This is a genomic window from Variovorax soli (assembly GCF_031454625.1).
In the GTDB taxonomy this organism is placed as follows: Bacteria; Pseudomonadota; Gammaproteobacteria; order Burkholderiales; family Burkholderiaceae_C; genus Variovorax; species Variovorax soli_A.
This window is the reverse complement of record NZ_JAVDRF010000005.1, coordinates 333,488-444,139: the sequence shown is the minus strand read 5'-3', so window position 1 is coordinate 444,139 and position 110,652 is coordinate 333,488. Positions and strand designations below refer to the sequence as shown.

At 68.5% G+C, this 110,652-nt stretch carries 108 protein-coding genes (2 of these 108 only partly in view); 57 read left to right on the top strand and 51 right to left on the bottom strand.

Going from position 1 to position 110,652, the window contains the following annotated elements; all coding sequences use genetic code 11:
* On the top strand, positions 1-102 hold the end of the coding sequence (locus J2739_RS15000) for a 2Fe-2S iron-sulfur cluster-binding protein (protein WP_309902953.1). Its footprint begins 201 nt before the window's first position; only the last 102 of its 303 coding nucleotides appear in the window; its start codon lies beyond the left edge, outside the window; the stop codon is at positions 100-102.
* 13 nt (positions 103-115) lie between these two features.
* On the opposite strand, the gene J2739_RS14995 is transcribed toward J2739_RS15000, so the two are convergent.
* Entirely contained in the window at positions 116-1,363 is a 1,248-nt protein-coding gene (locus tag J2739_RS14995) for an MFS transporter (RefSeq protein WP_309902952.1), read from the bottom strand.
* Positions 1,364-1,410: 47 nt separating this feature from the next.
* Here J2739_RS14995 and J2739_RS14990 point away from each other — a divergent pair, with 47 nt between their 5' ends.
* On the top strand, positions 1,411-2,052 hold the full coding sequence (locus tag J2739_RS14990; RefSeq protein WP_309902950.1) for an RluA family pseudouridine synthase: 642 nt from the start codon (positions 1,411-1,413) through the stop codon (positions 2,050-2,052).
* Positions 2,053-2,230: 178 nt separating this feature from the next.
* On the opposite strand, the gene J2739_RS14985 is transcribed toward J2739_RS14990, so the two are convergent.
* From J2739_RS14985 to egtB, 5 genes are all read right to left on the bottom strand, one after another.
* Positions 2,231-2,668: a universal stress protein gene (locus J2739_RS14985; protein ID WP_068683349.1), complete on the bottom strand. Its 438-nt coding sequence runs from the start codon at positions 2,666-2,668 to the stop codon at positions 2,231-2,233.
* A gap of 109 nt (positions 2,669-2,777) precedes the next feature.
* A complete protein-coding gene (locus tag J2739_RS14980; protein WP_309902948.1) occupies positions 2,778-3,521 on the bottom strand; it encodes a 2OG-Fe dioxygenase family protein in 744 nt (247 codons plus the stop codon).
* On the bottom strand, positions 3,518-3,799 hold the full coding sequence (locus tag J2739_RS14975; protein ID WP_309902946.1) for a DUF427 domain-containing protein: 282 nt from the start codon (positions 3,797-3,799) through the stop codon (positions 3,518-3,520). The genes J2739_RS14980 and J2739_RS14975 overlap by 4 nt, the downstream gene beginning before the upstream one ends.
* Positions 3,800-3,835: 36 nt before the next feature.
* Positions 3,836-4,822, bottom strand: coding sequence for an L-histidine N(alpha)-methyltransferase (egtD, locus tag J2739_RS14970; protein WP_309902944.1), 987 nt, complete (start codon positions 4,820-4,822; stop codon positions 3,836-3,838).
* A complete protein-coding gene (gene egtB / locus J2739_RS14965) occupies positions 4,822-6,072 on the bottom strand; it encodes an ergothioneine biosynthesis protein EgtB (protein WP_309902942.1) in 1,251 nt (416 codons plus the stop codon). The genes egtD and egtB overlap by 1 nt, the downstream gene beginning before the upstream one ends.
* A gap of 147 nt (positions 6,073-6,219) precedes the next feature.
* Between egtB and J2739_RS14960 the strand changes: the two genes are divergently transcribed.
* The 3 genes from J2739_RS14960 (at position 6,220) to J2739_RS14950 (ending at position 8,493) form a co-directional block, all read left to right on the top strand.
* Complete coding sequence (locus tag J2739_RS14960; protein WP_309902940.1) at positions 6,220-7,566, top strand: NAD(P)/FAD-dependent oxidoreductase; 1,347 nt, start codon at positions 6,220-6,222, stop codon at positions 7,564-7,566.
* Positions 7,567-7,603: 37 nt separating this feature from the next.
* Entirely contained in the window at positions 7,604-8,026 is a 423-nt protein-coding gene (locus J2739_RS14955; protein ID WP_309902938.1) for a GNAT family acetyltransferase, read from the top strand.
* A 77-nt stretch (positions 8,027-8,103) separates the two neighbouring features.
* Positions 8,104-8,493 (top strand): lysozyme inhibitor LprI family protein, encoded by a 390-nt coding sequence (locus tag J2739_RS14950; RefSeq protein WP_309902936.1) that lies wholly within the window; start codon positions 8,104-8,106, stop codon positions 8,491-8,493.
* A 28-nt stretch (positions 8,494-8,521) separates the two neighbouring features.
* Here the strand turns inward: J2739_RS14950 and J2739_RS14945 are convergent, their stop codons facing one another.
* Positions 8,522-10,213, bottom strand: a complete 1,692-nt coding sequence (locus tag J2739_RS14945; protein WP_309902934.1) for a long-chain fatty acid--CoA ligase — start codon at positions 10,211-10,213, stop codon at positions 8,522-8,524.
* Between the two features lie 187 nt (positions 10,214-10,400).
* On the opposite strand from J2739_RS14945, the gene J2739_RS14940 reads away from it, so the two are divergent.
* The 9 genes from J2739_RS14940 (at position 10,401) to J2739_RS14900 (ending at position 17,312) form a co-directional block, all read left to right on the top strand.
* Complete coding sequence (locus J2739_RS14940) at positions 10,401-10,841, top strand: OsmC family protein (protein ID WP_309902932.1); 441 nt, start codon at positions 10,401-10,403, stop codon at positions 10,839-10,841.
* 42 nt (positions 10,842-10,883) lie between these two features.
* Positions 10,884-11,852, top strand: coding sequence for a Bug family tripartite tricarboxylate transporter substrate binding protein (locus J2739_RS14935; RefSeq protein WP_309902931.1), 969 nt, complete (start codon positions 10,884-10,886; stop codon positions 11,850-11,852).
* A 77-nt stretch (positions 11,853-11,929) separates the two neighbouring features.
* On the top strand, positions 11,930-12,718 hold the full coding sequence (locus J2739_RS14930) for a GntR family transcriptional regulator (RefSeq protein WP_309902929.1): 789 nt from the start codon (positions 11,930-11,932) through the stop codon (positions 12,716-12,718).
* Complete coding sequence (locus J2739_RS14925; protein WP_309902927.1) at positions 12,715-13,506, top strand: transporter substrate-binding domain-containing protein; 792 nt, start codon at positions 12,715-12,717, stop codon at positions 13,504-13,506. Before J2739_RS14930 ends, J2739_RS14925 begins: the two co-directional genes overlap by 4 nt.
* A 12-nt stretch (positions 13,507-13,518) precedes the next feature.
* Positions 13,519-14,181 (top strand): amino acid ABC transporter permease, encoded by a 663-nt coding sequence (locus tag J2739_RS14920; protein ID WP_309902925.1) that lies wholly within the window; start codon positions 13,519-13,521, stop codon positions 14,179-14,181.
* 3 nt (positions 14,182-14,184) lie between these two features.
* Entirely contained in the window at positions 14,185-14,838 is a 654-nt protein-coding gene (locus J2739_RS14915) for an amino acid ABC transporter permease (protein WP_309902924.1), read from the top strand.
* Entirely contained in the window at positions 14,822-15,604 is a 783-nt protein-coding gene (locus J2739_RS14910) for an amino acid ABC transporter ATP-binding protein (protein ID WP_309902922.1), read from the top strand. Before J2739_RS14915 ends, J2739_RS14910 begins: the two co-directional genes overlap by 17 nt.
* A 35-nt stretch (positions 15,605-15,639) precedes the next feature.
* Positions 15,640-16,221, top strand: a complete 582-nt coding sequence (locus J2739_RS14905) for a DUF1439 domain-containing protein (RefSeq protein ID WP_309902920.1) — start codon at positions 15,640-15,642, stop codon at positions 16,219-16,221.
* Positions 16,218-17,312, top strand: coding sequence for a glycerophosphodiester phosphodiesterase (locus J2739_RS14900; RefSeq protein ID WP_309902918.1), 1,095 nt, complete (start codon positions 16,218-16,220; stop codon positions 17,310-17,312). Before J2739_RS14905 ends, J2739_RS14900 begins: the two co-directional genes overlap by 4 nt.
* Before the next feature lie 6 nt (positions 17,313-17,318).
* Here J2739_RS14900 and J2739_RS14895 read toward each other — a convergent pair whose 3' ends face one another.
* Positions 17,319-17,792 carry a Cd(II)/Pb(II)-responsive transcriptional regulator gene (locus J2739_RS14895; RefSeq protein WP_309902916.1) on the bottom strand — a complete coding sequence of 158 codons (474 nt, stop codon included), beginning with the start codon at positions 17,790-17,792 and terminating at the stop codon, positions 17,319-17,321.
* A 55-nt stretch (positions 17,793-17,847) separates the two neighbouring features.
* Here J2739_RS14895 and J2739_RS14890 point away from each other — a divergent pair, with 55 nt between their 5' ends.
* Both J2739_RS14890 and J2739_RS14885 read left to right on the top strand, forming a co-directional pair.
* Entirely contained in the window at positions 17,848-18,498 is a 651-nt protein-coding gene (locus J2739_RS14890; RefSeq protein ID WP_309902915.1) for a cation efflux transmembrane domain-containing protein, read from the top strand.
* 33 nt (positions 18,499-18,531) lie between these two features.
* The gene (locus tag J2739_RS14885) at positions 18,532-19,560 is read left to right on the top strand and encodes a P1 family peptidase (protein ID WP_309902912.1); all 1,029 of its coding nucleotides are present in this window, start codon (positions 18,532-18,534) and stop codon (positions 19,558-19,560) included.
* A 164-nt stretch (positions 19,561-19,724) separates the two neighbouring features.
* Here J2739_RS14885 and J2739_RS14880 read toward each other — a convergent pair whose 3' ends face one another.
* The 7 genes from J2739_RS14880 to J2739_RS14850 form a co-directional block, all read right to left on the bottom strand.
* On the bottom strand, positions 19,725-20,603 hold the full coding sequence (locus tag J2739_RS14880; RefSeq protein WP_309902910.1) for an alpha/beta hydrolase: 879 nt from the start codon (positions 20,601-20,603) through the stop codon (positions 19,725-19,727).
* A gap of 387 nt (positions 20,604-20,990) precedes the next feature.
* Entirely contained in the window at positions 20,991-23,090 is a 2,100-nt protein-coding gene (locus tag J2739_RS14875) for a peptidase domain-containing ABC transporter (protein ID WP_309902907.1), read from the bottom strand.
* A gap of 80 nt (positions 23,091-23,170) precedes the next feature.
* Complete coding sequence (locus J2739_RS14870; RefSeq protein WP_309902905.1) at positions 23,171-24,373, bottom strand: HlyD family secretion protein; 1,203 nt, start codon at positions 24,371-24,373, stop codon at positions 23,171-23,173.
* 184 nt (positions 24,374-24,557) lie between these two features.
* Entirely contained in the window at positions 24,558-25,280 is a 723-nt protein-coding gene (locus J2739_RS14865) for a hypothetical protein (RefSeq protein ID WP_309902903.1), read from the bottom strand.
* 18 nt (positions 25,281-25,298) lie between these two features.
* A complete protein-coding gene (locus J2739_RS14860) occupies positions 25,299-25,730 on the bottom strand; it encodes a hypothetical protein (protein ID WP_309902902.1) in 432 nt (143 codons plus the stop codon).
* 454 nt (positions 25,731-26,184) lie between these two features.
* On the bottom strand, positions 26,185-26,400 hold the full coding sequence (locus tag J2739_RS14855) for a hypothetical protein (protein WP_309902900.1): 216 nt from the start codon (positions 26,398-26,400) through the stop codon (positions 26,185-26,187).
* Between the two features lie 193 nt (positions 26,401-26,593).
* Positions 26,594-27,370, bottom strand: a complete 777-nt coding sequence (locus J2739_RS14850; RefSeq protein WP_309902898.1) for a LuxR family transcriptional regulator — start codon at positions 27,368-27,370, stop codon at positions 26,594-26,596.
* Between the two features lie 110 nt (positions 27,371-27,480).
* Here J2739_RS14850 and J2739_RS14845 point away from each other — a divergent pair, with 110 nt between their 5' ends.
* The gene (locus tag J2739_RS14845) at positions 27,481-28,824 is read left to right on the top strand and encodes a TAXI family TRAP transporter solute-binding subunit (RefSeq protein ID WP_309902896.1); all 1,344 of its coding nucleotides are present in this window, start codon (positions 27,481-27,483) and stop codon (positions 28,822-28,824) included.
* 171 nt (positions 28,825-28,995) lie between these two features.
* Here J2739_RS14845 and ettA read toward each other — a convergent pair whose 3' ends face one another.
* A complete protein-coding gene (gene ettA / locus J2739_RS14840; protein WP_309902894.1) occupies positions 28,996-30,657 on the bottom strand; it encodes an energy-dependent translational throttle protein EttA in 1,662 nt (553 codons plus the stop codon).
* A gap of 415 nt (positions 30,658-31,072) precedes the next feature.
* On the opposite strand from ettA, the gene J2739_RS14835 reads away from it, so the two are divergent.
* Positions 31,073-32,845 carry a DEAD/DEAH box helicase gene (locus J2739_RS14835; protein WP_309902891.1) on the top strand — a complete coding sequence of 591 codons (1,773 nt, stop codon included), beginning with the start codon at positions 31,073-31,075 and terminating at the stop codon, positions 32,843-32,845.
* Positions 32,846-33,049: 204 nt separating this feature from the next.
* Here the strand turns inward: J2739_RS14835 and J2739_RS14830 are convergent, their stop codons facing one another.
* The 6 genes from J2739_RS14830 to J2739_RS14805 form a co-directional block, all read right to left on the bottom strand.
* On the bottom strand, positions 33,050-34,120 hold the full coding sequence (locus J2739_RS14830) for an ABC transporter ATP-binding protein (protein WP_309902889.1): 1,071 nt from the start codon (positions 34,118-34,120) through the stop codon (positions 33,050-33,052).
* A gap of 22 nt (positions 34,121-34,142) precedes the next feature.
* Positions 34,143-34,994, bottom strand: coding sequence for a carbohydrate ABC transporter permease (locus J2739_RS14825; RefSeq protein WP_309902887.1), 852 nt, complete (start codon positions 34,992-34,994; stop codon positions 34,143-34,145).
* A 61-nt stretch (positions 34,995-35,055) separates the two neighbouring features.
* The gene (locus tag J2739_RS14820; RefSeq protein ID WP_309902884.1) at positions 35,056-35,931 is read right to left on the bottom strand and encodes a carbohydrate ABC transporter permease; all 876 of its coding nucleotides are present in this window, start codon (positions 35,929-35,931) and stop codon (positions 35,056-35,058) included.
* Between the two features lie 19 nt (positions 35,932-35,950).
* A complete protein-coding gene (locus J2739_RS14815) occupies positions 35,951-37,327 on the bottom strand; it encodes an ABC transporter substrate-binding protein (RefSeq protein WP_309902882.1) in 1,377 nt (458 codons plus the stop codon).
* A gap of 62 nt (positions 37,328-37,389) precedes the next feature.
* Positions 37,390-38,139 (bottom strand): FadR/GntR family transcriptional regulator, encoded by a 750-nt coding sequence (locus J2739_RS14810; protein WP_309902880.1) that lies wholly within the window; start codon positions 38,137-38,139, stop codon positions 37,390-37,392.
* Positions 38,140-38,150: 11 nt separating this feature from the next.
* Complete coding sequence (locus J2739_RS14805) at positions 38,151-39,101, bottom strand: 2-hydroxyacid dehydrogenase (protein WP_309902879.1); 951 nt, start codon at positions 39,099-39,101, stop codon at positions 38,151-38,153.
* Positions 39,102-39,332: 231 nt separating this feature from the next.
* On the opposite strand from J2739_RS14805, the gene J2739_RS14800 reads away from it, so the two are divergent.
* From J2739_RS14800 to J2739_RS14785, 4 genes are all read left to right on the top strand, one after another.
* Positions 39,333-41,069: an IlvD/Edd family dehydratase gene (locus tag J2739_RS14800; protein WP_309902877.1), complete on the top strand. Its 1,737-nt coding sequence runs from the start codon at positions 39,333-39,335 to the stop codon at positions 41,067-41,069.
* Positions 41,066-41,962 carry a 2-dehydro-3-deoxygalactonokinase gene (locus tag J2739_RS14795; protein ID WP_309903035.1) on the top strand — a complete coding sequence of 299 codons (897 nt, stop codon included), beginning with the start codon at positions 41,066-41,068 and terminating at the stop codon, positions 41,960-41,962. Before J2739_RS14800 ends, J2739_RS14795 begins: the two co-directional genes overlap by 4 nt.
* A complete protein-coding gene (locus tag J2739_RS14790; protein ID WP_309902875.1) occupies positions 41,959-42,600 on the top strand; it encodes a 2-dehydro-3-deoxy-6-phosphogalactonate aldolase in 642 nt (213 codons plus the stop codon). Before J2739_RS14795 ends, J2739_RS14790 begins: the two co-directional genes overlap by 4 nt.
* A 74-nt stretch (positions 42,601-42,674) precedes the next feature.
* Entirely contained in the window at positions 42,675-43,433 is a 759-nt protein-coding gene (locus tag J2739_RS14785; RefSeq protein WP_309903033.1) for an aldolase, read from the top strand.
* Here J2739_RS14785 and J2739_RS14780 read toward each other — a convergent pair.
* The 4 genes from J2739_RS14780 to J2739_RS14765 are packed head-to-tail and all read right to left on the bottom strand — an operon-like array spanning position 43,415 to position 47,298.
* Positions 43,415-44,116, bottom strand: coding sequence for an SDR family oxidoreductase (locus J2739_RS14780; RefSeq protein ID WP_309902874.1), 702 nt, complete (start codon positions 44,114-44,116; stop codon positions 43,415-43,417). The genes J2739_RS14785 and J2739_RS14780 overlap by 19 nt on opposite strands.
* Positions 44,117-44,167: 51 nt before the next feature.
* The gene (locus J2739_RS14775) at positions 44,168-45,568 is read right to left on the bottom strand and encodes an MATE family efflux transporter (protein ID WP_309902872.1); all 1,401 of its coding nucleotides are present in this window, start codon (positions 45,566-45,568) and stop codon (positions 44,168-44,170) included.
* Between the two features lie 13 nt (positions 45,569-45,581).
* Positions 45,582-46,841 (bottom strand): MFS transporter, encoded by a 1,260-nt coding sequence (locus J2739_RS14770; RefSeq protein WP_309902870.1) that lies wholly within the window; start codon positions 46,839-46,841, stop codon positions 45,582-45,584.
* Positions 46,834-47,298: a MarR family winged helix-turn-helix transcriptional regulator gene (locus J2739_RS14765; protein WP_309902868.1), complete on the bottom strand. Its 465-nt coding sequence runs from the start codon at positions 47,296-47,298 to the stop codon at positions 46,834-46,836. The genes J2739_RS14770 and J2739_RS14765 overlap by 8 nt, the downstream gene beginning before the upstream one ends.
* Before the next feature lie 57 nt (positions 47,299-47,355).
* On the opposite strand from J2739_RS14765, the gene J2739_RS14760 reads away from it, so the two are divergent.
* Positions 47,356-47,895: a PaaI family thioesterase gene (locus J2739_RS14760; protein WP_309902866.1), complete on the top strand. Its 540-nt coding sequence runs from the start codon at positions 47,356-47,358 to the stop codon at positions 47,893-47,895.
* A gap of 17 nt (positions 47,896-47,912) precedes the next feature.
* Here the strand turns inward: J2739_RS14760 and J2739_RS14755 are convergent, their stop codons facing one another.
* Positions 47,913-49,115, bottom strand: coding sequence for an iron-containing alcohol dehydrogenase (locus J2739_RS14755; RefSeq protein ID WP_309902864.1), 1,203 nt, complete (start codon positions 49,113-49,115; stop codon positions 47,913-47,915).
* A 145-nt stretch (positions 49,116-49,260) separates the two neighbouring features.
* On the opposite strand from J2739_RS14755, the gene J2739_RS14750 reads away from it, so the two are divergent.
* Positions 49,261-50,073, top strand: a complete 813-nt coding sequence (locus J2739_RS14750) for an IclR family transcriptional regulator (RefSeq protein ID WP_309902862.1) — start codon at positions 49,261-49,263, stop codon at positions 50,071-50,073.
* Between the two features lie 48 nt (positions 50,074-50,121).
* On the opposite strand, the gene J2739_RS14745 is transcribed toward J2739_RS14750, so the two are convergent.
* The 5 genes from J2739_RS14745 to J2739_RS14725 are packed head-to-tail and all read right to left on the bottom strand — an operon-like array spanning position 50,122 to position 55,074.
* Positions 50,122-51,105, bottom strand: a complete 984-nt coding sequence (locus tag J2739_RS14745) for a tripartite tricarboxylate transporter substrate binding protein (protein ID WP_309902860.1) — start codon at positions 51,103-51,105, stop codon at positions 50,122-50,124.
* 39 nt (positions 51,106-51,144) lie between these two features.
* Positions 51,145-51,765: a 2-hydroxychromene-2-carboxylate isomerase gene (locus J2739_RS14740; RefSeq protein WP_309902858.1), complete on the bottom strand. Its 621-nt coding sequence runs from the start codon at positions 51,763-51,765 to the stop codon at positions 51,145-51,147.
* Positions 51,766-51,784: 19 nt separating this feature from the next.
* Complete coding sequence (locus J2739_RS14735; RefSeq protein WP_309902856.1) at positions 51,785-52,513, bottom strand: SDR family oxidoreductase; 729 nt, start codon at positions 52,511-52,513, stop codon at positions 51,785-51,787.
* Positions 52,514-52,549: 36 nt separating this feature from the next.
* Positions 52,550-53,503, bottom strand: a complete 954-nt coding sequence (locus J2739_RS14730) for an NAD(P)H-dependent flavin oxidoreductase (protein WP_309902854.1) — start codon at positions 53,501-53,503, stop codon at positions 52,550-52,552.
* Positions 53,504-53,517: 14 nt separating this feature from the next.
* Positions 53,518-55,074 (bottom strand): class I adenylate-forming enzyme family protein, encoded by a 1,557-nt coding sequence (locus tag J2739_RS14725; protein WP_309902852.1) that lies wholly within the window; start codon positions 55,072-55,074, stop codon positions 53,518-53,520.
* A gap of 211 nt (positions 55,075-55,285) precedes the next feature.
* On the opposite strand from J2739_RS14725, the gene J2739_RS14720 reads away from it, so the two are divergent.
* Both J2739_RS14720 and gloA read left to right on the top strand, forming a co-directional pair.
* Positions 55,286-55,975, top strand: coding sequence for a glutathione S-transferase family protein (locus J2739_RS14720; protein WP_309902850.1), 690 nt, complete (start codon positions 55,286-55,288; stop codon positions 55,973-55,975).
* A 40-nt stretch (positions 55,976-56,015) separates the two neighbouring features.
* A complete protein-coding gene (gloA, locus tag J2739_RS14715) occupies positions 56,016-56,426 on the top strand; it encodes a lactoylglutathione lyase (protein WP_309902848.1) in 411 nt (136 codons plus the stop codon).
* Positions 56,427-56,441: 15 nt separating this feature from the next.
* Here the strand turns inward: gloA and J2739_RS14710 are convergent, their stop codons facing one another.
* The 4 genes from J2739_RS14710 to J2739_RS14695 all read right to left on the bottom strand — a co-directional run bounded on the left by J2739_RS14710 (position 56,442) and on the right by J2739_RS14695 (position 60,301).
* Positions 56,442-57,167, bottom strand: coding sequence for a haloacid dehalogenase type II (locus J2739_RS14710; protein ID WP_309902846.1), 726 nt, complete (start codon positions 57,165-57,167; stop codon positions 56,442-56,444).
* Between the two features lie 26 nt (positions 57,168-57,193).
* Entirely contained in the window at positions 57,194-57,838 is a 645-nt protein-coding gene (gene eda / locus J2739_RS14705; protein ID WP_309902844.1) for a bifunctional 4-hydroxy-2-oxoglutarate aldolase/2-dehydro-3-deoxy-phosphogluconate aldolase, read from the bottom strand.
* Positions 57,829-59,673, bottom strand: a complete 1,845-nt coding sequence (gene edd, locus J2739_RS14700) for a phosphogluconate dehydratase (RefSeq protein ID WP_309902842.1) — start codon at positions 59,671-59,673, stop codon at positions 57,829-57,831. The genes eda and edd overlap by 10 nt, the downstream gene beginning before the upstream one ends.
* A 109-nt stretch (positions 59,674-59,782) precedes the next feature.
* A complete protein-coding gene (locus J2739_RS14695; protein WP_309903031.1) occupies positions 59,783-60,301 on the bottom strand; it encodes an OmpA family protein in 519 nt (172 codons plus the stop codon).
* Between the two features lie 129 nt (positions 60,302-60,430).
* On the opposite strand from J2739_RS14695, the gene J2739_RS14690 reads away from it, so the two are divergent.
* Positions 60,431-61,096 (top strand): gamma-glutamylcyclotransferase, encoded by a 666-nt coding sequence (locus tag J2739_RS14690; RefSeq protein WP_309902839.1) that lies wholly within the window; start codon positions 60,431-60,433, stop codon positions 61,094-61,096.
* Positions 61,097-61,098: 2 nt separating this feature from the next.
* Positions 61,099-61,638: a superoxide dismutase family protein gene (locus J2739_RS14685; protein WP_309902837.1), complete on the top strand. Its 540-nt coding sequence runs from the start codon at positions 61,099-61,101 to the stop codon at positions 61,636-61,638.
* 11 nt (positions 61,639-61,649) lie between these two features.
* On the opposite strand, the gene J2739_RS14680 is transcribed toward J2739_RS14685, so the two are convergent.
* The gene (locus J2739_RS14680; protein WP_309902835.1) at positions 61,650-62,204 is read right to left on the bottom strand and encodes a nucleotidyltransferase family protein; all 555 of its coding nucleotides are present in this window, start codon (positions 62,202-62,204) and stop codon (positions 61,650-61,652) included.
* 33 nt (positions 62,205-62,237) lie between these two features.
* On the opposite strand from J2739_RS14680, the gene pdxH reads away from it, so the two are divergent.
* Complete coding sequence (gene pdxH, locus J2739_RS14675; RefSeq protein ID WP_405053888.1) at positions 62,238-62,894, top strand: pyridoxamine 5'-phosphate oxidase; 657 nt, start codon at positions 62,238-62,240, stop codon at positions 62,892-62,894.
* Between the two features lie 7 nt (positions 62,895-62,901).
* Here the strand turns inward: pdxH and J2739_RS14670 are convergent, their stop codons facing one another.
* Positions 62,902-63,849: an AEC family transporter gene (locus J2739_RS14670; protein ID WP_309902831.1), complete on the bottom strand. Its 948-nt coding sequence runs from the start codon at positions 63,847-63,849 to the stop codon at positions 62,902-62,904.
* 110 nt (positions 63,850-63,959) lie between these two features.
* Here J2739_RS14670 and J2739_RS14665 point away from each other — a divergent pair, with 110 nt between their 5' ends.
* Positions 63,960-64,970, top strand: coding sequence for an aldo/keto reductase (locus J2739_RS14665; protein ID WP_309902829.1), 1,011 nt, complete (start codon positions 63,960-63,962; stop codon positions 64,968-64,970).
* 30 nt (positions 64,971-65,000) lie between these two features.
* Here J2739_RS14665 and J2739_RS14660 read toward each other — a convergent pair whose 3' ends face one another.
* From J2739_RS14660 to msrA, 3 genes are all read right to left on the bottom strand, one after another.
* Positions 65,001-67,106 carry a TonB-dependent receptor gene (locus J2739_RS14660; protein WP_309902827.1) on the bottom strand — a complete coding sequence of 702 codons (2,106 nt, stop codon included), beginning with the start codon at positions 67,104-67,106 and terminating at the stop codon, positions 65,001-65,003.
* Between the two features lie 79 nt (positions 67,107-67,185).
* Positions 67,186-67,563: a hypothetical protein gene (locus tag J2739_RS14655; RefSeq protein WP_309902824.1), complete on the bottom strand. Its 378-nt coding sequence runs from the start codon at positions 67,561-67,563 to the stop codon at positions 67,186-67,188.
* Positions 67,564-67,583: 20 nt separating this feature from the next.
* Positions 67,584-68,138, bottom strand: a complete 555-nt coding sequence (msrA, locus tag J2739_RS14650) for a peptide-methionine (S)-S-oxide reductase MsrA (RefSeq protein WP_309902822.1) — start codon at positions 68,136-68,138, stop codon at positions 67,584-67,586.
* A gap of 103 nt (positions 68,139-68,241) precedes the next feature.
* On the opposite strand from msrA, the gene J2739_RS14645 reads away from it, so the two are divergent.
* The 7 genes from J2739_RS14645 (at position 68,242) to J2739_RS14615 (ending at position 76,839) form a co-directional block, all read left to right on the top strand.
* Positions 68,242-68,919, top strand: a complete 678-nt coding sequence (locus J2739_RS14645) for a TetR/AcrR family transcriptional regulator (RefSeq protein WP_309902821.1) — start codon at positions 68,242-68,244, stop codon at positions 68,917-68,919.
* Complete coding sequence (locus tag J2739_RS14640; protein ID WP_309902819.1) at positions 68,916-70,067, top strand: efflux RND transporter periplasmic adaptor subunit; 1,152 nt, start codon at positions 68,916-68,918, stop codon at positions 70,065-70,067. The genes J2739_RS14645 and J2739_RS14640 overlap by 4 nt, the downstream gene beginning before the upstream one ends.
* A gap of 12 nt (positions 70,068-70,079) precedes the next feature.
* Positions 70,080-73,409 (top strand): efflux RND transporter permease subunit, encoded by a 3,330-nt coding sequence (locus J2739_RS14635; protein ID WP_309902817.1) that lies wholly within the window; start codon positions 70,080-70,082, stop codon positions 73,407-73,409.
* A gap of 31 nt (positions 73,410-73,440) precedes the next feature.
* A complete protein-coding gene (locus tag J2739_RS14630) occupies positions 73,441-74,124 on the top strand; it encodes a protein-L-isoaspartate O-methyltransferase family protein (RefSeq protein ID WP_309902815.1) in 684 nt (227 codons plus the stop codon).
* Positions 74,124-74,462 carry a rhodanese-like domain-containing protein gene (locus J2739_RS14625; RefSeq protein ID WP_309902813.1) on the top strand — a complete coding sequence of 113 codons (339 nt, stop codon included), beginning with the start codon at positions 74,124-74,126 and terminating at the stop codon, positions 74,460-74,462. The genes J2739_RS14630 and J2739_RS14625 overlap by 1 nt, the downstream gene beginning before the upstream one ends.
* Positions 74,463-74,482: 20 nt before the next feature.
* Positions 74,483-76,003, top strand: coding sequence for a TolC family outer membrane protein (locus tag J2739_RS14620; RefSeq protein WP_309902811.1), 1,521 nt, complete (start codon positions 74,483-74,485; stop codon positions 76,001-76,003).
* Between the two features lie 104 nt (positions 76,004-76,107).
* Positions 76,108-76,839: an oxygen-binding di-iron domain-containing protein gene (locus J2739_RS14615; protein ID WP_309902810.1), complete on the top strand. Its 732-nt coding sequence runs from the start codon at positions 76,108-76,110 to the stop codon at positions 76,837-76,839.
* A gap of 9 nt (positions 76,840-76,848) precedes the next feature.
* Here J2739_RS14615 and J2739_RS14610 read toward each other — a convergent pair whose 3' ends face one another.
* Together J2739_RS14610 and J2739_RS14605 are read right to left on the bottom strand one after the other, a co-directional pair.
* Entirely contained in the window at positions 76,849-78,210 is a 1,362-nt protein-coding gene (locus J2739_RS14610; protein WP_309903029.1) for a 3-deoxy-D-manno-octulosonic acid transferase, read from the bottom strand.
* Between the two features lie 19 nt (positions 78,211-78,229).
* Positions 78,230-79,612: a phosphomannomutase/phosphoglucomutase gene (locus tag J2739_RS14605; RefSeq protein ID WP_309902807.1), complete on the bottom strand. Its 1,383-nt coding sequence runs from the start codon at positions 79,610-79,612 to the stop codon at positions 78,230-78,232.
* 113 nt (positions 79,613-79,725) lie between these two features.
* On the opposite strand from J2739_RS14605, the gene J2739_RS14600 reads away from it, so the two are divergent.
* The 3 genes from J2739_RS14600 to J2739_RS14590 are packed head-to-tail and all read left to right on the top strand — an operon-like array spanning position 79,726 to position 82,767.
* A complete protein-coding gene (locus J2739_RS14600; RefSeq protein ID WP_309902806.1) occupies positions 79,726-81,273 on the top strand; it encodes a DNA-3-methyladenine glycosylase 2 family protein in 1,548 nt (515 codons plus the stop codon).
* Between the two features lie 16 nt (positions 81,274-81,289).
* A complete protein-coding gene (locus J2739_RS14595) occupies positions 81,290-81,787 on the top strand; it encodes a methylated-DNA--[protein]-cysteine S-methyltransferase (RefSeq protein ID WP_309902804.1) in 498 nt (165 codons plus the stop codon).
* 14 nt (positions 81,788-81,801) lie between these two features.
* The gene (locus J2739_RS14590; protein ID WP_309902803.1) at positions 81,802-82,767 is read left to right on the top strand and encodes a DMT family transporter; all 966 of its coding nucleotides are present in this window, start codon (positions 81,802-81,804) and stop codon (positions 82,765-82,767) included.
* A gap of 45 nt (positions 82,768-82,812) precedes the next feature.
* On the opposite strand, the gene J2739_RS14585 is transcribed toward J2739_RS14590, so the two are convergent.
* Positions 82,813-83,454, bottom strand: a complete 642-nt coding sequence (locus tag J2739_RS14585) for a DUF1345 domain-containing protein (protein ID WP_309902801.1) — start codon at positions 83,452-83,454, stop codon at positions 82,813-82,815.
* A gap of 49 nt (positions 83,455-83,503) precedes the next feature.
* On the opposite strand from J2739_RS14585, the gene J2739_RS14580 reads away from it, so the two are divergent.
* From J2739_RS14580 to J2739_RS14565, 4 genes are all read left to right on the top strand, one after another.
* A complete protein-coding gene (locus J2739_RS14580) occupies positions 83,504-84,223 on the top strand; it encodes a c-type cytochrome (RefSeq protein WP_309902799.1) in 720 nt (239 codons plus the stop codon).
* A gap of 5 nt (positions 84,224-84,228) precedes the next feature.
* Positions 84,229-85,503, top strand: coding sequence for a c-type cytochrome (locus J2739_RS14575; protein WP_309902798.1), 1,275 nt, complete (start codon positions 84,229-84,231; stop codon positions 85,501-85,503).
* 88 nt (positions 85,504-85,591) lie between these two features.
* On the top strand, positions 85,592-86,011 hold the full coding sequence (gene cueR, locus J2739_RS14570) for a Cu(I)-responsive transcriptional regulator (RefSeq protein ID WP_309902796.1): 420 nt from the start codon (positions 85,592-85,594) through the stop codon (positions 86,009-86,011).
* 86 nt (positions 86,012-86,097) lie between these two features.
* The gene (locus tag J2739_RS14565) at positions 86,098-88,320 is read left to right on the top strand and encodes a heavy metal translocating P-type ATPase (protein WP_309903027.1); all 2,223 of its coding nucleotides are present in this window, start codon (positions 86,098-86,100) and stop codon (positions 88,318-88,320) included.
* A 42-nt stretch (positions 88,321-88,362) separates the two neighbouring features.
* Here the strand turns inward: J2739_RS14565 and J2739_RS14560 are convergent, their stop codons facing one another.
* Entirely contained in the window at positions 88,363-88,692 is a 330-nt protein-coding gene (locus J2739_RS14560) for a four-helix bundle copper-binding protein (RefSeq protein WP_309902794.1), read from the bottom strand.
* Between the two features lie 176 nt (positions 88,693-88,868).
* On the opposite strand from J2739_RS14560, the gene J2739_RS14555 reads away from it, so the two are divergent.
* Entirely contained in the window at positions 88,869-89,705 is an 837-nt protein-coding gene (locus J2739_RS14555; protein ID WP_309902792.1) for a GNAT family N-acetyltransferase, read from the top strand.
* A 40-nt stretch (positions 89,706-89,745) separates the two neighbouring features.
* Here the strand turns inward: J2739_RS14555 and J2739_RS14550 are convergent, their stop codons facing one another.
* The gene (locus tag J2739_RS14550; protein WP_309902790.1) at positions 89,746-90,657 is read right to left on the bottom strand and encodes a LysR family transcriptional regulator; all 912 of its coding nucleotides are present in this window, start codon (positions 90,655-90,657) and stop codon (positions 89,746-89,748) included.
* Positions 90,658-90,808: 151 nt separating this feature from the next.
* Here J2739_RS14550 and J2739_RS14545 point away from each other — a divergent pair, with 151 nt between their 5' ends.
* From J2739_RS14545 to J2739_RS14530, 4 genes are read left to right on the top strand one after another with little or no spacing between them, the layout of a single operon-like run.
* Complete coding sequence (locus J2739_RS14545) at positions 90,809-92,962, top strand: thiamine pyrophosphate-dependent enzyme (protein ID WP_309902788.1); 2,154 nt, start codon at positions 90,809-90,811, stop codon at positions 92,960-92,962.
* Positions 92,963-93,011: 49 nt separating this feature from the next.
* Positions 93,012-94,613, top strand: a complete 1,602-nt coding sequence (locus J2739_RS14540; RefSeq protein WP_405053887.1) for an indolepyruvate oxidoreductase subunit beta family protein — start codon at positions 93,012-93,014, stop codon at positions 94,611-94,613.
* 22 nt (positions 94,614-94,635) lie between these two features.
* Positions 94,636-95,643, top strand: a complete 1,008-nt coding sequence (locus J2739_RS14535; protein ID WP_405053886.1) for a Bug family tripartite tricarboxylate transporter substrate binding protein — start codon at positions 94,636-94,638, stop codon at positions 95,641-95,643.
* A 7-nt stretch (positions 95,644-95,650) separates the two neighbouring features.
* Entirely contained in the window at positions 95,651-96,064 is a 414-nt protein-coding gene (locus J2739_RS14530; RefSeq protein WP_309902786.1) for an acyl-CoA thioesterase, read from the top strand.
* Positions 96,065-96,068: 4 nt separating this feature from the next.
* On the opposite strand, the gene J2739_RS14525 is transcribed toward J2739_RS14530, so the two are convergent.
* A complete protein-coding gene (locus J2739_RS14525) occupies positions 96,069-96,488 on the bottom strand; it encodes a surface-adhesin E family protein (protein WP_309902784.1) in 420 nt (139 codons plus the stop codon).
* A 179-nt stretch (positions 96,489-96,667) separates the two neighbouring features.
* On the opposite strand from J2739_RS14525, the gene J2739_RS14520 reads away from it, so the two are divergent.
* Both J2739_RS14520 and J2739_RS14515 read left to right on the top strand, forming a co-directional pair.
* Positions 96,668-98,503 (top strand): tannase/feruloyl esterase family alpha/beta hydrolase, encoded by a 1,836-nt coding sequence (locus J2739_RS14520; protein ID WP_309902782.1) that lies wholly within the window; start codon positions 96,668-96,670, stop codon positions 98,501-98,503.
* Between the two features lie 164 nt (positions 98,504-98,667).
* Positions 98,668-98,985, top strand: coding sequence for a hypothetical protein (locus tag J2739_RS14515; RefSeq protein ID WP_309902780.1), 318 nt, complete (start codon positions 98,668-98,670; stop codon positions 98,983-98,985).
* Between the two features lie 21 nt (positions 98,986-99,006).
* On the opposite strand, the gene J2739_RS14510 is transcribed toward J2739_RS14515, so the two are convergent.
* From J2739_RS14510 to J2739_RS14495, 4 genes are all read right to left on the bottom strand, one after another.
* Positions 99,007-99,975 (bottom strand): Bug family tripartite tricarboxylate transporter substrate binding protein, encoded by a 969-nt coding sequence (locus J2739_RS14510; protein ID WP_309902779.1) that lies wholly within the window; start codon positions 99,973-99,975, stop codon positions 99,007-99,009.
* 73 nt (positions 99,976-100,048) lie between these two features.
* Positions 100,049-100,429: a VOC family protein gene (locus J2739_RS14505; RefSeq protein ID WP_309902777.1), complete on the bottom strand. Its 381-nt coding sequence runs from the start codon at positions 100,427-100,429 to the stop codon at positions 100,049-100,051.
* Positions 100,426-101,415 carry a hydroxymethylglutaryl-CoA lyase gene (locus tag J2739_RS14500; protein ID WP_309902775.1) on the bottom strand — a complete coding sequence of 330 codons (990 nt, stop codon included), beginning with the start codon at positions 101,413-101,415 and terminating at the stop codon, positions 100,426-100,428. The genes J2739_RS14505 and J2739_RS14500 overlap by 4 nt, the downstream gene beginning before the upstream one ends.
* 14 nt (positions 101,416-101,429) lie before the next feature.
* Positions 101,430-102,590: a CaiB/BaiF CoA transferase family protein gene (locus tag J2739_RS14495; RefSeq protein ID WP_309902773.1), complete on the bottom strand. Its 1,161-nt coding sequence runs from the start codon at positions 102,588-102,590 to the stop codon at positions 101,430-101,432.
* Between the two features lie 118 nt (positions 102,591-102,708).
* Here J2739_RS14495 and J2739_RS14490 point away from each other — a divergent pair, with 118 nt between their 5' ends.
* The 6 genes from J2739_RS14490 to J2739_RS14465 form a co-directional block, all read left to right on the top strand.
* Positions 102,709-103,668: a LysR family transcriptional regulator gene (locus J2739_RS14490; protein WP_309902771.1), complete on the top strand. Its 960-nt coding sequence runs from the start codon at positions 102,709-102,711 to the stop codon at positions 103,666-103,668.
* 41 nt (positions 103,669-103,709) lie between these two features.
* Entirely contained in the window at positions 103,710-105,476 is a 1,767-nt protein-coding gene (locus tag J2739_RS14485; RefSeq protein WP_309902769.1) for an adenylate/guanylate cyclase domain-containing protein, read from the top strand.
* A 165-nt stretch (positions 105,477-105,641) separates the two neighbouring features.
* Positions 105,642-107,474, top strand: coding sequence for an FAD-dependent oxidoreductase (locus tag J2739_RS14480; protein WP_309902767.1), 1,833 nt, complete (start codon positions 105,642-105,644; stop codon positions 107,472-107,474).
* Between the two features lie 82 nt (positions 107,475-107,556).
* Positions 107,557-109,395 (top strand): 2-oxoacid:acceptor oxidoreductase subunit alpha, encoded by a 1,839-nt coding sequence (locus tag J2739_RS14475; protein ID WP_309902765.1) that lies wholly within the window; start codon positions 107,557-107,559, stop codon positions 109,393-109,395.
* A 39-nt stretch (positions 109,396-109,434) separates the two neighbouring features.
* Positions 109,435-110,490 carry a 2-oxoacid:ferredoxin oxidoreductase subunit beta gene (locus tag J2739_RS14470; protein ID WP_309902763.1) on the top strand — a complete coding sequence of 352 codons (1,056 nt, stop codon included), beginning with the start codon at positions 109,435-109,437 and terminating at the stop codon, positions 110,488-110,490.
* Positions 110,491-110,534: 44 nt separating this feature from the next.
* Positions 110,535-110,652, top strand: the 5' portion of a protein-coding gene (locus J2739_RS14465; RefSeq protein WP_309902762.1) for a CBS domain-containing protein. 323 nt of this gene lie beyond the right edge of the window; only the first 118 of its 441 coding nucleotides appear in the window; it begins with the start codon at positions 110,535-110,537; its stop codon lies beyond the right edge, outside the window.

Below are 110,652 nucleotides of genomic sequence, written 5' to 3'. Positions count from 1 at the left end.
CTCAGCCGCGAGGAGAAGGCCGAAGGCTGGATCCTGCCCTGCGTGGCCGAGCCCGTGGGCGACGTCAGGCTGGACGTGCCACTGGCCTTCTCGCACTTTTAGCGGAAGTCCGGCCTCATCCCTGGGACACTGGCCGCACCAGCCTGTCCCGCGCGGCCAACGACGGAAAGAGCCGGAACCAGGCCAGCGCCACCAGCACGGTGCCGACGCCGCCCACCACCACCGAGCCCACCGGCCCGAGCAGCGCCGCGGTGGCGCCCGATTCGAACTCGCCGAGCTGGTTGCTGGCGCCGATGAAGATCGAGTTGACGGCGCTCACTCGCCCGCGCATGGCGTCCGGCGTTTCCAGCTGCACCAGCGTCTGGCGGATCACCACGTTGACCATGTCGGCGCCGCCCGAGACGGCCAGGGCGAGCAGCGACACGACGAAGCTGCGCGAGAAGCCGAACACGATCATGCACACGCCGAACATCGCCACCGCGATCAGGAGCACGCGGCCCACACGGCGCTCGATCGGCCGCCGCGTCAGGAGGATCGAGGCGGTGAGGGCCCCGACCGCCGGCGCACTGCGCAGCAGCCCCAGTCCCCAGGGCCCGGTGTGCAGGATGTCCTTGGCGAAGATCGGCAGCAGCGCGACGGCCCCGCCCAGCAGCACCGCGAACAAGTCGAGCGACACCGCCCCGAGCACCGGCTTGCGGTGCCAGATGAAGTTCACGCCCGCCAGCACCGTGGAGAGCGAGACCGGCTCGCGCCGGGGCGGCGCGTGGTCGTAGCGCACCTGCACCACCAGCAGGCTGCCGACGGCGAAGAAGAGAAGGCTCGCGCCATAGACCACGCCGGTGCCCGCCGCGAACAGCAAGCCGCCCAGCGCCGGGCCGCCGATGATCGCGCCCTGCATGCCGGCCGAACTGAAAGCCATGGCGCGCGACAGCATCAGCGGCGGCACCAGCAGCGGCGTCAGCGCCTGCTGCGCCGGCATCTGGAAGGCGCGCACCGCCCCCAGCACCAGCGACAGCCCGAGCAGCAGCCCGCGCGAGTCGTGGTGGCCCTGGACGGCAAGGAGCAGCGCCAGCGCAACCATCCCCTGCACCGCGAGGCAGGCCGCGACGATGCGGCCGCGATGGTGGCGGTCGACCACGTGGCCCGCAACCAGCGCCAGCAGCAGCGCCGGCACGAACTGGTAAAGCCCGACCAAGCCCAGGTCCCAGGCGCTGCCGGTGAGCTCGTACATGTGCCAGCCGATCGCGACCAGCATCATCTGGCTGCCCGCGGTGCCGAAGAGCCGCGCGCTCCACATCCGCATGAAGGGCCGCTCGCGCGTGAGATCGGAAAAATTCGGCGAGGCGGCGGCGGGGACGGACATCGCATCGAGGATAGCCGAGCGCCGAAGCCTCATAGACTCGCTCGACCATGACTGCGCTCACCGTCGTCCATGAAGATGCTGACCTGCTGGTGCTCGACAAGCCCGCAGGCCTGCTGTGCGTGCCCGGCCGCGGCGAGGACAAGCAGGACTGCCTCAGCGCCCGTGCGCAGGCGCGTTGGCCCGATGCGCTGGTGGTGCACCGCCTCGACATGGCGACCAGCGGGCTGGTGCTCATGGCGCGCCATCCCGCGATGCAGCGCGCGCTCGGCGATGCCTTCGCCCAGCGGCGCGTGCACAAGCGCTACGAGGCGATCGTCGATGGCTTGCTGGCCCTGTCCGACGATTGGGCGCTGATCGAGGCGCCGCTCACCGCCGACTGGCCGAACCGCCCGCGCCAGAAGATCGATGCGCACAGGGGCAAGCCCAGCAGCACGCGCTGGCGCGTGAAGCGGCGCCTGCCCGACCGCGATGCCAGCCACGTGTGGCTGGAGCCGCTGACCGGCCGCAGCCACCAGTTGCGCGTGCACCTGCTGTCGATCGGCCATCCGATCCTCGGCGATGCGCTCTACGGAAGCGAGGCGGTGCGGGGGCGCGCGGACCGGCTGCTGCTGCATGCGAGCGAACTCGCGTTCGCCCATCCCGACGATGGCCGGTTGTTGCGCTTCGAGAGTACGCCGCCCTTCGCCTGAACGCCTCGCGCGCCGCTCAGAGCCTGAGCGTATTTTGATCGTGCCCGAGCGGCGCGCCAGAAGCGCCCCAATCCAGGCGCAAAGCGCAGCCATAGCCCCCGCTATGGCGAGCATTTGCAACGACGAGTGGGGCGTTTATGGCGTGACGAGCGGGCATGGGCGAAAGACTCTCAGGCTCTCAGCCCTTGACCACCAGCACCGGCACCTTGGCGTCCTGCAGCACGCGCTGGGTCACACTGCCCAGGAGCAGCTTCTCGATGCCCGAGCGCCCGTGCGAGCCCATCACGATCAGGTCGGCGCCGATCGCTTCCGCGGTGTCGACGATGCCTTCGTGCACCACGTGGCCGTCGATCACGCGCTGGTCGCTGTGCAGGCCTTCGGCGGCCAGTGCGGCGACGCCGCGTGCCAGCGCCGCATTGGCGCTGCTGGTGGCTGCCGCGAGGTATTCGTTCTGGCCCAGCGCGTAGTCGGCACCGACGCCGATGAAGGGGTAGTTGTCCACCACATGGATCAGGGTGATACGGCTGCCGAAGGCCAAGGCGAGCCCGCTCGCCTTGCTGACTGCGAGCATCGATGTTTCGGACCCGTCGATCGGAACCAGGATGTGATTGAACATGGCAGACCTCGTTTGTTCACGTGGCGGCTCGCAGCCGAACCGGTCCTTGAATGTACATCCAAGGCATGACGCCGGGCTGTAGGACTGCTACGGTCCGGCCGTGCGATGCTCAATCGCCCTGAAAGGAGCCGGCGCGGCAGGTCACCACCAGGGTGTCGCGCCAGCCCGGCTGGCTGTCCACCAGCGGCTGGATCGGCGTCGATTCGTGGATCACGCGCGCATCGTCGATGACCATCAGCGTCCATGGCTCCGTCATCGTGAAGCGTTCGCCGCGGCGGCCCGCGGCCTCGAACACGCGGGTTTCCCCACCCTTGATGTTGTGGCGGCCGATCAGCGCCACCGCGACTAGGTCGACCCCGTCGCGGTGCGCACCTTCGGGCGTCGGCCGGCCGATGCCCTCGGCCGTGTCGATGCGGAACTGGTGCGCTTCCACATACCACCGCTGGGTGCCGCGCAAGCCATTCGCCATCTCGGCCAGGCCCTTGATGAGCGCCTGCCAGACCGGCTGCACCAGCGTGCCGGCTTCCATCGGCGCGAACCAGCGCTGCATCCCGCCATGCAGCGCGTTGTACTCGACGGGCTGCCAGTGGGCGCGGTGCGGCACCTGCTCGATGATCGCGTCCTCCACCGTGAAGCAGGCATGGCGCCGCGTGCGGTATCGACCGCCGTCCTTCAGGTACTCGTCCAGGGGCAGATGGTTCCAGTCGGCGTGCAGCAGCTCGAGCTGCGCGAGCGGGCTGCCCAGCCATTCGGCCAAGCCTTGCGGACTGAGCACCGCGTAACCATCCTGGCGCAATGCGGGAACGAGCCGGTCGACCGGCGTGAACGGTGGATCGAAAGCGGCTGAACTCACTCGCTCACCTTCACGCCCTTCCAGAAGGCAACGCGGTCGCGCACCATCTCGGCCTCGGGCTTGGGGTTGGCGTAGTACCAGACGGCATCGGCGTTGAGCTCGCCGTTGACCAGCAGCGAGTAGTAGCTGGCCGTGCCCTTCCACGGGCAGGTGCTCTTGTGGTTGCTGAAGCTGACGTAGTCGCGGTTGAGCGCGCTCGCCGGGAAATAGTGGTTGCCTTCGACGAGCACGGTGTCGTCGCTCTCGGCGATCGTGACGCCGTTCCAGGTTGCTTTCATCCAGGTCTCCAACGGCCCGCCGATGGCGGGACGGAGCTATTGTGCCGCGGGCGACTGCAGCCAATGGACGCTGAAGAGCCGCTCGGGATCGGTCCACACCGCAGCCGGCCTGAGCCCCGCCTTCACGGCCAGTGCGCGCAAGCCCTCGACGGTGAACTTGTACGAGTTCTCGGTGTGGAGGGTCTCGCCCTCCTCGAAATCGAAGCGCTGGCCGTCCAGCCTGACGCTCTGCGCGCGGCGGCTCACCAGGTGCATCTCGATGCGGCGCAGCGGCGCGTTGTAGAAGGCGGCATGGGTGAAGCCCTCGAGGTCGAAGTCGGTGCCGAGTTCGCGATTGGCGCGACGCAGCAGGTTGAGGTTGAAGGCCGCGGTCACGCCTTGTGCATCGTTGTAGGCGGCATGCAGCAGCGCCGGGTCCTTGACGAGGTCCACGCCGAGCAGCAAGCCGCCGCCGCGCAGCAGGCGCTGTGCGAGCTGCAGGAAGGCCAGCGCCTCCTCGGGGCTGAAGTTGCCGAGGGTCGAGCCCGGAAAGAAGCCCACGCGCTGGCCCAGGCCCTCCCCGCGCGAAGGCAGTACCAGCGGCATGGTGTAGTCGGCCACCACGGGCTGCACTGCGAGCTGCGGATAGTCGGCGCGCAGCCGCTGCGCCGCCGCCTCGAGGTGCTGGCCCGAGATGTCGATGGGCACGTAGCGCCGGGGTGCATGCAGCGCGTCGAGCAGCAGCCGCACCTTGGTGAGCGAGCCTGCGCCGAATTCCACGACCTCGGCGTTCGGTCCGATCTGCGCCGCGATCTCGGGCGCGCATTCGGTGAGGATGCGCGTCTCGGTGCGCGTGGGGTAGTACTCCGGCAGATCGCAGATGCGGTCGAAGAGCTGCGAGCCGGTCACGTCGTAGAAGAACTTGGGCGAGATGCTGCGCGGACTGCGGCTCAGTCCCTCGAACAGCTCGCGACCGAAGTCGGACAGCGGCGCGGCGCGTTGCGCGCTGCGGAAGGCGTGCAGGCTCATTGCAGGAATAGCCATCAGAGATCCTTCGCGAGCCGCAGCCCGGAAAACTGCCAGCGAGCGGCCGGCGGAAAGAAGTTGCGGTAGCTGGGCCGCGCATGGCCCGCGGGCGTGGCCAGGCTGCTGCCGCGCAGTACCAACTGGCCGACCATGAACTTGCCGTTGTATTCGGCGGCCACTCCCGAGAGGGGGCGGAAGCCCGGGTAGGGATCGTAGGAGGAGCGCGTCCATTGCCAGGCATGGCCGCTCATCTGCGAGATCCCTGGCGCATCGTGCGCGGCTTCCCACTCGAACTCGGTGGGCAGCCGTGCGCCCGCCCACTCGGCGTAGGCGGCGGCCTCGTAGAAGCTCAGGTGCGTGACCGGGGCCTCGGACTCCAGCGGCCGCACGCCGTGCAGGCCGAAGACCTGCCAGCCCGCCGTTGCGCCGTGGTGGACCAGGCGCGGATCATCGGGTGCGAGCCAGTACGGCGGATGGCGCCAGCCCTGCGCCTGCACCGCGGCCCAGCCGTCGGAGAGCCAGAGCTCGGGCCGCTGGTAGCCGCCGTCGGCAATGAACTGCGCGTACTCGCCGGCGTTCACCAGGCGGTCCGCGATGGCGTAGGGCTGCAGCAGCGCCGCGTGGCGCGGCGTCTCGTTGTCGAAGCTGAAGGCAGCGCCGGCATGGCCGACCTCGACCACGCCGCCCGGCCGCGAGAGCCAGCGCATCGCCGGTGCCAACGAGGCGAGCCGCAGACCCGGTGTCGGCGCCGCACGGTAGGCGGGCAGCAGCGGATTGCAGGACAGCGCATGCAGGATGTCGGTGAGGATCAGCTCCTGGTGCTGCTGCTCGTGGTTGAGGCCCAGCTCGATGGTGGGTGAGATCGTCTCCCAGTCCGTGTCTGCGTTGGCGCCGTCGAGCAGCGTCGCGACCGCTTCGTCCACATGGCGCCGGTAGGCATGCACCTGCTCGAGCGACGGCCGCGTCAGCAGCCCGCGCTGTGGCCGCGGATGACGCGGGCCCAGCGCCTCGTAGTAGGAGTTGAAGAGGTACGCGAAAGCCGCATCGAAGACGCGATAGCCCGTCGCATGCGGCTGCAGCAGCACGGTCTCGAAGAACCAGGTGGTGTGCGCCAGGTGCCATTTGGTCGGACTGGCGTCGGGCATCGACTGGATGCACTGGTCTTCAGCGGACAGTGGCGCCGCCAATGCAAGGCTGTGCGCACGCACCGCCTGGAAACGATCGCGCAGCTCGTCCGCCGCAGGCCTGGCCGGCTGGATGAGATTCATGGGGTCTCCATTATTGGACGGAAGGTTTTAGCCCATGCACCGAGGCCGGCGCCGTAGGACAAGGGCCCGCAGCGCGGCGCCCGGTCGAACGCAACACTTTGGCACAAGATGCCGGGGGCTGCACGGCGGCTGCGTATCATCCGGCGCATGAGTACCCGCCCCTCCCCAAGCCGCCCCCGCATCGTGATCATCGGCTGCGGCTTCGGCGGCCTCGAGGCGGCGCGCAAACTGCAGAACGCGCCGGTCGACATCACCATCGTCGACAAGACCAACCACCACCTGTTCCAGCCCCTGCTCTATCAGGTCGCGACCGCCGGCCTGGCAGCACCCTCGATCGCCGCGCCGACTCGCCTCCTGTTCCGAAGCCAGCCCAACATCACCACCTTGCTCGGGGAGGTGACGCAGATCGATCCCGCCGCGCGCGACGTGCAGCTGGCCGACGGCACCCGCCTGCCCTGGGACCACCTGATCGTGGCCGCTGGTGCAACCCACAGCTACTTCGGCCACGACGACTGGTCGCGCATGGCCCCCGGCCTCAAGACCCTGGCGGATGCCTTCGAGATCCGGCGCCGGATCCTGATGAGCTTCGAGGCGGCCGAGGTCGAACCCGATCCGGCCCGTCAGCGCGCCCTGCTCACCTTCGCCGTGATCGGCGCCGGCCCGACCGGCGTGGAGATGGCCGGCACCCTGGCCGAGATCGCGCGCCATACGCTGAAAGGCGAGTTCCGCCGCATCGACCCGCACTCGGCCGAGGTGCTGCTGATCGAAGGCGGCCCGCGCGTGCTGCAGGCCATGCCCGAGGTCCTGAGCCAGCGCGCACTCGAACAATTGCAGAAGCTGGGCGTGCAGGTGCGCCTCAACGCCCGCGTGACGGCGGTCACGCCCGGCGGGCTGGAGGTCGAGTCCCCCTTCAGCGACGGCGGCGCCGGCACCGGCACTCACCGCATCGCCTGCCATTGCGTGATCTGGGCTGCCGGGGTGGCCGCGTCGCCGCTGGGCCGACTGCTGGCCGCGGCCACCGGCGCCGAATGCGACCGCGCCGGCCGCGTGAAGGTGCTGCCCGACCTCAGCCTGCCCGGCCATCCGGAGATCAGCGTGGTGGGCGACCTAGCGGCGGCCATGAGTTACCGGCCCGGCAAGGAACCCACGCCGGTGCCCGGCGTCTCGCCCGGCGCCAAGCAGGCGGGCCGTGCCGCCGCGGCCAACATCCTGCGCCGCATCGCGGGCAAGAAGACGGTTCCGTTCCGCTACCGCGACTATGGAAATCTGGCCACCATCGGACGCAACTCGGCCGTGGTCGACCTCGGCACGCCGCTCGGACCGCTGCGCTTCTCGGGCCGGCTGGCCTGGCTGTTCTGGCTCTTCGCGCACGCGTATTTCCTGATCGGCTTCCGCAACCGCATCGTCGTGCTGATGGACTGGGCCAGCGCCTACTGGAGCTTCCAGCGGCACGCGCGCGTGGTGGCGGAGGTGCGGGGCAAGGGCGAGTCCTAGCCCGACGCATGGCGCCGTCTCCGTCCTCTCCAGGCCGATGAAGATCCGACCCTTTCAGCCCGCCGACGAAGCCGGCGTGATCGCGCTCTGGCAGGCCTGCGGCCTGACGCGCCCGTGGAACGATCCTCGCCGCGACATCCAGCGCAAGCTCGGCGAGCAGCCCGAGCTCTTCCTGGTCGCCACGGGCAGCGACGGCGTCCTGCTCGGCTCCGCGATGGTGGGCTTCGACGGCCACCGCGGCTGGGTCTATTACCTCGCGGTCTCGCCGGATCATCGGCGGATGGCCATCGGCCGCGCGCTCATGCAGGAGGCCGAGCGCTTGCTCATCGAGCGCGGCTGCCCCAAGATCAACCTCCTCGTGCGCTCGTCGAATGCCGAGGTCGTCGCCTTCTACCGCAAGCTCGGCTACACGCAGGACGACGTGATCAGCCTCGGACGCCGTCTCATCCACGACGCATGAGACGGATCGGGCGGATGCCCGATTCCGGTCCCGGCGGCGCAAAATAGGTGCTCCGACCAGTGATTGCGGAGACCCCCATGAAGAAGCTCTCCTGCCTCGGCGCCGCCCTGCTCATGCTCCCCGGCATCGTCCTCGCCCAGGAGCCGTGCAGGACCCGCAACACCACCGAAATCAACCAATGCGCCCAGCAGGCGCTGGCACGCAAGGACCGTGAACTCAACGACGCCTACCAGTCGCTGTTGAAATCGCTCGAACCCGCCGGCAAGGGCGACACCGTCGATTACGCCGCGACCCGCAAGCTGCTGCAGCAGGCCCAGCGGGCATGGGTCCAGTTCCGCGACAACGACTGCAGGGCCAAGTACATGCTCAACGCGGGCGGCACGGCGCGTGACATCGTCTCGCTCGGCTGCCAGATCGAGCACACCGAGCAGCGCACGAAGCAGCTCAGGGAGTGGCTCAAGGCCTGAAGACGCGTCCGCCGGCGCCGGCGGCGACTCAGCCCTTGTTCTCCGCCTCCTGCAGCAAGCGCCACATCACCTTGCCGCTGCCGCTCTTGGGCAGCGCATCGACGAACTGCACGGCGCGCGGAATCTTGTAGACCGCCATGTTCTCGCGGCACCAGTCGATGATCTCCTGCTCGGTGGTGCTCTTGTGGCTGGCGCGCAGCACCACCACCGCCTTGACCGATTCGCCGCGGTAGGCATCCTTCGTGGCGATCACGCAGGCTTCCTGGATCGCGGGGTGGCGGAACATCAGCAGCTCGACCTCGGCCGGCCAGACCTTGAAGCCGCTGGCATTGATCATGCGCTTGAGGCGGTCGGTCATGAAGAAGTAGCCGTCCTCGTCCATGCGGCCCATGTCGCCGGAGCGGAAGAAGCGCTTGCCCTCGAACTCGACGAAGGCCGCCTCGGTCGCATCGGGCCGCTTCCAGTAGCCCTGGAACACCTCGGGCCCATGGATGATGATCTCGCCCGATTCGCCGATGGGCATCTCCTTCAGCGTGTCGGGGTCGACCACGCGCGCGTCGGTGCTCATGAAGGGAATGCCCAGGCACTGCTGCTTGGGGTTCTCGAAGGGGTTGGTGTGCGAGGGCGCCGCGGTCTCGGTGAGCCCGTAGCCTTCCACGTACCTGAGCCCGTACTGCTCGTAGAGGCGCTGCGCCACCGCCTGCGGCATCGCGGCGCCGCCGCCGCCGATGTGGACCAGGCTGCCCAGGTCGAAGCTGGCGAAGTTGGGGCTGCCCAGCAGGTCGATCACCATGGTGGGAATGTTGGTCCAGCTCGTCACCTTGCGGCGCGAGATCAGCCGGCCCGCCACCTCGCGGTCCCAGCGCGGCATGATGACCAGTGTGCCCGCGCTGATGATCATGGTGTGCAGCACGCTCACCACGCCGGTGATGTGGAACATCGGCACCACCGCCAGCACCACCGTCTCCGAGGACGACAGCCCCCAGAGCTGGCAGGCATAGGCGTTGTGCATCAGGCTGGAATGATGGTGGATGCAGCCCTTGGGCAGGCCGGTGGTGCCGCTGGTGTAGGGCAGGAGCGCCATGTCGTTCGCGCCCACCACGTGCGCGGGCGGGGGGTGGCCCGCGGCGAGTGCGTCGCTCCAGGCCATGGCCTGGCCGCCGGCCAGCGCGGGCAGCGGATGGCGCGTGAGCAGCCAGTCGTGCCAGGCCGCCGGTGGCGCCTCGTCGCCCTGCACCTCGGCATCGAAGGCGTCGGTGAACTGGGTGACGATCAAATGCGCGAGGCGCTCGCCCGGGGCCAGCGCGTCGCTGGCCTTGGCGAACTCGGGCGCCAGGTCGCCGGTGGTGATGGCCACCTTGGCATCCGGATCGGTGATGTAGTGCTTGAGCTCCTCGGCCCGGTTCATCGGATTGACCGGCACCACCACCGCGTTGGCGCGCAGGATGGCGAAATGCGCCACCACCAGCTGCGGGCAGTTCTGCATGTCCAGCACCACGCGGTCGCCGCGCTTCACGCCCAGCGCATGCAGCGTGCCCGCCAGCCGCTCGACCTGCTCGGCCAGTTCGCGGTAGGAGGTCTCGCGGCCGAAGAAGACCAGCGCCGCCTTGTCGGGAAAGCGCTCGGCCGAGGTGGCGAGGTTGTGCCACAGCGAGGTCACCGGGATGGTGATCGAGCGGGGCAGGCGCTGCGGCCAGAACTTGTAGTGCGGGCGATCCATGGGCTCTCCAATGCGACCGGCAAGCCTACGACGCGGCGCGCGCCGCCTGCATCGGGGAAGCCCCGACGCCGTCACATCGGCGACTCTGCGATGGGCGCTGCCGAACCGCGCCCGCGGCCGACAGACAGCCAGGCGGTTCTGCCGTACAACGGCGGTCCTTCTTAACTCCATCCACCGAGGAGCTTTCATGGCAGCAGACAAGCGCGCAAGTGTTCACTGGGAAGGCGCCGGCAAGACCGGCAAGGGCCAGATCAGCACCGAAACCGGTGCGCTCAAGAACTATCCCTACGGCTTCAAGAGCCGCTTCGAGGACGATGTGACCGGCACCAACCCGGAGGAGATCCTCGGCGCGGCGCATGCCGGCTGCCTGACGATGGCGCTGGCCTTTGCGCTGGAAGGCGCAGGCTTCACCGCCACCCGCATCGACACCCAAGCCGCGGTGCGCCTTGCCAAGGATGGGCCGGGCTTCAAGATCGATCGCATCCAGCTCGAGCTCGAGGCCGCCGTCCCCGGCATCGACGAGGCCAAGTTCCAGGAACTCGCGGCCGGGGCCAAGGCCGGGTGCCCGCTCTCGAAGGCGCTGGCCAACGTGCCCGAGATCACGCTGAAGGCGACGCTCAAGACCTGAACTTGCGCTGTTTATGATCGTCCTCGCAACGAGGAGACGAACATGAACGGCAGCAAGAAGAAGACGCTGGTCGCAGCCTGGTGCATCGCGGCCTCGGCCGCGGCTCTGGCCGCCTTTCCCGAGAAGCCCATCAGGGTCGTGATCGGCTTTCCGGCGGGCGGTCCGCTGGACCAGCACGCACGGCTGCTCAGCGACAAGCTACAGGCCGTGCTCGGCCAGCCGGTGGTGATCGACTACAAGCCCGGCGCCGGCGGCTCGGTGGGTGCGGACGCGGTGGCCAAGAGCCCGGCGGACGGCTACACGCTCATGCTGGCCAACACCGGGGTGGCCGTGATCAACGGCGCGCTCTACAGCAAGCTGCCCTACAACACCCTGCGGGACTTCACGCCGATCGCGCGCACCGCGATGCAGCCGCTGGCCTTGCTGGTCACGCCCAAGCTGCCGGTGCAGAACCTGCAGGAGTTCGTGCGCTACGCCAAGGCGCGCCCCGGGCAGATCAACTACGGCTCGGCGGGCAACGGCGGCATCAGCCACCTGGTGCCGGAGATGTTCAAGACGGCGACCGGCCTCTACATGGTCCACATTCCCTACCGCGGCAGCGCGCCCGCCTTCACCGACCTGATGGCCGGCCAGGTGCAATTCATGGCCGAGTCGATCCCGCAGGCGGCCAACTACCACAAGCAGGGCAAGGTGCGCGCGCTCGCGGTGACCAGCGCCACGCGCAACCCGGCCCTTCCCGACATCCCCACCGTGATGGAAGCCGGGATCAAGGACTTCGAGGTGGTCGGCTTCTATGGCTTTCTCGCTCCCGCCGGCACGCCGAAGGATGTGATCGCGAAGCTCGATGACGCCTTCCGCCAGGTGCTGAGCAACCCGGAGGTGCGCGAGCGCATGACCAGCCAGGGCGCCGACCCGGCTTTCCTGGGCAGCGCGGACTTCGCCCGTTTTCTGGCTGCGGAGACCCCGCGCTGGGAAAAGGCCGTCAAGGCCTCGGGCGCCCGGATGGACTGATCCTGCCGCGCCGTGCGCACGATCGGTGCACACATCTTGCATACCAGTTGGCACGGAAGCTGCTGGTATGCAGGACCATGTCCATCGCCGCTCCGGAAATCAGTGCACGCATCGTCGAAGCGGTGATGGCGCAGAAGCTCGCCCCGGGCGCGCGCCTGGGCGAGCAGCAGCTCGCGATGCTGTTCGACTGCAGCCGCACCATCGTGCGGGAGGCGCTCACGCGCCTGGCGGCACGCGGCATCGTGACCGTGAGCGCGCGGCGCGGCTGGTACGTGATCGAGCCCTCGCAGGACGAGGCGCGCGAAGCCTTCGAGGCACGCCGCGTGATCGAGTCCGGCCTGATCCGCAGCGCCGGCCCCATCGGCAAGGACAAGCTGCGCGCCCTCAAGGCGCACCTTCAGCGCGAGAAGGCCGCGCTCAAGGGCAGCGACGTTGGCACGCGCAGCTACCTGCTGGGCGACTTCCATGTGTGCCTGGCCGAGTGCCTGGGCAACTCGCTGCTCGCCGACACGCTGCGCGACTTCACCGCGCGCACCACGCTGATCGCCATGCTCTACCAGTCCTCGCACGACGCAGCGCAGTCCTGCGAGGACCATGTGCGCATCGTCGCCGCCTTGGAGCGGGGCGAAGCGGCCGCTGCCGAGGCGCTGATGAACGAGCACATCGGCACGGTGCAGTCGGCCCTGCGCGTGCCGAGCCAGACCGATCCGCTGGCCCAATTGCGCAACGCGCTCGCACCACTTCAAGGCACGGCGCACCATGCCGAGGCCGAGGCACAGGTCTTGCGTACCCGCAGTCGACGCAAGGCCTCCGGCGCCGCCCCTTCACCCGACGATTCATCGACCTACCTAGGAGCCCTGTTATGAAGATCTCGAAGCGCCAGTTCGCGCTGGCCCTCGCCTCGGCCGCCCTGTTCGCCACCGGCGGCGCCCATGCCCAGAGCGCGCTCGACAATGTGCTGAAGGCCAAGACCCTCAAGGTCGCCATCCCCACCGACTACCCGCCCTACGGCTTCGTCGGCCCCGACATGGCGCCCCAGGGCCTGGACGTGGAGATGGCCAGGCTCATCGCCGCCAAGCTCGGCGTCAAGGTCGAGCTGGTACCCGTCACCAGCGCCAACCGCATCCCCTACCTCCAGACCCGGAAGGCCGACCTCGTGATCTCGACGCTCGGCAAGAACGCCGAGCGCGAGAAGGTGATCGACTTCAGCGCCGCCTACGCGCCCTTCTTCCAGGCCGTGTATGCGTCGAAGGGCCTGAGCATCAAGAGCTTCGCCGACATGGCCGGCAAGAGCGTGGCCGTGACCCGCGGCGCCATGGAAGACCAGGAGCTCGCCAAGGTGGCGCCGGCCAATGTCGACTACAAGCGCTTCGAGGACAACAACGCCACCATCGCCGCCTTCGTCGCCGGCCAGACGCAGACCATCGCCACCAGCGCCGCGGTCGCCGGCAACATGATGCAGAAGAACCCGCAGCTGGGCGCCGAGTACAAGCTGCTGCTCAAGGACAGCCCCTGCTTCGTGGGTATTGCCAAGGGCGAGGACGCGTTGAAGGCCAAGGTCAACGAGATCATCGCGGCCGCAAAGAAGGACGGCACGCTGGATGCGATGTCGAAGAAGTTCCTCGGCAAGGAAGCCGGCGACCTGCCGCTCTGACCCGGCACAGCCATGGGCATCGAGTTCGACTTCGGGGCCGTGCTCGGCCAGTGGCCGCTGCTGGCCAGGGGCATCCTGTGGACGCTGGGCCTCACGCTCATCGCCACGCTGATCGGCATGGTGGTCGGCATCGCCTGCGCCTGGGCCCGCGCGAGCGGGCCGGGCTGGCTGCGCTGGATCGTCGGCAGCTACGTGGAGCTGATCCGCAACACGCCCTTCATCGTGCAGCTGTTCTTCATCTTCTTCGGGCTGCCGGCGGCCGGCTTCAAGCTTTCGCCTGAGACCGCCTCGATCATCGCGATGGTGATGAACCTCGGCGCCTACGCCACCGAGATCATCCGCGCCGGCATCGAGGCCACGCCGCGCGGCCAGATCGAGGCCGCCGTGAGCCTGGCGCTGAACAAGGTGCAGGTCTTCACGCGCGTGGTGCTCCCGCCGGCGATGAAGAAGGTCTGGCCCGCGATGGTGAGCCAGATCATCATCGTGATGCTGGGCTCCGCCGTGTGCAGCCAGATCTCGACCGAGGAGCTGAGCTACGCGGCCAACCTGATCCAGAGCCGCAACTTCCGCGCCTTCGAGGCCTTCATCGTCGCGACCGTCATCTACCTGGCGTTGTCGGTGGCCGCACGGCGATTGCTCAACTGGGCAGGGCCGAAGTTCTTCTTCGGGAGGTAGCAGGTGGTCGAGTTCTCCCTCTGGGACATCCTGCGCAACCTGCTGCTGGCCCTGCGCTGGACCGTCGTGCTGTCGCTCATCGCCTTCGTCGGCGGCGGCGTGGTGGGTGGCCTGCTGCTGTTCCTGCGCCTGTCGGGCGGGCGGCTGGCCGAACGGCTGATCGGCCTTTACGTCCAATTGTTCCAGGGCACGCCGCTGCTGATGCAATTGTTCCTGGCCTACTTCGGCATCGCACTCTTCGGCATCGAGGTCTCGGCCTGGACGGCGGCCTCGGTGGCGCTGACGCTCTACACCAGCGCCTTCCTCACCGAGATCTGGCGCGGCTGCGTGGCCGCCATTCCCAAGGGCCAGTGGGAGGCCTCGGGCAGCCTGGCCCTGAGCTTCGGGGAACAGATGCGCCACGTGATCCTGCCGCAGGCCACGCGCATCGCCATCGCGCCCACCGTGGGCTTTTTGGTGCAGGTGATCAAGGGCACCGCGCTGGCATCGGTGATCGGCTTCGTCGAACTGACCAAAGCCGGCAGCATGATCTCGAACGCAACCTTCAAGCCCTTCGTGGTCTTCAGCTGCGTCGCCCTGCTCTATTTTGCGCTGTGCTTTCCCGTGAGCCTGTACGCCAAGAACCTCGAAAGGAAGATCCATGGCGCTCGTCGCTGAAGCTCCCTCCGCCGCTGCGGCCGCCGGCGGCGCGCCCATCGTCCGCATCACCGCGCTGCGCAAATCCTACGGCAGCAACGAGGTGCTCAAGGGCATCGACCTCGAGGTCCGGCGTGGCGAGGTCATTGCCATCATCGGCAAGAGCGGCTCGGGCAAGAGCACGCTGCTTCGCTGCATCAACGGCCTCGAGGTGTTCCAGGAAGGGTCGCTCGCCGTCGACGGCAAGCCGCTCCTGCACGAGAGCGCGATGGCCATGCGCGAGCTGCGGCAGCACGTGGGCATGATCTTCCAGAGCTTCAACCTCTTCCCGCATCTCTCGGTCGGCAAGAACGTGATGCTGGCGCCGACGCTGGTGAAGAAGCGCAGCAGTGCGGAGGCCGCGCAGCAGGCCCGCCAGCTGCTCACCCGGGTGGGCCTGGAGCAGAAGTTCGACGCCATGCCCGACCAGCTCTCCGGCGGCCAGCAGCAGCGCGTGGCCATCGCGCGCGCACTGGCGATGGAGCCGGCGGTGCTGCTGTGCGACGAGATCACCTCCGCGCTCGACCCCGAGCTGGTGGGCGAGGTTCTGCGCGTGGTCGAGTCGCTGGCCGACGAAGGCATGACGCTCCTGATGGTGACGCACGAGATGAGCTTCGCCCGCAAGGTCAGCGACCGCGTGATCTTCATGCACCAGGGGCGCGTGCACGAGATGGGACCGCCGGCCGAGCTGTTCGGCGATCCGCAGACGCCCGAGCTGAAACAGTTCCTTTCATCACTGCACGACTGAGGGAACCGAGCGGGCTGTGGCAAGCTCGCAGCGGTATGCAGTACCGCTCCTTCCTGCCGCTCTCCCGCCGTTTTCTTCTGCGCGCCCTGCTGGGCGCCGCTGCCGCGCCGGCGCCCTTCGCTGCGCTGGCCGGCTTCAATTTCTTCACCAGCGAATACACCGCCACCCGCGAAGAACTGCAGGCGCAGATCGCCAAGCGCTTCCCGGTGCAGCAGCGCTATGCCGAGATCTTCACCGTCGGCCTGCGCGATCCGCAACTGGGCCTGGACGCCCGCGCCAACCGCGCGGCTATCACGGCCGTGCTGAGCATCGCGAGTCCGCTCCTGCGGCCTTCGACCGTCGAGGGCGTGGTCTCCGTGAGCAGTGCGCTCAAGTACGACGCACCGGCGCGTGCACTGCGGCTCGACCAGCCCAAGGCCGAACGGCTCGAGCTGCAAGGCGTGACGGGGCGCGATGCCGAGCGCCTGCAGCAGATCGGCGCGGTGGTCGCGCAGGAGCTGCTGCGCGACCAGCCGCTGCGCACCTTCACCGCCGAAGAGCTCACGGTGGGCCGCAAGACCTACGAGATCGGTGACATCACGGTGCAACAGGATGGCATCAAGGTGGCATTGCTATGAGCTCTTCCTCCGGCTTGCCGATTTCGTGTGGCCGTACCCCGCCTCGCCGGGCGCAACACCGGCAACCCGCCGCAGCCGGTTCCGCGGAGTTCCCCCAACAGGCATCGCTTCGCTGGCCCGCGGCATGGCTGGCTGCGGCACTGCTGCTCGCGGGCTGCTCCGCATTGGGCCCAGGTGCGGCGCGCGATTTCGACCTTCAAGCGCACCGCGGCGGCCGCGCCCTCGCCCCGGAGAACACGCTGGCTGCCTTCGACAACGCGATGGACATGGGTGTCACCACGCTCGAGCTCGACATCGGGCTTACGGCCGACGGCGTGGTGGTGATCTCGCATGACACGGCACTCAACCCCGACCACACACGCGATGCGAACGGAAACTTCCTGACCGCCAAGGGCCCGGCGATCCACGCATTGACGTTCTCGCAGCTGCAGGCCTATGACGTCGGCCGCATCGACCCGGCGACGAGTTACGGCAAGCAGTTCCCACTGCAGATGCCGCGCGACGGCGAGCGCATTCCGACGCTGGCTGCGCTCTTCGATCGGGTGCGCGCGCGCGGCGCGGAGCAGGTCCGCTTCAACATCGAAACCAAGCTGGACCCCGGCCGGCCCGAGGAGACGGCCGCACCGGCCCCGATGGTGCGCGCGCTCCTCGCCGAGATCGACAAGGCCGGCATGGCTTCGCGCGTGACCGTGCAGAGCTTCGACTGGCGCACCCTGGCCTTGGTCGGCCAATGGGCGCCGCAACTGCAGCGCGCCTACCTCACGACCGGCCGCACGCTCAAGGACCCGCGCTGGACCTCGGGCCTGCGGCTCGAGGACTTCGGCTCGGCGCCCCGCCTGGTGAAGGCCGCCGTCGGCAACAGCCCTGGCCGGGTGATCTGGTCGCCGGCCTTCAACGACCTCACGGCCGCGCAAGTCCAGGAGGCGCAGGCGCTGGGCTTCCAGGTGGTGCCCTGGACGGTGAACCAGCGCACCGACATGGCGAAGCTGATGGACTGGAAGGTCGACGGCCTCATCACCGACGACCCGGGCTTGCTGCGTGACTTGATGCGCGAGCGCCGCATGCCGCTGCCGGCGCCGTCGAAACGCTGAGCGGCGTTAGACGTGGCGGGTGGCGCGCGTCCCGCGCGCCTCGCCCGAAGGCTGCGCATCGGCGCGCGCATGCAGCGCCTCGATGATGTGGCAGTGCGTATCGCTGCCGTCGCAGCAGTCGCGCAGCGCGATGAGGTCCTTCTCGAGCGAGCGCAGCTCGCGCAGGCGCTCACGCACGTGGCCGAGGTGCGCATCGAGCGCCACGTTGGCCGCGGCGCAATCGGCCTTGCTGCGCAGGTCCAGGCTGAGCAGCGCCCGCACCTCTTCCAGCGACATGTCCATCGCGCGGCACAGGCGGATGAATCTCAGCCGATGCACGTCGGCATCCGTGTACAGGCGATAGCTGTTGTCGCCGCGGGCCTGCGGCTCGACCAGGCCCTCCTTCTCGTAGTAGCGGATATTGGTGGCGCTCAGGCCGCTTCGAGCGGCGGCCTCCCCGATGCGGTAACCCTGCTCCATGGGCGGGTTTGCGACAGGCATGGCTTGACCTTCCAGTGACTTCAACCTTTCCAATCGTGCCATCACTGGAGAAACCATGTCGGCGAACTGCTGCGAACACGATCACGACCACGAACATCCATCGGCCTCCGACACGCCCCGCTACCGGCGGGTGCTGTGGGTGGCGCTGGCGCTCAACGCGCTCATGTTCGCGGTCGAAATCGGCGCCGGCTTCCGCTCGGGCTCGGTCTCGCTACTGGCCGACGCGATCGACTTCTTCGGTGATGCGGCCAACTATGGCGTGACCCTGGCCGTGCTTTCGATGGGCCTGGCCTGGCGCACCCGCGCGGCCCTGCTCAAGGGCGTCAGCATGGTGGGCTTCGGCCTCTTCGTGGCCGGCAGGACCTTGTGGTCGGCAGCGCAAGGCCTGCCCCCCGAGGCGCTGACCATGGGGCTGGTGGGCGCGCTGGCCCTGGGCGTGAACGTGGCGGTCGCGCTGATGCTCTATGCCTTCCGAGAGGGCGATGCCAACATGCGCAGCGTCTGGTTGTGCTCGCGCAACGACGCCATCGGCAACGTGGCGGTGATGCTCGCGGCACTCGGCGTGCTGGGCACCGGCACGCCCTGGCCCGACCTCGCTGTGGGCGCTGCGATGGCGGCGCTGGCGCTCAGCGGCGGCTGGTCGGTGCTGCGGCAGGCGCGCGGCGAACTGGGGCGCGCGGGCGCCGGGCAGGCGAAACGCGCCTGAGTTGTCGGGCCGGCGGTTCCATAATCGTCGGCGATGTCCCCTCAGCCCTCTTCTTCCTCCTCTTTCACGGCACCGCACGCCGGCGCCATCACCGACGTCGCCGGCATCGAGGTCGGCCACTTCAGCGATCCGCGGCGGCCCACGGGCTGCACCGTGATCCTCGCGCGCGACGGCGCGGTAGCCGGCGTGGACGTGCGCGGCGCGGCCCCCGGCACGCGCGAGACCGACTTGCTCGCGCCCGGCAACTTCGTCCAGCAAGTGCATGCCGTGATGCTCGCCGGCGGCAGCGCCTGGGGCCTGGCGGCGGCCGAGGGTGCGATGCGCTGGCTCGAGGAGCGCGGCATCGGTCTCGACGTGCGCTTCGGCACCTTGCCGATCGTGCCGGCGGCCGTGCTCTTCGACCTGCCGCTCGGCGACGCGCGCATCCGGCCCGATGCCGCCGCAGGCTATGCGGCCTGCGAGGCCGCATCGAAGGCTGCGCCGGCCGAGGGCAACGTGGGTGCCGGCAGCGGCGCGCTGGTGGGCAAGCTCTTCGGCCTGGACCGGGCGATGAAGGGCGGCATCGGCACCGCCTCGGTCACGGTCAAGGGCGTGACGGTCGGCGCGCTGATCGCGTGCAACGCGCTTGGCGACGTGCTGGACCCCGACACCGCGCAGGTCGTGGCCGGCGCGCGCACCGAGGACGGCCGTGCGCTGCTCGACACCCGGCGCGCGCTACTGCGTGGCGAGCTGCCGCAGCCGCTGCTGGCGGGCACCAACACCACGCTGGGCGTGATCGCGACCGATGCGGTGCTCACCAAGGTGCAAGCCAACCGCCTTGCGTCCGTAGCCCACGACGGACTGGCTCGCGCGATCAATCCCGTCCACACGATGAGCGACGGAGACACCCTGTTCGCGCTCGCCACCGGCCGCGTGCCGCTCGAGGGCGACGCGCCGGGGATGACGGTGCTGGGGACGATGGCTGCGGAAGTGGTGGCGCGGGCGACGCTGCGGGCGGTGCAGGCGGCGCGCACGGTGCGGATCGGAGCGAGTGTTTTTCCGAGCGCTTCGGAGTTGGGCTAACCGCCCTTCTCCATCGCAGACATCAGGTACTCATCCAGAAAGCGACCCTCGATCGCGAGCGAAGCCCGGCGCAAGCCTTCGACCTGAACCCGGTTCCCCGATGGCTGCCAGGATAGCGATCAGCACCCGGCCCTGCCCGGACATCAGCATCCAGGAATGGATAGTCAACTGACTTTCTGGACCTTGATGGACCGATCACCCAGAAACGACCGGACTCTCGCGGCCCAGATCGGCATCGTATCGGCGTTGGAGAAGACATCGTGAGGATCACCGCGATAGGTCGGCACTTCAGCGAACTCGGCCTTGCCACCCGATGCTCTGAAAAGGCTGAGGCACTCGGCGACAAGAGGCGCAGGAAATACCACGTCGTTGGGAGAATACAGCCACAGCGTGGGCACGGATACTTCCGCACCGAATCTGGAGAAGGCCGAGAGCAATTCCTGCGGATAGCAATCTCTGGCCATTGGCCCTCTCAGTCGTCTGCCTCCGGAAAAGTTGATCACGCTCAATACCGCGTGACCGATTCTTGCCGCAGCGGCAAAAGATGCCAACGCCCCGGCCGATACTCCAAGCAGCACGAGCGCATCGGGCCTCACGAATGGAAGCGACTGCAGATGTCGTACTGCGGCCTCAATGTCCTTGGGCTCCTCCCATGCCGTCTGATGGATGTCGCAGGAAAAAGAAGGCATGCCACCCTCGGACTGGCCGTAGCCGCGCCGCATCGGAATCGCAACGACAAAGCCGGCTGAGACGAAGAGCCGAGCTTGCGAGATCGGCCTCGCGCGACGGAGCACTGCTGCCTGCCTCTTGTTGGAGGGGACGCCATGGTTCATCACCAGGACCGGCATCCTGTTGTCGATCGTCGGTGGACGCATCAGCGTCATTTCCAATTCGTAGGTGATATCTCCATCCACCAATGGGAAGCGGGTCACCTCCTCGACAAGTTCATCCGACTGCGCGGACGCTTGCGCTCCGACTTTCAGGGCAATCGTCGATGCCGCAGCCAGGAGGATCCTCCGGCGGCATTCTCTCGTCACTGACATTGAAGTCCTTGCTGCGCAGTGAGACGAAGTGGACGTCAATACCCGAACAGTTTGGCAAACAAGCTGGGATAGCTGGGAATATCTACATTGGGTATCGCGATTGGATTGCAAGGCTGATCATTCTGTGCTGCGACGCTATGCCTCAACGCAGCGCCGCTAATGGCAGACGCTTCCCGGCCTCTAGCGCGCGAAGAACCATATTTCAGATCGAGCGAGTCCATCCATACCGTCGGGGTGTGTTGAAACTCCATTGGGTTCAGAGCGTTTGCTGTGCATTGCCGTCGAGTCGGGAGCACCAGCACGCGTTTGAGCTTTCGAGAACGCGCTGCGCGGAGTTCCAGAAAGTCCGTTGCATTGCGGCTTTCACTTTTTAAACGTTCGATGAGTTCACGATGAAGAGGATCGCAGGGGGAGCAGATGGATCACACGTCCCATTGCTTCCAGGGTCTGCGGACGATGGGCGATGACGATGCGCGTGATGTCCAACTGCTGCACCGCGCCGTTCACCACGCTTTCGGTAATCGTGTCCAGATGGCTCGTCGCTTCGTCCAGCAGCAGAATCCGCGGGCGCTTGTACAGCGCCCGCGCCAGCACGACGCGCTGACGCTGCCCACCCGACAGCGCGCTTCCCATGTCCCCGACAAGGGTGCTGTAGCCCATCGGCATTCGGGCGATCTCATGGTGCACCGAGGCCAGTCGCGCGGCTTCTTCGATGCGGGCGTGATCGGGTTGGGCATCGAACAGGCTGATGTTCTCGGCGATCGAACCGGCGAACAGGCGATCGTCCTGCATGACCACGCCGATCTGCTCACGGTAGTGCCGTAGGCCGAGCTGGCGCAGCGGAACCCCGCCCACGCAGACGCTGCCCTCCTGGGGCTCCAGTTGTCCCAGAATGAGCTTGAGCAAGGTCGTCTTTCCGCAACCCGAAGGGCCGGCGATCGCCACCGATTCACCGGGCTCGATCTTCAAGCTCACATCCTTCAGGACCCATGGATCCTCGGGCGCATACCGAAAGCTGACGTTGCGCAGTTCGATGGAAGCGGCAATGCCTTCCTGCGACCGATGAAGAGCCGCATCGCGCACCGATTCCGGCTCGGCCAACACGATGTCGGCGAGCCGCTCGGTTTGCAGGCCCAGCATCTTGAACGAGAGGATCTGGTCCACCAAGGCAGACGCCCGGCTGACGAACTGCGTGCGGTAGCCGAGGAACGCGATCAGCATGCCGACCGACAGCTGGCTACCCAGGACGAGCCGTGCGCCGAGATACAACACGGCGGCGTTCTCCAACACCATCAGCATGGCGTTGAGCGAACCGAAGAACATCATTTGCCGCTGCACCGCCAATCCGGCATTGGTGCTCGCGACGGCGAGGCTCATGTACCGGCGCTGCCGGTCTTCCTCGCGGTTGAAGAGCTTGAGCACCTGAATGCCGCGTACGCTTTCCATGAAGTGGCTCTGCTGCTTGGCGGAGCGCACGATCTGCTCGCCGCTGGCGCTGCGCAGTGCGCCATAGCGCACAAGGCGAATCACGGTGTAAAGCAGAACCACGCCTCCGGCGACGGCGGCCAGCTGCAGGCTGTAGAACAGCATGACGACCAACGTGAGCGTGGCCATGATGCCGTCGATGACGACCCCCACCATGCCGCCGGTCAGCGCTTGCTGCAGCGCGTTGATGCTCCCGAAGCGCGAGACCACATCCCCGAGATGCCGCTTTTCGTACCAGGCCATGGGCAGGCGCAGCAGATGCGCGAAACTGCTGCTCGTCCAGTGCAGATTCAATGTGGTCGTCAGGTACAGGAGAACCCGGGCGCGTACCCAGCCGGCCGCCACCTGGAAACTGCCCACGAGCACCAGGCCGGCGATCAGGACCACGAGCAGATCCGCGTCGCCCGAGACCAGGACGTCGTCGATCACCCATTGCGAGAAGAAGGGCACCACCAGGCCGAACACTTCCAGCGCCGCCGCGAGGGCGAATACCTGCACGAGCGACCGACGCAGACCTCGTGCCTTTGTCAGAAGCGCACCAAGCCGCAGTTGCTGCCGCTCCTTGCGTGGCTGGAACGAAAGGCCCGGAGCCATCTCCAAAGCGATGCCCGTGAACGAGCGCCCGGCCTCGTCATGCTTCAGGGTTCGCGAGCCATGTGCGGGGTCCAGGATGTCGATGAACCCGCGACGCACACGCTGGAGCACGACGAAATGCTTGAGGTCCCAGTGCAGGATGCAGGGCGTCGCCAGCTTGTCCAGATCTTCCAGCCCGAGCCGCAAGGGGCGGGTTTGAAACCCCAGCGCCTCCGCGATCTTCATCAACTGCTCCAGCGTTGCGCCTTTCAGAGAAATGGCGTACCTGGCACGCAAGCTCGGCAGATCCGTGTCGTAGCCGTGGTAGCCCGCCACCATCGCAAGCGATGCCAGGCCGCATTCGGCAGCCTCGGTCTGCAGAACCAGGCGCAGCTTGCGGCCGAAGCCGAATTGAAGACCGTCGAGCATCGTGGGTCAGTGAATCCAGTTGCCCGCGATGGAGAACAGCGGCTCGAATATCCATTCGAGCAGGGTGCGCGTGTCGAGGATCAGGTTGGCATCGAAGCCCATGCCCGGCTGAAGCGGTTCTTCCTTGCCGTAGGCCAAGACCGTCTTCTTCTCGAGTGCGAGGCTTGCGATGTAGAACAGCTCGCCCGGCACGGCGGTCGTTGGCGGGTAGGGCAACTCGCTCCGCTCACGGCCACCCGCGACATCTTGATCACGCGAGCTTCGTGGCTGCCGAACTTTTGATAGGGGAAAGCTTGGAACTGCAAGAGGGCGCGGGTCCCCATGCGCACGAAGCCGGCGGCTTTCGAAGGCAAGTACACGTCCGCCTGCAATTCGGATCGTTCGGGGATGAGATTCAGCAAAGGCTGGCCAGGCACGGCCAGCTTGCCCTGGTCCGTCAGGATTGCGGTCACCACCCCAGCCTGGGGTGACTTCAGCAGCAGTTCGCGCCGAGATTCGTTCTCGACGCGATCCTGCTCGATCGAAGAAAGACCGCGATCGATCGCCGCCAGCTCATTGAGATGCTTTGCGGGCAACGATGCGACGTCGGCCTCCACCGCGTGCAGGTCGCGCAGCAAGCCGGTCTCGTTGCGTCGAATCGATTCGAGCGACGCCAGATCGGCCATGCGCTCTTGTTCCTTCTGCTGCAGCGCCATGTTGGAGACGAAGCCCGCAACCTGCAGCTCGCGCTGCTTGGCGAGCATCTGGTCGGTCAGCCGAACCCGGTCTTCCTGAAGCGACACGGCCGATCGCACCTGCGCCAACTCGGTCCGCAGATTGGCGAGCCGATCGCCGAGTGCCTTGCGCTGCCGGTCGTGGAGTTCATCGAGCTTGGCGCGCTCCAGCCTCAATGAGGCGCTGCGGAGTTGGAGCTGCTTGTCGACCTCGGTCGAAGCGTCGCCAGCCTTGGTAAAGCGCTCGGAGTTCAGAACGGCCAATGTTTCGCCGAGCGCAACATGTTGACCGTCCACCACCGAGAGCCGCGTCACGATGCCGGCTTGTGAAGCAGTCACTTTGATCACGCCGACGTTCGGTACCACGTAACCGCTCGCGCGAATCTTTCGGGTGTATTGACCGAAGACCATGTAAAGAAGCAGGCTCGCAGCGAGCACGGCCAAGCCGATAGAAAGCACGGTGAATGAAAGAGGGCGGCTCAGGACGATCTCTCCGAGCCAAGCTTTTTCGCGCGCCACAAAGACCTCGCGACGAAAAAGCGCATCCTCATTAAAGGAGTTCCGCTCCATGATCTATAACGGTTTTATATTGAGTCGCTTTGGCGTTCTTTACCCGAATCGATGAATTAATCTATAAGCCAAATAAATAATAGCAGCAGTGACGGGTAAGAAAGGAAGAGATCGCCTCGCGAAGTACAGAACGATCCTCATCAATTGTCGAAATCCGAAAAATCTAATCACGCTTATCTGCTCACTATTTGCTCTCAGTCACCACCCCCAAATGCAAGGCATCCACGTGAGGCAGAACAATACAATTTTTAAAATTTCCACGCTCCAGACCATCGCAGTAAGCCACCTTTTCTGTATTCACGACAATCCAGTTCTCACGCACAAAGACAACGCCTTGAAACGGCAGAGTTGATTGCCTCACCAAGCTCAAAATCTCAGACGTCAATCTCTCACTCGATAAGATTTTGAGATATGGGATTAAAGCAACATTCGCTTGAGCGGCAATGTCTTTTTCGGCATTTTCATTGCTCGTGGCATGGAGAAGAATCAAATGCACTCCAAAACTCGAGTCAAATTTTCGACTGATGCCCGCCAAAAAGGCATACGCACAGGACGACTGGACTTGCCCTTTTGCAATTGTAGAAAGCCTCTTCAGACGAATCAATTCGCCAATCTTCACGCCTTCGTCAACATAACCACCGAAGCAGTCCTCAAATACAACATGGCTGACGTTGTGGTCCTGTTTCATCAAGTTTTCAAAGTAATCAAAATCACCGCGAACAAGCCTTCCATTCACAAAAATCGAAGAACTTCTTAACGTAATTTGTGCCGCACCAGCAGAGACAATCCAGGAATCCAGGAGAAAAAGCAGTAAAATTATCGACATTTTTGCAAAGCAGCGACACTGCATCTTGTGCAGACACGGTGGTGTCAAACCGCCTTTCCCGTTGAAACCACCGCTTGTCATTCTTTGATTTGCGCCAAATTACGGCCCACCGGGCGACGGATCGCCCATCGGATTGCCCAGTGCGGGGATGTTTGGGTTTGTAGGAATTGCAGCGATCGCGGCGGCAATGGCTGCAGTAATCATCGCACTTGCAATACCAAGTGCACCACCTAGAACGCCGCCCACGGCTATAGCATCCCCGACACCCATCGCTCCTGCGGAGCCAGTAAGTACGGCAGCAAGCCCTCCGGCGCCGCCAACGGCCGTACCCAGTGCTGCCGAGTCCGTTACTGTGATGGTGCCGAGTGTGCCTGCGCTGGCATCGCTATTACCGCTAACGCTTCCACAATCGCCGACGGCGCTGCAACTTCCACCATCGTCGCCGCCGGTAACCAATTTGACCTCTTCCGCTGTCAAAACTCTCATGGGTGTTTTTTTGATCTCGGTTATCGCTTCTGCAATTTTTCTCATAAATTGAATTTACCTAAGAATACGATGAAGCAGCGCACCAAATTATGTGCCGCGAACAAGAAACAGAACTTACGAGGCCGCATGTACTTATCAAGAGCGAAGGACGATAAGAAAATCTGCGACAAGTTTAAGTACCTTTAAATCCTCCTTTCTTCATCTTCGCATCCGCAGCAGGGCTGCCAAATTGGTTAATCAACAGGTGCGCCGCACACACAAAGCCGACGCCATAGAATCTTAATGCCATCTCGCAAAACCAGCGGCGCCGAATTAGGGAGGCGCCTCGCCTCGGAGCACAGGTTGAATTTCGCTTCGGGCGAGAACTCGAAGACCATCATAATTGAAAACTTGGTGAGCCTAGATTTACAATATTCATACCCCGTATTTTCTTCCCCAAAGACCCAGGAGAGAAACTCCCCTGAGATTGAGCAGCGTTGGCAGTCAAACTCAAATTAGCTCACCTGAACAACGTTCTCCAAACTGACACAGCAAAAATCCCCAAAACGACCAGCAAAAAAGCGATCGCAGAACCGACTACGTAAGAAACGACAAACTCCCAAGGAGACACAAATGGAAGAAACCATTGGCTGATCTCGATCAACACGAACCCAAGCGCCAGCATGACCACCATGGCCCTGATCAGCAGCATCAATTTGTCTGGAGAATTGCCCATGACTTCTTGCTTTGAGGCTGAGCCGCCCCTACGAGCTCAAGAGCGTCAACTTTAGCCATGGCGCGGCACGCGTCCAATACACCCGATCGGGTGTATTGACGCCATGCAGGCAATCTGCTAACGGAACTCCGCTTCAACTTGCCGCCGTTTCAGCACAGTCGAGTCCCCCTGGGATACTCCAGCGCCTAATCCTTCATTCGTCAGGAGTTGGACGTGGTGGTTGACCGGATGAACCCACTTCGTTTCGCGAGATCAGACGCGCCAACTCGGTCCGGTTCCTCACATCAAGTCTTCGCATCAGCAACGAGAGCCGATGCTTGATGGTCTCGGCGCTCCTCCCGAGCCGCTTGCCGATTTCCTTGTTCGTCTTGCCTTGCAGCAGCAGGTCGACGATCGCGCGCTCAGCGGGAGCGAGGGTCGGCTCAGACGTCGCCGCAGGAGATTCAACTTCAGTTTGCGCTTGATAGACACGGCTTAGTGCAGCATGCAGGTGCGGCATCACCATCTGCTGAAGCGCCCGGCCGTGTGCTTCCATTCTTGAGCTCACGTTGTAAAAGGCTGCCGAGGTGAACAGCAGCTGATCGCCCTCGCCCTCCCTGTGGGCCAAACCCAGCACGTTGCGCCAGCCGGCGAGCCTGAAGTTGCTTCGCCATGTCGCATCGAAGTCCGTGCGCTCATCGTCTTCGTCGAAGAAGACCGGTCCGCCGATGTGCATCAAGCGCGTGAGGATCGGGCTGCGAGCGTTGCCGCCCGCACAGGCGATCTTGGCCCGGTACGCAGGTGGAACACCAAAGCTCCAGGCCTGGATCGCAGCATAGCCGCCCGAGTGCGGAACTGATTGCCCGCACAGCATCGCCCCATGAGGAAGAACGGCTCGGACCGGTCCCTGAACCCACTCGTTCAGCGATTCGGCATCGACAACACTGCGCGCGCTGCTGGCCAGGAGGTCCCTGGACCTTTTAATTCTCATTTTTCGGCTCCCTGGAAATTCGCACGCGATTTGTAACCGAGTGCGCACAAAAAGCCAATCAAAATGCGCTGCCGTGCGCCCAGCGCGCCGGAACCCTACCTGCCCACCGAATGCCCCGCACCCTCCGCCTCATCCTTCTCTCCATCCGTGACCTGATCGCCTCCGCCGGTCCGGTGGTGTTCCTCGTGATCGGCCTCCTGATCGCTGCCTACTGGTGGCTGGACCCACAGCCGCCCAAGCGCGTGACGCTCGCCACCGGCCCCGCCGGCAGCGCCTATGCCGAGTTCGGCAATCGCTACGCGGCGGCGCTCAAGGCGAATGGGATCGAGGTCGTGCTCAAGACCACCGACGGCTCGCAGGACAACCTGCAGCTGCTGCGCAGCGGCGGCGCAGACGTCGGCTTCGTGCGCGGCGGCAGCGCCGATCCGGTGGCCGACGAGGAGGCGGGGCTCACGTCGCTGGGCAGCCTGTTCTACGAGCCGCTGTGGTTCTTCTACCGCGCCGACGCGGCCCGCGCGATCGACCGCAAGACGGGCCGGCTGAGCTCGCTCGCCCAGTTCAAGGACTTGCGCGTCAATGTCGACAAGCCCGGCAGCGGCGTGCCCGAGATCATGGAACGAATGTTTCACGCCAACCACATGGAGCCGCAATCGTTGCAGCTGTCCAACCTCGAGCAGACGCCAGCCACGGAGGCGCTGCAGGCCGGGCTGCTCGACGTGATCGTGCTGGCCTCGGCGCCGCAGTCGCCGCTGGTGCAGCGGCTGCTGCGCGCGCCGGACATCCGCCTCATGGCGTTCGACCAGAGCGACGCGTACGCGCGCCGCTTCGCTTTCCTGAAGCCGGTCACGCTGCCGCGCGGCGTGGTCGATCTGGCGACCGACCTGCCGCCGCATGACGAGCCGCTGCTCGCAGCCACCACCTCGCTGCTGGCGAGCGAGAAGACGCACCCTGCCCTGCGCCAGCTCTTCGCGCAAAGCGCGCAGACCCTCCACAGCGGCGCCGGCTGGTTCAACAGCGCGCGCGACTTCCCGAACACGCGCACCAGCGAGTTGCCGGTCAGCCCCGAGGGCGACCGTGCCATCAACGGCACGCCGCCCTTCTGGCAGCGCTACCTGCCGTTCTGGGCGAGCAACCTGGTGGAACGCATGTGGCTGGTGCTGGGCGGTTTGCTGGTGCTGATGCTGCCCTTGAGCCGCGTGGTACCGCCGCTCTATCAGTTCCGGGTGCGCCGGCGCGTGTTCCGCTGGTACGCGCGGCTGCGAGAGGTCGAGAACAAGCTGGACGCCGGCAAGGGCGAGCGCCAGGCGCTCATCGAAGAGCTGGACAACCTCGACCGCGTAGTCAACAAGGTGGCCGTGCCGCTGTCGTATGCCGAAGAGCTCTACGCGCTGCGCAACAACATCTATGCGGTGCGCAAGCGGGTGCTGGCGCGAATGCCGCAGGCGGGCGCTTAGACAGATCGATTCACCGGAGCGGCGCACATGGCGTGCGCCCATGCGGCTCCCGATCCCTGAGAAGCTCGGCGCTCCGGCCGCAGGAGCTTGCGCTGCCTTGGTCCGTCAGCGCGCCGACACGGAAGTCGGGCGCGGATTTCAGGCCGGCGCCGTGTCAGCGCACGCGGTTTCTTACTTCAACGCCTTGAAGCGCATCCGATGCGGCTTCGCACCTTCCTCGCCGAGGCGCTTCTTCTTGTCGGCCTCGTACTCCTGGTAGTTGCCGTTGAAGAAGGTCCATTGGCTGTCGCCCTCGGCCGCGAGGATGTGGGTCGCGATGCGGTCCAGGAACCAGCGGTCGTGGCTGATCACGAGCACCGAACCGGCGAATTCCAGCAGGGCGTCTTCGAGCGCGCGCAGCGTCTCGACATCCAGGTCGTTCGAAGGCTCGTCCAGCATCAGCACGTTGCCGCCGGCGATCAGGGTCTTGGCCAGGTGCAGCCGGCCGCGCTCGCCGCCGGAGAGCGTGCCGACCTTCTTCTGCTGGTCGGCGCCATTGAAGTTGAAGCGGCCGGCATAGGCGCGGCTCGCCATCTGGAACTTGCCGACGTTGATGATGTCGAGGCCATTCGAGATGTCTTCCCACACCGTCTTCTCGTTGGCGAGCGCGTCGCGGCTCTGGTCGACGAAAGCCATCTTGACCGTCTGGCCGACCACCACCTCGCCGCTGTCCGGCTTCTCCTTGCCCGCGATCAGCTTGAAGAGTGTGGACTTGCCGGCGCCGTTCGGGCCGATGATGCCGACGATGGCGCCGGCCGGGACCTCGAAGCTCAGGTTGTCGATCAGCAGGCGGTCACCGAAGGATTTGCTGACGTTCTTGAACTCGAACACCTGGTTGCCCAGGCGATCCGCCACGGGAATGAAGATCTCCTGCGTCTCGTTGCGCCTCTGGTATTCGTAGTCGGACAGTTCCTCGAAGCGGGCCAGGCGCGACTTGCTCTTGGCCTGGCGCGCCTTGGGGTTCTGGCGCGACCATTCGAGTTCCTTCTTCAGCGCCTTGGCGTGGGCTTCTTCACTTTTCTGCTCTTGCGCCAGGCGTTCGCCCTTCTGTTCGAGCCAGGTGCTGTAGTTGCCCTTCCACGGAATGCCGCGGCCGCGGTCGAGTTCGAGGATCCACTCGGCCGCGTTGTCGAGGAAATAGCGGTCGTGGGTGATCGCGACGACCGTGCCCGAGAAGCGCTTCAGGAAGACTTCCAGCCATTCCACCGACTCGGCGTCCAGGTGGTTGGTCGGCTCGTCGAGCAAGAGCATGTCGGGCTTGGACAGCAGCAGCTTGCACAGCGCCACGCGACGCTTCTCGCCGCCCGACAGCACGCCGATGTTGGCGTCCCAGGGGGGCAGGCGCAGGGCATCGGCGGCGATCTCGAGCTGGTGCTCGGAGTCGGTGCCGGCAGCGGCAATCACGGCCTCGAGTTCGCCCTGCTCGGCTGCGAGCGCGTCGAAGTCGGCGTCGGGCTCGGCATAGGCAGCATAGATCTGCTCGAGCCGGGCCTTGGCCGCATTGACCTCGCCCATGGCTTCCTCGACCGACTCGCGCACGGTGTGGTTGGGGTCGAGCTTGGGCTCCTGCTCCAGGTAGCCGATCGTGAGGCCGGGCATCGGGATCGCCTCGCCTTCGAACTCCTTGTCGACGCCGGCCATGATCTTGAGCAGCGAAGACTTGCCCGAGCCGTTCAGGCCCAGCACGCCGATCTTGGCGCCGGGGAAAAAGGAAAGGGAAATGTCCTTCAAGATCTGCCGCTTGGGCGGCACGGTCTTGCTGACCTTGTTCATGGTGTAGACGTACTGGGCCATGGCTGTCTGTATTCGGTGATGAGCGCTGCTCGGGGTGGCCGGAAACTGGCCGGAGGTCTTGGGTGGGGATCGATGGCCGATCAGCCTTCTGGCAGGCGCTTGCTGCTGCAGCGCGATTCCGACCGGGTCTGCCGCCAAGTCTAACGCAGGCCCTGGTCCATCCAGGCCGGTTGGTCTACCGGCACGCGGATGAACCCTCGCTCGCACGGAACGCATCCGACTCATGCGACAATGCATCCGTTGCCGGGTCCAGTTGCCCGCAACACCGGCTCCCTGCCGGGGACGAAGAAGCCCAACCCAGGCTCTCGCGCTCCACCCCTGACCCTCATCTGCCCCTACTGACCCCCGCGTCAAAGACAATTCGCGTGGGTGGGCCGATACCACCGCGCCGTGGAAGGCGCTTGTCTGAAAATCAATGAACTTTGACGAACTGAAGCTGGCCCCGGCCATCTTGAAAGCCGTGCACGAGCAGGGCTACGAAACTCCCACCCCCATCCAGGCTCAGGCCATACCCGCAGTGCTCGAAGGCCACGACCTGCTGGGCGGCGCGCAGACCGGTACCGGCAAGACCGCGGCTTTCACCCTGCCCCTGCTGCACAAGCTTACGATGAGCCGCAGCGCCACCAACAAGTTCGGCGGCACCGGCGTGCGCGCCCTGGTGCTCACCCCCACCCGCGAGCTCGCGGCCCAGGTCGAGGAATCGGTCCGCACCTATGGCAAGTACCTGCAGCTGAGCTCCACCGTCATCTTCGGCGGCGTGGGCATGAACCCGCAGATCGACCGGCTCAAGCGCGGCGTCGACATCCTGGTGGCCACCCCCGGCCGCCTGCTCGACCTGCAGCAGCAGGGCATGCTCGACCTCTCCACCGTGCAGATCCTGGTGCTCGACGAGGCCGACCGCATGCTCGACATGGGCTTCATCCACGACGTGAAGAAGATCCTCGCGCTGGTCCCCACGGAAAAGCAGAGCCTGCTGTTCTCCGCCACCTTCAGCGACGAGATCCGCGACCTGGCCGCCACGCTGCTGAAGAACCCGCAGAGCATCCAGGTCACGCCGCGCAATACCACCGTGCAGCGCATCACGCAGGTGATCCACCCGGTGGGCCGCGGCAAGAAGAAGGCCCTGCTCGCCCACATCATCAACGAGCACGACTGGAGCCAGGTGCTGGTGTTCACCCGCACCAAGTTCGGCGCCAACAGCGTGGCCGAGTTCCTGTGCAAGAACGGCGTCGAGGCGATGGCGCTGCACGGCAACAAGAGCCAGAGCGCACGCACCCAGGCGCTCGCCGGCTTCAAGAGCGGCGAGATCCGCGCCCTGGTGGCCACCGACATCGCGGCGCGCGGCATCGACATCGACGAGCTGCCGCACGTCGTGAACTACGAGATCCCCAACATCAGCGAAGACTATGTGCACCGCATCGGCCGCACCGGACGCGCGGGCGCCAGCGGCGAGGCGGTGAGCCTGGTCTGCCTGGACGAAGAAGGCTTCATGCAGGAGATCGAGCGCTTCACCAAGCAGCAGATCCCGGTCAAGGTCATCGACGGCTTCGGTCCCGAGGAAGGCGAGCGCGCCGAACCCATCGCGATGGGCCGCCAGACCTTGTGGGGCGGCGCCGGCCGCCCGCCGAGCCGCGATGTGATGCAGGCGGCGGCCAAGGCGGCGCGGCAGGAAATGATGCAGCGCATCCGTGACAACAAGGCGGGTCAAGGCGAGCGCGGCGGCAATGGCGGCAACGGCAACGGCGGTCAGCGCCGCGGCAATGGCGGCCAGGGCGCTCCGGCGGGCCGCAACGGCGGCGGCCAGGGTCAAGGCCCGGGCCAGCGTGCTCAAGGCGGCCGTGGCCCGGCCCCGGTGCGGGCGCAGCACCATGCACCCCACCATGCGCCTCATCACGCGCAGAACCACCTGCCGCACGAAGAGCGCCAGCCGCGCCACCACGGCAACAGCCACAGTCCCACGCAGGCCGATGCACTGGCCCACCAGCGTGCCGAGGCCATCGCCGGTGCGGCGGGCCAGCCCGATCCCTTGCGCACCAGCGTCGACAGCTTCGGCGGCCGCGGGCGCCGTGGCGGCGGTGGCGGTGGCGGCCGCGGCGGACGTTCCGGTGGCGGCGGCGGCCGCTCGGGCGGCGGCTATGGCGGTGGTGGCGGCGGGAATTACGGCGGCGGCCGCTCCTTCGGCCGCTGAGCCAGCAAATCCAGGGCGCTTCGGCGCCCTTTTTCATGCGCGGATGCGGCGTCGCAGTGGCGGAACATCAGCACGCCCGCCCGGCGGCCCATCAGGCCACGCAAAGCCCTGCGGGATGCGCGCACAAGGAACGCAACGCCGAGATCGGGGGCCAGTTGCCCGGGGAGGTGGCCGCGCAAACGGCCCCTTCCCGGGCCAACAGGCCTAGTTCAGCCTGCGCCCGTCCTGCCGGTCGAACAGATGCGTGCTTTCGGGGCGGATCACCAGGCCGATCATCTCGTCCGGCTGCGCCTGCACGCGCCCGTGGACCACGAGGGTCAGCTTGGCCTCGCCGACCTCGACCAGCAACTCGGTCTCGTTGCCCGTGGGCTCGACCACGATCACGCGAGCCGGCACGCCGCTGCCCGCGTCGGCCAGCACGATGTCGCCGGGCCGGATGCCGTAGTGCACCGGCTGGCCGTCCGCCGCCTGGCTCTCCGCCGGCGCCGGCCAGTGCGCGCCGTAGGCCTCGACGCTGACGCCCGCGCCATTGCGCCGCAGCACGCCCTCGACCACGTTCATCGCCGGCGAGCCGATGAACTGCGCGACGAACAGGTTCTCGGGCCGGTCGTAGAGCGCCAGCGGCGTGCCGATCTGCTCGACGATGCCGTCATGCATCACGACGATGCGGTCGGCCATGGTCATGGCCTCGATCTGGTCGTGCGTCACATACACCGTGGTGGTCTTGAGCCGCTGGTGCAACGCCTTGATCTCGGCGCGCATCGCCACGCGCAGCTTGGCGTCCAGGTTGGACAGCGGCTCGTCGAACAGGAACACCTTGGGATCGCGCACGATCGCGCGGCCCATGGCCACGCGCTGGCGCTGTCCGCCCGACAGCTCGCGGGGGTAGCGGGCGAGCAGCGCATCGAGATTCAGGATCTTCGCGGCATCGGCCACGCGCTGCGCCGTCACGCCCTTGTCGGCATTGCGCAGGCGCATGCTGAAGCCCATGTTCTCGCCCACCGTCATGTGCGGATAGAGCGCGTAGCTCTGGAACACCATTGCGATGTCGCGGTCCTTGGACTCGAGCTCGTTCACCACCCGGTTGTCGATCAGGATTTCACCGCCGGTGATGTCCTCCAGCCCCGCCAGCATGCGCAGCAGGGTGGACTTGCCGCAGCCCGAAGGCCCGACCAGCACCACGAACTCGCCGTCGGCGATGTCGAAGCCCAGGCCCTGGATGATCTGGGTCTTGCCGAAGGATTTCCTGACGTTGCGAAAGGATACGGATGCCATGTTGATTTCGTTCCTTGCGTTCTCAGCTCTTCACTGCCCCTGCGGTGAGGCCGCCGACCATGTAGCGCTTGAAGGCGTAGTAGATCGCTGCCGGCGGCAGCGCATAGATGAGGCCGGTGGCCATCAGCAGTTCCCATGGCGAATCGTCCGCCGCGAGGAAGTTGCCGAGCGCCACCGCCAGCGTGACGCTGCGGTCGTTGGACAGCAGCAGGAAGGCGTAGAGGTACTCGTTCCACGCCAGCAGCAGCGAGTAGGTGCCGACCGCCACGAGCGACGGCACCATCAGCGGCAGGTAGACCAGGCGGAACAGCTGAAGCGGCGAGGCACCGTCCATGCGCGCCGCCTCGTCGAGCTCGTAGGGCAGCTTGTCCGATGCCTGCTTCAGCACCCAGATGCAGTAGGGCGAGGCGATGGTGACCATCGCCAGGATCAGCGACCACTGGCTGTTGAGCAGCCCGTAGTTGCCCATGGTCTTGTACATGGGCACCGCCAGGAAGGCCGCGGGGATGAAGTAGGTGAACAGCGCCATGTTCATCACGGTGCGCCCGCCACGCACCCTGAGCCGGCTGATGGCGAAGGCGGCAGTGGTCGCGACGAAGAGCGTGAGCGCACCCACCGCGAGCGCGATCACCAGCGAGTTGCCGAGCTGCACCCAGAAGTGGTCCAGATAGAAATGCTTCCTCTGGAACACGGTGCTGAAGTTGTCCAGCGTCGGCGAGGTCGGCCACAGCTGACCGCTCGTTGCCGTGCCCCGCGGCGAGATCGCGAACAGCACCATGTGGTAGACGGGGATCAGCGTCCAGATCAGCACGGGGATGCCGATCAGCAGCAGCTTGGCCTCGGTGGCGACGCTCTTGGCCGTGATGCGCCTCATATCGACCTCCGACGAGCCGCGTCGGCGGCCAGCGAATCCACGAAGCGATAGGCGTGGGGGCTCATTTCGACAGCCTCTTCATCATGAAATACACCAGGGGCAGCACCAGCGGCATGGCCACCACGATGGACGCCATCGAGAGGTCGACCTGGTCGAGCCGCAGATAGCGGATGCCGAGCGTCGCGAGCACGTGCGTCAAGTCGGCGGGACCGCCGCCGGTCAGCAGGTAGACGCTGTTGAAGTCGCCCAGCGTCCAGATCATCGACAGGATCAGCGAGGTCACGTAGAGCGTGCGCAGCGCGGGCCAGCTGATGAAGCGGAACTTCTGCCACGAGGTCGCGCCGTCGACGGAGGCCGCCTCGTACTGCTCGCTCGGGATCGCGAGCCGGCCCGCCACCAGGATCAGCGTCCAGAAAGGCAGCGACTTCCAGATGTGCATCAGCATCGCGAAGCCCAGCGCCAACGTGGCGTCGTTGAGCCAGTTGGGCCCGTCGAGCCCGGTCAGCCGGAAGATGGTGGTGTTGATCACGCCCCACTCGGGGTTGAGCATGAAGCGAACCGAGAGAATGGTCGGGATCGACGGCAGTGCCCACGGCAGGATGAAGATGCCCGAGAGGATCTTGATCCACCAGCGCGACTGCACGAAGAAGCCCGACAGCACCAGTGCCACCAGCATCTTGATATTGATCGCAACCACCAGGAACACGATGGTGTTGATCACCGACCGGAAGAAGATCGGATCCTCGACCAGGTGCACGTAGCTCTGAGGATGACGCGCCAGCCAGAGCCCGTAGCACACCGGATAGAGCACGAAGACCAGGAACACCAGCAGGTAGGGAACGACCATCAGCCGCCCCCAGAACTGCCAGCGACCGAGCTTCGCGGCAGGGACAGCGGCCGTGCCGGCCGCAGTCGCAACGCTTGCTGTGGAGCTCATGAGCAGCTGCCGCGGAAGGTCAACGTGCGACCGTCTTGATGCGCTCGATCATCTCGTCGACCGCCTTGTCCACCGGCACCTTGTCGGTCACGACCCGGTTCATCGCCTTGGCCCACACGTTCTCGTTGTTGAGGACCGTGAACTTGTAATTCTTGGTGAACTCGAAGGTCACGGTACCGGCGGCGTACTGGTTGAACACCGATTGGCGATGCGGATCGGCTTTCCAGAACGGGCTCGCCTGTCCTGCCTTGGTGACCGGGAACCAGCGCCCCAGCGATCCCTCGACGTAGGGTGTGAGGTTCTCCTCCTGCAGCAGGAAGCTCACGAACTCCTTGGCGCGCGCCTTGTTCTTGGCGTCCTTGAAGACCACGCCGGTCTTCACCGCCGAGCGGTAGACCATCTTGCTGCCGTCGGGCTTGTTCGGGAAGCCGGCCGTGCGGATGCGCTCGGTGAAGTTCTTCTTGGCCTCATCGCGCTGTTCGGGCGTCAGCGAGGCGTTGTTCATGTCGTCCAGCCACTTGGCGGCGATCGAGATCGTCGCGTTGTGCGTCATCACGGTCGTCTTGTTGTGGAAGGCGACGTTGTTGTCCGGGTCCTTCCAGCTGGTGGACGAAGGCGGCGTGCAGCCCTTGGTGTAGGGCGTGGTGTAGTCGGTGAGCGCGCCGATCAGCCCCGTGCGCACCTGCGGATCGTCGACCAGCAGCTTGCCGCTGTCGTTGACCAGCTTGACGTTGTAGGCGTCCATGAAGGTCAGGAACGAATAGAACGAGTCGCTCGAGTCCACCCCCATCGGCATGCCGATGCCGAAGATGCGCTTGCCGGTCTTCTGCCGGCTCGCCGGCTGGACCTTGTCGCACCAGAAGGACCAGTATTCCTTCCAGGTGGTCGGGATGTCCGACTCCTTGAAGCCCGCATCGGCCAGCATGTCGATCCAGTACTCGATGTGCATGGTCTGCTGCTTGATCGGAAAGGCGTAGTAGGCCTTCGACTTCGTCTGGTCGTTGTAGAGGAAGGTGGTCTCCACCGTGTTGGGCGCGAAGCGCGCCTGCATCGGCGAGATGACGCTGCTGATGTCCTCCAGCTTGCCGTCGAAGGCCCACTTGCCGGTGACCTGGAAATCGTAGACGTCGGCATAGGCGACGTCCGGCGGGCTGCCGGAATCGAGCGCCGACACGGTCTTCGGGATCATGTCCTGCACGGGGTACTGCGAGAGCTCGACCTTCACGTTCTTGTGCTTGTCCTCGAACTTCTTGATGGCCGCGTACAGCGCATCGTCCTCCGCTTTGTAGAAGCCCTTGACCCACCAGACGGTGAGCTTCTCCTGGGCTGCTGCCTGGCCGGCGATGGCCAGCCCGAGCGCTGTCAGCGCGGGAATCACGAGTGACTTGAATTTCATGCTTTGTCTCCTCTTCGGTGGGATGCTCGATCCACGAGCGGGGGCTAAAAAAAAAGAATGTCTCAGGCGGCGGTTGCCTTGGCGCGTGGCGGCGCACGGCCGTGGCGCGGCGGACGGCGGCGCTTCGAGAGCACCTCCTCGATGTCCTCGCGCGCGCCGTCGATCAGCTTGACGATGGCGCGCTCTGCCCGCGCCGGGTTGTGGGCGATGACCGCATCGAGCACGGCACGGTGCAGCGGCAGCGACAGGGCCGGCCCGTTCTGCTTGGCGGTGGAGAGCTCGAAGCTGGTGCGCAACAGGGCGTCCAGCGCCTTGCTCATCTGCGCCAGCATGCGGTTCTGCGCGGCCGCCAGCAGGCCGTGGTGGAAACGCAGGTCGTTGGTGACGTAGTCCCCGCCCTCTTCGATCGCCAGCTTCATGCCGGCGTAGGCCTCTTCGATCTTCTCGATGTCGGCCGAGGTGGCCCGCTCGGCCGCCAGCCGGACCGCCGCCGGCTCCACCACCCGCCGCAGGTCCAGCAGGTCGCGCAGGAACTCGGGCGTGAGGCCGGCGCGCGCCTGCCAGGTGATCACGTCGGGATCGAACCAGTTCCAGCGCTCTTCCGGCAGCACACGTGTGCCGACCTTCGGACCGGTGATGATCAGCCCCTTGGCGACGAGCGATTTCACGGCCTCGCGCACGACCGTGCGGCTGACGCCGAATTCCTCGCACAAGAGGGGCTCCGCCGGCATCGGCGCGCCGATCGCGTAGCGGCGCGACACGATGGCTTCGCCGAGAAGATCGAGCGTGCGGCCGTGGATGTTCTTGCTCATGGCAGCGATGGTCAAGCGTCGACCGGCGTCAGCAGGGGCGCGCCCGCGAAATGCGCGCGCAGGTTGTCGAAGGTCAGCTGCGCCATCGCCTCGCGCGTCTGCTTCGTGCCGCTGGCCATGTGCGGCGTGAGCACCACGTTGGGCATGGCACGCAGCTCGGCCGGGACCGTCGGCTCGTTCGCGAAGACGTCGAGCGCGGCGCCGGCGATGACCCCCTTGGACAGCGCGGCGATCAGCGCCGGCTCGTCGACCACGCTGCCGCGTGCGACATTGATCAGGTAGCCCTGCGGGCCGAGTGCCTCCAGCACGCGGGCATCGATCAACCCGCGCGTGGCCGCGCCGCCGGGCGTGATGACGACCAGAAAATCAACCGCCGTGGCCAGCGCCACGGCGTCCGGGTGATACGCGTACTCGACGCCGGCACGCGGCGAGCGGGCGGTATAGGCGATCTGCATGCCGAAGGCGCGGGCCCGCTGCGCGATCGCCTGGCCGATGCGCCCCATGCCGACCACGCCCAGGCGCGCGCCCGAGACCTTGCGGCTCAGGGGAAACGGACCCTGCGGCCACTGCCCGTCGCGCACGAAGCGGTCGGCTTGCGGGATGCGGCGCGCAATGGAGAGCAGCAGGCCGATCGCGAGATCGGCCACGTCGTCGTTCAGCACCTCCGGCGTGTTGGTGACGGGCACTCCGCGCTCATGCGCCGCCGGCACGTCGACGCCGTCGTAGCCGACGCCGAACACCGAGATCATCTCGAGCGCGGGCAGGCGCTGCATCAGTTCGCGCGGCACCTTGGCCTCGCCGTTCGCGACCACGGCGCGGATGCGGGGGGCCGCGGCAGAGAAGCCCTCTTCGTCGTTCATGTGGGTGCGGTCATGCACCACGTACTCGCGCTGCAGCGCCTCCATCAGAAAGGGCATCAGCGGTGCGACCACCAGCACCTCGGGGCGCGCGGATGCGCTCATCGAACGGCCTTCCGGATGCCTTGCAGAACGCGCCGGCGCATGATGTTCAACGAATGGGGCATGGGCCTTGTCTCCTGCATGGGGGGCTGGGTTTCACGGGGCGGCGCCCACTCGAAAACCCTTCTCGTCTTTGGCTCGTCCGGCTTATCATATGATGATTGAAGTAGGGGCCCGGCAGGACAAACCCTGATTCACCGAGGCCCGAATCACCACCACGCAGGAGACACAACAATGAGCAGTCAACGCCGCAAACCCGCCCACGAACTGCGCAGCCAGCAATGGTTCGGCCGCCATGACCGTGACGGCTTCATCTACCGCAGCTGGGTCAAGGGCAAGGGCGTGCCGCACGATCAGTTCGATGGCCGTCCGGTCATCGGCATCTGCAACACCTTCAGCGAGCTCACGCCCTGCAACTCGCACTTCCGCACGCTGGCCGAGCAGGTGAAGATCGGCGTCTACGAAGCGGGTGGCTTCCCGCTCGAGTTTCCGGTGATGTCGCTCGGCGAAACGCTGCTGCGCCCCACCGCCATGCTGTACCGCAACCTCGCCAGCATGGACGTGGAGGAAAGCATCCGCGCCAACCCGATCGACGGCGTGGTGCTGCTGATGGGCTGCGACAAGACCACCCCCGCGCTGATGATGGGCGCCGCCAGCGTGGACCTGCCCACCATCGGCGTCTCCGGCGGCCCGATGCTCTCGGGCAAGTGGCGCGGGCAGGAGCTCGGTTCGGGCACCGGTGTCTGGCAGATGAGCGAGCAGGTGCGCGCCGGCACGCTGAAGCTGCAGGAGTTCTTCGAGGCCGAGAGCTGCATGCACCGCAGCCACGGCCACTGCATGACGATGGGCACGGCCAGCACCATGGCCAGCATGGTCGAGTCGCTGGGCATCGGCCTGCCGGGCAACGCGGCGTACCCCGCGGTGGACGGGCGGCGCAACGTGCTGGCGCGCATGGCCGGGCGGCGCATCGTCGACATGGTGCATGAAGACCTGATCATGTCGAAGATCCTCACCCGCCAGGCGATCGAGAACGCGATCAAGGTCAACGCGGCGATCGGCGGCTCGACCAACCTGGTGATCCACCTGCTCGCGATCGCGGGGCGCATCGGCGTGGAACTCACCCTCGACGACTTCGACCGCCTGGCCGCCGACCTGCCCTGCCTGGTCAACCTGCAGCCCTCGGGACAGTACCTGATGGAGGACTTCTGCTACGCGGGCGGGCTGCCGGTGGTGATGAAGGAGATCGCGCAACACCTGCACCGGGACATCATCACCGCCAGCGGGCAGAGCCTCTGGGACAACGTCAAGGATGCCGAGAACTACAACCCGCAGGTGATCCAGCCCCTGTCGAAGCCGTTCAAGGACAAGGCCGGCATCTGCGTGCTGCGCGGCAACCTCGCGCCCAACGGCGCCATCATCAAGCCCAGCGCGGCCACGCCGGAGCTGCTGGTGCACAAGGGCCGTGCGGTCGTTTTCGAGAGCGCGGACGATCTGCACAAGCGCATCGACGACGAGGCGCTGGACATCGACGAGCACTGCATCATGGTGCTGAAGAACTGCGGCCCCAAGGGTTACCCCGGCATGGGCGAAGCCGGCAACATGCCGCTGCCGCCCAAGGTGCTGCGCAAGGGCATCACCGACATGGTCCGCATCAGCGATGCCCGCATGAGCGGCACTGCCTACGGCACGGTGGTGCTGCACACCGCGCCGGAGGCAGCCGCCGGCGGCCCGTTGGCGCTGGTGCAGGACGGCGACATCGTCGAGCTCGACGTTCCGAAGCGGCTGCTGCACCTGCATGTGAGCGACGAGGAGCTGGCGCGCCGCAAGGCGCAATGGACGGCGCCGAAGCCGCTGCTGGAGTCGGGCTATTGGAAGCTTTACGTCGACAATGTGTTGCAGGCCGACCAGGGGGCCGATTTCGGATTCCTGCGCGGCAAAAGGGGTTCTTTCGTTCCCAGAGACAATCACTGATGCATTTGATCGCCATCGACTGGGGCACCAGTTCCTTGCGCGGCGCATTGCTCGACGGCAAGGGGCACGTGCTCGAGGAGCGCAGCCATTCGCGCGGCATCCTCACGGTGCCGGCCGGGGGCTTCCCTGGGCTCTTCGAGGAACTGTTCGGCGACTGGATGCGCCTCACTGGCAGCTTCTGCCTGATCTCCGGCATGGCCGGCAGCAAGCAGGGCTGGGTCGAGGCGCCCTACTGCCCCTGCCCCTCGGGCCGGGTCGAGGTGGCCAATGCCATCGTCGAGATCGAGCCGGGCCGCATCGCGATCGTGCCCGGCCTCAGCGACGTGCACGATGGCGTGCCCGACGTGATGCGCGGCGAGGAGGTGCAGATCTTCGGCGCCATGTCGCTGGTGGGCCTGTCCGACGGCTTGTTCGTGCTGCCCGGCACGCACAGCAAGTGGGTCACCGTCAAGCGCGGCCGCGTGACGGGCTTCCGCACCTTCATGACGGGCGAGTTCTACGCCCTGCTGAGCCAGCATTCGATCCTGGCGCACACGCTGGACGCGCAGGCGCCGCTGGACGAGGTCGCCTTCCTGGAAGGCGTGACGCAGGCCGACAACGGCCAGGGCCTGCTGCACAACGCCTTCGGCGTGCGCACGCTGGGGCTCTTCGAGCGCATGCCGGCCGGGGAGCTGGCGAGCTACCTTTCCGGGCTGCTCATCGGCGAGGAGCTGCGCACCCAGTCCATCCACGGCGGCGACCTGGTGCTGATCGGCAGCCCCGCGCTGACCCAGCGCTACCAGCTCGCCCTGGAGGTTTCCGGCAACACCGCCCGCACGCTGGGTGCCGAGGCCACCTGGGCCGGGCTGCACGCCCTGTCGGCCATCCACATCGCGAACAAGGCAAGGTCATGACGCTTCCGAACGCCCAGTTCTCCATCGCCCTGCAGCAGCTGCCGCTGGTGGCCATCCTCCGCGGCCTGAACCCCGCCGAGGCGCAAGACATCGGCGATGCCATCATCGGCGCCGGCTTCCGGCTGCTCGAGGTGCCGCTCAACTCGCCCGAGCCGCTCAAGAGCATCGCACTGCTGCGCGAGCGCTTTCCCGGAGCGCTGGTGGGCGCGGGAACGGTGCTCGACGCGCAGCAGGTGCGCGAGGTGCATGCGGCCGGCGGCCAACTGATCGTGGCCCCCAACTTCGACCCCAAGGTGTTGGCGGAAGCGGCGCGCCTCGGCCTGGTGAGCCTGCCGGGCGTGATGACGCCGACCGAGGCTTTCGGCGCGCTCGCAGCCGGCGCCGCCGGCCTCAAGCTCTTCCCTGCCGAGCTTGCCTCGCCGGCGGTCGTCAAGGCGCTGCTCGCGGTGCTGCCGGCGGGCACGCCGGTGCTGCCCGTGGGCGGCATCACGCCGGCCGGCATGCAGGCCTGGCGCGAGGCCGGCGCGGCGGGTTTCGGCATCGGCTCGGCGCTCTACAAGCCGGGCAAGAGCGCAGCGGCGGTGCGCGAGGCGGCGATGGATTTCGTGGCGGCCTTCAACGGGAATTTGCGGACATGAGCGCCCGCCCGGCCGATCCGAAGCGGGCTCGCACCGCAGCCGAAGGCGAAGGTCTTCCAGTGCGCGCCGCGACGATGAGCGCCGAGGCCGAGTACGCCAGCCCGAGGATCCGCGCCCTGCGCGAAGACCTCGCACTGGCGCTGCGCGCCGCGGCGCACCACGGTCTGTCCGAAGGCGTGTGCAACCATTTCAGCGTGGCCTTGCCGGGCGCGCAGGACCGCTACCTGATCAACCCGCGCGGGCTGCACTGGAGCGAGATCGGCCCCGAGGACATCGTGCTGATCGACGTGCACGGCGAAGTGCTGGCAGGGCGTCACCGCGTCGAGCCCACCGCCCTCTTCATTCACGGCGCGGTGCACCGCGTCACCGGTCGTGCCGTGGTGCTGCACGGCCACATGCCGTACGCGACCGCGCTCACGCTGACCACCGATCGGGCACTCGACCCGACGCTGAGCCAGAACGCGATGCGCTTCATGGATCGCATCGCCGTCGATGCGACCTACAACGGCCTGGCGCTGGACGACCGCGAGGGCGAGCGCATCGCCCACGCCATGGCGGGCAAGGACATCGCCTTCCTGGCCAACCACGGCGTGATCGTGGCGGGCGCGAACATCGCGCATGCCTACGACGACCTCTACTACCTGGAGCGCGCCTGCCTGCACCAGGTGATCGCCCAGTCCACCGGCCGGCCGCTGGCGCCGGTCGATGCGAAGCTGGCAGCGCAGGTCGCGGCGCAGATCCAGGGCGAGCGCGAGCAGTCGGACCTGTTCTTCGAAGCGCTGCGCAGGCTGCTGCCGGCGCCGCGCCCTTTGCTTCAGCGCGGCGCCGCGTAAGCCGGCGGCGCCGCGACGAAGCCCTGCTTGACCTGACGCGCCGTCGCGTCCGCCAGCACCTCCGGCTCGCCGGCCTCCACTGCGGCCAACGTCTGCTTCGCCACATCGTCCGGAGAGGTCTTGTCCCCCGGCACATGGCTCGCCATGTCGGTGTCCATGTAGCCCACATGCACGCTGGTGACCTGCGTGCCCTGCGCAGCGAGTTCATTGCGCAGGCCGTTGCTCAGCGACCAGGCGGCCGACTTCGAGGCGCTGTAGGTCGCCACGCCGGGAAAGGTGATCCAGCTCAGCGCCGACAGCACGTTGACGATCGCGCCGCCGCCGTTCTTCGCCAGCACCGGCGCGAAGGCGCGGCTCACGGCCCAGAGACCGAAGAAGTTGGTGTCGAGCTCGGCACGCGCCGCCTCCACCGCATCGGGTGCCAGCAGCCCCGAGCCGCGCGAGATGCCGGCGTTGTTGATGAGCAGCGTCACGTCGCCGCAGGCCTGGGCTGCGGCCTCGATCTGCGCGGGGCGCGTGACGTCGAGCGCAACCGGCACCACGCCTTCGAGCGTGACGGATTTCGGGTCGCGCGCGGCCGCGTAGACCTTCTTCGCGCCGGCCGCGAGGGCGGCCCGTGCATAGGCCAGGCCCAGCCCGCGGTTGGCGCCGGTGATGAAGACGACAGCGTTCTTGATCTGCATGAGGGGACTCCAAAAAAACGAGAGAGACAGGAAAACGGAACCTGAAGGAGATCAGGAGGCACCGACGCGCCGCAGCAGCCCCGCCGTGCTGCGCGGCCAGCCCACCGGCCCGAACCAGGAGCCGCCTGCAATGGCGCCGGCAATGACGGCCCCGTACACCACGAGCGCCGCGGCCTGTGCCACGAACACGTGCACCAGTTCGCCACTCCAGCGCAGCGCGAGCCAGCCGCCGAGCGCGGCCACCGCCAGACGCGCCAGGTTGCCCAGCACCGGCCACAAGAGCCGGCCCGCGCCCTGCGAGGCGAAGTACAGCACCAGGCCCGTACCGAAGAAGCCGTAGAAGGGGCCCACGGCGCGCAGGTACTGCGTGCCCGCTTCGAGCATGGCGGGGTCGTTGCCGAAGAGCATCAGCCAGGGCCGCGGAAACCATGCGGCTGCCAGGCCCACGGCCTCGGCCATCACGAAGGCCATGGCCACGCCGACCCATGTCGCCTTCAGCGCGCGCTCGCGCTGGCCGGCGCCGATGCAGGTGCCGACCATCGCCAGCAGCGGCGCACCGAAGCCGAACACCAGCGGCACCAGCAGGTATTCCAGGCGCGAGGCGGTGCCGTAGCCGGCGATCGCGCCGGCGCCGAACCGGCCCGCGAGCGCCGTGGCGACGGCGATGGAGAGATTGACGCAGAGGGTGGCGATGGAGGAGATCAAGCCCACGCGCAGGATGTCGCGGAACAGCGGCCAGCGCAGGCGCACGCCTGCCAACGAGAGCTTCAGGTAGCTGGCGTCCGAGCGCAGGTAGGCCAGCAACGCCAGGGTGCCCACCAGGTAGTACAGCAGCAGCGCGATCGCGCCGCCCGCGATGCCGAGCGCGGGGATCGGTCCCCAGCCGAAGATCAACAGCGGCGACACCGGGACGAGGAAGACCACGCCGCCGACCGTCACCTTGGCCGGCACCGCCATGTTGCCGGTGCCGCGGATCACCGCCGCCAGTGAGTTGAACAGCCACACCAGCACCGCGCCGGCGAATACCCAGTGCGAATAGGTCAGCGCCGCTTCGAGCGAAGCGCCCTCGCCGCCCATGCGCGCATAGAGCGTGCGCCCGCCGACGAGCAGAACCGCACTGAAGGCCAGGCCGAAGCCCAGCGCCACCACCATGGCATGCAGCACCAGCGCATGGGCATCCGCGCGGCGCTGGGCGCCGAGGGCGCGCGCGATCGCCGAGGCGATGCCGCCGCCGACGGCGCCGGCGGAGGTCATCTGCATCAGCATGACGATCGGGAACACCAGCGCCATGCCGGCGAGCGCATCGGTGCCCAGCTTGCCGACGAAGTAGGTTTCGATCAGGCCGACGGCGGCCTGCGCGATCATCACCAGCACGTTGGGTGCGGCCAGGCGCAGCAGGGTGCGGGCGATCGGCGCCTCCAGCAGGAGGCGCGTGCGGGGATCGGTGCTCATTGCCCGGATCGGATCACGCCGCCGCCTTGGCAGCGCGCGACGGCAGGTGCGCCTCGCGGATCGGCAGGTTGACCAGCGCGGCGCCGGTGGCCAGCAGGATGTCGATGTACCAGACCCAGTCGTAGCTGCCGGTGGCCTGGAAGATGGCGCCGCCGAGGTAGGCGCCGAGGAAGCCGCCGATCTGGTGGGCCAGCATCACGATGCCGAACAGCATCGCCATGTTGGCCGGGCCGAACATCTTGGCCACCAGGCCCGCGGTCGGCGGCACGGTCGAGAGGAAGGTCACGCCCATCACGGCGGCGAAGAGCAGCATCACCAGCGTGGTCTTGGGCGCCAGCAGGAAGACGAGCACCGCCAGGCCGCGCGTCGCATAGAGCAGCGCCAGCAGCGACTTCATGCGCCAGCGCCCGACGGCCCAGCCCATGGCGAGGCTGCCGACGATGTTGAACAGGCCGATCATCGCGAGCGACCAGCCGCCCACCTCGGGTGGCAGGCCGCAGGCCGCCACCACACCCGGCAGGTGGGTCGCGAGGAACGCGACGTGGAAGCCGCAAACGAAGAAGCCCAGGCTCAGCAGGCGGAAGCCCGGCAGCGCCAGTGCCTGCCCGATGGCTTCGCGCGCGCTCAGCCGCTTGGCGCCCGAGGCCGCCGCGAGCGCGTTGGAATTGCCCTTGAGCACGAAGATCGCCGGCAGCGCCAGCAGGATGAGGAAGCCCAGCACCTGCATCGCATTGGCCCAGCCGTAGGCCGCGGTGAGGCCGATGGCGATCGGCGCCATCGCGAACTGGCCGAAGGAACCGCCCGCGTTCACGATGCCGGTGGCCAGCCCGCGCTGCGCCGGCGACACGAGGCGCGTGGTCGCGCCCAGCAGCACCGAGGGGCCGGCCATGCCGGCGCCGCCCGCGGCCAGCACGCCGATCGCGAAGATGAGACCGGCGGTGGTGGTCATGAGCGGCGTGATGATGGTGCCCAGCGCCACCAGCAGCACGCCGATGAAGATGACGCGGCCGGTGCCGATGCGGTCGGCCACCGCGCCCGCGAAGGGCTGGGTCAGGCCCCACCAGAGCTGGCCGAAGGCGAAGGCCAGGCTGATGCTGGCGACGCCCAGGCCGGTGGAGGTGTTCACCGCCGACAGGAACAGTCCCATGGTCTGGCGCACGCCCATGGTGAGCGCGAAGGTGCCGGCAGTGGCCAGCAGCACCAGCCAGAGCGCCTGGTAGCGCATGGCGGGGCTGCCCGCGATCGCGGCAGGCGTAGGATTGGAATCACTCATCGTTGCTCTCCTGGTCTTCGAATCCGGCGCGTTGCAACAGCGCGATGCTGTCGTCGATCAGCTGGTGCAGTGCCAGGACGCGCTCGGTGCCCAGCATCGCGTTGAGCTCCATCTGCGCGGCGCGCCACAGGCGCTGGGCTTCGGCCCGCTTGGCGCGGCCCTCCGCGGTGATGGCGATCAGGCGGCTGCGCGCGTCGGGCCCTTCGCTCTGGGTCAGCCAGCCGGCGGCCAGCATGGGCTTGAGGTTGCGCGTCAGCGTGGAGGCGTCGACGTTCATCGCCCGCGCCAGGTCGACCGGCCGCAGCGGGCCCAGGGTCAGCACATTCGAGAGCAGCGAGTACTGCGTGGTCTTGAGGCCGGCCGCGGCCACGTGTGCGTCATAGTGCCGCGACACCATGCGGTTGAGGCGGCGCAGCCTGAAGTTGGTACAGCCCTGCGGCTTTGCGATAGCATCCATGGTCGACGATTGTAGCTACAACCGTTGCATACGCAACCTTTATGTTGGAGAAAGACCTTGACGCCGAACACCGTACTCGAGACCTGGCTTGCCGAAGAAAGCGAGGTCATCGCCCGCCTGGAGGCCGGCCCCGGCCCCGGCCTGGCCAGGCCCGAGCAGGTCGAAGGCCTGACCGGGCTCGAGCTCATGCAGGCCATGCTGCGCGGCGACATCCCCTATGCCGCGATCGCCAAGACGCTGGACTTCACGATCCTCTCCGTCAGCCCCGGCGTCGCGGTGTTTCAGGGCACGCCGCTGCCGCGGCACCTGAACCCGCTGGGCACGGTCCATGGCGGCTGGGTCGCCACCCTGCTCGACTCCGCGCTGGGTTGCTCGGTGCACACCATGATGCCGCCGGGCCGCGCCTACACCACGGCCGAGCTGAGCGTGAATTACGTCAGGGGCGTCACGCCCAAGGTGCCGCGGGTGCGTGCCGAAGGCAAGGTGATCCATTGCGGGCGCCAGCTCGCGACCGCAGAGGCGCGGCTGCTCGGGCCCGATGGCACGCTGTACGCGCATGCGACCACCACCTGCCTGGTTTTCGAGGCGCGGCCCTGAAGGCGCCGAAAGCGCGCTCATGCCGCGAGAGGCAGGATCTCCTCCACCTCCGCCGGCCCGGAAATCTTGCGGGCGTTGCCGTGAATGAAGAGCTCTCGCATGCTGGTGCGCGCGATCATCCCGAATTGGCTTGGATCGACACCGACGTCACGCAGCGTCGAGGGCAGCCCCAGCGCCTTCACGAGTTCGGCGAAGGCCTCGGCCGCCGGCAGCCCAGGCCGGCCCAGTGCCTGCGCGAGCTGGCGCTGCCGTGCCGCAGTCGCGGGCTCCGACCAACGCAGGATCGCCGGCATCATCACCGGCGTGCAGAAGTAGTGCGGCACGCCGCAGCTGCCGCCCAGCACATGGCCGATGGCGTGGCTCGGGCCCATCATCACGCCGCCCTTCGGACCGCGGCTGGACAGGCCGTAGGAACAGAGCCAGCTCGCCACCTGGCATTCGGCGCGGGCTGAAAGGCTGGCGGGCTCGGCCCGCCACGCCGTCAGCGCACGCGCCATGCGCGCGATGCCGTCGAGCACCACGGCATCGGCCAGCGGCGTGGGCGTGGTGGACAGCAGCGCCTCGATGGCGTGGTCGAGCGCGCGCGTGGCCGAGCCCAGCCACAGCGACTCGGGCGTGTGCAGCGTCAAGGCCGGATCGAGCACGACGGTGCGCGGCATCATGAGCGGGTGGAAGAAGGTCTGCTTCAGCTTGCGGCGCTCGTCGGTCACCAGGCAGCCGCCGTTGAACTCGCCGCCGTTGAGCGTGCTGGGCACCGCGATCATGCGCAGCGTCGGACCCTCGAACACCGGCCGCACGGGCTTGCCATCGTCGCCCAGCTTCACCTCGAAGCGCTCGAGCGCCTCCAGGTGCTCGTCGACCATGCCGTGGCGCATGCACAGCAGCACCATCTTCGAAGCATCGATGACGGAGCCGCCGCCGACCGCCACCACCAGGTCGGCCTCCGCCGCCAGGGCCGCGGCTGTGGCACGCGCGACGCCGCTGCGGGTCGTGTGCTGCGGGATGCCGTCGAAGGTGGCTGCATGCCGCTCGCCCAGCGCCTCCTCGATGGCACGGATGACGCCGGTCTGCGTGCGCAGCGTGCGGCTCGCGACGATGAAGACGCGGCGGCTGCCCAGCCGCGTGGCCTCGGCCGCGATGACGGCGGCGGCGGGCTGGCCGAAGACGACGCGCTCGATCGATGCGAAGTTGTGGGCGCCGGTGGCGGCCAGTCGTTCCATGGTCTGTCTCCTGCATCAGCACCGCATTGGTTTTGCAGTGCAGTTCATAATTCTGCGATTGTGAGACGCAGCGGCGAGGCTTCCTAGCTCCGAAGGCGTTGCGGCGCCCAACTCCAAACCGCTGTGCAGAACGCAGGAGCCCTTCATGAAGCATTTCCCCGTGTCCTCGAAACCGGGCCCGGACGACGCCCGCGAAGACCGCCATTTCGTCACTGCCCTGGCGCGCGGCCTCGACGTGCTGCGCTGCTTCAAGTCCGGCGAGGAGCGCCTGGGCAACCAGGAGCTCGCAGAGCGCTGCAAGCTGCCCAAGTCCACCGTCACGCGCCTGACCTACACGCTGACCCGGCTCGGCTACCTGCATCACATCGAGGAGTCGGGCCGCTACCGGCTCGGCATGGCGACGCTGACGCTCGGCGGCACCACGCTGGCGCGCCTGGACGTCAAGGAGATGAGCCGGCCGCTGATGCAGCAGTTGGCCATCGACACGGGGACACTGGTCTCGCTCGGCCTGCGCGACGAGATGTCGATGCTCTACATCGAGAACTGCCGCGGCCATTCCATCGTCACGCTGCGGCTGGACATCGGCGCACGCATTCCGCTGGCCACCACCGCGATGGGCCGCGCCTACCTCGCGGCCGCGCCCGAGAACGTGCGGCTCGCCCTGGAGGAACGCATCCAGGCGCTCGACCCGATCGCCTGGCCGCGCATCGAGAAGGGCATTCGCCAGGCCTGCGCCGACCTGGCCGAGAGCGGCTGCGTCGGCTCCTTCGGCGAGTGGCAGAAGGAGATCAACGGCATCGCCGTGCCCTTCCAGCCGGGCGGCGGGCTGCCGTTGATGGTGATCAATGCGGCGGCCCCGGCGCAGTCGATGTCGCGCGACACGCTGCTGAGCGAAGTGCGGCCCAGGCTGATCGCGACGGTGCGCGAGATCGAGCAGGGCCTCGGCGCGCGGCGATGACGGGGCGAATGCGGTGCCGGAACGCAGCGACGCGAAGCGTGCGCGGAACTACTTCTCGCGCACGAAGCCGATGGCGTCCAGCATCTGCTTCTCTCGCTGCGTCGACTCGGCCGCGAACTGCTGGTAGCGCGCCGAGCTCATGTAGACGGGCTCCATGTAGTACTGCGCCAGCGCGTTGCGAAAGCCCGGCTGCTCCATCGCCTGCTTGAAGGCGTCGTGCAGCTTCGCCACCACGGCCGGCGGCGTGTTCTTCGGCGCCGCCAGGCCCCAGGCCGCGGAAGGCGGCGGGATGTCGATCCCGGCTTCCTTCAAGGTTGGCACGTCCGGGAAGCGGCTCATGCGCTTCTCGCCGAACGTGACGAGGAGACGCAGCTTGCCGCTTTCCACGTAGGGGCCCCAGCCCGAGGTCTCGGCTGCGGACATCACATGCGCACCCACCACCGCCTGCAGCGACTCCGACGTGCCCTTGAAAGGCACGTGGCTCAGCTGGATGTTCTTGATGCGCGCGAGCTGCTCCATCGCCAGGTGCTGCGCGAGGTAGGCGCCGGGGGTGGCATAGGTCAGCTCGCCGGGATGCGCCTTCGCGTAGGCCACGTAGTCGTCGATGTTCTTGATGGGCGAGGCCGCCGGCACCACGATTCCGTAGACGAAGGAGGTCAGGCCGATCACGTAGCGCAGGTCGCTGGCCGGGCTCCAGTTCATGGTGCCGGTGTAGGGCAGGCGGAACAGGTTGGCGGGGATGACGCCGATCGTGTAGCCATCGGGCTGCGCACTTTGCAGCAGCTGCGCCGGCATCAGCCCCGCCGCGCCGGGCTTGTTCTCGATCACGACCGGCTGCTTGAGGATCTTCGAGACATCCTCGGCCAGCACGCGCATCGGCGAATCGGTCGAGCCGCCCGGCGGGAAGCCGAGCATGATCTTGATGGGCCTCGCGGGGAAGTTCCCCGCATCCTGCGCCCACGCGGTCGCAGCCGGGCCGCCGAGCGCGCACAGGGCTGCCATGGCGGCGCCCGCCAGAAATTTGGTGTTCATGCTTGTCCTTTGCGTCCGGATGTCCGGGGCTGGGTTGCCTCAGGCCTGGCTTGCGCCTTGGCGCACGATCTCTTCCTCGACCTCGCGCAGGCGGTCCTTGCCGAAGAAGATCTCGCTGCCGACGAAGAAGGTCGGCGAGCCGAAAGCGCCGCGCTCGAAAGCGGCCTGGGTGTTGGCCATCAGGCGGGCCTTCACCTCCGGGTCCTGCGTGCCTTCGTAGAGCCGCTGGCCATCGAGCCCTGCTTCGTCGAGCGTTTGCACGATGACCGCGGGGTCTTCCATGTTGCGGCCCTGTTCCCACATGGCCACGAAGACTGCCTCGACGTAGCGCTCGAAGCAGCCCTGCTTCTGCGCCGCCACCGCGCCGCGCATGATCTGCAGGGTGTTGGCCGGCCAGAAGGGGTTGTGGCGATAGCGATCGAGATGGTGCTTCGCGACGAAGCGCCGAACCTCCAGCTGGTCGTAGGCGCGCTTGTTCGGAATGCCCGCGAAGGCCTCGGCCGGCGAGCGGTTGCCGCTGAGCTTGAAGATCCCGCCGAGCAGGATGGGCAGGTACTCGAAGGCCACGCCGGTGCGTGCCTCGATGGCCGGGATGACGCGGTGGCACATGTAGGCATTGGGGCTGCCGAAATCGAACAGGAACTGGACGGGCACTGTCATGGCGCTGCTCCGGGTTCTTTCACCAGCTTTCCAGCCAGGGACGCAGCTCGGTCTCGTGCGTCCAGGCGTTGCGCGGCTGCATGTGGATCTGCCAGTAGGCATCGGCGATGCTGTCGGGCTGCAGGATGCCGTCCCGCTCCTTCAGCGAGTAGCGCTCCGGGAAGGTGGTGCGGATGAACTCGGTATCGATGGCGCCGTCGATCACCGGATGCGCGACGTGAATGCCCTTCGGCCACAGCTCGCGCGCCATGCTCTGGGCCAGCGCGCGCAGCGCATGCTTGGCGCCGGCGAAGGCCGCATAGCCGTCGCGCCCGCGCAGGCTGGCGGTTGCGCCGGTGAAGATGATGGTGCCGCGGCCGCGCGGCAGCATGGCCTTGGCGACCTCGCGCCCCATCAGGAAGCCGCCGAAGCAGGCCATCTCCCACACCTTGTGGTAGACCCGGGCGGTGGTCTCCGTGATGCCGAAGCGCACGTTGGCGCCGATGTTGAAGACCGCCACCTCGATCGGCGCGATCTCGCGCTCGATCTGCTCGACCAGGGCGACCATCTCCTCCTCCTTGCGCGCATCGCTGCCGAAGCCGTGCGCCTGGCCGCCCTCGGCCTTGATCTGGTCGACCAGCGGCTGCAGCTTGTCGGCCTGCCGCCGGGTCACGCAGGCGATGTAGCCCTCGCGTGCGAAACGGCGCGCGATGGCGCCGCCGGTGGCGTCGCCGGCGCCGATGACGAGGATGGCTTTCTTGTCGCTCATGGTTCAGTCTCCTTGGGTGATGTCCGGATGATGCGATCAGGCGCTCGACTGCGCCAGGGCGCCGCGGTACTCGCGCGTCATGCGCCGGACCAGCTCTGCCGTGGGCAGCACTTCGTCGATGTTGCCCACGCCCTGCCCTGCGCCCCAGACGTCCTTCCAGGGCTTGATGCGCGTGGTGCCGAAGTTCATCGAGGACTTGTCTGCCGTCGGCAGCTGCGCCGGGTCCAGCCCGGCGGCCGCGATGCTGCGCGTCAGGTAGTTGCCGTGCACGCCGGTGAAGAGCGGCGTGTAGGTCACCTCGGCCGCGGCGCTGTCGACGATCATCTGCTTGTAGGCTTCCTGCGCATTGGCCTCGGGCGTGGCGATGAAGCGCGTGCCGACATAAGCCAGGTCGGCGCCCATCGCCAGCGCCGCGGCCACGTGCGCGCCCGAGGTGATCGACCCCGACAGCGCGATCGGCCCGTCGAAGAAGCGCCGCACCTCGGCCACCAGCGCGAAGGGGCTCATGGTGCCGGCATGGCCGCCGGCCCCCGCGCACACCAGGATCAGGCCGTCGACGCCGGCGGCCAGTGCCTTCTGCGCATGCTTGACGTTGGTGACGTCGTGGAAGACCAGGCCGCCATAGGCATGCACCGGCGCCACGTAGTCGGTCGGCGCCGACAGGCTGGTGATGATGATCGGCACGCGATGCTTGACGCAGAGCGCCATGTCGTGGTCCAGCCGGTCGTTGGACGGATGGATGATCTGGTTGACCGCGAAGGGCGCGATGCGGCGCGACGGCTCGGCCTCGCGGGCCGCGTCCAGCGTCGCCGTGATGTGCGCGAGCCATTCGTCGAGCAGTTCCTTCGGTCGCGCATTCAGCGCCGGGAACGAGCCCACCACGCCCGCCAGGCACTGGGCCAGCACGAGCTCGGGGTTGGAGATGATGAACAGCGGCGAGCCGATCAGCGGCAGCGAGAGCTTGTCCTTGAGCAGTGCGGGCAGGGCCATGCGGCGTCCTTGGTTCAGAGGGGGGTGCGGCCTTGCAGGGCCAGGGTCTTCAATTCGCTCTTGAGGATCTTGCCGGTGGGTGCGGCCGGCAGCTGCGCGAGGAAGCGGATCTCGCTCGGCACCTTGTAGGGCGACAGCCGCTCGCGCAAGTACTCGCGCATCGCCTCTTCGCCCGGCTGCGCATCGGACACGAGCTCGACGAAGGCGACCACCTCCTCGTTGTGTTCGACGGTGCGGCCCACTACCGCAGACTGCACCACCGCAGGATGGCTATTGAGCGCCTGCTCGACTTCCACCGGATAGACGTTGAAGCCCGAACGGATGATCAGCTCCTTGCTGCGGCCCACGATGTGCAGGGCCCCGTCGGCATCGCGGCGCGCCATGTCGCCGGTGTTGAACCAGCCCTCTTCGTTCACCACCTCGCGCGTCAGCGCCTCGTTGCGGTAGTAGCCCTTCATGAGGTTGGGGCCGCGCACCCACAGCTCGCCGACCCCGCCGGCGGCCGGCTCGGCGCCGGCACCCGCGTCCACGATGCGCGTCTGCACGCCGGGCAGCGGAAAGCCGACCGTGCAATCGCGGCGCGGGGCCTCGATGCGGGTCTGCGCCACCGTGGGCGCGGTCTCGGTCAAGCCGTAGCCGTTGTGCAGCGGCTGCCCGAGCGCAACCTCGACGGCGGCCTTCAGGCTGGGCGTCAGCGGCGAGCCGACCACGCATGCGAAGCGCAAGGCCGGCGCCTGCAGCGCCTGCCCCTGCTCGCGCGCCCAGTCCAGCAGCTTGGCGAACATCGCCGGCACGCCGACGAAGGCCGTCACGCCCTGCTGCGCCAGCGCCTGCGCCAGGGCGGCCGGCGAGAAGCGCGGCTCCAGCTGCAGCGCCGCACCGCTCGCGATGCAGCCGAGGAACTGGGTCGAGAGGCCCACCACGTGGGCCATCGGCAGCACGCCGTAGATCAGGTCGCCCGGGCCCAGGCCGCGGATGTCGCGTGCGCTGGCAGCGGCAAACATCAGGTTGGCGTGGGTGAGCATCACACCCTTGGGCGCACCCGAGGTGCCGGAGGTGTAGATCATCGACGCCACCTGGTCCCGCGCCTCGGGCGAGCAAGGCTCCGGCTGCACCTCGCGGGCCAGCGCGCCGACCCACAGCGTCCCGATCTCGCCCCAGCTCTGCGCCAGCGCGCCGTGACGCTGCGCGTGCTTCTGCGCGTCGGCCGACACATGGCAGGTGTAGATCACGCGACGGGCGCCCGAGTGCGCGATGAAGGTGTCGATCTCGCGTTCGGACAGCCGCGCGTTGACCACGATCGACCACGCGTCCAGGCGGCTGAGGGCCAGCACCAGCACGCCGATGGCGGCGCAGTTCTCGCCCACCACCAGCACGCGGTCGCCGGCGCGCACCTGCAAATCCGCCAACTGGCGCGCCGCCGATTCCGAGGCCTCTTTCAACGCGAGGTAGCTGAGCGCGAGCCCGGGGTCCTGCAGCGCCAGCGCGTGGGGCTGGGTGTGCACCCAGCTGTCCAGCAGTTGGTGAATGCGCGTCGGCGCCGCAGCGGGGCCGCTTGAGAAGCTCGTCATGTCTCCATCCTGTGTGTCGCCGGGTCGTCGGCTTTTGCAGAATGTTATTCCGCTTAGCAGTTTTGGGGACTCGAAATACGGGTGCGGCGAAATGCCGGAACTGCACAGCGGAACGACGGGGGCCGAGCCAAGCCCCATGGGCTTTTCGGGAAAAGGTCTTCGAGCCTCGCAAGAATCGCGCTTCCCACTCTTCGAAACACGGAAGCGAACGATGTCCCGACCCGCACTCACCCTCGTCAGCCACCTGCTGTGCCCCTACGTCCAGCGCGCCGCCATCGTCCTTCGCGAGAAGGGCGTCCCCTTCGAGCGCATCGTGATCGACCTGGCGAACAAGCCCGACTGGTTCGTGAAGATCTCGCCGCTCGGCAAGGTCCCGCTGCTGCGCGTGCCGCGCCCCGGGGGCGGCGAGAGCATCCTGTTCGAGAGCAACGTCATCTGCGAGTACATCGAGGAAACGCAGCCCGGCCCCCGTCTGCATCCCGAGGACCCGCTGGAACGCGCCGAGCACCGCGCCTGGATGGAGTTCGGCTCCGCGACGCTCGCGGACCTGTGGGGCTACGAGACCACCCGCGAGCCCGAGATCTTCGAGCAGAAGCGCCAGGCGCTGGCCGCCAAGTTCGCGCGCGTCGAGGCCGCCCTGGGCGCGGGCCCCTTCTTCGCGGGCGAGCGCTTCAGCCTGGTCGATGCCGTGTTCGCGCCGGTGTTCCGCTACTTCGAGCTCTTCGACGAACTGCACGACTCGCATGTCTTCGACACCTGCCCCAAGGTGCGGGCCTGGCAGCGGGCGCTGCGGGAGCGTCCCAGCGTGCGCGACGCGGTGGCACCGGAGTACCGACAGCAGCTGCATGCCTTCCTGGAGAAGCACGAAGCGCATCTGCTGACACTCGCGGGCCGGAACTGAACCGACAATCCTCGGCCCCGACAACTTTCCTCACCACGACATGCGATTCCTCCACACCATGCTGCGCGTCGGCGACCTGCAGCGCTCCATCGACTTCTACACGCGTGTGCTCGGGATGCAGCTGCTGCGCACCTCCGAGAACCCTGAGTACAAGTACAGCCTGGCCTTCGTCGGCTACGAGGGCAACCCGGCGCAGGCCGAGATCGAGCTGACCTACAACTGGGGCACCGACAAGTACGAGATGGGCACGGCCTACGGCCACATCGCGTTGGGCGTGCCCGACGCCTACGCGGCCTGCGAAAAGATCAAGGCCGCGGGCGGCAACGTGACGCGCGAGCCCGGGCCGGTGAAGGGCGGCACCACGGTGATCGCGTTCGTCACGGACCCCGATGGCTACAAGATCGAATTGATCCAGCGCGCCAGCGAGGCCGGTGGCGCAGGGCTGCGCTGATCGGCGGAGCCTTCTTCAGCAGCCCAGCAGATCCGCCAGCGCCCCGATGTCGCGCGCGTGCAGCGTGTTGTCCGCGCGCGGCGAGACATCCTTGGGCCGATCCGGCCCGAACTCCAACGGCCGCTCGATATAACCGGTGCGCAGCCCGCAAGTGCGCGCCGCAGCCAGGTCGTCGTGGTGCGCGGCCGCCAGCATGACCTGGCTGGGCGTCACATCGAACACCGCGGCCACGCCGAGGTAGGTGCGCGGGTCGGGCTTGTAGGCCTTGAAGACCTCGGCCGACAGCACGCAGTCCCAGGGCAGGCCCGCGTTCTTGGCCATCTCCGTCAACAGGCCGATGTTGCCGTTGGACAGCGTGCAGATGATGTACTGGCGCTTGAGCCGTGCCAGGCCTTCGACCGCATCGGACCAGGCCGGCAGGCGGTGCCAGGCCCTGTTGAGCTCGCGCTTGCGCGCCGCTTCGAGTCCCTCGATGCCGAAGTCGCGCAGCACGCCTTCGAGGATGCCCATGTGCAATTCGTCCAGCAGCGTGAAGCCGCCCTCGCCCGCGGCCAGCCGCTCCATCACGCTCTTCATCGCGGGCTGGTAGCCAGCCCGCCAGGCCAGCGCGAACGCGCCGCCGTCGATGCCCGGCAGCAGGCGCTCGGCCTCGGCCGCGATGCCGCCGTACCAGTCGACCACTGTGCCGAAGACGTCGAAGGCAATGACCTTCAGCTCGCCCGAATCGAAGTCGCCGTTCATTGCGTCAACCCCCGACGAGACAGTACTCAGCGCGCCAACTGGCTGGCCTCGCGCGCCAGGGCCTCGATGCGCCCCCAGTCACCCGCGGCGATGGCCTCGGTCGGCACGATCCACGAGCCCCCCACGCAGGCCACGTTGGCGAGCGACAGGAACTCGTGCGCATTGGCCGCGGTGACGCCGCCCGTGGGACAGAACTTCACGTCGCCGAAGGGCCCCTGCCAGGCCTTGAGCATGGCCACGCCGCCCGCCTGCACGGCCGGGAAGAACTTGAGCTCGGTGAAGCCGTCCTCCTGCGCCAGCATGATTTCGCTGCCGGTCGCCACGCCTGGCAGGAGCGGCAGGCCGAGGTCGTGGCAGGCCTTGCCGACCGCGCGGGTGTAGCCCGGGCTCACGCCGAACCTGGCGCCGGCCAGTGCGGAGGCCTGCGCATCGGCGGCGCTGCGGATGGTGCCGGCGCCAGGCACGGCATCGGGCACCTCCTTGGCGATGAGCTCGATGCATTCGAGCGCCTCGCGCGTGCGCAGGGTCACCTCGAGCATGCGGATGCCGCCGGCCACCAGCGCGCGCGCCAGCGGCACCGCGTCCTTGACGTCGTGCAGCACGATCACGGGAATCACGGGCGCATCGCGCATCACCTCGATGGCGGCGAGGGTCTTGGTTTCTACAGCCATGTGCAGGCTCCTTCTTCGGCGGTCAAAGCATTCCGGCGCATGCCGGCGAACAGCTCGCGGCCGAGTCCGTGGCCGTTCTCGCTGCGTTGAACATCGGGCATGGTTGCGGTTTCTCTCTCGGCCCACTCGTCGGCGGGCAGCAGCACCGCGAGCGTGCCGGCGACGGAATCGAGGCGGATCAGGTCGCCGTCGCGCACCTTGGCCAAGGGCCCGCCGGCCGCCGCCTCGGGCGACACGTGGATCGCGGCAGGCACCTTGCCCGAGGCGCCGCTCATGCGGCCGTCGGTCACCAGCGCCACGCGGAAGCCCTTGCCCTGCAGCACCGACAGCGGCGGCGTGAGCTTGTGCAGCTCGGGCATGCCGTTGGCCTGCGGGCCCTGCCAGCGCACCACGCAGACGACGTCGCGCTCCAGCTCGCCGGCATTGAAGGCCTGTTGCAGCGCGCCCTGCGAGTCGAAGACGCGCGCCGGGGCCTCGATCACGTGCCGGTCGTCCGGCACCGAGGACACCTTGATCACGCTGCGGCCCAGGTTGCCGCTCAGCAGCTTCAGCCCACCGGTGGCGCTGAAAGGCGCCGAGGCCGGGCGTGCCACGGCCTCGTTCTTGGAGGGTGCGGCGGGATGCCACCGGAGTACGTGTTCCTCCGAAGGCGCGCCGGCCAGGGTCGGGATGTTCGCGTACTCGCGCAGCCCGCCGGCACGCACCGTGCGCACGTCGGCATGCATCAACCCGGCGTCGAGCAGTTCGCCGATCACGAAGCCCGGACCGCCCGCGGCCTGGAACTCGTTGACGTCGGCGCTGCCGTTCGGGTACACGCGCGTGAGCAGCGGCACCACCTCGGAGAGCTCGGAGAAATCGTTCCAGTCGATCAGGATGCCCGCGGCTCGCGCGACGGCGACCCAGTGGATCAGGTGGTTGGTCGAGCCGCCGGTCGCGAGCAGCGCGGCCATGGCATTGACGATGCAGCGCTCGTCGACCATCTCGCCGATCGGCGGCATGGCGTAGGTCTCCTGCGCCGCACGCCCGAGCACCGTGCGCACCGCCTCGCGCGTGAGCGCCTCGCGCATCGCATCGCCGGGTTGGATGAAGGCGGTGCCCGGCACGTGCAGGCCCATGGCCTCCAGCAGCATCTGGTTGCTGTTGGCGGTGCCGTAGAAGGTGCAGGTGCCCTGCGTGTGATACGCCTGCATCTCTGCATCGAGCAGCCCCTGGCGGCCCACCAGTCCTTGCGCGGCCTGCTCGCGCACCTTGGACTTGGCGCTGTTCGAGAGGCCCGAGGGCATGGGCCCCGCGGGCACGAAGACGGTGGGCAGGTGCCCGAAATGCAGCGCGCCGATCAAGAGGCCCGGAACGATCTTGTCGCACACGCCGAGCAGCAGCGCCGCATCGAACATGTCGTGCGTCAGCGCCACCGCCGTACCCATCGCGATCACGTCGCGGCTGAACAGGCTCAGCTCCATGCCGGGCGTGCCCTGGGTGACGCCATCGCACATCGCGGGCACGCCGCCCGCCACCTGCGCGGTGGCACCGAGGCGGCGCGCCTCGTGCTTCACGATGTCGGGGTAGCCCTGGTACGGGGCATGCGCCGAGAGCATGTCGTTGTAGGCGGTGACGATGCCGATGTTGGGGGCGCGCTCGCTCACCACTTTCAGCTTGTCGTTGGCCGGGATGCCGGCCACCGCATGCGCCACGTTGGCGCAGCCCATGCGGTCGGAGCCGCGGTCGCGCCGGCGGAGCTCCGTGAGGCGTTGAAGGTAGGCGCTTCGCAGGTCACGGCTGCGCGCTCGGATGCGCTCGGTGACATCGCGGACGGTGGGGTGTGGGATGATGGTCATGTCGCTCTGCCGGAGGCCGCGGCGGACGCGCGGCGGGAGGCGACATGGTAACAAGCCCGCGCGAAAAAGCCCGGACGCACCGGGCTTGGTCGGGACGACGGCGTCGCCTTCAATCGACCAGCTTGACTTCGACCCGGCGCGCCTGCGCGTCGCTGCCCGAGCCGGTGGTCACGGCTGGCTTCTTCAGGTCGATCTTCGCGGGCGGAACGCCCAGTCCCGTGAGCACGTCGCGCACGGTCGCGGCACGCCTTTGCGCGAGCTGCTCGTTGAGGGCCGGGTCGCCGGTCGTGTCGTGGAAGCCCGAGACGACGGCCTTGCGGCCGCCCTCCACGCCCTTGATCACCACGGCCAGCGCCTCGGCCGCGCGCGGTGCCAGGTCGGCGCTGCCGGTGGCGAAATAGAAGTTCACGGTATCGCCGGCCACGCGGACGCTCGCGCCGTCGGGGATCACCACCGCCACCGTCTCGGTCACCACCGCCAGGACCGTGGCCGGTGCGGAGGCGGTGGCCGTGCGCACTTTGCTGTTGTGGCTGTAGAGCGCAATGCCGATCACCAACAGGATCACCACGGCGATCAACCCCAGCACGAAGGCAAGAATGAAGTTCTGCCGGCTCTCGTCGTCGGCGATTGCTGGCATCGGGCGATCTCCGTAGCTGAGGGGCCGGTAAATAATGGGGCGGTGAACCATGACCGCCAAATTCTAGGCGCGGCTGCGTTGCAGCCCGAAGGCAACCCCGGCCCGCCCGGGCTCGACCCCATGCCCAAGCCCCTGCGCGATCCGAAGCCGATGCTCGATCGCGTGATCGACGAATGGGGCGGCCACGAGGATCTCTGGGTGTTCGGCTACGGCTCGCTGATCTGGCGACCCGAATTCGGCTTCATCGAGCGCCATCCCGCACGGGTGCACGGCTGGCACCGCGCACTGAAGATGTGGAGCCGCGTCAACCGCGGCACGGTCGAGAACCCCGGCCTGGTTTTCGGCCTGCTCTCGGGCGGCAGCTGCCGCGGCATGGTGTTCCGCGTGCCCGCGGCCGATGGCCTGGAAACGCTGGGCCGGCTGTGGCTGCGCGAGATGCCCACCGGCGTCTACGATCCCAAGTGGCTCGACTGCACGACCCCGCACGGCTCGGTGCGCGCGCTGGCTTTCACGCTGTCGCGGCGCAGTCCCAACTTCACCGGCAACCTCGATGACGAGCGCTATCGCCATATCTTCGCCAGCGCGGTCGGCCGCTACGGCAGCTCGCTGGACTATGCGTATCAGACGCTGCTGGAGCTGCGGCGCCACTCGATCCACGACGCGGCGCTGGCACGGCTGATCAGGCTGGTGGAGCACGCCCGGTTTCCGGAGTCGCCCGATTGCGGCGGGTCCGCGGCTCCGGTATATCCTGCTGCTCCTTCACCCCGTTCTTCATCCAAGGAGTAGCCATGTCCCCTCGCCTCATCGTCCCCGCCCTTGCCGTCGCTGCAGCCATCGGCGTACTGGCGGGCTGCGGCACCCTGGGAGGCAAGGCGAGCGCGACCGCCACCCTGGCGCCGACGGGGGCCCTGTCGCCCAACCCGACGGTGGGCAACGTGACCTTCACCGCGCTCGATCACGGCGTGCGCGTCGCGGGCGAGGTGCGCGGCTTCGCGCCGGGCACGGAGCACGGCTTCCACATCCACGAAAAGGGCGACTGCGGCGACAACGGCAATGCCTCGGGCGGCCACTTCAATCCCGCGGGCGGTACGCATGGCAAGTTCGGCGCGCCCGGCAGCCATGCCGGCGAACTGCCCAGCCTGGTGGCCGATGCCAGCGGCACGGCGCGCTTCAGCGTCGACGTGCACTCGATCTCGCTGAACGATGGCGCTGCCAACAACGTGGTGGGCCGCGCCCTGGTCGTGCATCGCGACCGCGATGACTTCACCTCCCAGCCGGCCGGCAATTCAGGGCCCCGCATCGCCTGCGGGCTGATCGCGCGGCGCTGAGCGACCGTGGGTCAGGCGCGTCGCGACAGCAGCAGCGCCTCCGCCCGCGCGAGGTCGGCAAGCGTATCGATGTCCATCACCACGCCGGCATCGTCGACCTCCACCTCCCCCACTGCGTTCGTCGCGCGCAAGGCGCGCAGCACGGACGCCGCACCCAGCGGCCCCGCCAGCGCCATGAGCGCCGGGCCGTTCGACGCCGCGAAGCCCACCGGATGGCCTCGCGCGCCCGCATGCACCGGCTGCACGGCCTGCCACCGTGGCAAGGCCTCGGCGATGCGCCGCAGCGTCGCGGGCTGCACCAGCGGGAGGTCCGCCGGCAGGATCAGCCAGCCGCCCGCATCCGCCGTGGCACGGACGGCCGCCGCGATCGAATCGCCCATGCCGGGATGGCCGACGTCCTCCAGGTGCCACGGCAGCCCGCTCTCCCGCACGGCCGCCAGCGTATGTTCGAGCACGGGCCGCCCGCCCAGCAGGGCCGACAGCTTGTGCGCCGCGCCGCCGGACGCGAGAAAGCGCTCTCCTCGGCCCGAGGCGAGCACGATCACGGTGGGCGGACGCTGTTCCATCCCCGCAGTATCCATGGCCGCGCCTGCGCAACAATGCGCTTCATGAGTTCTCCCAACGACACCCTGGCCGCGCTGCGCAAGAGCTACGAGCGCGCCGAGCTCGACGAGGCGAGCAGCGCGCCCGATCCGCTGATGCAGTTCGAGCGCTGGCTTGCCGAGGCCATCGACGCCCAGCTGCCCGAGCCCAACGCGATGACGCTGGCCACCGTCGGCGGCGACCTGCGGCCCTCGACCCGCATCGTGCTGATCAAGGGCTACGACGAGCGCGGCATCGTCTGGTACACCAACTACAACAGCCGCAAGGGCCAGGAACTTGCCGGCAATCCGTGGGCGGCGCTGCAGTTCCACTGGGTCGAGCTGGAGCGCGTGGTGCGCATCGAGGGGCGGGTCGGCAAGGTCGACGAGGCCGAGAGCGATGCCTACTACGCCAGCCGCCCGCTCGACTCGCGCGTCGGCGCCTGGGCCAGCCCGCAGAGCGAGGTCATCAGCGGGCGCGACGTCCTGGTGAAGAACGCCGCCTTGCAGGCCGCCAAATACCTGCTCTCCCCGCCCCGGCCACCGCACTGGGGCGGCTACCGGCTGGTGCCCGACCGCTGGGAGTTCTGGCAAGGGCGCAAGAGCCGGTTGCACGACCGGCTGCGCTACCGGCGCGAAGACCAGGCCTGGGTGCGCGAACGGCTGGCGCCTTGAAGGGCATTCAGAGCGAAGTCGCCAGTGCCATCACGACCGACACCGTGACCAGCGCGAGCGCCGTCGATACCGCCACGCTCGCCGTCACCAGGTCTTCCGCCGTCTTGTAGCGCTGCGAGAAGAGGAACACGTTGGCGCCGATCGGCAGCGCCGCGGCCACCACCATCACCTGCAGCGGCAGCCCGCGCAGGCCCAGCAGCCAGCCCAGCAGTGCGACGAGCGCCGGGTGCGCGAGGTTCTTGATCAGCGCCTGCGACAGCGCCGCGCGCCATTGATGGCCGATCGGCGTGGACGCCAGCGTGATGCCCACCATGACCAGCGCGATCGGCCCGAAGGCCTGGCCCAGCCAGGCGATGGGCTTGTCGACGGATTCGGGCAGCGTCAGGCCGGTCTGCGCGAACACCAGCCCCACGATGATCGGCAGCGGCACGGGATGGACGATCGCGTTGTAGAACGCACGGGCCAGCGTGCGCAGGATCGGCGTGCGCGCGCCGCCGGGCTGGCGCGCCTGCTCGCGCGCCACCGCCAGCTCCAGCACCAGGGTCGCGCTGGTCAGCAGCACCAGCGAATGCAGCGAGATCAGCGTCAGCAGCACCACCGTGCCCTCGGGGCCGAAGGCCAGGCCGATCAGCGGTATGCCGATCATCACCGTGTTGCTGAAGGTGTTGGCCAGCGCAATCACGGCCGAAGTGCGATTGAAGCCGCGGACCACGAGCGTGGCTGCGAAGATCAGGCCGGCCGCCAGGAAGTAGGCGGCCACCGGGCCCAGCCTCAGCTGCTCCACGTGCACCGTGCTCATGGTGCGGAAGAGCAAGGCCGGCGCCAGCAGCAGGAAGATCAGGTTGGAGAGATCGCGCACCGCGCCGCCGGTGACCCAGCCCCGCCGCCCTGCCAGGAAGCCTGCGCCGATGAGCAGGACCACGGGCAGCAGCGAAGAAAGGACCGACGAATTCACCGCGCGGAGCATACAGGCGACGAAATGCGCAACGCCCGGCCCCCTGCACGGCCCGGCTTGCCTGACTATGATGGCCCGCTCCCCCACGTCCCGCTCCCAAGGACCCACCCATGAGCATTCCCACCACCCGCCTCGGCCGCACCGGCCTCGTTGTCTCGCGCCTCGCACTCGGCACCATGACCTTCGGCCTGCAGACGGACGAAGCGGTCTCCTTCCAGGTCCTCGACAAGGCGACCGAGGCCGGCATCAACTTCCTCGACACCGCCGATGTCTATCCGCTCGGCGGCACGGTCGAGACCACCGGCCGCACCGAGGAGATCATCGGCCGCTGGCTGCAATCGAAGGGCCCGGGCGCGCGCAGGCGCTTCGTCATCGCAACCAAGGCGGTCGGCAAGGTCGGCCCCGATCCCTGGGACCAGGGCGCCTCGCGCAAGCACCTGCTCGACGCGATCGATGCCTCGCTGGCGCGCCTGCAGACCGACCATGTGGACCTCTACCAGCTGCACAGCGACGACCACGCCACGCCGCTCGACGAGAGCCTGGAAGCGCTCGACACCATCGTCCGCTCGGGCCGTGCGCGCTACGTGGGCGTATCGAACTTCCTTGCCTACCGGCTCGCGCGGGCCATCGGCATCTCGGAGCTGCACAGGCTCACGCGCCTGGTGTGCGTGCAGCCGCGCTACAGCCTGCTGTTCCGCGAGATCGAGCGGGAGCTGCTGCCGCTGGCGGGCGAGGAAGGGTTGGGCGTGATCCCCTACAACCCGCTCGCGGGCGGGCTGCTCACGGGCAAGTACAAGACCGGCGCCAAGCCGGAGGACAACACGCGCTTCACGCTCGGCACGGCCGGCTCGATGTACCAGGACCGCTACTGGAACGAGCGCAGCTTCGCGACGGTCGCGCAGCTGCACGCACTGGCCGACGAAGCCGGCGTGCCGCTCGCGACGCTCGCGGTCGCCTGGGTCATGGCCAACCCGCGGGTCACCGCACCCTTGCTCGGCGCGAGCCGGCCGGAGCAGCTGGACGCGACCATCGCGGCCGCCGGCTACACGATCGATCCGGCGCTCAAGCAACGCCTGGACGACCTGACCGCCGAGTACCGCAAGGGCGACGCGCCGCGCTGAAGAACAGCGTGGCGCATCCGCGCGCTTCGATCAGAAGCTCGCCCGCAGTCCCACCTTCAGGCTGCGCCCCGGCAGCGGCGCGTCCGGGAAGGCCGTGGTGGTGAGGATCGAGGTCGCGCTGTAGGCGAGCTTGTTGGTGAGGTTGTCGATGCGCGCATACCAGGTGAGGTTCGCGCGCTGCACCTTCATCCGGTAGGTGATGGCCGCGTTCCAAAGCGTGAATGCATCGGTCGGGCGGGCGCCGACGCCGGGGACTCGGCGCTGTGCCGCATAGTGGTCGAAGCCCAGGCGCGCCGTCCACGGGCCGCTGCCGTAGACCAGCGTGCTCCCCACGCGCGCGGGTGCGATGCGCGGCAGCGGCTCGCCGGTGTCGGTGTTCTTCGCGCGCACCAGGTCGCCGCGCCATTGGAGGTCCAGCGTGGCGCCATCGTCGGCCATGGCGAAGCCCTCGGTGCCCAGCAGCCGCAGGTTGCCGCTGGCCTCGAGACCGGTGAAGCGGGCGCGCACGCCGCGGTACACGTACTCGTCCAAGACGTCGGGGAACACCAGGCCGTCCGCGGTTTCCACGGGGCCCGGATTGATGTTGCCCTCGCCGTCGCGCACATTGCCCGAGGCATCGAGGCCGATGTAGTTGCGAAAGCGGGTGACATAGGCATTGACGCGCGCATGGTTGGCGCCGGACTTCCATTGCGCCCCGAGGTCCAGTCCGACCGATTTTTCCTTCTGCAGGTCGGGGTTGCCCACTTCCCAGGCCGCGGTCGCCACGTGTGGCCCGTTGGCGAAGAGCTCGTAGTCCTTCGGCGCGCGCTCGGTGTAGGCCAGGTTCGAAGTCAGTTGCCATTGCGGCGCCAGGTCGACCAGCGCGCCCAGCGCCGCGCTGTGCGGATGGAAATCGCGCTCGCCGACCGCGAAGCGCGTGATGTCCGGATCGGGCGAGCCGAGGGACGTCACCTTCACCTGCTCGGTGCGCGCACCGAAGCTCAGGCGGCCCCACGAGGTGCCCAGCTCCTCGTGCATGAACAGCGCGTTCGAGCGCGTGCGGCTGTGCGGCGCGAACGCCTCCTCGCCGTCTGCCGAGAAGCGGTTGGTCTCGCTGGTGAAGCCGATCAGGCCCTCCACGCCGCCGATCTTGCGGTGCCGCGCCTCGATGCGCAGGTCATTGCTCTTGTTGGCGAAGGTGGTGCCGGGCTCCGCGCCCTCGAACTCGGTGTGGCGGTAGTCGGTGTGGCTCAGCTTGCCGTGGATGCTGGTGAAGAAGCCGCCGGGCCGCCATTCGCCCTCGAGCGCATAGCGGTCGGACTTCATGTCGATGGTCACGTCGTCCTCCGCCACCGTGCCGTAGTTGCTGCGGTAGGTGCTGGCCGAGGCGCCGATCCAACCCTGGTCGAAGAACAGCGTGCCCCCGATCGCGCCGCCATCGGCCCGGTTGGCCGAGTTGCAGATCTTGCGCGCCAGCCCGGGCCGGCGCGGGTTTTCGCAGGCCAGCTCGATCGGCACCTGGGTGTCGTCCGCATCGCGGCTGAAGGCATCGACATGCAGCGCATAGCGGTCGTTGCCGCCTTCGAGCACGACGCCGCCGCTCTTCTCGCGATTGCCGGTGGCGTAGCCGGCATCGACGCGGCCGCCGAAGCCATCGAGCGGCTCGCTGGGGATGCGGTTGTCGATCACGTTGACCACGCCGCCCACCGCGCTGCCGCCGTACTGCAGGGCCGAGGGCCCGCGCAGCACCTCGATGCGCTCGGTCACCAGTGCGTCGACCGGCACCGCGTGGTCGTAGCTCAGCGCCGAGGCATCGGGCGCCGACCCGCCGTTCTGCAGGATGCGGATGCGGTCGCCATCCTGGCCGCGGATCGTGGGCCGGCTCGCGTTGGGCCCGAAGTAGGTGCTGCTGACGCCCGGCAGGTTGTTCAGCGTCTCGCCCAGGGTGGACTGCGAACGCAGCAGGAGTTGCTCCCCCGATACCGAGGTGGTGGGCGCGATCAGCGCGCTGGCGCCCAGCGGGTTGCCGGTGACGGTGACTTCGGGCAGCGCAGCGCCGCCAGGCGCGGCAGCGGCATCGGATTGCGCCCAGGCCAGGCAGGACATGAAAGAAAGAACGGCAAGGCCGACGGCATTGCGCGCGAAATGGGATGACATGTTGAACACTCGTTGAATCGATGAAAGGCCGGCCGCGGCCCGCAGGGCGGGCGCAGCAGCTCGGTCGGCAAAGGCGGATTCAGCGAGTGGCAGGCGGGCCGCGCGCGTCGAAGAGCGCGACCCAGCGGGCGAGTGCTTCGCCCTCGAGGTAGGCGAAGGTGGCCGCCGGCAGCGTCACCGGCAGCAGGAGCGGCGGCACGCAAAGCGCGCCTGGGCCGTGGGACAGCTGGTCATAGAGGCGGCAATCGGCATCGCTGTGATCGCCGAAGAGCGCCGAGAGCCCGTGGGCGGCATGGCCCGCCTTGGCTTCGCCGGCCGCCACGAACGATTCCGCCTGCGCGGCCGCATGGCCATGGATCGTCCGGTGCAGCAGCCCCAGCGTGCTCGCGAACCACAGCGCGAAGGCCAGCACGCACAGCAGTGCGCGGGCCTGGGCGGGACGGGCTGCGAGACGCATGAGCAAGTCGGGCCGCAGGCTCAGTCCTTCTTGACCTTGGCGGCGAAGGTCTTCTGGAATTTCTCGACTTTGGGCCCGACCACGAAGGCGCAGTAACCCTGGTTCGGATTGTTCAGGAAGTAGTCCTGGTGGTAGGCCTCGGCCGCGGAGTAGTTGGCCAGCGGCTTGACCTCCGTCACGACCGGGGCACGATAGGTCTTGCTCGCCTCGATCTCGCGGATCACCTCGTCTGCCACCTGCTTCTGCGCTTCGTCGACGTAGTAGATGCCGCTGCGGTACTGCGTGCCCACGTCGTTGCCCTGGCGGTTCGGCGTGGTCGGGTCGTGGACGACGAAGAAGATCTCGAGGATCTCGCGCAGCGAGATCTGTGCCGGATCGAAGACCAGCTTCACCACCTCGGCATGGCCTGTGCGGCCTGTGCAGACCTGCTCGTAGCTGGGGTTGACGGTCTCGCCGTTGCTGTAGCCGGACTCGACGTCCAGCACGCCCTGCACGCGGTCGAACACGGCCTCGGTGCACCAGAAGCAGCCGCCGCCCAGCACGATGGTCTCGGTTTGCGGTGATGGGGTGGGCATGGGGATCTCCGTGGGCTCGAATGGGCGGACCCCGCATTGTCGCGGCTTGACGGGCCGAGGGCCGCTCACTACATTACTAACCCGTCAGTCATTAAGAAGATCGATGCCCGCCTCCCGCTTCATCAGCGACAAGTTCTTTCCCGAGCGCAACAAGCGCGAGCGCCGCAAGGAGGCGCGCCCCGGAGAACTGCTGGAAGCCGCCCTGGACTTGTTCGTCGACAAGGGCTTCGCCGCGACACGGGCCGAAGAGGTGGCCGCGCGCGCAGGTGTCTCCAAGGGCACGCTGTTCCTCTACTTCCCGAGCAAGGAAGAGTTGTTCAAGGCGGTGGTGACCGAGAACCTGTCCGGTCGCTTCACCGAGTGGAACGCCGAGTTCGAGGCCTTCGAGGGCAGCACCAGCGACATGCTGCGCTACTGCATGCGCATCTGGTGGGAACGCGTGGGCTCGACCAAGGCTTCGGGCCTGACCAAGCTGATGCTGAGCGAGGGCCGCAACTTCCCCGAACTCGCCGAGTTCTATCGCCAGGAAGTGGTGCGGCCCGGACATGCGCTCCTGCGCCGCATCATCCGCCGCGGCATCGACAGCGGCGAGTTCGCACCGGTCGACGTCGACCATGCGATCTACGCCGTGATCGCGCCGATGATCTTCCTCATGCTGTGGAAGCACTCGGCCATGATCTGCGTCGACGGCGAGTCGGAGATCGATCCCGAGAAATACCTCGCGATCCAGGCCGAGACCGTGCTGCACGGCCTCGCCATGCCGCCGAAGGCGGGCCCATGAAACGCGCACTCAAATGGTCCGTGGCGGCGCTGGCGCTCGTGCTCCTCGCCGCCGGCGTGCTGCGCGCATTGGAGGCACGCCGCGCGCGGCAGGCCGCGGCGGCCGCGTCCGCGCCGGCCGAGACGGTGGTGCAGCTGGCGCCCGCCGACGTGGTACGCGCGACGAAGCGCGAGCTGGCGCAGACGCTGGCGGTCTCGGGCACGCTCCGGGCAGTCGATTCGGCGGTGGTCAAGGCACGCGTGGCCGGCGAGCTGGTCGGCCTGACGGTGCGCGAAGGCGACACTGTGAAGGCCGGCCAGGTGATCGCCCGCATCGAGCCCACCGAATACCAGTCGCGCGTGCGCCAGGCCCAGGAACAGGCCGAAAGCGCCCGTGCCCAGGCCGAGGTCGCGCAGCGCACCTACGACAACAACAAGGCCCTGGTGGACCAGGGCTTCATCTCGCGCACCGCGCTCGACACCTCGCAGTCGAACCTCAATGCGGCGCGCTCCACGCATCGGGCCGCGCTCGCGGCGGTGGAGATGGCGAACAAGTCGCTCAGCGACACCGTGCTCGCCAGCCCCATCGCCGGCCAGGTGGCGCAGCGCCTGGCGCAGAACGGCGAGCGCGTGTCGGTGGATGCGCGCGTGATCGAGGTGGTGGACCTGAGCCGCATCGAAGTCGAGGCCACGCTGTCGGCGGCCGACTCGGTCGCGGTGCGGGTGGGCCAGCGCGCGGCGCTGCAGATCGAAGGCAGCGGCGGGCTCGACCCGGCCGGCGCCGAGCGCAGCGTGGGCGCGAGCGTGGTGCGCGTGAACCCGAGCGCGCAGGCCGGCAGCCGCAGCGTCCTGGTCTACCTACGGCTGGACCGCAGCAACGGCTTCCGCCAGGGCCTGTTCGCGCAGGGCACGCTGGACGTCGGACGCACCGAGGCGCTGGCGCTGCCGCTGTCGGCGGTGCGCATCGACAAGCCCGCGCCCTATGTGCAGGTGGTGATCGAGGGACGCATCGCGCACCGCCCGGTGCGCACCGGCGCGCGCGGCCAGGTCGGCGGGCAGACGCTGATCGCGGTGCAGGGCATCGATGAAGGCGCGGTGGTGGTGGCGGGCAGCGTCGGCCCGCTGCGCGAGGGCACGGCCGTGCGCCTGGCGCCGGCCACTGCACCCTGATTCCGTATTGCCATGTGGTTCACCCGCGTCAGCCTGAAGAACCCGGTCTTCGCGACCATGCTGATGCTGGCGCTGGTAGTGCTGGGCGTCTTCTCGTACCAGCGGCTGCAGGTCGACCAGTTCCCGAACATCGACTTCCCGGTGGTGGTGGTGATCACCGACTATCCCGGCGCCTCCCCCGAAATCGTCGAGAGCGAGGTGACCAAGAAGGTGGAGGAAGGCGTCAATTCGATTGCTGGCATCAACGCCCTGACCTCGCGAAGCTACGAGGGCCAGTCGGTGGTGATCATCGAGTTCCAGCTCTACGTGGAGGGGCGCAAGGCGGCCGACGACGTGCGCGAGAAGGTGGCGGCGGTGCGGCCCCTCTTCCGCGACGAGGTGAAGGAGCCGCGCGTGCTGAGATTCGACCCGGCTTCGCGGCCGGTGTGGTCGGTGGCCGTCCTGGCCGATGGCGCAACGCGCGACGCCGGGCCGCCCCAGGGCGCGAGCGTCCGCTCGGGGGGCAGCGCCGCACGCGCACCGGCAGGCGTGGCGGCCGCATCCCGTCAGCCCAGCGCCGTCGAACTCACCAACTGGGCCGACCAGGTGCTCAAGAAGCGCCTGGAGAACGTGCGCGGCGTCGGGTCCGTGACGCTGGTGGGCGGCACCAAGCGCGAGATCAACATCTATCTCGACCCGCAGGCCATGGAGGCCTTCGGCGTCAGCGCCCAGCAGGTGGTGGAAGCGGTGCGCAGCGAGAACCAGGCACTGCCGGTGGGCGCGGTGCGATCCCTGGAGCAGGAGCGCGTGGTGCAGATCGACGCGCGCATGGAGCGGCCCGAGGACTTCGGCCGCATCATCCTCGCGCGCAAGGGCGGCGCCCCGATCCGCATCGACCAGGTCGCGCGGGTGAGCGATGGCGCGCAGGAGATCGACAGCCTCGCCCTCTACAACGGCCAGCGCACGCTGCTGCTGTCGGTGCAGAAGGCGCAGGACGAGAACACCATCCAGGTGGTGGACGGCCTGCGCAAGGCGCTGGCCGACATCGGACCGCAGCTGCCGCCGGGCGTGAAGCTGGAGCCCATCGGCGATGCCTCGCGGCCCATTCGCGTGGCGGTGGACAACGTGCGCAAGACCCTGATCGAGGGAGCCCTGCTCACGGTGCTGATCGTCTTCCTGTTCCTCAACTCCTGGCGCTCGACCGTGATCACCGGGCTCACGCTCCCCATCGCGCTGATCGGCACCTTCTGGTTCATGGCCATGTTCGGTTTCACCATCAACATGGTCACGCTGATGGCGCTGTCGCTGTGCGTGGGGCTCCTGATCGACGACGCCATCGTGGTGCGCGAAAACATCGTGCGCCATGTGCAGATGGGCAAGGCGCCCTACCCCGCCGCGCTCGACGGCACGCAGGAGATCGGGCTGGCGGTGCTGGCAACCACGCTGTCCATCGTCGCGGTGTTCCTGCCCATCGGCTTCATGGAAGGCATCATCGGCAAGTTCTTCCACGAGTTCGGCATCACCATCGTGGCCGCCGTGCTGATCTCGATGTTCGTGAGCTTCACGCTCGACCCGATGCTGTCGAGCGTGTGGCACGACCCATCGATCCACGCACATGGACAGCAGGGGCAGCGCAAGGCCGGCCTCTACGACAAGACCGTCGGGCGCGTCACCGGCTGGTTCGACCGCGCGACCGATCGCCTCGGCCAGGGCTACCAGTCCATCCTGCGCTGGTCCCTGGCGCACCGGCTCGCAACCCTCGCCGCGGCCGTCGGCATCTTCGTGCTGAGCGTGACGATGGTGCCGCTGCTGGGCACCGAGTTCGTGCCCAAGGCCGACTACTCCGAAACCACGGTGAGCTTCTACACCCCGGTCGGCTCCTCGCTGGAAGTGACCGAGGCCAAGGCCCGCCAGGTCGAAGGCATCCTGCGCGAAATGCCCGAGGTGCGCTACACGCTCGCCACCATCAACACCGGCGACGCGCAGGGCAAGATCTACGCGAGCATCTACGTGCGCCTGGTCGACCGCAAGGACCGCAGCCGCAGCGTGGACCAGATGTCCACCGTGCTGCGCGAGCGCCTGCGCGCCGTGCCCGGCATCACCGTCACCCACGTGGGCTTGCGCGACTCGGTGGGCGGCAACAAGCAGATCGAGTTTTCGCTGCAGGGCCCCGACCTGCCGGAGCTGGAGCGGCTCTCGCAGCGGGTGATGGAGGCCATCCGCCCCATCCCGGGCCTGGTCGATCTCGACTCGAGCCAGAAGCCCAACAAGCCGACCGTGAACGTGGTGCTGCGCCGAGACGCCGCCTCCGACCTGGGCCTCGGCGTGGCGCCGATCGCCGCGGCCCTGCGCACCCTCGTGGCCGGCACCACGGTGGGCAACTGGCGCGCGCCGGACGACCAGACCTACGACGTCAACGTGCGCCTCGCGCCCGAGGTCCGCAACTCGCCCGCCGACCTGGCGCGCCTGCCCTTCGTCAGCACCGCGATGGGCGCCAATGCCGATGGTTCCAGCCGCATCGTGCGCCTGCAGCAGGTGGCGGACGTGCGCGAGTCCACCGGCCCCAACCAGATCAACCGGCGTGCGCTGGCGCGCGAGGTCAGCCTCAATGCCAATGTCGCGAACCGATCCGCGGGCGAGGTCTCGGCCGACATCCGCAAGGCGCTGGCAGGCATCGCCTTCCCGCCGGGCTACGGCTGGCAGTTCAGCGGCTCGACCAAGAACATGGCGGAGTCCTTCGGCTATGCGGTGTCGGCGCTGGCGCTGGCGATCATCTTCATCTACATGATCCTGGCCAGCCAGTTCAAGAGCTTCCTGCAGCCGCTGGCGCTGATGACGGCGCTGCCCCTCACGCTCATCGGCGTGGTGGTGGCGCTGATGATGTTCGGTTCCACCCTCTCGATGTTCTCGATCATCGGCATCGTGATGCTGATGGGCCTGGTGACCAAGAACGCGATCCTGCTGGTGGACTTCGCCATCCGCGCGCGCGAGCCGGTACTGGCGGCCGACGGCAGCGCCACGCCCGGCCTGCCGCGGGCCGAGGCCCTGCTGCTGGCGGCCCGCGTGCGGCTGCGCCCGATCCTGATGACCACGCTGGCCATGATCTTCGGCATGGTGCCGCTGGCCTTCGCGCTCAGCGAGGGCTCCGAGCAGCGCGCGCCCATGGGCCAGGCCGTGATCGGCGGCGTGATCACTTCCTCGCTGCTGACCCTGGTGGTGGTGCCGGTGGTCTATTGCTACATGGACGACCTCGCCCAGTGGGCAAGGCGCATCTGGCGCGGCGAGAAGAGGAAGTCCGCCCAGGGCACGGAGACCGCCCCGGACACGACAAGGCCCGCCTCTAGAATCGAAAGTTTGTCTTGAATCGACCCCGACCCGCACGAGGAAAACTCCCATGAACGCCACCCACGACCTGGAGCGCCTGCGCTTCAACATGATCGAGCAGCAGATCCGACCCTGGGATGTGCTGGACTTCGAGATCCTGGACCTGCTCGGCCAGGTCCGGCGCGAGGACTACGTGCCCAAGGCCCACCGCGGCCTCGCCTTCTTCGACATGGAAATTCCGCTCGAAGGCGCCACCCGCAGGGAGCCCGGCCAGTGCATGCTCTCGCCCAAGGTCGAGGCCCGCATGCTGCAGGACCTGCACGTGAAGAAGCACGAGACCGTGCTCGAGATCGGCACCGGCTCCGGCTTCATGGCCGCGTTGCTGGCGCACCGCGCCGCGCAGGTGCTGACGCTGGAGATCGATGCCGGCCTGGCGGCAGTGGCCGCCGAGAACCTGCGCCGCAACGGCGTGAACAACGTCGAGGTGCGTAACGCCGACGGCGCCGTGCCGCTGGCCAGCGGCCCGACCTTCGACGTGATCGTGCTCAGCGGCTCCGTCGCACGCCTGCCCCAGGGGCTGATGGGCTCGCTCAAGATGGGTGGCCGCCTCGCCGCCATCGTGGGCGACGAGCCCATGATGCGCGCCCACTTCGTGACCCGCGTGGGCGAGGGCAAGTGGGACATCCTGCAACCCTGGGACACGGTCGCCCCGCGCCTCCTCAATTTCCCGGCGCCCTCGCGCTTCGCTTTCTGATGGTCGACCAGGTCCCCCCGAGCCGGCTGGCCGACTGGTTCGCGCTCGACGCAACCGCGCCACCCGTGCTGCTGGATGTGCGCGAGCCCTGGGAACGGCAGACCGCCAGCGTCACGCCGCAGGGCTTCACGCTGGTCGCCATCCCGATGAACGAGATCCCGGCGCGCCTTGCCGAGCTCGACCCCGCCCAGCGCATCGCCTGCCTCTGCCACCACGGCGCGCGCAGCCAGCGCGTGGCCGCCTTCCTCGCCCAGAACGGCTTTGCCGAGGTGGCGAACGTCGCCGGCGGCATCGACGCCTGGTCGATCCAGCACGACGCCTCCGTTCCACGCTACTGACCCCCGATCAAGGACCCTTCATGCCCGTGCTCCGGCTTCTCCCCCTCACGGCGGCCATCGCCGCCGCGATCGCATTGCCGGCGCACGGCCAGAGCCTGGTCGACCTGTACGACTCGGCGCGCGGCTACGACGCGACCTACCAGGCCGCCCGTGCCCAGTACGACGCCAGCCTGGCGCGCGCCGCGCAGGCCAAGGCCGGCATCCTGCCGAGCGTCGGCCTGTCGGCCGGCGCCTCGCACACCGAGCTGGACGTCAACACCCCGCTGGGCAACACGAACCGCGGCTTCAACACCCAGACCGCCGGCATCAATGCGACGCAGCCGCTCTACCGCCCCGCCAACTGGGCCACCTACGAGCAGAGCAAGCGCCAGGTCGACATCGCGCAGGCGGTGCTCACCATCGCCGACCAGGACCTGGTGGTGCGCGTGAGCCAGGCCTACTTCGACGTGCTCGCCGCGCAGGACACGCTGTCGCTGGTGCGCGCGCAGAAGGCCGCCGTGGCCGAGCAGCTGGCGGCGGCCAAGCGCAACTTCGAGGTCGGCACCTCGACCATCACCGACACACGGGAGGCGCAGGCGCGCTTCGACCTCGTGGTATCGCAGGAGATCGCGGCCGAGAACGACCTGCAGGTCAAGAAGATCGCGCTCGACCAGCTGGTCGGCCGCCCCGGCAGCGTGCCGGTACCGCTGGCCGCGCCGGTGCAGCTGCCCGATGTCGCGCCGGCGGACATGAACGCCTGGGTGGCGCAAGCCGAGGAGGTGCATCCGTCCATCCGGCAGGCGCGCCTGGGCCTGGACGTGGCCACGCTCGAGGTCGAGAAGGCGCAGGCCGGCCACAAGCCCACCATCGATGCCAACCTGGGCTACAACGTCAGCAACAACCCGCAGGGCACCAGCACCACCACGACCAGGTCGCGCATCAATGCAGCGACCATCGGCGTCACCTTCAGCATGCCCCTGTTCGCGGGCTACGCGATCGAGAACCGGGTGAAGGAAACGCTGGCGCTGGAAGAGCAGTCGCGATCGGTGCTCGAATCGACGCGCCGCAGCGTGACCCAGGCCACCCGCGCGGCCTACCTGGGGCTGGTCTCGGGCGCCGGCCAGGTGAAGGCGCTGGAGGCCGCGGAAGCCTCCAGCCAGAGCGCGCTCGATGCCAACCGCCTGGGCTACCAGGTGGGCGTGCGCATCAACATCGACGTGCTCAATTCGCAGAGCCAGCTCTACCAGACCAAGCGCGACCTGGCGGTGGCGCGCTACAACGTGCTGCTCGGCAACCTGAAGCTGCGCCAGGCCAACGGCACGCTGACGCCGGACGACCTGCGCGCGATCAACGGCACGCTGGCCACCGATGGCCGGCCCGCGGTCGACATGACCGTCACGCCGCCGCAGCCCCCGAGCTCGGCGGCCGGCGCGGCAGGACGCCCCGGCACCCCGATCGTCATTCCGCCCGTGCCGCCGGTGCAGACGCCGCCCTTCACGCCCCCGCCTCCGACCATGCCCTCGCCGCCTCCGCCGCCGGTGATCCTGCCGCCCACGCGATAAGCCGTTCTTCAGGGACGCCCGGGACTGCGCCCGGGCACCGAATCGGAGTAAGGTGGTGCGCCCCGGCGATTCGTTCGCCGCTCCACCGTGCACAGGAGAGACCCATGACCACCGACCCACAGGCGGGCACCAACGTGCAGGAAATCGCGGCCGGCATCTTCCGCATCAACACGCCCGTGCCGCTGCCCGATGGCCAGTTGTTCAGCTTCAACCAGTACCTGGTGATCGATGACCAGCCGCTGCTGTTCCACACCGGGCCGCGCGGGCTTTTTCCGCTGGTGAGCCAAGCCATCGCACGCGTGATGCCGCTGGAGCGCCTGCGCTACATCGGGCTGTCCCACGTGGAAGCCGACGAGTGCGGCGCCTTGAACCTGTTCCTGGCGGCCGCGCCGCAGGCCGTCCCCCTGTGCGGCAGCCTCGCGGGCATGCTGTCGATCGGCGACATGGCCGACCGCCCGCCGCGCACGCTCGCCGACCGCGAGGACCTGGTGCTCGGCAGCCACACGATGCGCTGGTTCGACACGCCGCATCTTCCGCACGGCTGGGAATGCGGACTGATGATGGACACGCAGACGCGCACCTTCTTCTGCGGCGACCTCTTCACACAACCGGGCCACAGCGAAAAGGCGCTGGTCGACACCGACATCCTCGGGCCCAGCGAAGCCTTCCGGCAGCAGATGGACTACTACGCGCATGCGCCGCAAAGCGCCGCCATGCTTGCCGGGCTCGCGCAGCAGGCGCCGCGCACGCTCGCGTGCATGCACGGCAGTGCGTGGCAGGGCGATGGTGCGGCGCTGCTGGGCCAGCTCTCGGACGCGCTGTCGGCAGCGCACTGAGCCGCGCCCCTAGTCCAGGCTCGGCTCGGCCCGCTCCTCCAGCGACGCAGGCATCGGCGCCTTCTCCGCAATGGCCAGCAGTGCCGCCGCCGTGCGCTGCGCCGCACCGCGGTTGGCATTCGCGAAAGCCTGCGCCGCCTCCGACATCGCGTCGCGCCGGTCCTGGTGCTCGACCAGCTTGAGGGCGGCCGTCACCGCATGCTCCATGTCGCTCACGCGCAGCGAGGCGCCGGCGGCCAGCGAGAGCTCGGCGGCCTCGGCGAAGTTGTAGGTGGACGGGCCCATGATCACGGGGCAGCCGCAGGCGGCCGCCTCGATCAGGTTCTGGCCGCCGAGCGCCTCGAAGCTGCCGCCGAGCAACGCGACGTCGGCCAGTCCGTAGTAGAGCGCCATCTCGCCGAGCGAGTCGCCCAGCCAGATCTCGGACTCGGCCGGCGCGCCGGCGGTACTGCGCCGCGCGACCGCGAAGCCGTGCGATTCGATCAGCGCCGCGACCTCGTCGAAGCGCTGCGGATGGCGCGGCACGATCATCCACTGCACCTCGTGCACGCGGCGGGCAATCGACTGCACCGCATCCTGTTCCGGCGGCACCGGCGCGAGCGCGCCGAAGCGCTTGAGCACCTCCAGCAGCTGCGCCTCCTCGCCGTCGCGCGAGCTCGCCAGCATCACGACCGGCCGCGGCAGCTGGCCGCGCAGCCGGGCCGCGGTCGCGAGCTGGCGCGGATCGGGCGTGGCGTCGAACTTGAGGTTGCCGTACACGCCCTCGACCTTGGCGCCGAGCGAAACCAGCCGGTGCGAATCGGCCTCGGTCTGCGCCCAGACCGCCGCCAGCGAAGAGTAGGCCGGCCGCGCCAGCCAGGCCAGGCGCTCGGCGGAGGCCAGCGAGTTCTCGTTCAGGCGCGCGTTGGCCAGCACGAGCGGGATGCCGCGCTCGGCGCAGGCGGCCGTGAGCTCGGGCCAGACCTCGGTCTCCATCAGCACGCCGATGCGCGGCTGGAAGCGGTCCAGGAAACTGGCCACCGCAGCCGGCGCATCCCAGGGCTGCCACACCTGCAGGTCGCCGTCTTCCAGCAGCTTGGCGCCCTCCTCGCGGCCCGTGGCCGTGCCATGGGTGAGCAGGATGGGGATGCCGGGATACTGGCGCCGCAGCTCGGCGATCAGGATGCCGGCGGCACGCGCCTCGCCCAGCGAGACGGCATGGACCCAGCACCAGCCGGTGCCTGCCGCGGCCTCGTCATAGCGGCCGAAACGCTCCTCGACCGCATGGGCGTAGCCGGGCTCGGCCACGGCGCGCCGGCGCAGCTTGCGCCGCACCAGCGGTTGCGCAAGGGTAGTGAAGACGCCGTAAAGGCGCAGCAGCAGCGAACGCACGCTCAACGAAGATCCGGATTCAGTGGGCGGCTTCGGCCAAGGTCGCGTCGGGCTTCACGCCCTTGAGCAGCGCGAGGAAGTCGTGCTGGATGCGGTCCAGCGCCGCCTGGGTCTGGCCCTCGAAGCGCAGCACCAGCACCGGCGTGGTGTTGGAGGCGCGGATCAGGCCGAAGCCATCGGGCCAGTCCACGCGCAGGCCGTCGATGGTCGAGACCTTTGCGGGCGCCTCGAACTTCGCGGTGCTCACCAGCTGCTCGACCAGCGCATGGGGCTCGCCCTCCGCGCATTTCACGTTGAGCTCGGGCGTGGAGAAGCTGGTGGGCAGGCCGTTGAGCGCGTCGCTCGCATTGGGCGTCTTGCTCAAGATCTCGAGCAGCCGGCAGCCCGCGTAGGTGCCATCGTCGAAGCCGAACCAGCGCTCCTTGAAGAAGATGTGGCCGCTCATCTCGCCGCCCAGGGGCGAATCGATCTCCTTCATCTTGGCCTTGATCAGCGAGTGGCCGGTCTTGTAGATCATCGGCTTGCCGCCGGCGGCCTCGATCGCGGGCGCCAGGCGCTGCGAGCATTTCACGTCGTACACGATGGTGCCGCCCGGCACGCGCGAGAGCACGTCCTGCGCGAACAGCACCATCTGGCGGTCGGGGAAGATGTTCTGCCCGTCCTTGGTGACGATGCCCAGCCGGTCGCCGTCGCCGTCGAAGGCCAGGCCCAGCTCGGCGTCGCCTGCGGCCAGCGCCGCGATCAGGTCCTTGAGGTTCTCGGGCTTGCTCGGGTCGGGATGATGGTTGGGGAAGTTGCCGTCGACGTCGCTGTAGAGCTCGGTCACCTCGCAGCCGATCGCGCGCAGGATGGCGGGCGCCGAGGCGCCCGCGATGCCGTTGCCCGAGTCGACCACGATCTTGATGGGCCGCGCGAGCTTGACGTCCTCGACGATGCGCTGCGTGTAGGCCTGCGTCACGTCCACCTTGCGCACGCTGCCGCCGGGCGCGAGCCTGGCGCTGCCGGCTTCCATCACGCGGCGCAGGTCCTGGATCTCGTCGCCGTAGATCGCGCGGCCGGCCAGCACCATCTTGAAGCCGTTGTAGTCCTTGGGGTTGTGGCTGCCCGTCACCTGGATGCCGCTGCTGGCCAGCGTGTGGGCCGCGAAATAGAGCATGGGGGTGGTGACCGCACCGACATCGATCACCTCGACGCCGGTCGCCACCAGGCCGCGGATCAGGGCGTCGGCCAGTGCCGGGCCCGAGAGGCGCCCGTCGCGCCCGACCGCCACTGCCTTCTCGCCGGCCGCGCGCGCGGCGCTGCCGAAAGCCCTGCCGAGCGCCTCGGCGACCTCCGCATCGAGCGTGGTCGGCACGACGCCGCGGATGTCATAAGCCTTGAAGATCGATGCACTGAGCTGCATGGGCTTCCTTTGGGGTGAGTTCGAAAATTGAAGACCATTGTAGGCATGCGCTCTTGCTGCCAGATGTCCGGAAATGGCTACTCCTGGGTGCGGCGCTCCGTATCATCCGAGGCATGTCCCTGCCATCCGCCTCCCCCGCCGGACTCGAAAGCGACGCCTGCTACCTCGCCATGAAGGCCCACGACGCACGCTTCGATGGCTCCTTCTTCACCGGCGTGACCTCCACCGGCGTCTACTGCCGGCCGGTCTGCCGCGTCAAGCTGCCGCGGCGCGAGAACTGCCGCTTCTTCCAGCATGCGGCGCAGGCAGAGGCGGCGGGCTTTCGCCCCTGCCTGCGCTGCCGGCCCGAGCTGGCGCCGCGAGCGGCGAGCTGGTCCACCGAAGACGCATCGCGCATCCTCGCGCTGCAAGCGGCCCGGCTGATCGACGAGCCCGACGCGTGGGACGAGAACGGCCCCGGCGCCGCACGCATCGCCGCCCGCCTGGGCGTGAGCGACCGTCACCTGCGCCGCATCTTCGAGGTCCAGTTCGGCGTCTCGCCCCTGCAGTACCTGCAGACGCGCCGCCTGCTGGCCGCCAAGCAGCTGATCGCCGACACCCGCCTGCCGATGATGCAGGTGGCGCTCGCCAGCGGCTTCTCCAGCGTGCGCCGCTTCAACGCCGCCTTCGTCTCGCACTACGGCCTCAACCCGAGCACGCTGCGGCGCGCCGGCGCCGCTGCCGGGGCGCGCGGCGCCGGCTCGGTCGGCGTGCGCCTGGGCTACCGGCCGCCCTACGATGCCGCGGCGATGCTGGGCTTCTTCGCGCGCCGCGCCCTCGGCGGCGTGGAAGCCATCGAAGAAGCAGGCGGCCGGCCCCGCCTGGCACGCACGCTGCGCGTTGCGCAGGGCGAGCGCGTGCATGCCGGCTGGCTCCAGCTGCGCTTCGACGACGAGCGCGAACAACTGCTGCTGCAGGTCGGCGACTCGCTGGCGGCGGTGCTGCCGACGGTGATCAGCCGGGTGCGCGCCATGCTCGACCTGGATGCCGATCCCATGGCGATCAACGGCATCCTGCATGCCAGCTTTCCGCAGGGCGACGGGTTGCGCGTGCCGGGCACGGTCGACGGCTTCGAGCTCGCGGTGCGCGCCGTGCTGGGCCAGCAGATCACCGTCGCGGCCGCACGCACGATGGGCACGCGGCTGGTGCAGGCGCTGGGCGAGCCCATCGCCACGCCGGTCCCGGGCCTGGACCGGCTGTTCCCGACCCCCGCCGCCCTAGCGGCCGCGAGCGGGGATGCGCTGGGCCAGCTGGGCATCGTGCGGCAGCGGCAGTCCGCGCTGATCGCGCTCGCGAACGGCGTGCTGGAGGGCCGGCTGACCCTGCATGCAGGCGCCGACGTGCAGGCCACCCTCGCGGCGCTGCAGGCGTTGCCCGGCATCGGCGACTGGACCGCGCAGTACATTGCCATGCGCGCGCTGCGCTGGCCCGATGCCTTCCCGGCCGGCGACATCGCGCTGCAGAAGGCGCTGCGCGTGAGCTCCGCGCGCGCCGCGGCGGAGGCCTCGCAGCCGTGGCGGCCATGGCGCAGCTACGCGGTGCTGAGGGCATGGCACAGTCCCCTGCCCGCCGCCCCACCAGACATGGCCGCCCCGCCCACGCTCGAAAGCGTTTCCGCGTGAACGAGAGAGACACCCCATGAAATTCAAGAACACCACCCTTCACAGCTGCACCATCGCGAGCCCGCTGGGCGCCGTGACGCTCGCGGCCACCGATGCCAGCCTGGCCGGCGCCTGGTTCGAACATCAGCGCCACTGGCCCGACACCCGCGGCTGGCAGGACGACCCGGCCCATCCCGTGCTGCGCGAGGCCGCGGCCCAGCTGGCCGACTACTTCGCAGGACGCCGGCAGCATTTCGACCTGCCGCTGGACCTTTCGCACGGCACGGCATTCCAGCAGTCGGTATGGCAGGCGCTGCTGGCCATTCCCGCGGGCCGCACCACCAGCTACGGCGCGATCAGCGCAGGGCTTGGCAATCCCGCCGCGGTGCGCGCAGTGGGTTCGGCGGTGGGCCGCAATCCGATCAGCGTGATCGTGCCCTGCCATCGCGTGCTGGGCACCAACGGATCGCTGACGGGCTACGCCGGCGGCCTCGAGCGCAAGAGCGCGCTGCTCGAACTGGAAGGTGCCTTGTGAGCGAAGGCGAGTGCATGTCCGCGAACACGGCGGCCAAGCCCTTGGTTCCCGCGGCACCCGCACGTCCGGCCAGCAAGCGCTGGCTGGTCGACCTGGCGTTGCTGGGCATGCTGTGGGGCGCCTCCTTCCTGTTCATGCGCATCGGCGCAGCGGAGTTCGGCGCGCTGCCGACGGCCGCCGTGCGGGTCGCGATCGCCACGCTCTTCCTGCTGCCGCTGCTGTTCGCGGGCGGGCAATGGTCCAGCTTCAGGCAGCACTGGAAGCCGGCGCTGGCCATCGGCGTGGTCAATTCGGGGCTGCCCTTCGCCTTCTTCTGCTTCGCGCTGCTCACCATCAACAGCGGCTTGGGCGCGGTGCTCAACGCGACGGTGCCGATGTTCGGGGCGCTGGTGGCCTGGGGCTTCTTCGGGGAGCGGCCCGATCGTTCGCGCAGCCTGGGCCTCGTGATCGGCTTCGCCGGGGTCGCGATGCTGGCGGGCCGCAGCGCGGGCCTGCAATCCGGCGCGGACGAAGCGGCGGCGCTCTGGGCGATCGGCGCCTGCCTTGCAGCCTGCATCTGCTATGCCTTCGCGGCAAGCCTGGCGCGCAAGCACCTCTCGGGCGTGCCGCCGCTCGCCACGGCCACCGGCAGCCAGATCGGCGCCACGCTCGCCCTGGCGCTGCCGGCCTTGTGGCTGTGGCCGTCGCAGATGCCGAGCCTCAAGGCCTGGCTCGCGCTGCTGGTGCTGGGCACGGCTTGCACGGGACTGGCCTACATCCTGTTCTTCCGCCTGATCGAAAACGCCGGCCCGGCACGCGCGCTGACCGTGACCTTCCTGGTGCCGGTGTTCGCGCTGTTCTACGGCGCTGTCTTCCTCGGCGAGCAGATCACCCAGTGGATGCTGGTGTGCGCGGTGGTGATCGTCTGCGGGGTGGCCTTGTCGACGGGGCTGGTGAAGCTCGGGCGGCAGCGCGCGCCCGACCTCATGCGGCAGAAGTGAAGGCTGCCGAAAGGCGGACATCCGGATGTTCCCGCCTGGCCTCTGTCAGATCGCCCCCGCCACCACATTGATCGACAGAGCCAGCACCAGCATGTTGAAGGCAAAAGACAGCACGCTGTGCACGAGCGTGATGCGGCGCATCTCGCGCGAGCACACCTGCACGTCCGACACCTGCGAGCACATGCCGATCACGAAGGCGTAGTAGAGGAAGTCGAAGTAGTCCGGGTCGAGCTTGCCTGGAAAGTCCAGGCCGGGATGACGGCTCGGCTCCGCCTGGTAGTAGCGGTGCGCGTAGTGGAAGCCGTAGATCGTGTGGATCATGAACCACGAGACCGCGAGCGCGAGCAGCCCCAGCACGATGTGGCCGATGCGCTCGGCCCCGCCCACCTGCCCGACCTCCTTGAGCAGCAGCACGATCGTCACCACGCTGACGGCGACGCCGGACACCATGGCGGCCAGGATCAGCGCGTTGGGCTGGTCGAGCGACCGGGCGCGCGCCCGCGTGCTGTCGGCGTCCGAGGTCTCGGCCAGCCACCAGGCGGGCAGCAGGTAGGCCGCGGCGCCGCAGGACCAGCCCAGGAGGCCGCGGGCGACGCCGAGCAGATGCCAAGGCATCAGGCCCACGGCGATGCCCACGGCCGTGCCGAGCAGCAGCCGCTGCCAGCCCGTCATTTGCGTGAATCGCATGCGCATGCCGGGCACTTTAGCGTGCAGCGACAATCGCGCTCCCACCATGATGAAGAAGATCCGAACTCGCTGGCGAAGCCTGCTGCTCGCCGTCGCCCTCTGCCCCTTCGGGGCCCATGCCGCCTCCTCCGCCCCCGCCCGCGTGCCCGACACCATCGAGCAGCGCGTTGCCGCCTGCATCGCCTGCCATGGACGCGAGGGGGCCAGCACCAACGCCGGCTACTTCCCGCGGCTGGCCGGCAAGCCCGAAGGCTACCTCTACAACCAGCTGCTGAGCTTCCGCGATGGGCGCCGCTTCAACAGCGACATGGCCCACATGGTGCGGCACCTCTCCGATGCCTACCTGCGCGAGATCGCGCACTACTTCGCCGAGCTCGACCTGCCCTACCCGCCCGTCTCCACGCGCAGCGACGCTTCGGCGCAGACACTCGCGCGCGGCAAGGTCCTTGTGCTCGAAGGCGATGCGGCCCGCGGCATCCCGGCCTGCACGCAATGCCATGGCCAGGCGCTGACCGGCACCGCACCGGCCATTCCCTCGCTGCTCGGGCTGCCGCGCCTGTACCTGGCGTCGCAGCTCGGCGACTGGCTCAACAACGGCCGCCATGCGCTGCCGCCCGACTGCATGGCGGAGGTGGGACGCAAGCTGAACGCGGACGACATCAACGCCGTCGCGAGCTGGCTCGCGCTGCAGCCGGTGCCGGCCAATCCCAAGCCCGCGGCCGCGCCGCCCGGCCCGCTGCCGCTGCCCTGCAGCGCGATGGGGAAGTGACGCCCATGCGACGCGCGCTCCATACCCTGCTCGCCCTCGCGGTGCTGCTGATCGCGGCCGCGCTCGGGCTCGTGGCCCTCAACCTGCGTGGCGAAGACCCGCTGCCCCGGACGCCGACCGCCTTCGATCCGACGCCGGCCCAGGTCGAACGCGGCCGCTATCTCGCACTCGCCGGCAACTGCGCGGGCTGCCACACGACGCGCGGCGGCGCGCCCTATGCCGGCGGCGTCGGCATCGAGACACCCTTCGGCACGGTCTTCGCCGGCAACCTCACGCCGCATGCCGAAGCCGGCATCGGCCGCTGGAGCGCCGCGCATTTCTGGCGCGCCCTGCACAACGGCCGCTCGATGGACGGGCGCCTGCTCTACCCCGCCTTCCCTTACCCGAGCTTCACGCACGTCACGCGCGAGGACTCGGACGCGATCTACGCCTACCTGCGCACCGTCGCTCCGGCGCCGACGCCCAACCTGCCCCACAAGCTGCGCTTCCCCTACGGCACGCAGCCCGCGCTGGCGGTGTGGCGTGCGCTGTTCTTCACGCCCGGCGGCTTTGTCGCCGACCCGGCCAGGCCGGCCGAGTGGAACCGCGGCGCCTACCTGGTCGAGGGCCTGGGGCACTGCATCGCCTGCCACGGCACGCGCAACGTGCTCGGCGCCACCGAAGAGAAGCTGGGCCTCTCGGGCGGGCTGATCCCGGTCGAGAACTGGTATGCGCCCTCGCTGAACGCCAAACGCGAGGCCGGCGTCGCGGACTGGGACACGCAGCACGTCGTCGCCTTGCTCAAGAACGGCACCTCGCCGCGCGGCTCGGTGATGGGCCCGATGGCCGACGTGGTCTACCGGAGCACCCAGCATCTGAGCGAGGCCGACCTGAATGCGATGGCCGTGTTCCTCAAGCAATTGCCTGAAGCCGGGCCCGCGGACAAGGCGCCCCCCGCATCGCCGGTGCGCCGCGACGCCGGCGTGATGGCGCGCGGCGCGAAGATCTACGACCAGCAATGCGCCTACTGCCATGGCGACGCCGGCCAGGGTGCGGAGGGCGCCTATCCGGCGCTGGCAGGCAATCGCGCGGTCAACATGGGCTCGACGGTCAACCTGGTGCAGGTGCTGCGCCATGGCGGCTTCCTGCCTGCCACCGCCGGCAATCCGCGGCCCTACGGCATGCCGCCCTTCGGCCACGTGCTCGACGACGACGGCATCGCCGACGTGCTCAGCTACATCCGCGGCTCGTGGGGCAACGATGCGCCGCCCGTCACGCGCGGCCAGATCATGCGGCCCTGAAAACCTGCGTCAGGCTTGACCTTTCCATCATGGCAGGGTTGATACTTGCGCCTGGCCTTCGGCAGTTCGAGGGCGACAAGGAAGCGCAATGAGCCAAACCCTCCCCGGCAGCGAACCCTTCAACATCGGCCAGGCCGCGGCGCGCTCCGGCGTCTCGGCCAAGATGGTGCGCCACTACGAATCGCTCGGGCTGCTGCCGCGCATCAGCCGCACCGACGCGGGCTATCGCCAGTACAACGACAGGGACGTGCACACGCTGCGCTTCATCCGCCGCGCACGCGACCTCGGCTTCAGCATGGCCGAGATCGCCGAACTGCTGAAGCTGTGGCAGAACAAGCGGCGCGCGAGCGCCGACGTGAAGCGCATCGCCCTGGCCCATGCAGCCGACCTGCATCGCCGCATCGAGGAGATGGCGGGCATGCAGCGCACGCTCCAGCGCCTGGCCGAGTGCTGCCATGGCGACCAGCGGCCCGACTGCCCCATCCTGGACGAGCTCGCCGAACGCTGACGAGATCCACACCCACGCCTTGACCTTCCCATGATGGAAAGGTCCACAGTGGCCCCATCCGGAAGAACCGAGAACCCCCCATGTCGATGGACGAAAGCTTGACGATGCCGGCGGCCGGCGCGGGCCCGAAGGAACGATCCTTGCTGATCGAGGGCATGACCTGCGCCTCCTGCGTGGCGCGCGTCGAGAAAGCGCTGGCCGCCGTGCCCGGCGTCGCCTCGGCCACCGTCAACCTGGCGACGGAGCAGGCCCAGGTCCGGTTCGCCGGCCGCGACATCGGGACGGACGCGCTCGTCGCCGCCGTGCGCAAGGCGGGCTACGAGGCGAGCCGCGCCGAGGAAGCGCAGGCGGCGCCTGCGCGGGCGGCCGGCCGATGGCCGGCGTGGTGGCCGGTGGCAGTCGCCGCGCTGTTGTCGGCGCCGCTGGCGCTGCCCATGCTCGGCCTGCTGTTCGGCCGCGCCTGGATGCTCGACGGCTGGCTCCAGCTGGCGCTGGCGACGCCGGTGCAGTTCTGGCTCGGCGCGCGCTTCTACCGCGCGGGCTGGAAGGCCTTGAAGGCGGGCGCCGGCAACATGGACTTGCTGGTCGCGCTGGGCACCTCGGCCGGCTATGGCCTGAGTCTCTATCTGCTGCTCACGCACGCCGGCCACGGCATGCCGCACCTGTACTTCGAAGCCTCCGCCGTGGTGATCACGCTGGTGCTGCTCGGCAAGTGGCTCGAGCAGCGGGCCAAGCACCAGACCACGGAGGCCATCCGCGCGCTGAATGCGCTGCGGCCGGAACGCGCGCGGGTGCGGCGAGGCGGGCTGGAGCAGGAGCTGCCGCTCTCGCGGGTGCGGGTCGGCGACGAGGTGGTCGTGCGCCCCGGCGAGCGCGTCCCGGTCGACGCCGTGGTGCTCGAGGGTGCCAGCGAGGTCGACGAGTCGCTCATCACGGGCGAGAGCCTGCCCGTCGCCAAGCACGCGGACGATGCCGTGACCGGCGGCTCGGTCAACGGCGAGGGCCTGCTCGTTCTGCGCACGACCGCCGTCGGCGCGGAGTCCACGCTGGCGCGCATCGTGCGGCTGGTCGAGTCGGCGCAGGCGAAGAAGGCGCCGATCCAGCGCCTGGTGGACCGCGTGAGCACCGTGTTCGTACCGGTGGTCATCGCGATTGCCTTTGCCACCCTGGCCGGCTGGGGCCTGGGCACCGGCGACTGGGAGGCGGCGATCCTCAACGCCGTGGCCGTGCTCGTCATCGCCTGCCCCTGTGCCCTCGGGCTGGCGACGCCGACCGCGATCATGGCGGGGACCGGCGTGGCGGCACGCCATGGGGTGCTGATCAAGGATGCCGAGGCGCTCGAGATCGCCCACGCGGTCGGCGTCGTCGCCTTCGACAAGACCGGCACCTTGACGGAAGGCCACCCGGAACTCGTTGCCATCGAGGCGGTGGACGGCGATACCGCCGCCCTGCTGCGGGCCGGCGCGGCCATCCAGGCCGGCAGCGAGCATCCGCTGGCGCGTGCGGTGATCGGTGCGGCCACGAAGCAGGGCCTGGCCATCCCGCCGGCGAGCGAGGTCCGCGCGATCGCGGGGCGCGGCGTGGCGGCGATCGTCGATGGCCGCGCGCTGCGGCTGGGCAGCGGCCGCTTGATGGACGAGCTCTCGGTACCGTTGGGCCGCCTGGCCGAAATCGCCGCGCAACGCCAGGCCGAGGGCCGCACCGTCTCCTGGCTGGCCGAGCTCGGCGCGCAGCCGAAGCTGCTGGGCCTGTTCGCCTTCGGAGACGCGCCCAAGCCCAGCGCCGCGGCGGCCGTCCGGCAGCTGCATGCGCAGGGCATCCGCACCGCGCTCATCTCGGGCGACAACCGCGGCAGCGCCGAGGCCGTGGCGCGGCTGCTGGGGATCGACATCGTCCACGCGGAGGTGCTGCCCGAGGACAAGGCAGTCATCGTTGCGCAGCTCAAGGCGCAGCAAGGCACGCGCATCGCCATGGTGGGCGATGGCATCAACGACGCGCCGGCACTGGCTGCCGCCGATGTCGGCATCGCGATGTCGACCGGCACGGACATCGCCATGCATGCCGCGGGCATCACCCTCATGCGCGGCGACCCTGCGCTGGTGAGCGATGCGATCGACATCTCGCGCCGCACCTACGCCAAGATCCGACAGAACCTGTTCTGGGCCTTCGTCTACAACGTGGTGGGCATTCCGCTCGCTGCCTTCGGCCTGCTGAGCCCGGTGATCGCCGGCGCCGCCATGGCCTTCAGCAGCGTGAGCGTGGTGAGCAATGCGCTCCTGCTGCGGCGCTGGAAGGGAAGCGCCGAGTGAGTTGACCGGGTCCCCGTCGCCGGGGCCGGCTGCACTGCGGCCTCAGGCCGCCATCTCCCGGCACGCCTGCGCGCATTGCTTGCAGGCGGCGGCACAGGCCTGGCAGTGTTCGTGCGAATGCTTCGCGCACTCGGTGCCGCAGGCCGTGCAGATCTCGGCGCAGAGCCGGCAGATCGCCGGCGCGTTGGCACTGTCGCGGGCCATCGCGGCGGCGGCCAACTGGCAGATGGCCGCGCAGTCCATGTCGAGTGCGATGCAGGCGGCCATCATCTTCACGTCATCCTCGTGCAGGCAGGCCGCAGCACAGTGGCTGCAGGCCATCGCGCAATCGTTGCAGGCAGCGATGCACGTGCCGTACTTCTCGTGGGCCATGGCGTTTCTCCTGAAATCGACAGGTTGGGAAGCGCGTGCGCATCCCGGTGTCGGACGCCTGCCTGCGCCCTTGTGCGACTGGGATGTGACCAGGGAAAGCGCGCTCGGGCGGACCCCATGCGCCGCGCTCGCCGCGGTGCGATCATTGCCTGCATGCGCGAGCCACCGACAAGAAAATGAAGCGTGCCGACATCGCCATCCTCCCCGCCGAGCAGTGGCCCCGCGGCGCGCTGGCCGCGCTCTGGAACCTCGCCTATGCGGGTTACGTCGTGCCGGTGGCCTTCGACGCGGAACGATTCGCGCGGCACCTGCGCCGCGCCAACGTCGAGCTTGCGCTGTCGAAGGTGCTGACGGCCGGCGGCGAACCGGCCGGCCTCTCGCTGGTGGGGCGGCGCGACAGGCGCGCCTACCTCGCCGGATTCGGCATCGTGCGAGCGCAACGCCGCCGCGGACTTGCGCGGCTGCTGATCGAGGTGCAACTCGCGGCGCTGCCGCCAGCGGGCGTGGACGAGCTGGTGCTGGAGGTGCTCGAGCCGAATCCCGCGCGCACCCTCTACCGGCGGGCCGGGTTCGAGGCGGTCCGGCCCCTGGAGCTCCTTGAAGGCACGCTGGACACGCGCGCAGTCGAGACTGTGGCACTCGGCCTCGCCGAGCTCGCCGCAGCGCACCAGCGCTGCAGCGCCGTCACTCAGCCGACCTGGCGACGCGAGCTGCCGACCGTGCTCGATGCCCTGACCCACGAGAACGCCGCCGCGCTCGGCGTGCGCCGGGGCGACACCGTCGTGGCCTATGCCGTGCTGCCGGAGCCGGCCCGTCACGACGGCACGCTCCTCGATGCCGCGGCCCTCGACGAGACGGCGGCGCATTCGCTGCTGGACATGCTCGCGTCCGCGCGGCCCGGCACGCGCTGGCGTTTGGTCGACGAGCCGCGCGACAGCCCCTTCTTCCGTGGCGCGTGCGCGCGCGGCCTGGCTCCCGTGCTGCGCCAGATCGAAATGAAGCGCAGCTTCTGAAGGAAGCAACGGACGCGGGGCAACGGCCGCCCCGATGCCGCTATGTCTCCCTGAACAACTCCGCGATCACGCCCCGCAGCCAGCTGTTCGCCGGGTCGGCTTCGAAGCGCTTGCTCCAGTGCAGCGAGACCGCGAAGTCGCGTAGCGGGAAGGGCGGCTCGACGATGGCGTAGCCGCCCTCCTCGGCAAAGCCGCGCGCGATGTTGCGCGGCATCACCACGGCCAGGTCGGTGGCGCGCACGATGGCCGGCAGCACCATGAAGTGCTCGGTGGTGAGGCGCACGCGGTCCTCCAGGTTGAGCAATTGCAGGATGCGCAGTGTCTCCGCGTGCGTGCGCACCGCCACGTACTCCAGCTTCTGGAGCGACGCCATCAGCGCCGGCCCGCTGCGGCGCCCGCGCGTGAAGGGATGCCCCTTGCGCAGCAGCACGATGTAGCGGTCCTTGAGCAGCAGGATGCGTTGGGTGTCGCTCACCTTGGGCAGAAAGCCGAAAGCGAAGTCGATGCGGCCGCTGTCGAGCGCCGGCGGGATCTCGCCGAGTGCCAGCGGCAGGGTCTCCAGCCGAACGCCCGGCGCGAGCGCGCCAATGCGCGCCATGAGCGCCGGCAGGAAGCGGCCCTCGCCGATGTCGCTCATGTGGATGCGGAAAGTCTTGCGAGAGGCCGCGGGCTCGAAGCGGTCCGGCTCGCCGAGCGCCTCCTCCAGCGTACTCAGGGCCGACTGCACCGCCGCGGCCAGCCGCTCGGCGCGCGGCGTGGGCGCCACGCCGCCCGGCGCGCGGGTGAAGAGCGCGTCCTGCAACAGCAGCCGCAGCCGCCCAAGGCCATGGCTGGCGGCCGGTTGGGTAAGGCCCAGCGCATCGGCCGCGCGGCTCACGCTGCGCGCACGGTAGACCGCGTCGAACAGGCGGAGCAGGTTCAGGTCGATGGTGTCGATATGCATGGCATTCATGTCGGATAGCACGAATATTTTATTGATGCCCGGCGCGACGGCTCGCACACTGCCAACCGGCACGCGGCGCGGAAACCCTGCACGCCCTCGCCTGCGACCCGGCGGCTTCAAGGGCCGGGGCCACACCAAGCAAAGAGAAGAGAGAAGCGTTTTGGAAGTCTCATTCAGCAAGGAGATCGAGGCCCTGCGCCTCGGCGCCGGCGACACCTTTCACGGCGAGGGCATCCTCGCCATCACCAAGGGCCTGCTGCAGTCGGGCGTGGCCTACGTGGGCGGCTACCAGGGCGCGCCGGTCTCGCACCTGCTCGACGTGATGGTGCAGGCCAAGCCGTACATGGACGAACTGGGCGTGCACGTGGAGGCCTGCTCGAACGAAGCCTCGGCTGCGGCCATGCTCGGTGCCTCCATCCACTATCCGCTGCGCGGCGCCGTCACCTGGAAATCGATCGTCGGCACCAACGTGGCAGCCGATGCCCTGTCGAACCTCTCGTCGCCCGGCGTGAAGGGCGGCGTGCTGATCGTGGTGGGCGAGGACTACGGCGAAGGCGCCAGCGTGATCCAGGAGCGCACGCACGCCTATGCGCTCAAGTCCGGCATGTGCCTGCTCGATCCGCGGCCCGAGCTCGGCCGCATGGTGGACATGGTGGAGCACGGCTTCCGTCTCTCCGAGACCTCCAGCATGCCCTGCATGATGGAGTTGCGCATCCGCACCTGCCATGTGCGCGGCAGCTTCGAGTGCCGCGACAACCTGCCGCCGCCGGTCTCCACCCGCGCCTTGATGGATGAGCCGGCCGGCTTCGACTACATGCGGCTCGCGCATCCGCCGGTGACCTTCCGCCACGAGAAGCTCAAGGGCGAGGAGCGCATCCCGGCCGCGCGGCGCTACATCGCCGAGCATGGCCTGAACGAGTCGATACCGGGCAAGCACGAGGATCTGGGGCTGATCGTCCAGGGCGGGCTGTACAACGCGCTCGTCCGGAGCCTGCAGCAGCTGGGCCTGGCCGATGCCTTCGGCGCCACCGACATCCCGCTGCTGGTGCTCAACGTCACCTATCCGCTGGTGCCCGAGCAGGTGGCCGACTTCTGCGCGCGCAAGCGCGCGGTGCTGGTGGTGGAGGAAGGCCAGCCCGAGTACATCGAGCAGGAGATCGCGACGCTGCTGCGCCGGCGCGCCATCCCGACGCCGCTGCACGGCTGCGACCTGCTGCCGCCCGCGGGCGAGCTGGGCGTCGAGGTGCTGGCCGGGGGGCTTTCGAACTTTGCCGCGCGCTACCTGCCGCAGCACGCGCTGGACTCGGCGCAGGGGTGGCTCGCCGGCAACCATCAGCGCCGCGCGGCGGTGGCCGCGAAGCTGGATGCACCGCTGCCCGCGCGCCCGCCCAGTTTCTGCATCGGCTGCCCGGAGCGGCCGGTGTTCGCGGCGCTCAAGCTGGCGCAGCAGGACAGCGGCCCGGTGCACATCGCGGCCGACATCGGCTGCCATGCCTTCGGCACTTTCGAGCCCTTCTCCATGGGCCATTCGATCCTGGGCTACGGCATGAGCCTGGCGAGCCGCGCGGGGGTGTCGCCGATGATGCAGCGCAGAGCGCTGTCGATCATGGGCGACGGCGGCTTCTGGCACAACGGCCTGCTCACCGGCGTGCAGAGCGCGCTCTTCAACGGCGACGACGCGGTGCTGCTGATCTTCAAGAACGGCTACACCTCGGCCACCGGCACGCAGGACATCATCTCCACCCCCGATGACGAGGTGAAGGAACGTGCGGTCGACAAGCAGCAGAGCCTGGTCGACAAGAACACCACGATCGAATCGACCCTCGAGGGGCTGGGCGTGCAGTGGCTGCGCACGGTCCACACCTACGACGTCGACCGGATGCGCGCCACGCTCAACGAAGCCTTCACCACCGGCTTCGTCGGGCTCAAGGTGATCGTGGCCGAGGGGGAATGCCAACTGGAGCGGCAGCGCCGCATCAAGCCGTGGATCGCCGGTCTGCTCAAGCGGGGCGAGCGCGTGGTGCGGGTGAAATACGGGGTGGACGAGGACGTGTGCAACGGCGACCACGCCTGCATCCGCCTCTCGGGCTGCCCCACGCTCACGATCAAGGACAACCCGGACCCGCTGAAGGTGGACCCGGTGGCGGTGGTGATCGACGGCTGCGTGGGCTGCGGCCTGTGCGGTGCCAATGCGCACGCCGCCACGCTGTGTCCCAGCTTCTATCGGGCCGAGGTGGTGCAGAACCCCAAGTGGCACGAGCGCCTGTTGCATTCGCTGCGGGGGGCGCTCGTGAGGGCGTTGCAGCCGGCCTAGGGGGCGGAATGCGGACAGACGAACGCAAAGGACGCGAAGGACGCGAAGGATGAATATCCATACGACACAGCCCATCAGCCTGCTGGTCTGCGCCCTGGGCGGCGAAGGTGGAGGGGTGCTCACCGAATGGCTGGTCGAGGTGGCCCGGCATGCCGGGTATGCGGCGCAGAGCACCTCGATTCCGGGCGTGGCACAGCGCACCGGCGCCACCACGTACTACATCGAGGTGTTTCCGGTGCCGCTGGCGGCGCTCGGGGGGCGGCGGCCGGTGTTCGGCCTGAGCCCGGTGCCGGGGGCGCTGGATGCGATCGTCTCCTCGGAGCTGCTGGAGACCGCGCGCCAGATCGGCAATGGCATGAGCGCACCGGTTCGCACGCTGGTCATCAGCTCCTCCGCGCGCACGCTCACCACGGCGGAGCGCATGCAGGTGGGCGACGGCCGTGCCGACAGCGAGCGGCTGCTGGACGTGATCAAGGCCTTCAGCCGCGAGCACCACGTGTTCGACATGGGCACGGTGGCGCGCGAGGCCGGGACGGTGGTCAGCGCGGTGATGCTGGGCGCGGTCGCGGGCAGCGGGCTGTTCCCCTTTCCGCGCGAGGCCTACGAGCAGGTGGTGCGCGGCGGCCGCACGCCCGAAGAGGCGGGCAAGATGGCCGCGGCCAGCCTGCGCGGCTTCGCGCAGGCCTTCGAGATCGTGCAGGCGCCGCGGGAGCAGGCCGCGATGGTGAGGCAGTTGCTGGCCACCACCGCGCAGGACGCGCCTGCGGCACACGCGCTGCCGGCCGCGCTTGCACAGGCCTTCCCGCCGCAGGTGCAGGGCCTGCTGGCGCTGGGCTACGCCCGCGTGCTCGACTACCAGGACGCCTCCTATGCGCAGCTCTACATCGACCGGCTGCAGCAGGTGCTGGCGGCCGAGCGCGCGGCCGACCCTGCCGGCGCGGGCGGCTACGCCATCACCGACGAGATGGCGCGCTGGCTCGCGCTGTGGATGGCCTTCGACGACATCGTGCGGGTGGCCGAGCTCAAGAGCCGCAAGAGCCGCGCGGCGCGCGTGCGGCGCGAGGTCCGGGCCGGGGACGAAGACATCGTCAAGGTCTACGACCATTTCAAGCCCGGCACGCCCGAGTTCGCGGCGCTGCTGCCGCCTTCGCTGGCCCATCGCCTCGCGGCCTGGGACCGGCGCCGGGAAAAGCCCTGGGCGCTGCCGCTGAAGGTCGGCAGCCACGCGGTCTTCGGCATGGCCTCGCTGCGGCTGCTGGCCTCGCTGCGCTGGCTGCGCAAGCGCGGCAGCCGCTTCGCCGAGGAGCAGGCGTTGATCGGGCGCTGGCTCGCCGCGGTGCTGCAGGGCACGCGCAGCGACTGGCGCCTGGGCCACGAGATCGCGCAGTGCGGGCGGCTCATCAAGGGCTACGGCAGCACCAACGAGCGCGGCAAGCAGAACCTGCTGCACGTGATCGGGCACCTGGCCGAGCTGCCCGGCGCTTCCGACCAGGCGCGGGCCGAGGCCATCGCCGCGGCACGGCAGGCCGCGCTGGCCGATGACGCCGGCAAGGCGCTCGATGCCGCGCTCGTGCAGCACGGCGCGCCTGCGCGGCCCGTCGCGGCCCAGCCGATCCGCTGGATGAAGCGGCGGCCCGCCACCACCCGATGAACCACCGAGAAGGAGACTCCCGATGACGACGACAAGACCCGCAGGCCGCCGCGGCATTCCCTTGCGAAGCGCCTTGCTGGCGCTGGTGCTGGGTGCTGCCGCCGCGATGCCGACCGCCCAGGCGCAAGGCAGCAACTGGCCCAGCAAGCCCATCAAGGTGGTGGTGAACTTCCCGCCCGGCGGCGCGGCCGACACCATCGCACGCGCGATCTCCCAGCCGCTGCAGGACGCCCTGGGCCAGCCGGTGCTGATCGAGAACCGCGGCGGCGCCAACGGCAACATCGGCGGCGAGAACGTGGCGCGCGCGCAGCCCGACGGCTACACGCTGCTCATGAGTTCGGGCGGAATGGTGTCGGTGAATCCGCACCTGTACCCCAAGATGTCCTTCGACCCGTCCAAGGACCTGATCCCCGTCGCCGCGGCGGCGCGCATCCTCGTGTTCCTCGTGACCAGGCCTTCGCTGCCGCCGCAGAACGTCAAGGAGTTCATCGCCTACGTGAAGGAGCGCCCGGGCAAGCTGTCCTTCGGCTCGCCGGGTGCGGGGAGCTCGCCGCACCTGGCGGGCGAGATGTTCAAGGCGCAGACCGGCCTCTATGCGGTGCATGTGCCCTACCGCGGCGCCGCGCCGGCGCTGCAGGACCTGCTCGCCGGCCAGATCGACTTCGCCTTCGATCCGGGCATCGGCCTGAACCAGGTCCGCGCGGGCAAGCTGCGCCTGCTGGCCGTGGGCAGCCCCAGGCGCTCGCCGCTCTTCCCCGACGTGCCGACGCTGGACGAGGCCGGGCTCAAGGGCTTCGATGCCGACACCGTGTTCGGCTTCTACGCGCCGGCAGGCACGCCGGCGCCGATCGTCGCGCGGCTCAACAGCGAGATCAACCGCATCCTCGGGACGCCGGCGGTCAAGGAGCGCATCGCGAACCTGGGCGGAGAGCCCGTGCCCGGCACGCCGGCCGCCTTCCACGACCGTGCGATGGCCGACTCGGCGCGCTTCGGCGCCATCATCCGGGACCGAAAAATCCTCGCGGACTGATCAGCGCATGGCCCAGCCCGTCATCTACACCGTCCGCGTCGAGTTCGGGGACTGCGACCCCGCCGGCATCGTCTGGTTTCCCAACTTCTTCCGCTGGATCGACGCGGCCTCGCGCCACTTCTTCGCCGAGCGCGGCGTGCCGCGCTGGGAGGAAACGGCGCAGACGCTGGGCGTGATCGGCACGCCGCTGGTCGACACCCACACCCGCTTCGTCAAGAGCGCGAGCTACGGCGACACGCTGACGATCGCGGTCGCCATCCCCGAGTGGCGCGACAAGAGCTTCCTGCAGACCTACCGCATGAAACGCGGCGAGGACCTGATCCTCGAATGCGAGGAGGTCCGCATCTTCGCGGCGAAGCGCGAGGGCGGCGGCATCCGCGCGGTGCCGATCCCGCCGGAGATCCGGCGACTCTGCGCGTAGAAGGCTACTGGCCGCTGGCGTGGCAGGCCGCGCGGATGATGCGCTCGGTGGGATTGGGCACGACGTTGAGAAAGCGCATTGGCCGCGGGTTGTCGGTGTAGTCGCTCTCCTTGTGCGCTTCGCCCTGCCACAAAGGCGCCATGTAGAAGCGCGCGAAGCGGTACTCGGCCTTCTTTGCCCGGCAGTCGAAGACGACGCGGGCGTCGTAGGAGCGGTAGGGCACGCCTTCCCAGTTGGCGCGGTCCTGCGACCGGTTCACGCGCAGGTTCATGGTCCGGCGCTCGCCGACGATCTTGATCGCCACCGGATCGACCTGCACCGTGTCGACCACGGGGTCGTCCGGATTGCCGGTCACGGTGAACCACTCGGCCTGAGCCGCAGCGCTGGCGCCGATCAGGCCAAGCAATGCGAACCAACATCTCACGCCGAAGATCCCCTTGCGATGAAAAACCGGCCGATTCTAGTGAAGTCCCCACGCCTGTCAGCCGCCGCCGCTCGCCAACGGCGGTGCCGTCCTACCCGGCGCAGCCCCGCGACGGCGCATCACCCACTGGCGTTCCGCCCGCGCTGCCGCGGCGGCCCAATGAAAGAACGGGGCACATCATGTCTGGAAACAGTCGCTTCCAAGTGCGGACATGGACACAGGCCGGGTTGATCGCCGCGGCCGCCGGGTTGCTGGCGGCTTGCGGCGGCGGCGGAGGCGGGCACGGGGGCGGCTTCGTGGTCCTGCCGCCGGGCCAGACCCAGCTCGCCTGCGACGACTCGATCAAGACCGGCTTCAAGCCGGACGCCAACACCAGCGTGCTGCTGGTCAAGTCTTTCAAGAACGGCGATCCGCTGCTGCTGACCGGCACTCCCACGCCCACCACGCCCACCGCCACCACCGATGTCTGCGTGGTGAAGCTGCTGGTGGGGCCGGGCAATCCGGGCCCCGCGGACGCGCCTTCGACCTCGCCCGGGATCGGCATCGAGGTCTGGCTGCCGAGCGAGGCGAAATGGAATGGCCGCGTGCACGTGAAGGGCGGCGGCGGCTGGGCCGGCGGCGTGCAGACCTCGCTGACGGCGCTGGCCGGTGTCACGGGCGGCACTGCCGGCACGCCGGCCAACACCGCCATGGTGGAAGGCGCGGTTTCGGCCAGCACCGACACCGGCCACGCCAACACCGCCAATGGCGGCTCCTTCGCCATGAGGCCCGACGGCACCATCAACACGGCCTTGTGGAACGACTTCGCACAGCGGGGCATCCACGAGATGGCCGTCAAGACCAAGGCGCTGGCGACCGCCTTCTACGGCACCGCGCCGCGTTTCTCCTATTGGGACGGCTTCTCCACCGGCGGCCGCCAGGGCCACATGGAGGCGCAGGCGAACCCGGCCGATTTCGACGGCATCCTGGCCGGTGCCCCGGCCATCAACTGGACGAAGTTCATCACCGCCGAGCTGTACCCGCAGATCGTCTACCAGCGTGATCTGGGCGGCGTGGCGCTGACGGCCGCCCAGCTGACGCTGATGGGCAATGCCGCCATCAACGCCTGCGACGTGGTGAACAACCAGCACCTGGGCTACATCCCCGACCCGTCCCAATGCCGCTACGACCCGCAGATGGACCCCGCCGTGCTGTGCCCGAGCAGCGGCGGCACCGGGCCCGCCGGCAGCTGCGTCACGGCCGCCCAGGCCCTGGCGATGAACAAGATCTGGTACGGCCAGACCAGCGACGGCTCCGTGCCCTCCCCCGCGGCCGACAACGGCTTCGCGACTTCGCCTGCCACCTCGGCCAACCAGCGCTGGTACGGGCTGACGCGCGGCACCAACCCGACGGGGCTCGCCGGCCCGACACCGTTCACCATCGCGACCGACATGGTGGCGCTGGAGCTGCAGGACCCGACCTGGGCCACGCCGAGCTTCATCAACGCGACCGGCAACGGCATCAACCGGTGGACGACGCTGTCGTACGCGAACCTCTCCAACGCCTTCGACCAGGGCATCGCGCTGCAGGCCGCCTTCGCCAACATCAACACGGACGACCCCAACATCGACCGCTTCGCGGCGCACGGCGGCAAGATGCTGGTCTACCACGGGCTCGCCGACACGCTGATCATGCCGCAGGGCACCATCAACTACTACACCCGGCTCGCCTCCCGGGTGGGCGGCGACGCGGTGGCTCGCAACTTCTACCGGCTGTTCCTGGTGCCCGGCATGGCCCACGGCTTCAGCAATGGCACCACCAACGCGGCCGCGAACCCGCCGCTGCCGACCAACGCCCAGCTCTACCTGGCGCTGACGCTGTGGGTGGAAAACGGCAACTCGCCCGAGCGCATCGACATCTCCGCGCCGGCCACCGGCACCGCGCCCGCCAGCTCGCGGCCGATCTGCATGTATCCCACCAAGGCCACGCTGACCGGCGGCGACCCGCGCCAAGCCGCGTCTTACGTCTGCTCTTGAATACTTAGGTTTAGCCTTCGGCCTATTGCGGATGATTTGTTGCGCCAGCGGGCGACTAATGCCACAGTTTGGTGGACTTCCCATTACGGGAATCTCCTCTCCCGCCCATTTTTTGCGAGACCATTGGCGCCATCACAGCACTCCAACGTTCCGCGAGTACCCACATGGCCAAGATCACCTTCGCGCAATCGCCTGCCACCGCCACCCGGCGCGCCCCGAGGCTGGTCTTCCGCCCCGCCGATGCGCGCCGCCCGTTCCGGCGCGGTGACCTGGCACTGTGCGCCGGCTCGATCGTGGTGGTCTGCATGTCCGAGCACGAGGAAGGCGGCGTCAATCCCGAACTGGCCGTGCGCTCCACGCGCGGCGTCGCCGGCACGGCGCGGGCCAAGAGCCTGCAGTTGCTGGCCGGCGTGGACACGCAGGAATTCGGCCCCGGCTACCACGACCTGCTGAAGTTCATCGCGGACACCGCCGCCCACTGATCCCCGCGGCCGCAGCGCCACTCAGTCGGCCTTGATATCGGCCGCCTTGATCACCTTCGACCATTTTGCGAGTTCCTGGTCCACGAACTTGCCCAGCGTGGGCGGGTCCATGTAGACGGCGAAGGCCCCCTGATCGTCCACCTTCTTGCGGAAGCTCTCGCTCTCGACGATCTTGCGGATCTCGGCGCTGAGCCTGGCCACCACCTCCGGCGGCGTCTTCGCCGGTGCGAAGACCGCGAACCACGAATCCACCTCGTAGCCCGGCAGTCCGGCTTCGGCCGAAGTCGGCACATTGGGCATCGACGGATGGCGATGCGTCCCTGTATAGGCCAGCGCCTTGAGCTTGCCGCTCGCGATGTGGCCGATCACCGAGGGCGGCGTGGTAATGAACATGTCGACATTGCCCGCGATCAGGTCGTTGATCGCCGGGCCCGAGCCCTTGTAGGGGACGTGCGTCATCGGCTGCTTCACCTGGCGCGACAGCAGCTCGCCCGCGATGTGCTGGATGGAGCCGTTGCCGGAGGAGGCGAAGTTGAGGCCGCCATCGCCCTTCTTCTTGCCGTACTCGATCAGCTCCTTCATCGAGTTGACCGGCAGCTTGCCGCTGACCGCCACCACGTGCGGCGCGCGCATCACGAGCGCGACCGGCGCGAAGTCCTTGGTCGGGTTCCACTTGATCTGCTGGAACAGCGCGGGGTTGCCCACGTGGTAGCCCGAGTACTGCATGAGCAGCGTATAGCCGTCGGGCGCGGCCCGGGCCACGGCCTCGGTGCCGATGTTGCCGCTGGCGCCCGGCTTGTTGTCGACCACCACCGGCTGGCCGAGCGCACGCGACAGCGGGTCGCCGACCAGGCGCGCCATGATGTCCGTCGACCCGGCGGGCGCGGTGGGAACGATGAAGGTGATGGGCTTCGACGGCCAGCTTTCGGCATGCGAAGCGATCATCGTGAACGCGGCGCAGGCCGCGAGCAGGCGGGGGGCGAGTTTCATGGCTTGTCTCCTGATTGTTGAAAGGGATGCGGGAACGGCTACCGAACGCAGAAGTCGCGAAGGTGCTTCGTATTCATGCCTTCAGTTCCGAGATCTCGATGAGGTTGAGATCCGGGTCGCGCACGTAGACCGAGCGGATGCGCGAGGTCGCGCCGGTGCGCATCACCGGGCCTTCGACGATGGGCACCTGCTTCGCTTCCAGACGCGCGATCACCTCGTCCAGCGGCACGGCGGCGATGAAGCAGAGGTCCAGCGCGCCGGGCATCGGCACCTGCGCCTTCGGCTCGAACTCGCTGCCCTTCAGGTGCAGGTTGATCTTCTGGTTGCCGAAGCGAAAGGCCTTGCGGCTCTCGCCGAAGGTCTCGAGCGTCATGCCCATGACCTCGACGTAGAAGCGCACGCAGGCTGGCTCGTCGGCCGTGGTCAGCACCAGGTGGTCCAGATGGTCGATCATGCCGGCAGCTCCTTCCTGCCGATGTCGCGCGCCTTCGCGCGCTCGACGATCTCGCCGAAATCCGCAGGCAGCGCGTGGCGCGTGAGCCGATGGCCGGCGCGGGACACCTGCGCAGGCAGCGCGTGCTGAACCAGCGCCTCGAGCTGCACGGCAGCAGCGATGACGCCGTCGAAATCCATGCCCGTCTCGTAGCCCATGCACTGCAGCATGTGGACCACGTCCTCGGTCGCGACGTTGCCCGTCGCGCCGGGCGCATAGGGGCAGCCGCCGATGCCGCCCAGGGACATGTCGAAGCGGCGCACGCCGGCCTCCAGCGCCGCGACCGTGTTGACCAGGCCCATGGCGCGGGTGTTGTGGAAGTGCGCCGTGAAACCCAGTGACGGGAAGCGCGCCAGGGCGCGCGCGCAGACCTCTTGCACCTGCGTCGGATAGGCCATGCCGGTGGTGTCGCACAGGGTGATGCCGGCTACGCCAAACCCGGCAAAGCGTTCGATCCAGCCCAGCACGCCTTCGAGCGGCACCTCGCCCTCCATCGGGCAGCCGAACACGCAGGACAGGGAGACGTTCACCGGCACCTTCGCCTGCCGCGCCAGCGCGATCACCTCCGCCAGCTGCGCGAAGGACTGCTCGCGCGTCATGCGCAGGTTGGCGAGGTTGTGGGTCTCGCTGGCCGACATCACGATGTTGAACTCGTCGACGCGGCCGTCCAGCGCGCGCTCGCCGCCGCGCAGGTTGGGCACCAGCGCGGTGTAGAGCACGCCGGGGCGGCGCGCGATGCGGCCCATGACCTCCTCGCCGTCGCGCAGGGCCGGGATGGCCTTGGGCGAGGTGAAGGAGGTCACCTCGATCTTCGCGTAGCCCAGCCCGCTCAGGCGGTCGATCAGCGCGATCTTGTCCTCGGTGGGGATGAAGCGGCTTTCCATCTGGAAGCCGTCGCGGGTGGCGACCTCGTTGAGGTGCAGGCGCGTGCCGTCGCCGGTGTTCATGATGGGCGTTCCTTTCAGCGTGTGCGCGCAGGCCAGCCGGCGCCGGACTGCAGTTGACCGTCGTGCTCGCCCAGGCGCGGCGCCGGATGCGCGATCCGGCCCGGCGTGGCGCTGAGCTTGGGCACGATGCCCGGCACCTTGAGCATGCGGCCATCCGAGGCGGGCGCCTCGACGATCATTTCGCGCGCCAGGTACTGCGGGTCACGTGCGATGTCCGCCACGGTGTAGACGCGCCCGACCGGCACGCCGGCGGCGTCGAGCGCGGCCAGCACCTGGTCACGGCTGCGTTGCACGGTCCACGCCTCGATGGCGGCGTCGAGCATCTCGACCTGCGCCACCCGGCCGTCGTTGTGGCGCAGCGCCGGGTCGTTCTCCAGGTCCGGCCGCTCGATGGCGCGCATCAGCCGGCGGAAGATGCTGTCGCCGTTGCCTGCCACCAGGACGAAGTGGCCATCGTTGCAGCGGTACGCGTTGGTGGGCGCGATGCCCGGCAGCGCGCTGCCGGCGCGTTCGCGCACCGCACCGAAAGCGTCGTACTCGGGCAGCAGGCTCTCCATCACGTTGAAGACCGACTCGTACAGCGCCACGTCGATGAACTGCCCTTCGCCGCCATGGGCCGCGCGGTGGTAGAGCGCCATCAACACGCCGATCACGCCATGCAACGCGGACAGCGTGTCGCCCAGCGACACGCCCACGCGCACCGGCACCCGGCCCGGCTCGCCGCTGAGGTAGCGCAGCCCCCCCATCGATTCGCCGAGCACGCCGAAGCCGGGCTTGTCGCGGTAGGGGCCGGTCTGGCCGTAGCCCGAGATGCGCAGCATCACCAGCTGCGGGTTGAGCGCATGCAGCCGCTCCCAGCCCAGCCCCCAGCCCTCCAGCGTGCCGGGCTTGAAGTTCTCGATCAGCACATCGGCCTCGAGCGCCAGGGCGCGCACCGCCGCCTGCCCTTCCTCGCTGCGCAGGTCCAGGCAGACCGAGCGCTTGTTGCGCGACTGCACTTCCCACCACACCGAGCTGCCGTCGCGCAGCATTCGCCACTTGCGCAGCGGATCGCCGACCTCGGCCGGCTCGACCTTGATCACATCGGCGCCGAATTCGGCCAGGGTCTTGCCGGCAAAGGGGCCGGCGATGAGCTGACCGAGTTCCAGGACCTTGAGGCCTTCGAGTGCGTTCATGGCGTTGCGTCGTCTCTTGAGTGAATGGCCTCACTGTAGGAATGCGACGGCCTTTGCGGAATTGCTTTGGCGGCAGCACCGCTTCGCAAAACGCGAAGGCCCTCCCTAGAATCGATCCATGGCCCGCAGCATCAACCCGGCACGCGTCGACTTCGTCACCCTGCGCCTGTTCTGCGCGGTGGCGCAGTCGGGCAGCATCACCAAGGGCGCCGAAGCCTGCCACCTGGCGCTTTCGGCCGCGAGCCGGCGCCTTTCCGATTTCGAAGGCACGACCGGCTCGAAGCTGCTGGAGCGCAGCGCCCAGGGCATCGCCCTGACGCCCGCCGGCCACGTGGCCATGCAGCACGCGATGCGCCTGTTCCAGGGGTTCGAGCAGTTCAGCAGCGAATTGGGCGACTACGCCAGCGGCGTGCGCGGCCACGTGAGGCTGTGGGCCAACATGTCTGCGCTCACGGAATTTCTGCCGGCGGCGCTCGCGACCTTCCTCGAGCGGCATCCCGACATCCGCGTCGAGGTCGAGGAGCAGCTGAGCGGCGACATCGTGCGTGCGCTGGTCGATGGCCTGGCCGACGTGGGCGTGTTCGCCGAGAACACGCCCGCCTACGGCCTGGACATCGCGCCTTTCCAAACCGACGAGCTGGTGGTGCTGTGCGCGCGGCAGCATCCCCTGGCGCGCCTGAAGCGGGTCGATTTCAAGACCTGCCTGGCCTACGAGTTCGTGGGGCTGAACCGCAGCAGTTCGCTGCTGGAACTGACCTCGCGCGCGGCCGAGCAGGCCGGCATCCCGATGCGGCTGCGCGTGCAGGTGCGCAGCTTCGATGCCATGTGCCACATGATCGCGGCGGGCCTGGGCATCGGCGTGGTGCCGCTGGCGGCCTGCTCGGCGCAGGTCAGCGTGCTGGAGCTGAAGGTCGTGCGCCTGAAGGACCCGTGGGCGGTGCGGCGCTTGATGATGGCGACGAAGACCGGGGAGCGCCTGTCGGCCGCGGCGGGCTTGCTGGTGGGGCACCTGGCGGGCCTGTCGGAGGCCGACAAGGGCGCGGCCCGCCCCTCCCGTCGACGGGCGGCAGGAGCGTAATATGCACCGCCTCTGGAGTGTTCCTCATGGAGTTGCCGTCGGTGAACCCGGCTGATCTCAGACAACGCCTTCTCGCCATCCTGGCCGCGGATGCCGTCGGCTATTCGCGCCTGATGGCCGGCGACGACCGCGGCACCGTCGCGGCGCTCGATGCCGCGCGCGCGGTCTTCCGCCACCGCATCGAGGCCGGCCAGGGCCGCGTGATCGACATGGCCGGCGACTCGGTGCTCGCCGTGTTCGAGACCGCCGCCGGCGCCGTGACGGCAGCCATCGCCGTCCAGCAGGCGCTGGGCGCCTCCACCGGCGCCGTGCCGCAGGATCGGCGGATGCACTTTCGCATCGGCATCCACATGGGCGACGTGATCGAGAAGGCGGACGGCACGGTCTACGGCGACGGCGTGAACATCGCCTCGCGCCTGTGCGCGGTGGCCGAGGCGGGGGGCATCGTCGTGTCCGATGCCGTGCATGGAGCCGTGCGCGACCGCATCGTCGCCAGCTTCGTCGACCAGGGCGAGCAGCCGATGAAGAACATCGCGCACCTGGTCCACGCCTTCCAGCTCAAACCGACCGAGCCCACGCCGGCGCCCGCCCCTGCCCCTGTGCCCGTGCCGGCCCTGCGCCTGCCCGACCGGCCTTCGCTGGCCGTGCTGCCCTTCACCAACATGAGCGGCGACCCGGAGCAGGAGTACTTCGCCGACGGCATCACCGAGGACATCATCACCGACTGCTCGAAGATCTCCGGCCTGTTCGTGATCGCGCGGAACTCGACCTTCAGCTTCAAGAAGCAGAACGTCGACATCAAGGACGTGGGCGCCAAGCTCGGCGTGCGTCATGTGCTCGAGGGCAGCGTGCGGCGCCACGGGATGCGTGTACGCATCAACGTGCAGCTGATCGACGCGGCATCCGGCGGGCATGTGTGGGCCGACCGCTACGACCGCGAGCTGGAGGACATCTTCCTGGTTCAGGACGAAGTCACGCGCAAGATCGTGCAGACGCTCGAAGTGAGGCTCACCGGCAATGAGGAGGCGCGCCGGCACGATCGCGGCAAGGTCAACGGCGAAGCCTACGACTACCTCATCCGCGCGAAGTGCTGCATCGTGCAGTTCACCGAATCGGCGCTGATCGAGACGCGCGAAATGCTGGAGCACGCCCTGGCGATCGATCCTGGGATGGCGCAGGCCTACGCCTATCTGGCGATCGCCCGCGGCGTCGAGTACGCCAACGCGTGGAACGGCCGGACGGCGGACGACCTCGAAGAGAACCTGGCGCTGGCGCGCAAGGCGAGCGAAATCGATCCCTCCGAGCCCATGGCCCATCACGCCCTGTCCAACGCGCTCATGTGGCTGCGCAGGCTCGACGAGGCCGAGCGCGCCGCGCGGCGCTCGGTCGCGCTCGACCCGAACTCCGCCCAAAGCCAGGGGACGCTGGGCCTCATCCTGGATTTCTCCGGGCGGCACGAGGAGGCGGTCGAGTTGCTGGGGCGGGCGCTGCGCCTCGACCCGGAATTCAGCCTGTGGCGGCACGCGCAGGGGCGCGCTCAATTCGCCCTGGGGCGTTACGCCGAGGCCGAATCGAGCTTCAAGCGCCGCCTGATCCACATGCCGGGGTCGGACGTCACGCGCGCCTACCTGGCCTCGCTCTACGGTCACACGGGCCGCCATGACGAGGCCGGCCGCGTGTGGCGCGAGCTGATGGCCCTCCATCCGAAATACGCCATCGAGCTCACGTTGCGCGTGCTGCCCTACAACAGCCCGGCGCCGCTCGAGCAGTTCGTGGCGGGCTTGCGCAAGGCGGGGCTGGTGCCTTAACCGGCACCGGGGACCGGCCCCCGCGGGATCGCGCGCGCCCGTCGCGGCCACGTCCCCTGAGGGGTTTCACCGAGACCCGCCGCCGCCGCGCCCGGCGCATACTGGCGGAAAAGCCCGCATCGGTCCATCCACGAGGACCACGGGCGGCAGCAAGGAGACAAGACTTTGCAGCGAACCGATATCGCGAACCCGGCCTACTTCCACAAGGTCGTCGATTGCCAGTACGCCTGCCCGGCGCACACCCCCGTCCCCGAGTACATCCGACTGATCGCGCAGCGCCGCTACGGCGACGCCTACATGGTCAACTGGGTCTCGAACGTCTTCCCCGGCATCCTCGGGCGCACCTGCGATCGGCCGTGCGAGCCGGCATGCCGGCGCGGGCGGGTGGAAGAAAGCAACGCGAACAAGCCCGAGCCGGTGGCGATCTGCCGGCTCAAGCGCGTGGCGGCCGACATGAAGGAGGACGTGCGCGCCCGCATGCCGGCGATCGAGCCCCGCAACGGCAAGCGCATCGCCTGCATCGGCGCGGGGCCGGCCTCGCTTACCGTCGCGCGCGATCTCGCGCCGCTGGGCTACGAGGTGACGGTGTTCGACGAGGGGACCCAGGCCGGCGGCTTCATGCGCACGCAGATTCCGCACTTCCGCCTGCCCGAGTCGGTGATCGACGAGGAGACGGGCTACATCCTGGACCTCGGCGTGGAATTTCGCGGCGGCGAGCGCATCGATTCGATGAAGGCGCTGATGGCGCAGGACTGGGACGCGATCTTCGTCGGCTGCGGCGCGCCGCGCGGGCGCGACCTCGACCTTCCTGGCCGGCAGGAGGCCGCGGCCAGCATCCATATCGGCATCGACTGGCTGGCTTCGGTCTCCTTCGGCCACATCACCCGCATCGGCGAGCGCGTGATCGTTCTGGGCGGCGGCAACACCGCCATGGACTGCTGCCGCTCCGCGCGCCGCCTGGGCGGCAGCGACGTGAAGGTGATCGTGCGCAGCGGCTTCGAGGAGATGAAGGCTTCGCCATGGGAGAAGGAGGATGCGCAGCACGAGGGCATCCCGATCATCAACTTCCACGTGCCCAAGGCCTTCGTCCATGAAAACGGCAGGCTGGTGGGCATGCGCTTCGAGATCGTCCGCGCGCAGTACGACGCACAGGGCCGGCGCTCGCTGGTGCCCACCGGCGAGCCCGAGGCCTTCTTCGAGTGCGATGATGTGCTGGTGGCCGTGGGCCAGGAGAACGCCTTCCCCTGGATCGAGCGCGATTGCGGCATCCACTTCGACAAGTCGGGCCTGCCGGTGCTCGACAAGCGCAGCTTCCAGTCGACCGTGCCGAACGTGTTCTTCGGCGGCGATGCGGCCTTCGGCCCCAAGAACATCATCGAGGCCGTGGCCCATGGCCACGAGGCCGCGGTGTCGATCGACCGGCTGCTGAATGGCGAGCCGATCGAGGTTCGCCCCGCGCCCATGACCAACCTGATGTCGCAGAAGATGGGCATCCATGAGTGGAGCTACGACAACGACATCACCAACGACCTGCGCTACAAGGTGCCGTGGGCCAAGGCGGAAAAGGCGCTGGCCAGCATCCGGGTCGAGGTGGAACTGGGCTTCGACGCCGCCACCGCCTTCAAGGAGGCCGAGCGCTGCCTCAACTGCGACGTGCAGACCGTGTTCACCGAGGTTGCGTGCATCGAGTGCGATGCCTGCGTGGACATCTGCCCGATGGATTGCATCAGCTTCACCGCCAATGGCGAGGAGGCGGAGCTGCGGCAACGGCTGAAGGCGCCGGCCCTCAACCTGGCGCAGGACCTGTACGTGTCCGGCGGGCTCAAGACCGGCCGGGTGATGGTCAAGGACGAGGACGTCTGCCTGCACTGCGGCCTGTGCGCCGAACGCTGCCCCACCGGCGCGTGGGACATGCAGAAGTTCCTGATCGAGATGACCCATGCAGGGCCGCAGGCTCGCGATGCGCACGTCGCGCCCAGGCAGGGGGTGGCGGCATGACCCGGTCGACCAGCACCGCAGCGCGCAGTGCGGAGGTTTCCGGATGAGCGCGACGCTTCCGCCCAAAGGTGCAAAGCCCTCCATGGGGACCACTGAATTGCCGAGCGCGGCCGCCACGCCGTCGATCGAAGCCGTCAACGACTTCGTCATCAAGTTCGCCAACGTCAACGGCTCGGGCTCGGCCTCCGCCAACGAGCTTTTCGCCAAGGCCATCCTGCGCATGGGCGTGCCGGTGAGCCCGCGCAACATTTTCCCGAGCAACATCCAGGGCCTGCCGACCTGGTACGAGGTGCGCGTCTCGGAAGCAGGCCACATGGGGCGGCGCGGCGGCACCGACATGATGGTGGCGATGAACCCGCAGACCTGGGACGCCGACGTGGCCGAGCTGGCCCCCGGCGGCTACCTGTTCTACGACAGCACGCGCGCCCTGCCCCCTTCGAAGTTTCGCGAAGACGTCCACGTCATCGGCATGCCCCTGACCGAGATCTGCAACGCGGTCTACCACGACCCGCGCCAGCGGCAGCTGTTCAAGAACATCGTCTATGTCGGCGCACTGGCCATCCTGCTGGGCATCGAGCCCGAAGTGGTCGAGAAGCTGCTCGGGGAGCAGTACCGGGGCAAGGAAAGGCTGCTGGCCTCCAACGTCCAGGCCCTGCACCTGGGCTGCGACTTCGCGCGCGAGCACCTGCAGGCGTCGGTGGGGCTGCAGGTGCGGCGCGCCGACCGGGTGGGCAACCGCATCTTCGTCGACGGCAACAGCGCCGCCGCGCTGGGCTGCGTGTATGGGGGCGCCACGGTCGCGGCCTGGTACCCGATCACGCCCTCCTCCTCGGTGGCCGAGGCCTTCCAGAAATACTGCGCCAAGTTCCGCGTCGACCCGGCCACGGGCCAGAACCGCTTCGCCATCGTCCAGGCCGAGGACGAGCTGGCCTCCATCGGCATGGTGGTGGGGGCCGGCTGGAACGGCGCGCGCGCCTTCACCGCGACCTCCGGTCCGGGCATCTCGCTGATGACCGAGTTCATCGGCCTGGCCTACTTCGCCGAGATCCCCGTCACCCTCATCAACGTGCAGCGCGGCGGGCCTTCCACCGGCATGCCCACGCGCACCCAGCAGGCCGACATCCTGTGCTGCGCCTACGCCTCCCACGGCGACACCAAGCACGTGCTGCTGTTCCCCGAGGACCCGCACGAATGCTTCGAGCACGCCGCTGCCGCGCTGGACCTGGCGGACCGCCTGCAGACCCCCGTTTTCCTGATGACCGACCTGGACATCGGCATGAACCAGCGCCTGTGCGCGCCGTTCGAATGGGACGAGACCCGCGCCTACGACCGCGGCAAGGTCATGACCGCCGAGGAACTGGAAGCCGGCCGCGACTTCGGCCGCTACAAGGACGTGGACGGCGACGGCATTCCGTGGCGCACCCTGCCCGGCACGCATCCGACCAAGGGCAGCTTCTTCACGCGCGGCACCACGCGCGATGCCTACGCGCGCTATTCGGAGCGCGGCCCCGACTACGTCTACAACATGGAGCGCTTGCTGAAGAAGTTCGCGACCGCCGCGACGCTGGTTCCGCAGCCGGTGCTGCGGCCGGCCGCGCAGGCGACCGAGCTGGGCGTGATCTATTTCGGCTCGACCACCCCGGCCATGCACGAGGCGCTGGAGGCGCTCGAGGCACGCGGCATCCACCTGGATGCCATGCGGCTGCGCGCCTTCCCCTTCCCCGAGAGCGTGGTGCAGTTCCTGGCCGGGCACAGGCAGGTCTTCGTGGTCGAGCAGAACCGCGATGCGCAGATGCGCAGCCTGCTGATCAACGAGCTGGACGTCGACCCGGCCCGACTGGTGCGCGTGCTGCATTTCGACGGCACGCCGATCACCGCGCGCTTCGTCACCGATGCGATCGCTGCGCATGTGGCGGCGTAGGCGCGGCCATTCGTACGCCCCGCATTTCCAGGAAACAGAATGACCTACCTCGCCAAGCCCAGGCTGCACCACCCCACGCTGGCCACCAACAAGGTCGGCTACACGCGGCGCGACTACGAGGGCAAGATCTCCACCCTGTGCGCCGGCTGCGGGCACGACTCGATCTCGGCCGCCATCATCGAGGCCTGCTGGGAGCTGGACATCGAGCCGCACCGCGTCGCCAAGCTCTCGGGCATCGGCTGCAGCTCCAAGACGCCGGATTATTTTCTCGGTGCCTCGCACGGCTTCAACACCGTGCACGGCCGCATGCCCAGCGTGCTGACCGGCGCCAACCTGGCCAACCGCGACCTGCTCTACCTGGGCGTCTCGGGCGACGGCGACTCGGCCTCCATCGGCCTGGGCCAGTTCGCCCACGCCATGCGGCGCGGCGTGCGCATGGCCTACATCGTCGAGAACAACGGCGTGTACGGCCTCACCAAGGGCCAGTTCTCCGCCACCGCCGACGAGGGCTCCAAGAGCAAGAAGGGCGCGATCAACACCGACAGCCCGGTCGACCTGGTCGCCATGGCGCTGCAGCTGGGCGCCACCTACGTCGGGCGCGGCTTCTCGGGCAACAAGGCGCAGCTGGTGCCGCTGATCAAGGGCGCCATCAGCCACGGTGGTGCCGCCTTCATCGACGTGATCAGCCCCTGCGTCGCCTTCAACAACCACCCCGGCAGTACGAAGAGTTACGACTACGTGCGCGAGCACAACGAGGCGGTCAGCCGGATCGATTTCATCCACAGCCGCGAGGAGATCAGCGTGGAGATGACGCCGGGCGAAGTGATGGACGTGCGCCAGCACGACGGCACCCTGCTCCGGCTGCGCAGCCTGCACCCCGGCTACAACCCGGGCGACCGCCATGCCGCCATGGCCTACATGCAGCGGCACCAGGAGATGGGCGAGGTGGTGACGGGGCTTCTCTACGTCGACCCGCTGGCCACCGATCTGCACACGGCGCTCAACACCAGCGCGCGGCCGCTCAACCAGCTGGGCCCTGACGCCCTGTGCCCGGGTTCGGCGGCGCTGGAAAAGCTCAACGCCTCCTTGCGCTGAACCCGCGCCCGTCGCAACATGCCGGTTTTGCTGGAGGACGAACCATGGCAGAAGAACGTACTGTGTTTCAGTCCATATCGCGCAAGCACGTGCTGAGCCTCGGCCCGCAGGCCAGCGTGCGCGATGCGGCGGGCGTCATGACCCGTGCCAACTGCGGCAGCG

Coding starts and splice junctions, on each gene's coding strand:
- J2739_RS14995 (WP_309902952.1), bottom strand. CDS start 1,363: ATGTCCGTCCCCGCCGCCGCCTCGCCGAATTTTTCCGATCTCACGCGC.
- J2739_RS14990 (WP_309902950.1), top strand. CDS start 1,411: ATGACTGCGCTCACCGTCGTCCATGAAGATGCTGACCTGCTGGTGCTC.
- J2739_RS14985 (WP_068683349.1), bottom strand. CDS start 2,668: ATGTTCAATCACATCCTGGTTCCGATCGACGGGTCCGAAACATCGATG.
- J2739_RS14975 (WP_309902946.1), bottom strand. CDS start 3,799: ATGAAAGCAACCTGGAACGGCGTCACGATCGCCGAGAGCGACGACACC.
- egtD (WP_309902944.1), bottom strand. CDS start 4,822: ATGGCTATTCCTGCAATGAGCCTGCACGCCTTCCGCAGCGCGCAACGC.
- egtB (WP_309902942.1), bottom strand. CDS start 6,072: ATGAATCTCATCCAGCCGGCCAGGCCTGCGGCGGACGAGCTGCGCGAT.
- J2739_RS14960 (WP_309902940.1), top strand. CDS start 6,220: ATGAGTACCCGCCCCTCCCCAAGCCGCCCCCGCATCGTGATCATCGGC.
- J2739_RS14955 (WP_309902938.1), top strand. CDS start 7,604: ATGAAGATCCGACCCTTTCAGCCCGCCGACGAAGCCGGCGTGATCGCG.
- J2739_RS14950 (WP_309902936.1), top strand. CDS start 8,104: ATGAAGAAGCTCTCCTGCCTCGGCGCCGCCCTGCTCATGCTCCCCGGC.
- J2739_RS14945 (WP_309902934.1), bottom strand. CDS start 10,213: ATGGATCGCCCGCACTACAAGTTCTGGCCGCAGCGCCTGCCCCGCTCG.
- J2739_RS14940 (WP_309902932.1), top strand. CDS start 10,401: ATGGCAGCAGACAAGCGCGCAAGTGTTCACTGGGAAGGCGCCGGCAAG.
- J2739_RS14935 (WP_309902931.1), top strand. CDS start 10,884: ATGAACGGCAGCAAGAAGAAGACGCTGGTCGCAGCCTGGTGCATCGCG.
- J2739_RS14930 (WP_309902929.1), top strand. CDS start 11,930: ATGTCCATCGCCGCTCCGGAAATCAGTGCACGCATCGTCGAAGCGGTG.
- J2739_RS14925 (WP_309902927.1), top strand. CDS start 12,715: ATGAAGATCTCGAAGCGCCAGTTCGCGCTGGCCCTCGCCTCGGCCGCC.
- J2739_RS14920 (WP_309902925.1), top strand. CDS start 13,519: ATGGGCATCGAGTTCGACTTCGGGGCCGTGCTCGGCCAGTGGCCGCTG.
- J2739_RS14910 (WP_309902922.1), top strand. CDS start 14,822: ATGGCGCTCGTCGCTGAAGCTCCCTCCGCCGCTGCGGCCGCCGGCGGC.
- J2739_RS14905 (WP_309902920.1), top strand. CDS start 15,640: ATGCAGTACCGCTCCTTCCTGCCGCTCTCCCGCCGTTTTCTTCTGCGC.
- J2739_RS14900 (WP_309902918.1), top strand. CDS start 16,218: ATGAGCTCTTCCTCCGGCTTGCCGATTTCGTGTGGCCGTACCCCGCCT.
- J2739_RS14895 (WP_309902916.1), bottom strand. CDS start 17,792: ATGCCTGTCGCAAACCCGCCCATGGAGCAGGGTTACCGCATCGGGGAG.
- J2739_RS14890 (WP_309902915.1), top strand. CDS start 17,848: ATGTCGGCGAACTGCTGCGAACACGATCACGACCACGAACATCCATCG.
- J2739_RS14885 (WP_309902912.1), top strand. CDS start 18,532: ATGTCCCCTCAGCCCTCTTCTTCCTCCTCTTTCACGGCACCGCACGCC.
- J2739_RS14880 (WP_309902910.1), bottom strand. CDS start 20,603: ATGTCAGTGACGAGAGAATGCCGCCGGAGGATCCTCCTGGCTGCGGCA.
- J2739_RS14875 (WP_309902907.1), bottom strand. CDS start 23,090: ATGCTCGACGGTCTTCAATTCGGCTTCGGCCGCAAGCTGCGCCTGGTT.
- J2739_RS14870 (WP_309902905.1), bottom strand. CDS start 24,373: ATGGAGCGGAACTCCTTTAATGAGGATGCGCTTTTTCGTCGCGAGGTC.
- J2739_RS14865 (WP_309902903.1), bottom strand. CDS start 25,280: ATGACAAGCGGTGGTTTCAACGGGAAAGGCGGTTTGACACCACCGTGT.
- J2739_RS14860 (WP_309902902.1), bottom strand. CDS start 25,730: ATGAGAAAAATTGCAGAAGCGATAACCGAGATCAAAAAAACACCCATG.
- J2739_RS14855 (WP_309902900.1), bottom strand. CDS start 26,400: ATGGGCAATTCTCCAGACAAATTGATGCTGCTGATCAGGGCCATGGTG.
- J2739_RS14850 (WP_309902898.1), bottom strand. CDS start 27,370: ATGAGAATTAAAAGGTCCAGGGACCTCCTGGCCAGCAGCGCGCGCAGT.
- J2739_RS14845 (WP_309902896.1), top strand. CDS start 27,481: ATGCCCCGCACCCTCCGCCTCATCCTTCTCTCCATCCGTGACCTGATC.
- ettA (WP_309902894.1), bottom strand. CDS start 30,657: ATGGCCCAGTACGTCTACACCATGAACAAGGTCAGCAAGACCGTGCCG.
- J2739_RS14835 (WP_309902891.1), top strand. CDS start 31,073: ATGAACTTTGACGAACTGAAGCTGGCCCCGGCCATCTTGAAAGCCGTG.
- J2739_RS14830 (WP_309902889.1), bottom strand. CDS start 34,120: ATGGCATCCGTATCCTTTCGCAACGTCAGGAAATCCTTCGGCAAGACC.
- J2739_RS14825 (WP_309902887.1), bottom strand. CDS start 34,994: ATGAGGCGCATCACGGCCAAGAGCGTCGCCACCGAGGCCAAGCTGCTG.
- J2739_RS14820 (WP_309902884.1), bottom strand. CDS start 35,931: ATGAGCTCCACAGCAAGCGTTGCGACTGCGGCCGGCACGGCCGCTGTC.
- J2739_RS14815 (WP_309902882.1), bottom strand. CDS start 37,327: ATGAAATTCAAGTCACTCGTGATTCCCGCGCTGACAGCGCTCGGGCTG.
- J2739_RS14810 (WP_309902880.1), bottom strand. CDS start 38,139: ATGAGCAAGAACATCCACGGCCGCACGCTCGATCTTCTCGGCGAAGCC.
- J2739_RS14805 (WP_309902879.1), bottom strand. CDS start 39,101: ATGAGCGCATCCGCGCGCCCCGAGGTGCTGGTGGTCGCACCGCTGATG.
- J2739_RS14800 (WP_309902877.1), top strand. CDS start 39,333: ATGAGCAGTCAACGCCGCAAACCCGCCCACGAACTGCGCAGCCAGCAA.
- J2739_RS14790 (WP_309902875.1), top strand. CDS start 41,959: ATGACGCTTCCGAACGCCCAGTTCTCCATCGCCCTGCAGCAGCTGCCG.
- J2739_RS14785 (WP_309903033.1), top strand. CDS start 42,675: ATGAGCGCCGAGGCCGAGTACGCCAGCCCGAGGATCCGCGCCCTGCGC.
- J2739_RS14780 (WP_309902874.1), bottom strand. CDS start 44,116: ATGCAGATCAAGAACGCTGTCGTCTTCATCACCGGCGCCAACCGCGGG.
- J2739_RS14775 (WP_309902872.1), bottom strand. CDS start 45,568: ATGAGCACCGATCCCCGCACGCGCCTCCTGCTGGAGGCGCCGATCGCC.
- J2739_RS14770 (WP_309902870.1), bottom strand. CDS start 46,841: ATGAGTGATTCCAATCCTACGCCTGCCGCGATCGCGGGCAGCCCCGCC.
- J2739_RS14765 (WP_309902868.1), bottom strand. CDS start 47,298: ATGGATGCTATCGCAAAGCCGCAGGGCTGTACCAACTTCAGGCTGCGC.
- J2739_RS14755 (WP_309902864.1), bottom strand. CDS start 49,115: ATGGAACGACTGGCCGCCACCGGCGCCCACAACTTCGCATCGATCGAG.
- J2739_RS14750 (WP_309902862.1), top strand. CDS start 49,261: ATGAAGCATTTCCCCGTGTCCTCGAAACCGGGCCCGGACGACGCCCGC.
- J2739_RS14745 (WP_309902860.1), bottom strand. CDS start 51,105: ATGAACACCAAATTTCTGGCGGGCGCCGCCATGGCAGCCCTGTGCGCG.
- J2739_RS14740 (WP_309902858.1), bottom strand. CDS start 51,765: ATGACAGTGCCCGTCCAGTTCCTGTTCGATTTCGGCAGCCCCAATGCC.
- J2739_RS14735 (WP_309902856.1), bottom strand. CDS start 52,513: ATGAGCGACAAGAAAGCCATCCTCGTCATCGGCGCCGGCGACGCCACC.
- J2739_RS14730 (WP_309902854.1), bottom strand. CDS start 53,503: ATGGCCCTGCCCGCACTGCTCAAGGACAAGCTCTCGCTGCCGCTGATC.
- J2739_RS14725 (WP_309902852.1), bottom strand. CDS start 55,074: ATGACGAGCTTCTCAAGCGGCCCCGCTGCGGCGCCGACGCGCATTCAC.
- J2739_RS14720 (WP_309902850.1), top strand. CDS start 55,286: ATGTCCCGACCCGCACTCACCCTCGTCAGCCACCTGCTGTGCCCCTAC.
- gloA (WP_309902848.1), top strand. CDS start 56,016: ATGCGATTCCTCCACACCATGCTGCGCGTCGGCGACCTGCAGCGCTCC.
- J2739_RS14710 (WP_309902846.1), bottom strand. CDS start 57,167: ATGAACGGCGACTTCGATTCGGGCGAGCTGAAGGTCATTGCCTTCGAC.
- eda (WP_309902844.1), bottom strand. CDS start 57,838: ATGGCTGTAGAAACCAAGACCCTCGCCGCCATCGAGGTGATGCGCGAT.
- edd (WP_309902842.1), bottom strand. CDS start 59,673: ATGACCATCATCCCACACCCCACCGTCCGCGATGTCACCGAGCGCATC.
- J2739_RS14690 (WP_309902839.1), top strand. CDS start 60,431: ATGCCCAAGCCCCTGCGCGATCCGAAGCCGATGCTCGATCGCGTGATC.
- J2739_RS14685 (WP_309902837.1), top strand. CDS start 61,099: ATGTCCCCTCGCCTCATCGTCCCCGCCCTTGCCGTCGCTGCAGCCATC.
- J2739_RS14680 (WP_309902835.1), bottom strand. CDS start 62,204: ATGGAACAGCGTCCGCCCACCGTGATCGTGCTCGCCTCGGGCCGAGGA.
- pdxH (WP_405053888.1), top strand. CDS start 62,238: ATGCGCTTCATGAGTTCTCCCAACGACACCCTGGCCGCGCTGCGCAAG.
- J2739_RS14665 (WP_309902829.1), top strand. CDS start 63,960: ATGAGCATTCCCACCACCCGCCTCGGCCGCACCGGCCTCGTTGTCTCG.
- J2739_RS14660 (WP_309902827.1), bottom strand. CDS start 67,106: ATGTCATCCCATTTCGCGCGCAATGCCGTCGGCCTTGCCGTTCTTTCT.
- J2739_RS14655 (WP_309902824.1), bottom strand. CDS start 67,563: ATGCGTCTCGCAGCCCGTCCCGCCCAGGCCCGCGCACTGCTGTGCGTG.
- msrA (WP_309902822.1), bottom strand. CDS start 68,138: ATGCCCACCCCATCACCGCAAACCGAGACCATCGTGCTGGGCGGCGGC.
- J2739_RS14645 (WP_309902821.1), top strand. CDS start 68,242: ATGCCCGCCTCCCGCTTCATCAGCGACAAGTTCTTTCCCGAGCGCAAC.
- J2739_RS14640 (WP_309902819.1), top strand. CDS start 68,916: ATGAAACGCGCACTCAAATGGTCCGTGGCGGCGCTGGCGCTCGTGCTC.
- J2739_RS14635 (WP_309902817.1), top strand. CDS start 70,080: ATGTGGTTCACCCGCGTCAGCCTGAAGAACCCGGTCTTCGCGACCATG.
- J2739_RS14630 (WP_309902815.1), top strand. CDS start 73,441: ATGAACGCCACCCACGACCTGGAGCGCCTGCGCTTCAACATGATCGAG.
- J2739_RS14625 (WP_309902813.1), top strand. CDS start 74,124: ATGGTCGACCAGGTCCCCCCGAGCCGGCTGGCCGACTGGTTCGCGCTC.
- J2739_RS14620 (WP_309902811.1), top strand. CDS start 74,483: ATGCCCGTGCTCCGGCTTCTCCCCCTCACGGCGGCCATCGCCGCCGCG.
- J2739_RS14615 (WP_309902810.1), top strand. CDS start 76,108: ATGACCACCGACCCACAGGCGGGCACCAACGTGCAGGAAATCGCGGCC.
- J2739_RS14605 (WP_309902807.1), bottom strand. CDS start 79,612: ATGCAGCTCAGTGCATCGATCTTCAAGGCTTATGACATCCGCGGCGTC.
- J2739_RS14600 (WP_309902806.1), top strand. CDS start 79,726: ATGTCCCTGCCATCCGCCTCCCCCGCCGGACTCGAAAGCGACGCCTGC.
- J2739_RS14595 (WP_309902804.1), top strand. CDS start 81,290: ATGAAATTCAAGAACACCACCCTTCACAGCTGCACCATCGCGAGCCCG.
- J2739_RS14590 (WP_309902803.1), top strand. CDS start 81,802: ATGTCCGCGAACACGGCGGCCAAGCCCTTGGTTCCCGCGGCACCCGCA.
- J2739_RS14585 (WP_309902801.1), bottom strand. CDS start 83,454: ATGCGATTCACGCAAATGACGGGCTGGCAGCGGCTGCTGCTCGGCACG.
- J2739_RS14580 (WP_309902799.1), top strand. CDS start 83,504: ATGAAGAAGATCCGAACTCGCTGGCGAAGCCTGCTGCTCGCCGTCGCC.
- J2739_RS14575 (WP_309902798.1), top strand. CDS start 84,229: ATGCGACGCGCGCTCCATACCCTGCTCGCCCTCGCGGTGCTGCTGATC.
- cueR (WP_309902796.1), top strand. CDS start 85,592: ATGAGCCAAACCCTCCCCGGCAGCGAACCCTTCAACATCGGCCAGGCC.
- J2739_RS14565 (WP_309903027.1), top strand. CDS start 86,098: ATGGACGAAAGCTTGACGATGCCGGCGGCCGGCGCGGGCCCGAAGGAA.
- J2739_RS14560 (WP_309902794.1), bottom strand. CDS start 88,692: ATGGCCCACGAGAAGTACGGCACGTGCATCGCTGCCTGCAACGATTGC.
- J2739_RS14555 (WP_309902792.1), top strand. CDS start 88,869: ATGAAGCGTGCCGACATCGCCATCCTCCCCGCCGAGCAGTGGCCCCGC.
- J2739_RS14550 (WP_309902790.1), bottom strand. CDS start 90,657: ATGAATGCCATGCATATCGACACCATCGACCTGAACCTGCTCCGCCTG.
- J2739_RS14540 (WP_405053887.1), top strand. CDS start 93,012: ATGAATATCCATACGACACAGCCCATCAGCCTGCTGGTCTGCGCCCTG.
- J2739_RS14535 (WP_405053886.1), top strand. CDS start 94,636: ATGACGACGACAAGACCCGCAGGCCGCCGCGGCATTCCCTTGCGAAGC.
- J2739_RS14530 (WP_309902786.1), top strand. CDS start 95,651: ATGGCCCAGCCCGTCATCTACACCGTCCGCGTCGAGTTCGGGGACTGC.
- J2739_RS14520 (WP_309902782.1), top strand. CDS start 96,668: ATGTCTGGAAACAGTCGCTTCCAAGTGCGGACATGGACACAGGCCGGG.
- J2739_RS14515 (WP_309902780.1), top strand. CDS start 98,668: ATGGCCAAGATCACCTTCGCGCAATCGCCTGCCACCGCCACCCGGCGC.
- J2739_RS14510 (WP_309902779.1), bottom strand. CDS start 99,975: ATGAAACTCGCCCCCCGCCTGCTCGCGGCCTGCGCCGCGTTCACGATG.
- J2739_RS14505 (WP_309902777.1), bottom strand. CDS start 100,429: ATGATCGACCATCTGGACCACCTGGTGCTGACCACGGCCGACGAGCCA.
- J2739_RS14500 (WP_309902775.1), bottom strand. CDS start 101,415: ATGAACACCGGCGACGGCACGCGCCTGCACCTCAACGAGGTCGCCACC.
- J2739_RS14495 (WP_309902773.1), bottom strand. CDS start 102,590: ATGAACGCACTCGAAGGCCTCAAGGTCCTGGAACTCGGTCAGCTCATC.
- J2739_RS14490 (WP_309902771.1), top strand. CDS start 102,709: ATGGCCCGCAGCATCAACCCGGCACGCGTCGACTTCGTCACCCTGCGC.
- J2739_RS14475 (WP_309902765.1), top strand. CDS start 107,557: ATGGGGACCACTGAATTGCCGAGCGCGGCCGCCACGCCGTCGATCGAA.
- J2739_RS14470 (WP_309902763.1), top strand. CDS start 109,435: ATGACCTACCTCGCCAAGCCCAGGCTGCACCACCCCACGCTGGCCACC.